Source organism: Rahnella sp. ChDrAdgB13, from assembly GCF_017655185.1.
Classification (GTDB): domain Bacteria; phylum Pseudomonadota; class Gammaproteobacteria; order Enterobacterales; family Enterobacteriaceae; genus Rahnella; species Rahnella contaminans.
Window position 1 is genome coordinate 1 of record NZ_JAEMGT010000079.1, and the last position, 93,556, is coordinate 93,556.

Consider the following 93,556-nt stretch of genomic DNA (forward strand, 5'->3'; position numbering starts at 1 on the left):
CGTTAGCTCAGTTGGTAGAGCAGTTGACTTTTAATCAATTGGTCGCTGGTTCGAATCCAGCACGGCCCACCATCTTTAAGTGGATGTATGTAGTGAAGCAGTGATGGATGAGAACCATTGGTTCGAGCCGAGCGAAGCGAGACGACAACGCGCAGCGTTGCCCGCAGGGTGAGGTAGAAGACCGAATTAATCCAGCACGGCTACCACTTTTAAAGTGAGCCATCTAAATTGCAAAGATGTCTACTTCATCAAATTCAGAAAAAAGCGCCTTTAGGCGCTTTTTTCGCATTCAGACCCCTGTATTTCTCACATTATCTTAACCTGCCTTTATCCACATAATCCCAATACACCTCTCTTTTAAGTCCAGTAAACATTTAAAGCCTTAAGAACAAAATTTGGACGACTTACCTCGTTTTTTACGGTATTTTGTTTAGCATACAAAACCAGTGGGTTTAATCTGTTAAACCGGCTGTGGCTCCCGGCCTTCAGGCGCATTGCCTGACTGAATGAGATGAAGAGTATGAGCGAAACCTTGGATCTGAATGCGACGGTGTATCCTTTCCCGCCTAAACCCGCAGTTCTGAATGCAGACGAAAAGACCTTCTATAAAGAGAAGATTAAGAAACTGCTGAAAGAACGCGACGCCGTTATGGTCGCGCATTATTACACTGACCCTGAAATCCAGGCGCTGGCAGAAGAAACCGGCGGTATCGTCGCGGATTCACTGGAGATGGCCCGTTTCGGTAGCCAGCATCTGGCGTCAACGCTGTTGGTGGCGGGTGTCCGGTTTATGGGGGAAACGGCCAAAATCCTCAGCCCTGAAAAAACGGTTCTGATGCCGACACTCAACGCGGAGTGCTCTCTGGACTTAGGTTGCCCGGAACAGGAATTCTCGGATTTCTGCGACAGCCACCCCGATCGTACCGTTGTGGTCTACGCTAATACCTCGGCGGCAGTAAAAGCCCGGGCGGACTGGGTCGTCACTTCAAGCATTGCGGTAGAACTGATTGAATACCTCGATAGTTTGGGTGAAAAAATCATCTGGGCTCCGGATCGTCATCTCGGAAATTACGTGCGTAAGCAGACCGGGGCGGATGTCCTCTGCTGGCAGGGCGCCTGTATCGTCCATGACGAGTTTAAAACCCAGGCGCTGACCCGGATGAAAGGTTTGTACCCGCATGCGGCCATACTGGTACATCCTGAGTCCCCTCAGGCGATCGTCGATATGGCGGATGCCGTCGGTTCCACCAGCCAGCTGATTCAGGCCGCAAAAACGTTGCCGCAAAAACAGCTTATTGTGGCAACAGATCGCGGTATTTTTTACAAAATGCAGCAGGCGTGTCCGGATAAAGAATTGTTCGAAGCGCCGACAGCTGGTGAAGGCGCCAGTTGCTGTACCTGCGCACATTGCCCATGGATGGCGATGAACGGCCTGAAAGCTATTGCTGAAGGGCTGGAGCATGGTGGGGCAGCACATGCGATCGAAGTCGATGAAGCGCTGCGAGTGAAATCACTGATCCCGCTGAACCGGATGCTGGATTTCGCGGCTCAGCTGAAATTACGGGCGCAAATCAAAGCGCTTTAAGCCGAAGGCATTTTCAGAACAATTAAGGGAAGGACGTGATGATGGATTTCTTCAGTACCAGCAATATTCTGGTTCATATTCCTCTTGGAAAAGGCGGGTATGACCTGTCATGGATCGAAGCCGTTGGCACCATTTTTGGTCTGCTTTGCATCTGGTACGCCAGCAAAGAAAAGCTGATCAACTATGCGTTCGGTCTGATCAACGTCACTTTGTTTGCGATCATCTTCTTCCAGATCCAGCTTTACGCCAGCCTGTTGCTGCAGATCTTTTTCTTTGCTGCCAACATTTATGGCTGGTATGCGTGGAGCCGTCAGACAGCCGATCAGCAAGCCGAGTTGCAAATTCGCTGGTTGCCTCGTGGGAAAGCGCTCATCTGGGGCACAGTGTGTATCGCGGGAATTCTGCTGATGACGTTTAACATCGACCGCGTATTTGCCGCGCTCACACTGGTGGCGGTGAATGTGATGCAGGCGCTGGGGCTGAATGTCAGTATGCCAGAGCTTCAGCCCGATGCGTTCCCGTTCTGGGATTCATCCATGATGGTGTTGTCGATTGTCGCGATGCTGCTGATGACGCGCAAATATGTCGAAAACTGGCTGCTGTGGGTAGTGATTGATGTCATCAGCGTAGCGATTTTTGCCTATCAGGGCGTTTATGCCATGGCGCTGGAATATGTTCTGCTGACGCTGATTGCGCTGAACGGTTCGTGGCTATGGATCAAAAGCGCGAAGCAAAACGGCTCGCAGCCACTGCAAACGGCCTGAATCCGCTTCAACAAAACGCCTCCGTCGCGGAGGCGTTTTGCTTGCTGCAATCTATGAACAATCAGTGATGATGGTGTGCGTGGCTGTGACCATGATGGTCGTGTCCGGCGCTGGTCGCCGGAGTTTCATTTATCCCGCAATCTGGCGTTTCACAGCGACCATATTCCATCTGAATCGTCGCATGTCCAATACGGCATTTCTCCAGCAAATGATGCTGAATGCGATCTAACAACGCATCGTGATCGTGCGGCGGGACGACCTGCACATGCAGCGTCATCAGGCGCTGCTCACCAATCTGCCAGACGTGAACGTGATGAACATTACGAACTTCAGGAATGCTCATCGACAAATCACGGCGCAATTTATCGATATCAATTTCTTCCGGCGTCCCTTCCAGCAGCTCATGAAAACTTTCACGTAACAGCCGCCAGGCATTGTTCAGCACCAGACATGAAACCAGCACCGACAGAATCGGGTCGATGGGTGTCCAGCCGGTATACATGATGATCAGCGCCGCCGCCACCGCACCTATTGAGCCCAGCAAATCGCCCAGCACGTGCAGCGCCGCAGCGCGTACGTTGATGTTGGCTTTTTCCTGCCCCTGATGCAGCAACCAGAATGCCAGAATATTGGCAAACAGCCCGGCAATAGCGATCACCAGCATCGTGGTGCCCATCACCGGCTGCGGATTGAAGAAACGGGCGATGGCCTCCCATACGATCAGTACCACAATCACTAACAGCGCGGCGGCATTCACGAAAGCCGCCATGGTCGTCAGGCGCAGATAGCCAAAAGTATGGCGTGAGTTCGGTTTACGTTTCGCAAAACGCACTGCCATTAATGCCACCAGTAACGCAGCAGCATCCGTCAGCATATGGCCGGCGTCTGCCAGCAAAGCCAGAGAGCCAGAAATCAGCCCGCCAATGACTTCCGCAACCATAAAAACCACGGTCACAAGGAAAGCCAGCAACAGACGTCGGCTATTTTTATCCTGCGGTAACAGGGAAGAAGACATAGTTATATTCGCAAAAAGTATGAACAGAGAGGAAACAATAGCGTAATCATGGCATGTTGCAAGACAGGGAGCAGAAAGGAAAAAGAGGAACGAATGTTCCTCCTTTATGTACTTTTAAAATTAGTTACCGGTGGCTTTAGACTGATTGGTGCCAGGAACCTGATCCGGGCAACGACCGTCCTTACACATGGCTTTTTTGTGGTCGACTGTTTTTTTGCTCATATCTTTATGTGCTTTGGTAGTCGACGTGTGTTTCTTTTTGTGAACTTCATTCACGGGCTTATCTGTTTCATTGATTTTGCTGTTATCGACCCCGTTAGGTGCGATTTTCTGCACTGAACCCGGGCTGTTAGATTGATTAGCAGAACCATTGTTTGAACCGGTATCAGCGCCTTCTGCAAAAGCTGCACCTGAAGCCAGGGCCATTGTTGCGGACAGTAAAATAATGGCGAGTTTCTTCATAACCTTTATCTCCATTTTCGGGTTGTTGTTCGCTGTGGGTAATGTGTCTCCATTGAGATAAAAGCTTAGCTAATGAATTTATGTCTTAAATCAAAATGAGACTATTCGTAAGTGTAAAAGTAGATTTACACCGACACCCAATCCGGCTAGATTGAACGCGGTCAGCGTTTCGCTTTGTCTCTTATGAACACCCAATGGAACAGTTATGAATTATCAAAACGACGATTTACGTATCAAAGAAATTAAGGAACTTTTGCCACCTGTAGCGTTGCTGGAAAAGTTTCCCGCCACTGACAAAGCGGCAAAGACGGTGTCTCATGCGCGCAATGCGATTCATAAGATACTGAAAGGAAACGACGATCGTCTTCTGGTAGTCATCGGCCCTTGCTCAATTAACGATCCTAAAGCCGCTAAAGAGTACGCAGCACGTCTGCTGAAAATGCGCGAAGAATTGCAGGGTGAACTGGAAGTGGTCATGCGCGTTTACTTCGAAAAACCGCGTACGACTGTTGGCTGGAAAGGGCTGATCAACGACCCGCACATGAACAACAGCTACCAGATAAATGATGGTTTGCGCATTGCCCGCAAATTGTTACTGGATATTAACGACACCGGTCTGCCTGCGGCGGGTGAATTCCTGGACATGATCACGCCACAATATCTGGCTGATTTGATGAGCTGGGGCGCGATTGGCGCACGTACTACAGAATCTCAGGTTCACCGTGAGCTTTCCTCCGGTTTATCCTGCCCCGTAGGTTTCAAAAACGGCACCGACGGCACCATCAAAGTGGCGATCGACGCGATTAACGCAGCCGGTGCGCCGCACTGTTTCCTGTCTGTGACCAAATGGGGCCACTCCGCAATCGTCAACACCAGCGGAAATAACGACTGCCACATCATTCTGCGCGGCGGCAAAAAGCCAAACTACAGCGCGCAGGACGTGCTGGAAGTGAAAGACGGCCTGAAAAAAGGCGGCCTGCCGGCTCGCATCATGATCGACTTCAGCCACGCCAACAGCAGCAAACAATTCAAAAAACAGATGGAAGTCTGTGAAGATGTTTGCGGTCAGGTTGCCGGTGGCGAACAGGCGATTATGGGCGTGATGGTTGAAAGCCATCTGGTCGAAGGCAATCAGAGTCTCGACAGCGGCGAGCCACTGGTTTACGGCCAGAGCGTGACCGATGCGTGCATTGGCTGGGAAGATACCGAAGTGTTGCTGCGTAGCCTTGCGAACGCAGTCAAAGCGCGTCGCGGTTAATCAGTCACAGCAATTCTGAGCTGAGCCCCGTTAAGGCGGGGCTTTTTTGTGGCTGTAAGAACGCTGTCATCGTGTGATGCCAAAAGAGAATATCTATGCTGATTTATAACGTTTTTGGCCGGTATCTGGGGGTTAAAAAGACGCCGGAGGGCTGGCAGGTCTTTCGTGCCGAGATGACCGAGAGAAAATTCTCGCGCCTCTACGACATCATCATTCCTGACGATATGACTGAAGCGGAAATCCCCGGCTGGCTGGGCGATATTTTTCACGAGTCAGCGACGGAATTGCATCCTGACGTCTGGCGTATCGAGTAATGTTGGTTTTGCGCCGGGTCAGACCCATAAAAAAAGGCATGCTTTCGCATGCCTTTTTTGCATTTCTGATGAGCTCAGAAACCGCTAATTACTTCGCTTTACCCTGGTTTGCCACGGCCGCGGCTTTCGCTGCGATTTCATCGGCATTGCCCAGATAATAACGTTTGATTGGTTTGAAGTTTTCGTCGAATTCGTAAACCAGTGGAACGCCGGTAGGGATGTTCAGTTCCAGGATTTCGTCTTCGCTCAGGTTATCCAGATATTTAACCAGCGCACGCAGGGAGTTACCGTGCGCAGCAATAATCACACGCTCGCCGCTTTCGATGCGAGGTTTGATGACATCAGTCCAGTAAGGAATAACGCGGTCGATGGTCAGCGCCAGGCTTTCTGTGGTTGGCAGCTCTTCAGGTTTGAGTTTGGCATAACGCGGGTCATGGCCAGGGAAGCGCTCATCAGCACGATCCAGTTCTGGTGGAGTCACAGCAAAACCACGACGCCATTGTTTAACTTGCTCGTCGCCGTACTTCTGTGCTGTTTCAGCTTTGTCCAGACCCTGCAACGCGCCGTAATGACGTTCGTTCAGTTTCCAGGATTTCTCAACCGGCAGCCATGGCTGGTTCAGTTCGTCCAAAACGCTCCACAGAGTATGGATGGCACGTTTCAGCACAGAGGTGTAAGCGAAGTCAAATTGGAAGCCTTCGTCTTTCAGCAGCTGACCCGCAGCTTTTGCTTCAGTACGGCCCTTGTCGGACAGTTCAACATCATGCCAACCGGTAAAACGGTTTTCTTTGTTCCACTCACTTTCACCGTGTCTTACCAGCACCAGCTTGGTTACAGCCATAGCTAAACTCCTCAGTTAACTGAATTTTCAATGATAACAGTTATCATTATAGGGTCTGGGCATCACGATCGGCAATCTGAATGTATTCAGGAAACCTATGCGTGACGCCCGTTTGTCTTAAACATAACGAATTTGCTGTGGCGATGTAAAACAAAACGCGCAGACGGTCACCCGGACAGCGCGTTTTGTGCAAAAGGACAGCGGATTAGCTGGCTTTTTTCAGGCAGGTACTCATGAAGGTTTTGCGGGCGTTGCCTTTAAGTTCTTGTTTCGCAGCATCAGCATTACAGGTTTTCATCTTTTTCTGCTGAGGATTCATTTTATCGTCTGTTTTGGCCTCGGCTTTCAGGCAGTTGCTCATGAATTTTTTGCGCTCATCGCCCTTAAGCGATTGTGTGGTGGCCTGCTGATTACAGTCGGTCATTTTCTGGCGCTGCTCAGTCTGAGCGGGGGAAGGCACTTTTACGGGATCCGCGGCCAGAGCAGAACCCGCCGCACACAAGGTCGCCAGCAGGGATAACACAACGGGTAAACGCATAACGAACTCCTTTTTGAACGTCCTTTTCGCAGGACACTCTCTAAGCGTAGATGCGGGAGGCGGCTTTAGCTGAAAAAGTGCTGACGCAGATGCGTCATCAGTCACAAATTTGCAGAAGGGAAAGCGTGAAGGGCAGGTTGGGATGAGCCTGCCCCGGGAAGATTACAGCGCGAAGAACTGATAAGTGGTGGCGGATTTGTACGTCTGACCCGGTTTAATCCAGCAGCTTGGCTGCGGCCAGGTCGCGTGGTTCGGGCTGTCCGGCAGGAATTCACTTTCCAGCGCAACGCCGCTGTAGCTGGCATATTCGCCGCCGCTGCGGTTTGGCGTGCCACCGAGGAAGTTGCCGCTGTACAGCTGCACTGCCGGTGCCGACGTGAACATCGTCATTTTGACTTTGCCATCGGCTGACCACAAATGCGCAGCCGGATTGCTGCCGGTATTGCACGAGCGGTTGAGCAGATACGCATGGTCATAACCTTTCACCCGTTGCTGATCGCGATCCTTGAGGAAATCTTTCGCCAGCGTTTTTGCGGCGTTGAAATCCATACCGGTATGTTCAACCGGCGTCGGATCGGCGCACGGAATACCGTCGCTGTCGACCGGCAGGAAGCGGTCAGCAAACAGTTGCAGCTTGTGCTGTCGCGCATCGGTGCCTTCACCGTCGAGATTGAAATAAGCGTGATTAGTCAGATTGACCGGGCACAGCTTATCCACCGTCGCTTCATAGCGGATTTCCAGACGGTTATCATCGGTCAGCTGATAATGCACTTTGGCCGTCATATTGCCCGGATAACCCTGATCGCCGTCGGCTGAAAACAGCCCGAACGTCAGCTTCTGCGCGTTTTGCTCAAGAATTTTCCAGCGACGCGCATGAAAACCTTCCGGGCCGCCGTGCAGCTGATGTACGCCCTGATTGGCGACGACCAGATGTGGTTTGCCTTCAATCTCGAACTGCGAGCGGGCGATGCGGTTGGCGTAGCGCCCGACGGTCGCGCCAAGATAGGCGCTCTGATTCATATAGTCGTGCGGTGTCTGGCAGCCGAGGAGCAGTTCGCGGGTCGAGCCGTCAGCCAGCGGCAGCGTAAAGGATAACCAGGTCGCGCCCCAGTCCATGAATGTGGCGGTTGCGCCCGCCGCATTCTGTAGCGTCACCTGTTCAAACGGCTGGCCATCGGGTGCCAGCTGTGTGTTTTCAGGTTTTAACATATGCCAGCCCCCTGGGAAGCGGTGCAAACGTAGAAGGTTTCTTTCAGGCCGCTGTAGGCGTGATATTGCTGCTCAACGGCGTGACGGACTTTGTCTACCATCTCTGTCGGAACGAGTGCCACGATGCAGCCGCCGAAGCCGCCGCCGGTCATGCGCACGCCGCCTTTATCGCCAATCACTTCTTTGACGATTTCCACCAGTTTGTCAATTTGCGGAACGGTGATTTCAAAATCATCGCGCATGGAGGCGTGAGATTCCGCCATCAGTTCGCCCATGCGTTTCAGGTCGCCGCTGGCCAGTGCGTCAGCCGCTGCCAGAGTACGATCGTTTTCAGTGATCACGTGACGTGCACGGCGTGCAACCACCGGATCCAGTTCATCCTGAATGGAGAAGAACAGGGCAGGGTCTACGTCGCGCAAGGCTTTCACACCGAAGAAGCGGGCGGCTACTTCGCACTGCTCGCGACGGGCGTTGTATTCGCTGTCAACCAGACCGCGTTTCACGTTGGAGTTGATGATCACCACGGCTGCGTTTTCCGGCATAGACACGGCGCGGGTTTCCAGTGAGCGGCAGTCGATCAGCAGGGAATGGTTTTCTTTACCGAGAGCAGAAATCAGCTGATCCATAATCCCGCAGTTGCAACCGACGAACTGGTTCTCTGCTTCCTGACCGTTCAGTGCCAGCGCCACGCCGTCCAGCGGCAAATCATAAAGAGATTTCAGCGCCTGGCCGACGGCGACTTCCAGCGATGCAGAAGAACTCAGCCCTGCGCCCTGAGGCACGTTGCCGCTGATCACCATGTCTGCGCCGGAGAAATCTTTATTACGCAGCATCAGATGTTTCACCACGCCACGCACGTAGTTGGCCCACGGATGCGCGTCGCTGTGCAGGATCGGTTCGTCGAGAGAGAAGGTATCTTCCTCGTTGTCGTAATCGGCGGCGATCACGCGGATCACACGGTCGTTGCGCTGTGCGCAGGCGATCACCGTTTCATAATCGATGGCGCAAGGCAAAACGAAACCGTCGTTGTAATCGGTATGTTCGCCAATCAGGTTAACGCGACCCGGCGCTTTGATGGTGATCGTGGCAGGGTAGCCGAATTTGTCGGCAAAGATTTCCAGGGTTTTGGTTTTCAGTTTCATTGTTTTTCTCCGGCCTCACGATAATGAACATCACTCACCGCCCGCAGACGCTCTGCGGCTTGTTCGGCTGTCAGGTCGCGTTGGGTTTCAGCCAGCATTTCGTAGCCGACCATGAATTTGCGAACCGTGGCTGAACGCAGCAACGGCGGGTAGAAATGGGCATGCAGCTGCCAGTGTTCGTTGTCGCCTTCGGTAAACGGCGCGCCGTGCCAGCCCATGGAATACGGGAAAGAGCACTGGAACAGATTGTCATAGCGGCTGGTCAGTTTTTTCAGCGCCAGCGCTAAATCACTGCGCTGGGCATCGGTCAGCCCGGTGATGCGCTTAACGTGAACTTTTGGCAGCAGCAGCGTTTCGAACGGCCACGCCGCCCAGTAAGGCACCACGGCCAGCCAGTGTTCGGTTTCCACCACCGTGCGGCTGCCGTCTGCCAGCTCGCGCTGCACGTAATCCACCAGCATCGGCGAACCTTGCTCGTCGAGATAAGTGCGTTGCAGACGGTCTTCACGCTCGGCTTCATTAGGCAGGAAACTGTTCGCCCAAATCTGGCCATGCGGATGCGGGTTAGAGCATCCCATCGCCGCGCCTTTATTCTCAAAAACCTGCACCCACGGGTAGGTTTTCCCTAAATCCGCGCTTTGCTCCTGCCAGGTTCTGACGATTTCCGTCAGGGCTTCTACGGAAAGCTGCGGCAGCGTTTTGCTGTGATCCGGCGAGAAACAGATAACCCGGCTGGTGCCGCGTGCGCTCTGGACCCGCATCAGCGGGTCATCGTTTTCCGGCGCAAACGGCGTGTCCGGCATCAGCGCCGCGTAATCGTTGGTGAACACGAAAGTGCCGGTGTATTTCGGGTTCACATCGCCCGTTACGCGGGTATTGCCCGGGCAGAGGAAACAGTCCGGATCGTGCGAAGCCAGAACCTCCTGCGAAACGGCTTCCTGCTGGCCCTGCCACGGGCGTTTGGCCCGGTGCGGGCTCACTAAAATCCACTGATCGGTCAGCGGATTGTAGCGGCGATGTGGATGATCAATCGGGTTAAACGTCGTCATAAACTTTCCTTGGTCTGCCTTAATCCGGGTAGCCCTGCGGGTTTTTCGATTGCCACAGCCAGGTGTCATTGGCCATGTCTTCCAGCGTGCGTGTCACTTTCCAGTTGAGTTCTTTCTCGGCTTTAGTCGGGTCAGCCCAGTAGGCTGGCAGGTCGCCCTCGCGGCGTGGTGCAAACTTGTAGTTCACCGGTTTGCCACAGGCTTTGCTGAAGGCCTCAATCACTTCCAGCACGCTCTGGCCGAAGCCTGCGCCGAGGTTGTAAATGTGTACGCCCGCTTTGTTGTGCAAGGTTTTCATTGCGGCGATATGGCCGTCGGCCAGATCGACTACATGGATGTAATCGCGAACGCCGGTGCCGTCAGGCGTCGGATAATCGTTGCCGAATACCGCCACAGATTCGCGGCGACCCACGGCCACTTGGGCAATAAACGGCATCAGGTTATTGGGCACGCCCTGCGGATCTTCACCCATCAGGCCAGACGGATGCGCGCCAACCGGGTTGAAATAGCGCAGCAGGGTAATGCTCCACTCCGGTTCAGCACGTTGCACGTCTTCGAGAATTTGTTCGACCATCAGCTTGCTGCGGCCATAAGGGCTGGAAGGGTTGCCGGTCGGGAAATCTTCGACATACGGGGTTTTCGGCTGATCGCCATACACCGTCGCGGACGAGCTGAATATCAGGTTTTTAACGCCCGCAGCGCGCATTGCTTCAACCAGCACCAGCGTGCCGGAAACGTTGTTATCGTAATAGGCCAGCGGCTTGGCGACGGACTCCCCGACGGCTTTCCAGCCCGCGAAATGAATCACGGAATGAATGTGGTGTTCGCTGAAGATCTTATCGAGGAGTGCGCGGTCGCGGATATCACCTTCATAGAACAGCGGCGTTTTGCCGGTGAGCGTATTGATGCGCTCCAGAACGCTGACTTTACTGTTGTGAAGATTATCCAGAATGATTGGGGTATAGCCCGCATCAATCAGTTGCACGCATGTATGGCTACCAATGTAACCGCTACCACCTGTGACTAAGACGTACATAATCGCTCCTCAATGAATATCATGATGCAACGATAACACGCTGCAAGGCTGAAAAAGGTGATCCATCCCCAATAAAATGGAATCGCTTACACAAACAGTTTATCACCTTTCAATGCCGCTATACAGGTGCTGTGCGCCGTACAGAAAGCCTGCGGGAGCGTGCCGGAAGCCAGAAGTATAGCTAAGTGTAATCGCTTACATTCTGGGGTGTGATTTATCCGCGGCAGGCTTTTACTTCATTTTTCAGACTCCAGCCGGAGGGAACGCCGACATTTTATCCAGCAACCAGTTCCGCAGGATCCCGATATCGTCGCGTGCGCTTTTCTCTTTTGTGGTCACCAGATAATAGTTTGCACCGGGGAGATGGTGCGGGAAGGGAACGGTGAGGATGCCTTTTTCAATGAAATCCCGCGCCAGCAAACTGCTGACAATCGCCACGCCCTGGCCGGCAATGGCCGCCTGAATGGCGTGAGTTTCGTCGGTAAAACGCAACCCGTTGTCGATGTTGAGGTCTTTCGGGCCGAAATGCGCACGCCAGTTTTCCCAGTCGGGTGAAGGGCGGGGAATGTGACGATTTTCCACATGAAACAGCGTTACGTCCTTCAGGTCTGCCGGGGTTTTCAGCGCCAGCGCCGGGCTGGAGACCAGTATAAATGTGTCGTGATACAGCAGTGTGGAATCCAGCGACTCATCGGCAGATTCGCTGTAACGGATCGCCACATCCACGGTATTGCGCGTTAAATCCACCAGCTCAATGCCGGTGTGCAGCCGCAAATCCATGGCCGGTGCCACCTGTTTTAAATCTGCCAGCCGCGGAACCAGCCAGTGCGTCAGAAAATTCGAGGTGGTCGTCAGCGTCAGCGCAGGGGGTAATCCGGCGTGATGAATTTCTTCCACGGCAGCCTGTAAACCGGCAAAAGCCTGGCGCGTGGCCTGCCGCAAAATTTGCCCGGCGGCGGTCAGTTTCACCTCGCGGGCGCTGCGCTCAAAAACGGCGGTGCCCAGCGCCTCTTCCAGAACACGGATCTGGTGACTGATCGCCGTAGCCGTGACGCCGATTTCTTCGGCAGCGCGTTTAAAGCTGGCTTGCTGCGCCACGGCGTCGAACGCTTTCAGTGAACCCAGAGGCGGTAAACGGATTTTCTTCATGATGAGTTATTTTCATCCGTGGCTGAAATCTATGACTTTGAGTCTCCTAAAATAGGCGGTGTAAGCTCCTTTATCAACACGATGAGGATGAATAACGTTCATCCTGATATCGCAAGGTTTCGGTTAAGGAGTTCTGTATGTCTGCCATTAATTTCCGGGTGCCCGCGCTGGCCTTTTCGCTCGGCGCTTTGTTTATTATGTCACTGACCATGACGCTGCTGGGTGTGGCGCATCAGGGGCTGGACACGCCGCTAACGCACAGCTTTGCGGGCGCGGCGGCTATATTTTTCACGTTGTTTATGATCAGCGAGCGTTATAACCCGCAGCCGCTTTTGCCGCAGACCTTGCGGGCTTGCACCGAATTGCAGATAAGCCTCTGGACCAGCATTTTCTTTGCCGGCCTTTGCGTACCGGCTTTCTTCCTGCTGGCCTGGCTGCTGAAAAACAGTTACGGGTTTGGTCTGATGCAAATCCTCCTGAGCATTGCCCTGATCTTGCTGATGGTCCGGGCGGGCCATGTGCTGGGTGAAAAGGTTCAGGCTGAATTCACCCGCGATAAACGCCTGCTTCTGGGCTTTACGCTGGTCGCCGCCGGAACAGGGATGATTGCTGTGATGTCGGAAGGCTGCGCGTTCTGGCTGGCGCCGCTGCCCGCGATGATCCTCAGCGGTCTGGGGCTCGGGATGGTGAATCACGCCAGAAATATCAGGTTGCAGGTGATTGCGGCGCAGGGACGATGGCTCAACGGCGTGGCACTCATCGCCAGCACCGTGGTTTCACTGGCGTTGCTGACAATGATTGTGACGATTTATCCGGGCTACGCGGGACTGGAAAACGGATTCACACTGTTGGGGATTTTTGCCCTGGCGGGCATGGTGGTGGCGCTGATGGCCGAGGCGTAAAAACCGCCCTCCATGGAGCGGAAGGCGGGTGAAAAATCAGAGCGCGTCAATCTGATAACGGTAAATTTCGCCCTCAGGAATAAAACTCAGGCGGTGAGTAATGCACGCCGGCGCATCTTCCGCGTGATGCGAAACGAACAGCAATTGGGTATCACCTTCACCAATCAGAATATCGACGAAACGGCGCACCAGCTGGCGGTTTATCGGATCTAAACCCTGCAACGGCTCGTCGAGGATCAGCAGCGCCGGATGTTTCACCAGTGCGCGGGCAATCAGTGCCAGACGTTGTTGCCCCCAGGACAGGCTGTGGAACGGTGTATCACCGGCATTGCCGCCGAGGCCGAGCAATTCCAGCCACTGATTTGTGAGGAATCTCTGGCGATCAGAAACCGCCTGATAAATGCCAATCGAATCGAAGAATCCAGAGGTGATCACGTTGCGGACGCTGGTGCTGACGCGGTAATCCAGATGCAGGCTGCTGCTGACATAACCGATGTGGCGCTTGATGTCCCAGATGGTTTCACCGCTCCCGCGGCGGCGGCCAAACAGCGTCAGGTCATTGCTGTAACCCTGCGCGTGATCGCCTGTGATCAGGCTGAGCAGCGTCGATTTCCCTGCGCCATTCTGCCCGGTGATCTGCCAGTGCTGACCGTGATCAACCTGCCAGCTTAAGTTGTGCAGGATCGGTTTATCGTTGTATTGCACCACGCCGTCGCGCAACGCGATCAGCGGAGAATCCTGTGGCGGCGTAACGCGCACTGTCGGATCTTCTGCTTCCGGCACTGCCATGCCACTGAGGCTTTCGCTGTGCGCCAGTTGTGCGACCAGCGCATCAGCCATGACCTGTTCGCGCGGGCCGACGGAGGCCAGCGTACAATCCGCCAGCACACCGACGTTTTGCACAAACGGCGGAATATCGTCGAAGCGGTTGAGCACCAGTACCATTGTCTGGCCTTCGCCGGAAAGGGTGTCCAGCAACTGCGCCAGCTGCGCGCGGGCATTGACGTCGAGCCCGTCGAACGGTTCGTCAAGCACCAGCAGATCTGGCCGTTGCATCAGCACCTGACACAGCAGCGTCTTGCGGGTTTCACCGGTGGATAAATATTTGAACCGGCGATCGAGTAATTTTTCGATTCCAAACTGCGCGGCAAGGGCGGCGCAACGGGCAGGATCGCGCACTTCTTCCTGAATGATTTCCGCCGTCGTCCGGCCGGTATCGTCTTCCCCTTCACTCAGTAAATCGGTGTTATTGCGTTGCCATTCATCGGCGACCAGTTTCTGGAGTTGCTCAAACGACAGGCGAACGATGTGCGGAAAACGGTTTTCACGGGTTCCTTTCAGCAGGGTGATATCGCCCGCCAGCGCGCGGGCCAGCGCTGATTTACCGCTGCCATTCGAGCCGACGAATGCCCAACTGTCGGTCTGATGAATACTGAGCTCGGAAAGTGTGAGGGTTCGGGTATCGCTGAGGCGAAAAACGCCTTGCGAGATATGCAACGACATTCTGCTATCCCTTTTTCCCGTCCTGCTCCAAGTTGCATGTGAGTTGGCTACGTTCACTCACCCGAATCACTTACTCGTGTAAGCTCATCGGGATTTACTCTGTTGCCGCCTGCCTGAAACTCGAATTATTTAGGGAAATGAATTTTGATTGATAAATTAAGGGATAAGCGCTGCACTCTCTTAAGTCAATTGACAATTCTGCAAAATGTTAACGCTAATTCTGCAAGATTTTGATTTTTATTATCTTTTCAGCACAGTGTGGCGAGGATTACCTTGTCATCATCAAACTGCGCGAAGACGTTCTGGCCGGTTTTCAACGCCAGACGGTCAACGTCACTGTTGGGCACCGTGGCGCACAACGTTTCGCTGCTGGGTAATTGTACCAGCACCTCGCAGTTACTTTCACCGCGCTGAATACTGATGACGTCACCCTGCAACGCGTTATGCGGATTTTCTGCCGTATAGCCGAGTGTGATCCACGGCGCTTTAATCAGCACCAGCACTTCTTTGCCCGGCGTCAGAGCCAGACGGTCGGCGCTTTGCTCGGTGATCGCCGCACGAATTTGCGTTTTGCCGTCGGCCAGCATGATGTCGATATGCTGCTGAACAACCTCATGCGAACGGTCAATAACGTTGCCGAAAAACTGATTGCGGGCGCTGGTTTGCAGTGAGAAACGCGAAATCGCCGCAAGCAGGCTGTCGAGCGGCAGGGAGTCTTCTTTCAGTACATCAAAGGCTTTTTGCTGGATTTGCGCCAACAGTTCATACAGCTGAATCAGGCGTTCGCCGTAAGGCGTCAGCACGGCACCGCCTCCGCCTTTACCGCCGGTGCTGCGTTCAACCAGGGTCTGGTCTGCCAGCTGATTCATTTCATTGATAGCATCCCATGCGCTTTTATAGCTGATGCCCGCGAGCTTCGCGCCCTGACTGATTGAGCCGGTATGCCGTACCTGTCGCAGCAATTCGATGCGGCGCGGATCGGCGAACAATCGCTGCTGGAGTTTAAGGGTTAAGAGAATTTCGGCTTGCATTGCAGCGTCCTTATTAGAATCATTATTCATTGTCGCCGTTAAACCCACAGGCAGGCAAGTTGGCTAAATGCTAAAGTAATCACAGTCCCGTACTGTTATTATCCGCAACAGATTGATTTTTCGTTTTGACTTCAAGCACGAAGTCCTACAACGCCTTCGGGCCGTTCAGCCAGTTAAGTGAGGCTATCATGTTAGAATTATTAGAAAGTTTGCTTTTCGCTGCCATCATGGTACCGATTTTCATCGCGGTTATCCTGGGTCTGATCTGGGGACTGGGCGAAATTTTCAACGTTATTTCCAACGTCGGCCACTCTAAAGAGTCCCGAAATACCCCGATTGTAAAATGAGTTAAGGGGTTTAAACCGCTTTCCGAAGAGCCCGGCCATTGTGCCGGGCTTTCTATTTTCAGGGTGAGATCAAGAAACCGCAGGTTCTTAATGTCCGCGGGGATAAAACGGATGACATCATTTTTTTCGACGTTATATTGGTGCTTACATAACGTAACATCTACTTATAAGGAAGAAGAAAACTGATGAAAACCTCATGGGGCAAATTGTTAACTGCTACCGTCATGGTCGCCGGTCTGGGCGTTCAGGCTCAGGCTGCTGAAAAAATTACGGTCTTTGCCGCCGCGTCGCTGACCAATGCGTTGCAGGATATCGCCACGCAATATCAGAAAGAAAAGGGCGTGCAGGTTGTCTCCTCTTTCGCTTCCTCTTCAACGCTGGCGCGCCAGATTGAACAGGGCGCACCGGCGGATATGTTCATCTCTGCCGACCAGCAGTGGATGGACTACGCCATCAGCAAGCAGGAAATCGTTGATAACACCCGTTACACCTTGCTGGGCAACGAACTGGTGCTGATTTCTGCGAAAAGCAGCAAAATCGATAAAGTCGATATTACTGAAAAAACCGAATGGACCAAACTGCTGGGCGACAGCCGACTGGCAGTGGGCGATCCGGACCACGTTCCGGCCGGTATTTATGCTAAAGAAGCCCTGCAAAAACTGGGCGCCTGGACCACGCTGGAACCTAAACTGGCGCGCGCCAGCGACGTTCGTGCGGCAATGGCGCTGGTAGAACGTGAAGAAGCGCCACTGGGAATCGTGTATGGCTCTGATGCGGTTGCCAGCAAAAAAGTTAAAGTGGTTGGCATCTTCCCGGCAACCAGCCACAAGCCGGTTGAATATCCGATGGCGATTGTGAAAGGCCACGAAAATGCGACCGTCAGCGGTTTCTATGATTATTTGAAAACGCCAGCGGCCGCTGAAATCTTCAGGAAATACGGTTTCACACCGCGCGGATGATCCGTTTATCGCCGAAACCCTGAAGTCATCCCTCCGGGGATGACTTTATATTTGTTCCACGTTGTAATGTAATACTAAAGCGTTGATTCTTTCCTGATGTCGCGAATACAAAATGCCCCGAGCACCTAATCTTGCGTCCCCCTGTGGCGGCTGATTAAAGGCTTTACCTTTTTTGCCGATATTTTATGTTTGCGGCTTCACATTTTATTCAGGACAAATGAACCGACATGATGTTGAGTGAATATGAGTGGCAGGCGGTACTTCTCAGTTTGAAAGTCTCGAGCCTGGCCGTTGTTTGCAGTCTGCCGCTTGGTATTCTGATGGCGTGGATTTTGGTCCGCTGCCGCTTCCCCGGCAAATCCCTGCTCGACAGTATTATCCATCTGCCGCTGGTATTACCGCCGGTGGTCATTGGTTATTTGCTGCTGGTGGTGATGGGGCGACGCGGCGTGGTGGGGCAGTGGCTGTATAACTGGTTCGGCTTCAGTTTCAGTTTTAGCTGGCACGGTGCCGTGCTGGCGTCCGCTGTTGTTGCGTTTCCGCTGATGGTGCGGGCTATCCGCCAGTCGCTCGAGGCCGTCGATCCCAAACTTGAACTTGCTGCCCGGACGCTCGGTGCGTCGCCGTGGCGGGTGTTTTTCACCATCACGCTGCCGCTTTCGGTGCCCGGCGTTATCGTCGGCATCGTGCTGGCCTTCGCCCGTTCACTGGGTGAATTTGGCGCGACCATCACCTTCGTTTCCAATATTCCGGGGGAAACGCGCACCATTCCGCTGGCGATGTATACCCTGATTGAAACCCCCGGCGCAGAAAGTGCCGCCGCACGGCTTTGCGTACTGGCGATCCTGCTGTCTCTGGCGGCGTTACTGATTTCTGACTGGCTGGCAAAACGCAGCCGCATACGGCTGGGAGGCTGAAATGCTTGAACTCAATTTCAGCCAGAAGCTGGGTGACCTGGATTTACAGATTTCACAGGAACTGCCAGCGCAGGGCATCACCGCGATTTTCGGTTTGTCCGGCGCGGGCAAAACGTCCCTGATCAACGCTATATGCGGGCTGACCAGGCCGGACTCAGGGCGTATCGCGCTCAACGGGCGAATTTTATCTGACACGCAGAACAACATTTTTCTGCAGCCGGAAAAACGCCGTGTGGGGTATGTTTTTCAGGATGCGCGCCTCTTTCCGCATTATCGCGTGCAGGGAAATCTGCAATATGGCATGGCGCCATCGATGCGCGGCCAGTTCGACAATATCGTCCGTCTGCTGGGCATCGGCGCTTTGCTCGACCGTTTCCCGCTGACGTTATCCGGCGGCGAAAAACAGCGCGTGGCGATTGGCCGTGCACTGCTGACCGCACCGGAAATTCTGCTGATGGACGAACCGCTGGCGGCGCTGGATCTTCCACGTAAACGCGAGCTGATGCCCTATCTGGAGCGTCTGGCACAGGAAGTCAGCATTCCTATTTTGTATGTGACGCACAGCCTGGATGAGATTCTGCGTCTGGCGGAAAAAGTGATGGTGCTGGATGCCGGTAAAGTGCTGGCGATGGGTGCGCTGGAGGAAGTGTGGGCGAGCAACGTCATGCGTCCGTGGCTGCCGAAAGAAGAGCAGAGCAGCGTGCTGAACGTCAGCGTGCTGGAACATCATCCGCGTTACGAAATGACGGCACTGGCGATTGGCGACCAGCGTTTATGGATCAGTAAAGTGGAAGAAGCGCCCGGCACGCCGCTGCGCGTGCGCGTGAATTCCACCGACGTTTCGCTGGTGCTGCAACCGACCGCCAACAACAGCAGCATCCGCAATATTTTGCCCGCGAAAGTGCTGGAATGTCTGGACGTGGGCAATCAGGTGGAAGTGAAACTGGCGATGGCCGATCACATTCTCTGGGCACGCATTACGCCTTGGGCGCGCGATGAACTGATGGTTCGTTCAGGCCAGTGGCTGTATGCGCAGATTAAAAGCGTGTCGGTGAACCGTTAAGCTTTTGACGCGTGATACAGCGCCAGAACTTTTTCGGCGAATTTGTCATCGATAATATAGAAATAACACTCCGGCACATTCAGCACGCGGGCGAAATGACACATGGTGTCAAAGTTCGGACTGTAGGTGCCGTTTTCATATTGTGAAACCCGCGAACGTGCGGTGCTTTCATCAATTCCCGCCATAACGCCCAGTTTTTCCTGCGTCAGCTTCGCCTTTGTTCGGGCAGATTTCAGTCTGTATGAGATCATCGTCAATAACCACAAAAAGAGTATTGACGTTATGTTTAGCATTACTTAACATCATTGTTGTTTAGAGTTACTAGACATCGTAAAGTGAAAGTGTAGTTCACTTTTCTGAATGCCGTACAGACAACAAAGGATGAACGATGAGAATGGAAGATGACTGGCACCCGGCAGATATCATCGCCGGGTTACGTAAGAAAAGAACCACGCTGGCGGCGGTTTCGCGGGAAGCCGGTTTAGGTTCCTCGACGCTGGCAAATGCGCTGGCGCGTCCATGGGCAAAGGGCGAAATGATTATCGCTAAAGCACTGGGAGTTCCGCCGTCGGCTATCTGGCCGAGCCGGTATTTTGATGCACAGATGCGGTCGATTCCGCGCTTCATACGGCCCGTAAAAAACAAACCCGAATTAAAGACCGACTGATGATTTTGTGGCAGAAAAAACGCCTTCCTCTGTAGCAGGGGAAGGCGCGAAAAAACGCAGGGATTAGTTGAGGACTTTTGTGCGGATAACGTCTGCAATGCCCGGCGTTTCGTGGTCACCAATGACCAGTGCCGCGCGTTCTTTTATCGCATCCGCCGCATTGCCCATCGCCACGCCCAGACCGACATTTTCCAGCATACTCAGGTCATTGTAGTTATCGCCGAACGCGACCACATCCTGCATGCTCATGCCCTGAGATTCGACCCATTCCTGTAAGCGACGGCCCTTGCTGTTGCCGCCTTTCGCCACGTCTACCTGATCGTGCCACGACCATTCGCAGGCCAGACCCAGATCGTTTTCCACCTGTGCGGCAAACGTATGCAGCGCATCCAGATCCTGATGCGACGTGGCAAATTTCCAGATGGACTGCGCCTCGTCTGCGGCTTCACGCAGGCTGTTAACCTGAACGATGTTCGGACGCTGATGTTCCGGCAGGCTCTGACCCCAGGCAATCGAACGGGTCACATGGCCGCTTGGTTGCTGATACAGCATCGCATCATCGACATACAGCAGGCCGTGAATGCCGTGATGATCCAGCAGGTCGATGACTTTTTTAGCTTTCACGCTGTCGAGCGGATCGGAAGTTAATACTTTACGTGCCTGATAATCATACAAATAAGTTCCGTTACAGCAGATAGCAGGTGTATCGAGCTCCAATGCCTGATAAAACGGGTGGATTGCCACATGATGGCGACCGGTGACGACAACCACTTTAATGCCTTGTGCGCGGGCATCGGCCAGCGCAGCAAGAGATTCAGGAAGAATACGTTTTTGACGGTCCAGCAGCGTACCGTCGAGATCGAGCGCAATAATGCGATAAGTCATGAGCAGTCCATCGTAAGTGTGGGTGGATCGAAGAAATTATCATCATGTTACCGTGTTAAGCCTGCTAATTAAACCTTGGATCCGGCACCTTTAGTGCCGCCAGTGCGTTGAGTTATCGTGTTAACCTGAGCTACGCTTTTAAAAAGTCTACCCACTCATTCGGTTTTTAATAAGGAGATGTGATGAAGCAAGTCGTCTACGTTGCCAGCCCTGATAGCCAGCAAATCCACGCTTTTCATCTGGCGGATAATGGTGAACTAAGCCTGCTGCAAACGGTGGAAGTGCCGGGACAGGTTCAGCCGATGGTGCTCCATCCTGACGGTCATCGTTTGTATGTCGGCGTGCGCCCGGAGTTTGGCGTACTGACGTACCATATTGACCACGAAGGGAAACTGGAAGAAGCCGCGATGGCTCCGCTGCCGGGCAGCCCGACGCATCTGGGGATCGACCTTCAGGGGCGTTTTGTGTTCTCGGCTTCTTACAGCTTCAACAACGTCAGCATTCATCCGCTGGATGAAAAAGGTCATGCGCTGGCACCGGTTCAGGTTCTGGAAAACATCCAGGCGCCGCACTCTGCCAATATTGACCCGACCAATCAGTTGCTGATGATCCCGGCGCTGAAAGAGGACCGCATTCGTCAGTACGATTTCAGCCAGAAGGGCGAAGCGACACCACATCAGACCGCCAGCGAGCTGCGGACAGCTGAAGGTGCCGGTCCGCGCCACATGGCATTCCACCCGAATCATCACTTTGCCTACTGTGTAAATGAGCTCAACAGCAGCGTTGATGTGTACCAGAAAGACGTCGGCACCGGCGAATATCGTCAGGTTCAGACGCTCGGCGTGATGCCGGCTGATTTTACCGGCACCTGCTGGGCGGCCGATTTGCACATCACGCCGGACGGAAAATTCCTCTACGCCTCAGACCGTACGGCCAGCCTGATTTCTGTTCTGTCGGTTTCCGAAGATGGCAGCGAGCTTACGCTCACAGGGCACCATGCGACGCAAACTCAGCCGCGGGGTTTCAATATCGACTTCACCGGCCAGTACGTGATCACGGCGGGCCAGAAATCCGATGCCATTGAAGTGGCGAAAATCAATCCGCAAAACGGCCAGCTGACCACGCTGAAAACCTACCCGGTGGGCAAAGCGCCGATGTGGGTAAGCATTCTGGAAATTGATTAATCACTCTGGTGTATTAGTGAGATTGTCTAATGTTTATGTTTTAACATCTCAATAATACCGCCACGGAATAATGATCAAGCCCCTGTAATAAGGGGCTTTTTTATTGCCTGAACCTTTCGGGCGATTGATAAGAAATATTTTAACTTCTCTCTAAATGTTAATCATTGCCGGTCGATAACTCTCCCGTTATTCACTCATTCTTCGGTGGCATTGCCACTTCAGAGTCAGTCCATTTGGAAATCAGGGAGAAGAAAATGAATGTACTTTCAGGGATCGCTGGCAAAGTTCGTCATGCCACCATCGCTGGCAAACTCGGTGCCGGTTTTGCATTGGTGCTGTTGCTGGGATCCTTTATCGCTGTGTCGGGTATTTATCATCTGACCAGCATCAACCAACGCGCCGAAAAGGCCACGCTGCTTAAAACCGTTAACGATTTGCTCAGCGGTGCAAAATTTTCCCGGCTTTCATACATGGCCAGCAAAGACCCAAAATATGTTGAGGAAAACCGCCAGGCGCTGGATAAGCTCGAAGCCCGGCAGGCGCAGGTCGCGGCCTATTCCTGGGATGCCGAAGATCAGCCTCTGGTGGACGCCATGCCTGAAAACATCCGCCGTTACCGCGAAAGCTGGCAGCAAACGCTTAATCCTCCGGCAGGCAGCGATCTGCAACAAATCACCGCACAGCTGGCGCAGGCCGGGCTGGCGCTGACGTCCGCATCCAATACGCTGCTCGATCATGAAATGGGCAACCTGCACGAAGAAGTCACCCGAACCATTCAGGAAATGCTGGCGATTATCGCCGCGACGGTGATCGTGGGCGTGCTGATTTCCTGGCGCACGACGCGCGGGCTGACACTTCCGCTGCGCCGCACACTTGCCACCGCTGAACGGATTGCCGCAGGCGACCTCTCAACGCACGCCACCAGCCACAGTCATGACGAAGTGGGGCAACTGACCCGTGCGATTGAAGGCATGAATAAAAACCTGCACGGCATCATCGGTGATATCCGGGAAGGGGTGACTCAGGTCACGCGTGCCTCGAGTGAGATTGCAGCGGGTAACATTGATTTGTCGGCGCGTACTGAAGAACAGGCGGCAGCGCTGGGGCAAACGGCGGCCAGCATGGAGCAGCTCACCTCGACGGTGAAACAGAATGCCGATAACGCTACGCAGGCCAGCCAGCTGGCGTCTGATGCGGCCGTGACGGCAGCACGCGGCGGCAAACTGGTCACCGACGTGGTGGGCGTGATGAAAGAGATTGCCGTCAGTTCGAAGCAAATTTCTGAAATCACCACCGTCATCAACAGCATTGCCTTTCAGACCAACATTCTGGCGCTGAATGCCGCCGTTGAAGCGGCGCGTGCCGGTGAACAGGGCCGCGGCTTCGCGGTGGTTGCCAGCGAAGTGCGCAGCCTCGCGCAGCGCAGCGGGCAGGCCGCTAAAGAGATCGAAGGGTTAATCGAAAAATCGGTGACCAACGTGAATAACGGCTCAACGCTGGTGGAGAAAGCAGGCGATACGATGGAAGAGATTGTCGGTTCCGTCCGTCACGTTACGCAGATCATTCATGAGATTGCGTCGGCGTCGGATGAACAAAGCCGGGGGATCAGCCAGATTGCGCTGGCCGTGGCCGAAATGGACACCGTGACACAGCAGAACTCCGCGCTGGTTCAGCAGTCCGCCAGTGCTGCGGCGTCGCTCGATGAACAGGCGCTGAATCTGGAACGCACGGTTTCGGTATTCCGTCTCGGCAATGAAAGGGCATAACCGGTAAGATTTTCAGGTAAAAAAAATGCCGCCGGAGTTTCCTCCTGCGGCATTTTTATTGCGTCAGACTGAATTACTTCGCAGGCTGAGTCAGCACATTGTTGTACTGCCACAGGCGGTTGAAGTTGGTGTCATTCAGGTTACGCTGCTGTTTTTCATCTTTCGGCACGTTGCCCACAAACGGATGACCGGAGAAGACGGCGTCGCCCCACGGGTTCATCTGGTCGTAGCTGTTGTCGAAGCTGCTGTCGCGAATGACCAGCTGGCTGCTGGCATCGTTAGCATCCCACGCGCGGCCCATTTTCGCTTTTGCTGCCTGCTCGAAACCCCGGTCGCCGGTCAGATTGCTGTCGATCACCAGGAAACCGTAAGGTGCTGTGGCTGGCGTATTCGGTGCGAAGATGGACGCCTGTTTCACGCCGCGGCTGCTGACGGTGTGGAATTCAACGTGGTCGAATACGGCATTAGCACGACCAAACACGTAATCCACATCACCCACGATCAGGCTGTTATGCACGTAAGCACGGCTGTAACGGCTGTTGTCGGTCTGGTTGTGGATGTTGGCGGTGTTCACCATAAAGGTGTTCTGGCGGCCAATCAGACGGACGTTGTCGAGAATCACGTTGTCGCCGTCGGTACGCAAAGCAACGGCCGAATGATCGCCGCCGTCAACGGTATCAAGCAGGGCGTTACCAATGGTCAGGTTCTGCACTTGCAGGCCGTTGCTTTGTGACCAGACGGTCGCCGTACAACCTGTGCCGATGGTTTCGGTCGTCAGATTCGCACAGTTCTGGAACATATAGAATGCGCGGTCACCCGGCAGGAACTGGCCGTTAGGGCTGACGGTTGCGCGGTACGCCGCTGGTGCCGCAGAGGCTTCCAGCGTTTGCGTCAGCGTGACATCCGCAGAGCTGTTACCTGCCCCGAATAAGGTCACTGGCGGCGCGCCAGCCGGAATGTAAACCGCGCCGTTGTAAGTGCCCGGCAGGATTTTAATGAAAATACGCTCACCGTGGTTACGCACGGCCAGTGCGGCATTTACCGCCTGTTGTACGGTGGAATACGATGCGCCATCGGTGCCTAACTGCGGGCCAACCACAAAGTTAGTTTTCGCCGCGTCAGTGCTTGCCAGTTTAGGGAACCAGCCCTGTTGCTGAACCTGCAAAGAAGGGCCGCCAAAGGCCAGATAATTTTTCGCTGTGAAGTTGGCCGCTTCGTCCGCTGATAACACGGGCAGTGACGCGGTGCCCGGCGCAACCTGGCTGGATAAGCCTTGATGACTGCTGCTACATGCCGCCAAAATCAGGCTGGCGGACAACATAGCGCACGCGCGTGACAGGGTGGAAATTTTCACTGTGACTGACTCCTTGATGAAGAAAGTTATTCTTTTTTTCAATGTCGCGGCCATTGCCGCAATAAAAAAACGGCGGCCAGTAAAACTGACCACCTTTTCTGCGTCTTTTATACCACAGGAATCAGCTGTATATCACTGTCAGTGATGCTTTGCCGCAAGCCGCGTCAGATCATTTGCTGATCTCTGCGCCGCCCAGCAATTTCAGCAAGGCTTGTGCGACGGCTTTGGACGAGGCCGGATTCTGCCCGGTGATCAGCTTGCCGTCGGTGACTACATACGGACGCCAGTCAGCGGCTTTGCTGTAATCGCCGCCGTGCTTTTTCAGCTCGTCCTCCACCAGGAAAGGCACGATGTCCGTCAGCCCGACGGCGTCCTCTTCGCTGTTGCTAAACCCGGTCACGCGTTTGTCTTTGACCAGCGGCGTGCCATCGTCAAGCAGCACATTGCGCAAAACGCCGGGCGCGTGGCAAACGGCGGAAACCGGTTTGCCTGCCGTCCAGAACGCCTTAATCAGCTCCACCGAATGCGCGTCTTCCGCCAGATCCCACAACGGGCCGTGGCCGCCGGGATAAAAAATAGCGTCGAAATCAGCAGCATTCACCTCCGCCAGTTTCACCGTTGTGGCGAGCGCGTGTTGAGCGCTTTTATCCTGACGAAAACGCGCCGTGGTTTCAGTCTGGGCATCCGGCTCATCGCTTTTCGGATCCAGCGGCGGTTGCCCGCCTTTCGGCGACGCCAGCGTCAATGTCGCACCGGCATCCAGAAATTCGTAATACGGTGCGGTGAATTCTTCCAGCCAGAAACCGGTTTTCTTGCCGGTTTCGCCGAGTTTATCGTGCGATGTCAATACAATCAGTAATTTCATGTTACCTCCTGTGGACGCAGTCAGGGATCAATCCTGCCCGACACGAACGACCAGTTTGCCAAAGTTTTTACCCTCAAGCAGACCGAAGAACGCCTGCGGTGCGTTTTCCAGCCCTTCAACAACATCTTCGCGGAACTTCACTTTCCCTGCTTCAAACCATTCGCCCATCTGCTTTGCAAATTCCGGATAACGATGGCCGTAATCATCAAAAATAATGAATCCCTGCATGCGCAGTCGCTTTCTCAAAATCGTGCTGGCAAGCAGTGACAGGCGGTCGTGACCTTCTTTCAGGCCGGTGGCGTTGTATTGCGAAACCAGACCGCATACCGGAATACGGGCTTTGGTATTGAGCAACGGAAGAACCGCGTCAAACACCGCGCCGCCGACATTTTCGAAATAAACGTCGATGCCGTCAGGGCAGGCGGCTTTGAGACGTTGATCTAAATCCGGCGCGCGGTGATCTAAGCATTCATCGAAGCCGAAATGCTCCACGGCGTAGCGGCATTTCTCTTCACCCCCGGCGATACCCACCACGCGGCAGCCTTTGATTTTACCGATTTGTCCGACCAGGGATCCGACCGGCCCGGTGGCTGCGGCGACCACCAGCGTCTCGCCCGGTTTCGGTTCGCCGATATCCAGCAGCCCCATAAACGCGGTGAAGCCCGGCATCCCCAGCACGCCCAATGCCAGAGACGGTTGCTTAAGCGCAGCGCCTTCCAGCTTTTTCACTTCATCCGCGTTCACGACGGCGTAATCCTGCCAGCCGGTTCTGCCCATGACGAGATCGCCGGTCTTAAAATCCGGGCTGTGGGATTCCACCACGCGGGACACCCCGCCGCCGGTCATCACTTCACCGATTTGCACCGGCGCGGCATACGAAGGCGCGTCGGACATCCGCCCGCGCATGTAAGGGTCAAGAGAAAGCCAGACGGTGCGCAACAAAAGCTGGCCTTCTTTGGCCACGGGCAGCGGGGCTTTTTCCAGACGGAAATTGTCATCAACAGGTTTACCATGAGGGCGGGACGCCAGAACGATGCGGCGGTTTTCAGACTGAGATTGAGACATACCAATACCTTCCCGTTTCATATAAGAGAGTTAAAAGTCGACGTAATTGGGAATAAGTATAGGACGCGAAGTTGTTTTCGCATGAAGCGGTTTATGCCATGTTCTTATGAGTCATGCGTTTTATCCCCAAACTGTGACCCTCATCTTTTCCTATGACTTTGTCCGAGAAATCCCTTTAAGTCTGTTAAGGGCGCAGGTATGTTCGGTAAGGTTTTTGACCACTTGCTCCGTTTTATCTTTCAGATTAATAAGCATAAAAAAGGGATCCCGATGCATAAAACACCTCTGGCACTCAGTGCCGTTTTCCTGCTGCTCAGCCTTGGCCAAACGGCGACGGCAAAAGACGCTGCGCCCGCACCGCTGTATCCGGGCGTTAACGTTGCACAACTCGCCCAACAGTCGCCGGTTCACTGGGTTTCTGTCGCGCAAATTGAAAACAGTCTGCAAGGCCGTCCGCCGCTGGCGGTGGGTTTCGATATTGATGACACGGTGTTGTTTTCTTCGCCGGGCTTTTACCGCGGCCAACTGGAGTTTTCTCCGGGCAAACAGGACTATCTGAAAAACCCGAAATTCTGGGAAAAAATGAATAACGGCTGGGACGAGTTCAGCATGCCGAAAGACGTGGCGAAAAGCCTGATTGCCATGCACCTCAAACGCGGCGACAGTATTTATTTCGTTACCGGGCGCAGTGAAACCAAAACCGAATCCGTCACCAAAACCTTGCAGAATGATTTCCAGATCCCGCAAGACAAAGTAAATCCGGTGATTTTTGCCGGTGACAAAGCCGGGCAGAACACCAAAACGCAGTGGCTGAAAGATAAGCAGATGAAGATTTTCTACGGGGATTCGGACAACGACATCACCGCCGCACAGGCCGCCGGTGCGCGCGGCATCCGCGTATTACGTGCGTCAAACTCCAGCTATAAACCGTTACCGCAGGCCGGCATCTTTGGCGAAGAAGTGATTGTGAATTCTGAGTACTGAGAAGAAAAGACAGTCAGTGGCAGGATTTGCGCCTCACCAGAATACAGGTGAGGCGCAGAAAAAAATTACTTCACACTCACATCAATATCGCCGAAATATTTCTTCGAAAGCGTCTTAACTACGCCGTCGTTCTGCACTTTGGCGATAGCGGTGTCGAGTTTTTCTTTCAGCGCGGCATCACCTTTGCGCAGGCCGAAGGCAATGCCGCTGCCGAGGATTTTATCGTCGCGCACGGCGTCGCCGACAAAGCCGTAATCCTTGCCATCAGGGCGTGACAGGAATCCGCTCTGGCCCGCCGGAGCCAGCACTAACGTGCCGTCCAGACGCCCTGAGGACAAGTCCAGATACACCTGGTTCTGATCCTGATAAGAAACAATATCCACGCCTTTCGGTGCCCAGTGCGCCTGCGCGTAACTTTCCTGAATCGAGCCCTGCAACACGCCGATATGTTTGCCTTTCAGCGCATCAACGGTCGGCAACAGGCCGGAATCTTTTTTGGCAATCAGCTTCGTCGGTACGCGGTAAATCACGTTGGTGAAATCGATCGCCTGACGACGCTTTTCGGTTACGTTCATGGCGGAGTTGATTGCATCGAATTTACGCGCCTGAAGGGCGGCAATCAGGCCATCGAAAGAGGTGTCGTACCATTCGCATTTCACGCTGGCCGCGGCGCAAACGGCATTACCCAAATCAATATCAAAGCCCTGCAATTCGCCGGTGGCGCTTTTGGATTCAAACGGCGGATACTGCGCTTCCAGACCGAATTTCAGCGTGGAACCGTCTGCCAGCGCAGAAAAAGAAGCCACGGCACAACCTAACAGCAATGCGATTTTCAATTTTTTCATTATTCACAATTCCCCTGCGGTATCAGAAAGTAGGCTCAGACGCGACACAGACGGCGTGCGCCTTCATACAACGTGTCGTTATCTTTGGCAAAGCTCAGGCGGATAAGCCCGGTGGGTTTGTTATTACTGTAAAAGGCCGACAGCGGGATGGTAGCAATCTGGTGATCCCGGATCAGGCTCAGCACAAATTCATCGTCGGTCAGCGGGCTGAAATGACTAAAACGCGCCAGCATAAAGAAACTGCCACGGCTTGGGAGTAATTCAAAGCGGGATTCGCTCAGCGCTTCCGCCAGCAAATCGCGTTTTTTCTGATAAAAATCCGCCAGACCGAGATAGCTTTGCGGATCGGCCAGCGCTTCGGCAAACGCAACCTGCATCGGCGTGTCGGCGGAGAACACCATAAACTGATGCACTTTGCGGATTTCGTCCATCAGTTCCGCCGGTGCCAGGCAGTAGCCCACGCGCCAGCCGGTGACGTGATAGGTCTTGCCGAACGACGACACAATGACGCTGCGCCCGGCCAGCTGCGGATGGCAGGCCATGCTTTCGTGGCGCTCGCCGTCGAAAACTACGTGCTCGTAAACTTCGTCCGACAAAATCACGATGTCAGTGTCTGTGGTCAGCGCCGTCAGACGTTCGATGTCGAAATCAGTGAAAATCGCGCCGGTTGGGTTGTGCGGGCTGTTGATGATGATCATGCGCGTGCGGCTGTTGATGGCGCTCGCGACCTGATCCCAGTCGATGCTGAAATCCTCCATCGACAGGCCGATCGCCACCGGTTTTGCGCCCTGTAAGCGGACAATTGGCGCGTAGCTGTCAAACGACGGCTCGAAATAAATGACTTCATCGCCCGGATGCACCAGCGCGCTGATGGCGGAATACAAGCCTTCGCTGGCGCTGGCAATCACGGTGACTTCGCTGTCGGCGTCATAATGGCAACCGTAAAGCGCTTCAACTTTGGCGGAAAGCGCATGGCGCAGCGCGGCCACGCCGCTCATCGGCGCATACTGGTTATGACCGTCGCGCATGGCTTTGGCAACGCTGTCGATAAGCGCAGGCTGGCAGGAGAAATTCGGTGCGCCCTGCGATAAGTTCAGGGCATTGTGCTCGGCGCTCAGCTGGCCAATCACGGTGAAAATAGTGGTGCCGACATCCGGTAATTTAGACTGCGGCGACATCGCGCTTTTCATAGCATTTTCCCCAAAGGAAACAGGCCGGGCGGCCATGAGAAGGTTAAAACGGGTGTTTAACGATTAAGCAGCAGTTCGCCTGTGCCGACAATGGAAAATTTGTCATACTCGCCATGATCAGCCGTCATGGCTAAATGCTGAATTTACCGGGGGCTCCGTGACACTTTCGCCTGAACTGTCGTATCTGAATGCACTGAATTTACCGTCGCTCAACGTGCTAAAAACCTTTGCCGTCGTCGCGCAAACCCTGAATCTGACGCATGCCGCCACGTTGCTGCACATCACGCAGGGCGCGGTCAGCCGTCAGATAACCGGGCTGGAAACATCGCTGGGGTATCCGTTGTTTTTACGTCAGGCCCGCGGGCTGACGCTGACCCCGCGCGGGGCGCAACTATTACCGCCCGTACAGCAGGCGCTGTCGCTGATGGGTGATGCGCTCAAACGCGTCGGTTCACACCCGGATACGCTGCGGATCAAATGCCCGACATGTTCGATGCGCTGGTTATTGCCACGCGTGATCCAGCTGCAAAACGACCGGCCTGATATGCGCATCGAACTGACGGCCTCGATTGCGCACGGCGTGGATTTCAGCAATGAGCATTTTGATGCCGCCGTGATTTTCGGGCGGCCACCGGAATCGCAGCGCCGCGCGCATCATCTGTTTGACGAAGTGCTGACGCCGGTCTGTACGCCGGATTTTTTGCCCCGCCATAAAGGGAAAACTGCGGTTGCCGATCTGGCGGATAAAACGCTGCTGCACCCGACCCGCGACCGCCGCGACTGGCTTTTGTGGCTGCGGGAAGAGGGCGTGCAGGGGTTGCCGTCGGAGAAATCACAGCATTTCGACACGCTGGATCTGGCGATTAATTCGGCACTTCAGGGTTATGGCGTGGCGATCGGCGATCTGACGTTAATTGAAGATGATTTGCAGGCGGGCAGGGTGATTGCGCCTTTTCCGCTTTGCGTGGCGAGCGGCGCGTCTTATACGTTGTTGTATCCGGAAAACCCGACGCCCGCGCTGAAAGTGGCGATTGATTTTCTCAATGAACAGGCGCGTCTCAGCCGGGAAAAGCTGAGCGCGCTGTTATCAACGTCGCACCGGCTGGTCAGCGCCGTGTGATCAATAGAGGGCGCTGGCAATGGCACCGGTCAGTTTACGGAGTTCTTCCGGCGTGATGATGTACGGCGGCATCAGGTAAATCAGCTTGCCGAACGGACGGATCCACACGCCCTGTTCCACGAAATGTTTTTGCAGTTGCGCCATGTTGACCGGCTGGCGCATTTCCACCACGCCAATCGCGCCGAGCACGCGCACGTCGGCCACTGCCGGATGTCCGGCCAGCGGCAGTAATTCATTTTTCAGCTGTTTCTCGATATTGAGCACCTGCGCCTGCCAGCGGTTTTCCGACAATAAACGCAGGCTGGCATTAGCGACCGCGCAGGCCAGCGGATTGCCCATAAACGTCGGGCCGTGCATGAAACAACCCGCTTCGCCGTTGCTGATCACTTCAGCGACATGCCGCGTGGTCAGCGTGGCGGAAAGTGTCATATAGCCGCCGGTCAGCGCTTTGCCGAGGCAGAGAATATCCGGCGAAATCTTCGCATGGTCACAGGCAAACAGCTTGCCGGTGCGGCCAAAACCGGTGGCAATCTCATCGGCAATCAGCAGCACGCCGTACTGATCGCACAGGTTACGCACCCGTTTAAGATACAGCGGATGGTAAATCCGCATCCCGCCCGCGCCCTGAACCACCGGCTCTAAAATCACTGCGGCAATTTTGCTGTGGTTTTCATCGAGCATTTTGGCGAAAGGCGCAATGTCCGCTTCGTCCCATTCGCCGTCAAAACGGCTCTGCGGCGCGTCGGCAAACAGATGCTGCGGCAGATAGCCCTGATACAAACTGTGCATCGAATTTTGCGGATCGCAGACCGACATCGCGCCGAAGGTATCGCCGTGATAGCCGTTGCGCAGCGTCAGCAGCGTCTGACGTTTCTCGCCACGCGCCTGCCAGTATTGCATCGCCATTTTCAGCGCCACTTCCACCGCGACCGAACCTGAATCCGCCAGAAACACGCATTCCAGCCCGGCAGGCGTCATTTCCACCAGACGACGCGACAGCGCGATAGCCGATGGATGCGTGATGCCGCCGAACATGACGTGCGACATTTTGCCAATTTGCTCAACCGCTGCCTGATTCAGTTGCGGGTGGTTGTAGCCGTGGATCGCCGCCCACCAGGACGACATGCCGTCCACCAGTTCACGCCCGTCGGCCAGATGTAAAAGCACGCCGGACGCGGATTCCACCGGATATGCGGGCAGCGGTTTGGTCATGGATGTGTACGGATGCCAGATGTGGCGCTGGTCGAATTCGATATCGGCGGGGCTCATAAAGGATTCCTGCGGGCGGTAAATTGTAAACTAAAAAATGTAATTCTCGTTGACCGTAAACTAAAACGAATTGAGAATGGTTGACAGTATACCGACCATAAAAACGTTCACGAAACATTTATTTTGGAGTTGTCGCATGACTACCCGCACCCAATGGACGCTTGAAAAAACTCAGGCACTGTTTTCCAAACCTTTTCTTGAGCTGATGTTTGAAGCGCAGCAGGTTCACCGCCAGCACTTCGATCCGCGTCAGGTTCAGGTCAGTACGCTGTTGTCGATCAAAACCGGTGCCTGTCCGGAAGACTGTAAATACTGCCCGCAGAGTTCCCGTTACAAAACCGGGCTGGAATCTGAACGTCTGATGGAAGTCGAGCAGGTGCTTGAATCCGCCCGTCAGGCGAAAGCCGCCGGTTCAACCCGTTTCTGCATGGGCGCCGCGTGGAAAAACCCGCACGACCGTGACATGCCGTACCTCGAGCAAATGGTGCAGGGCGTGAAAGAACTGGGGATGGAAACCTGTATGACGCTCGGCACGCTGAACACCTCGCAGGCGCAGCGTCTGGCGCATGCCGGTCTGGATTTCTACAACCACAATCTGGATACCTCGCCGGAATTTTACGGCAGCATTATCACCACCCGCAGCTATCAGGAACGTCTGGATACGCTGTCGGAAGTGCGCGGCGCGGGCATTAAAGTCTGCTCCGGCGGGATTGTTGGTTTAGGTGAAACCGTCAAAGACCGTGCCGGTCTGCTGATGCAACTGGCGAACCTGCCGGTGCCGCCGGAAAGCGTGCCGATCAACATGCTGGTGAAAGTGAAAGGCACGCCGCTGGCCGATAACGACGACGTCGATCCGTTTGATTTTATCCGCACTATCGCCGTGGCGCGCATCATGATGCCGCAGTCGTATGTCCGTCTTTCCGCCGGTCGCGAACAGATGAGCGAACAGACGCAGGCGATGTGCTTTATGGCCGGTGCCAACTCCATTTTCTACGGCTGCAAGCTGCTGACCACGCCTAACCCGGCGGAAGATAAAGATCTCATTCTGTTTGGCAAACTGGGGCTGAACCCGCAGGTGTTCGAAACAGAAATGGGCGATAACCAGCAACAGGCCGCGCTGGCAGAACAGCTGGTTCATGCCGATACCGCACAGTTCTACAACGCCGCCGTCTGACCATGAGCTGGCAAACGCGGATTAACGATGCCGTTGCCGCCCGCAAAGAAGCGGCGGCTTTTCGTGTGCGTCAGCCTAACAACGGTGGCAGCGCGCGGTTTCTGACACAGGGTGACAAACGGTATCTGAATTTTTCCGGTAACGATTATCTCGGCCTGAGTCAGGACGCGGACGTCATTGCCGCGTGGCAGAAGGGCGCTGAAAAATACGGCGTGGGCAGCGGCGGTTCCGGGCACGTCACCGGCTACAGCGTGGTGCACGCCGAATTCGAACAGCAGCTGGCGCAGTGGCAGGGCTATCCGCGCGCGCTGCTGTTTATCTCCGGCTTTGCGGCAAATCAGGCCATTCTTGCCGCGCTGATGCAGGGCGACGATCGCGTGCTGGCGGATAAACTCAGTCACGCTTCTTTGCTGGAAGCCGCCGCCCATGCGCCTTCGCAGCTGCGGCGCTTTCATCACAATCAGCCGGATTCCCTGCAACGCTTGCTGAAAAAACCGGTGGACGGTGAAACGCTGGTGGTGACCGAAGGGGTATTCAGCATGGACGGCGACGGTGCACCTCTGGCTGAACTGCATCGTCTGGCGCAATCGCACGATAGCTGGCTGATGGTGGATGACGCGCACGGCGTGGGTGTCCTGGGTGAAGAAGGGCGCGGCAGTTGCTGGCAGCAGGGTGTGCGGCCTGAGCTTCTGGTGGTCACATTCGGTAAAGCTTTCGGGTGCAGTGGCGCGGCGGTGTTGTGTGATGATGCCACCGCGGATTATCTGGTGCAGTTCGCGCGTCATCTTATTTACAGCACGGCGATGCCTGCGGCGCAGGTTTGCGCGTTACAGGCCGCGCTGGCACGAGTCCGGCAGGACGACGGCCTGCGTGATAAACTGGCGGCCAATATTGCCCGTTTCCGCGCCGGGGCTTCCGGATTGCCTTACCGGCTGACCGCTTCACAAACGGCAATCCAGCCGGTGATCGTAGGCGAAAATCAGCCTGCTTTAGATCTGGCGGCGACATTGCGCGAACGCGGGTTGTGGGTCAGTGCTATCCGTCCGCCGACGGTGCCTCCGGGCAGCGCGCGGCTGCGTCTTACGCTGACGGCGGCACACAGGCCGGAAGATATCGATTTTTTGCTGGAGTCCCTTCATGGGTGCAGTCACTGAATTAGTGAATAAACAAGCGGTGGCCGACGCGTTCAGTCGCGCCGCCGTCAGTTATGAAAACGCCGCACAATTGCAGCGTGATGTGGGTGAAACGTTGCTTTCGCTGGCAGAACCTTATCTGAAAAATGCTGGAAAAACGGTTGTCGACGCCGGTTGCGGGACGGGCTATTTCAGCCGTTACTGGCGCGCTCAGGGGAAAAACGTGATTGCGCTGGATCTCTCTGAAGGCATGCTGAGCCGTGCCCGCGAGCTGGATTCCGCCGATGAATACGTGCCGGGGGATATCGAGCGTTTACCGTTTGCTGATAACTCGGTTGATATCTGTTTCAGCAATCTGGCAGTGCAGTGGTGTAACGCGCTGCCGCGTGCGCTGGAAGAAATGCATCGCGTCACCCGCAACGGCGGATTGGTGATTTTCTCCACGCTGGCCGAAGGTTCGCTCAATGAGCTGGCCGCGGCGTGGATGAAAGTCGATGGCCGCCGTCACGTGAATCAGTTCCTGACGCCCGACAAAATCGCCGAAGCCTGCGCGCCGTATCGCCATGAAGTGACCTTCAGCGATCACGTCGCCGAATTCCCGGACGTGATGTCGCTGATGCGTTCGCTCAAAGGCATTGGCGCGACGCACATCAAAAATGGCCGCCTCGGCGGACTGGGCGGGCGCGAGCGTCTGCAATTGCTGGAAAAACATTACGTCCGCCGCGACGGCATTTTGCCGCTCAACTACCGGCTGGTCTACGGCATTTTGCAGGTGGAAGAACTTATCCCACGTTAACAAAGCTCCTCCCGGGTTTGAAACAGGCGCGGTCTGCTCCCTCTCCTTCGAAGGGGGAGGAGCAAAATCCGATGTCATTGCGGGAAGGGAGCCAGAACCAACACCAGGCTTTTATTAAAATAAATCATGAAACAAAAATACTTTATTACCGGCACCGATACCGAAGTCGGAAAAACCGTTGCCACAACCGCATTTTTGCAGGCGGCAGCGCGCGCCGGACACCAAACCGCCGGATACAAACCGGTGGCATCAGGCAGTGAAATGACGGCAGAAGGGCCGCGCAACAGCGACGCGCTGGCGCTTCAGGCTTACAGCACCGTCGGACTGCGTTATGACGAAGTGAATCCGTGTACGTTTATCGAGCCGACGTCGCCGCATATCGTCAGCGAGCTGGAAAAGCGCCCGATTGATCCGCAGGTGTTATCCGCCGGATTGCGCCATCTCGAACCGCTGGCTGACTGGGTGGTGGTGGAAGGGGCAGGTGGCTGGTACACGCCGCTGACCGCAGATTACACGTTTGCGGACTGGGTGATTGCCGAGCAACTGCCGGTGGTGTTGGTGGTGGGAATGCGGCTGGGCTGCATCAATCACGCCGTGCTGACGGCGCAGGCCATCGCGCAAAGTGGGTTGCATCTTGCGGGCTGGATTGCCAATGATGTGCAGGAAACGGGGAAGCATCATCCGGCATACATGGAGACGCTCACGCGTATGTTGCCTGCGCCACTGCTGGGCGAGATCCCGTTCCTGATCGCCGGTCTGGACGTAAATCTGGGGCAATATCTGGATCTCGAACGTCTGCTTTCTTGTGGTGAATGAAGCGCGACGTCAGACCGTCAGATAATTTTTGATTAACGTCTCGTCAAGCTGTGCCAGCGTGCCTTGCGCTACGTTGCGCCCGCCGTCCACCAGACAAAACCGGTCAGCAACGCTGCGGATGAACGGCAATTTATGCCCGACCAGAAGCAGCGTCAGACCAAGGTCACGGTTCAGGCGGTGAATGATGTTACCCATATTCGCCGCCATTGATGCGCTGGTGTGTTCGGTCGGTTCGTCGAGGATCAGAAGTTCAGGCTCCTGAACCAGCGCGCGGCTGATCGCCAGTTGCTGCTGCTGGCTCTCATCGAGCTCTCCCGCTTTACGCATTCCCATTTCCTTAAGCGTCGGAAACAGGTCGTAGACCTCTTCAGGCACGCGACGCGTCTTATTCCGGCTGGCCATCATGGCAATTTGCAGGTTTTCATCGACACTCATCTGCGAAAAAATCTGCCGGCCCTGTGGCACATAACCGATACCGATTTGCGCACGGCTTTCCACTGGCAGATTTAACAAACTCTGAGGCTCTTCGTCGCGCGACTGCCAGGAGATCGCCCCGCTTTTCACCGGAAGATGGCCCATAATGCAGTTCACCAGCGTGGTTTTCCCCACGCCATTTCGGCCGATCAGACACGTACATTGACCGCGGTACAGTTCGAGATTGATATCCCACAGAATATGTTTTTGCCCATAATACTGATTAACTGATTTTACACTTAACATCAGACCTCCCTCCCGCACGGAGCATTCCGCTGAACTTCGCTTTGACCGCCACTGTCACATTTCTGACATTTATGTTCCGCTGTTAACGCCGTAACACAGAATTAAATCCCGTTGATTACCGGCCAACCTCTCAGCATCAATTACAGATAAACAGCCATTAACCAGTGATAAATGGGGTTAACCGCTTTTTCCTTGCACTAAAAATGACTTTGCTTAGCAAAAAACAGGGTAATCATCAGATTTCACTTTCAGGTGAAAAAAGCGGTTCCGGCTACAGGAAACGCTTCCTACAGTGACACTGCAACTCTCAGGCCAAGTTTGTAAAAGTGCCGGGGAAAAGAGAAGTTACAGGGGTGTTAACAGCGGGGCGCACGGCGATTTAGGATTATTCATTAGTGTTGCTCAGGTTTTAACAGAACCGGTCAGACGCGGGAAAAGGGCAACTGCACTTTGCCAGTGCCGCTCTCTCTGATTTTGGTGCAAACGTAAGGGGAGTAAGAAGCAAAAAAATCCTGATGAGATGCACTTTTGGATTTTGCAAGAAACATCCGACCAGAAATCTAGGCAAAATAGGCATAAATAAAGTCTGAAAAAAGGGAAAAAATAACTAAAAAAGATGCTGATCCCCCCTCCGGCGTCTGAAGTGCACTTTTTGCCAACTCCCGCAGCACGGGGCGTGCTGAGAGTTATCCACTATTCCTGTGGATAACCATGTGCATGAGAGTAAGAAAAGATGCTACAGACGAGTCGGGGCGCGGGTTGTGCTCACTTTGCCCGTATTCGCAGCTTTTTGATGATGTTGTTTATAATCAGTGAGTTAGTTAAAAGCAATATGCCCGTAATTCGTTCGTCATAGTTGTGTCAGAATTCGTCAACCTGTGGTCAGAAAGTTAACGGATGAAAAATTTTGGGGATAATTGTCACCTGATGGTGAGAATTCTTTTTCGTAATAACCTAAAAAAGTGCAGATGAAGCAACCTGTTAAATCACCGGTGATTTTTATCGATTGGAGGCTGGTTTTATATACAGTACTATAGGGCGGTAAAATCAAGGCTGGCAAAATTCGCGGAGTCTTTCATACTGTTTTTCCGTGAGCGCCTTTCGTACGGCCTTATGCGTTTTCATTTCAGCCAGGTAGCCCGTCATGAGTAAAGAGTTCAAACTGCATTCCGAATTTAAGCCATCAGGCGATCAGCCTGAGGCAATACGCCGTCTGGAAGAAGGGCTGGAGAACGGTCTGGCGCACCAGACGTTACTCGGCGTTACCGGTTCCGGTAAAACCTTCACCGTCGCGAACGTGATTGCTGACCTGAACCGGCCGACGATGGTTCTCGCGCCCAATAAAACCCTCGCGGCCCAGCTATATGGCGAAATGAAAGAGTTCTTCCCGGAGAACGCCGTCGAATATTTTGTTTCTTACTACGATTATTATCAGCCAGAAGCGTATGTCCCGAGTTCAGACACGTTTATCGAAAAAGATTCCTCGGTGAACGAACACATCGAGCAGATGCGACTTTCCGCGACCAAAGCGCTGCTTGAGCGCCGCGACGTCATCGTGGTGGCATCCGTTTCGGCGATCTACGGTCTGGGCGACCCGGATCTGTATCTGAAAATGATGCTCCATCTGACCAAGGGGATGATTATCGATCAGCGCGCGATCGTGCGCCGTCTGGCCGAGCTGCAATATGCCCGCAATGATCAGGTTTTCCAGCGCAGTACTTTCCGCGTCCGTGGCGAAGTGATCGACGTCTTCCCGGCGGAATCGGACGATCTGGCGCTGCGCATCGAGCTTTTCGATCAGGAAGTCGAGCGGCTTTCCCTTTTCGATCCGCTGACCGGTCAGGTGCAGCACGAAGTTCCGCGTTTCACCATTTACCCGAAAACGCACTACGTCACCCCGCGTGAACGTATTTTGCAGGCGATGGAAGAGATCAAAGTCGATCTGGCCGATCGCCGCAAGGTGTTGCTGGATAACAACAAACTGCTCGAAGAACAGCGTCTCAGCCAGCGTACGCAGTTTGATCTCGAAATGATGAATGAGCTGGGTTATTGCTCGGGTATCGAAAACTATTCGCGCTACCTTTCAGGGCGCGGGCCGGGCGAGCCGCCGCCGACACTGTTTGACTACCTGCCTGCCGACGGTTTGCTGATAGTCGATGAATCCCACGTCACCATTCCGCAAATCGGCGGGATGTATAAAGGCGACCGCTCGCGTAAAGAAACGCTGGTGGAATACGGTTTCCGCCTGCCATCGGCGCTGGATAACCGCCCGATGCGTTTTGAAGAATTTGAAGCACTGGCGCCGCAGACGATTTATGTTTCCGCCACGCCAGGCGCTTACGAGCTGGATAAATCCGGCGGCGATGTCGTGGATCAGGTGGTGCGTCCGACCGGCTTGCTGGATCCGATTATTGAAGTGCGCCCGGTGACCACGCAGGTTGACGATCTGCTGTCTGAAATCCGCAAACGCGTTGCCATCAATGAGCGTGTGCTGGTCACCACGCTGACCAAACGCATGGCCGAGGATTTGACCGAGTATCTGGAAGAACACGGCGAGAAGGTGCGTTACCTGCACTCTGATATCGATACTGTCGAGCGCGTGGAGATCATTCGCGATTTGCGTCTCGGTGAATTCGATGTGCTGGTGGGCATCAACTTGCTGAGGGAAGGGCTGGATATGCCGGAAGTTTCTCTGGTGGCAATCCTTGATGCCGACAAGGAGGGTTTCCTGCGTTCTGAACGTTCGCTTATCCAGACCATTGGTCGTGCGGCGCGTAACCTCAACGGTAAAGCCATTCTTTACGGCGACAGAATCACGAATTCAATGGCCAAAGCTATCGGTGAAACGGAGCGTCGTCGTGCGAAACAGGAAGCTTACAACCTGGAAAACGGCATTACGCCGATGGGCCTGAACAAGAAGATTTCCGACATCCTGCAACTGGGCCAGCCGAAGACCAAAAAGAACAAAGACAAGCGCGATGCCGAAGCGGCGCAAACCTACAAATCGCTTACGCCTAAAGCGCTGGAACAGCGCATTAAAGAGCTGGAAAGCAAAATGTATGCGCACGCCCAGAATCTGGAATTCGAAGAAGCGGCCAATACACGTGACGAACTCCACGCCCTGCGTGAACAGTTTATTGCTCTTTCGTAAGGGAAAAATGATAAAGTGCGCGGCCTGAAAATTGATAAGGAAAAGCGAGCCAATGACTGATACACCACAAAATCCCGGTGCGGCGAAAGATCCGTTGCACGGTGTCACGCTGGAAAAACTGCTGACAACGCTGGTGGATAATTTTGGCTGGCCCGCACTGGCCTCGCAGGTCAATATTAACTGCTTCAAAAGCGATCCGAGCATCAAGTCCAGTCTGAAATTTCTGCGCTGCACGCCCTGGGCGCGTAAGGAAGTAGAAACGCTGTATCTGGATTTTATCGAAGGCCATTTGCGCCCTGATATGACGCGCAGCAAACGTCGCACGCCGCTCTCCGCTGAAAAGCCGCAAAAGCCTAAAGTCAGTACCGTGAAACCTGCCGCCGACAGCCCGTGGAATAATCATCCGCTGGTGAAAAAGTAAATCATTTGCATTTCATTGTGTTTATTTGAGGGAAAGAGTCGTGTCAGAGCAACATGTTCTTATTGTGGTGGATATGCAAAACGGCGTTTTCGCTTCCCCGCGTTATGACCGCAGCGGACGGGCTGAGCGTATTAATCAGCTGATTGACCGGGCAGGGCGCGTCATCTTCATTCAGCACGCTGAAGGTGAAATGACCGAAGGCAGCGAATTCTGGCAGGTGTTGCCTGACCTACATCAGCCCGAAGGAGCGATTTCTGTCACCAAAACCGCCTGTGATTCTTTCTATCGCACCACGCTGGACGCGGTACTACAGGAACTGAACACGACCCGTTTTACGGTCTGTGGTTGTGCGACAGATTATTGTGTGGATACGACCATCAAAGTCGCCGCCAGCAAAGGTTATGCCGTGACCGTTGCGTCGGATGCGCATACAACCGGCGACCGTACGCATGTTACCGCGCAGCAACTGATTGGTCAGCATAACGAAGTGTGGCGTGAATTATCCGTGCCCGGCAATCCGGTCACAGTAAAAACCACCGCAGAAATTCTCGCTGACTGGCAGTAAATTCGGTTTCCCAAACGTCAAAAAGGCCGCTTTACGCGGCCTTTCGTATTTCTGCTAATGATAAATCAGAGCATCTTTTGCAGCGCTTCTTCTACCGCCATCCGCAACATATCGCGGTCATGGCGATACGGAATATCACTGGCTTCCAGCGGGCTTTGAATAATCAGATGCGCTTTGGCACTTTCGCCCAGCGTCACTTTCGGCCCGACAATCGCGGCATCAGCGCGACGGCCAATGCGCTTTTCGATCATATCCAGTTTGTCATCCAGGGTCAGCGACGCCGCAGCAACGCTCAGCTCTTTCCCCAGATTCCCGATATATACGATGTGCGCACGGCTGCGGCGCAGGGCGGTGGTGAGATCTTCCATCAGTAACAGCGGCATCAGGCTGGTAAAGAAACTGCCGGGGCCAATCAGGATGAGGTTCGCTTCGGCGATGGCGTGTAACGCTTCGCGTGTAGCCGGAACCTGTGGCTCCAGCAGTAATTCCCGCGGGATTTGCGTCAGTTTATCGACGTTCACTTCGCCGTGAACCCGCTGACCGGTCGCGTCGATCGCGGCTAAATCTACCGGTTGTTCGGACATCGGAATCAGCTCAGCGTCCACTTTCAGCAGGCTGCGCACCAGATTGATCGCTTCCAGCGGACGGACGGTCAGGTGATCCAGTGCGCGCAGCATCAGGTTGCCGAGATTGTGTCCGTCCAGTTCGCCCTGGCCGCTGAAGCGGTATTCGAACATCGCAGAGGCTAAGCTCGGTTCGGTGATCAGCTGGTTGAGGCAGTTGCGCATATCGCCCCAGGCGATGCCGCCCACCGAACGACGGATACGGCCGGTTGAACCGCCGTTGTCGGTCGTGGTCACAATGCCGGTGAGACGCGGGCCCAGCGAAGAAAGAGAAGACATTACGCGGCCCAGGCCGTGCCCTCCGCCTAATGCCACCACCCGGTCGAGGTCAGCTAATGTTCGATTGCGCATAAAGATCCTTGTGAAGCGGCCAGAGGTGAGAATAGTGCGTGCTCAGGGCACAATAATGATGCTGCAGAGACTTGTGTCGCCGGGAGATTTTACCTAATTTTGCAACAGGATGTTATCCCTTCGCAGTACTCTCAGCGCTTTCAAAATCAAGCGGTTTTATCGTTGAAAATGCTCTCTTTTGTCGTGAAAAATCGTTATATATCAAAATGCATAACGAAAAACCACCTTGGCGATCCGGTCTTCAGAGCGTTAAACTGTAGTCCGTTACCCGAATTCTTCATCGTTCTGCACTGAACGTGTTGAATCAACTCCTAGCCCTGGTTCCTAAGTTGCCTTTCTGACGTTGTTCCCACAGAAACAATATGGAGCCCTGGCCGTGACAATCAGTCACCAGGGTGCATGGCAGAAATGCCCGCATCTCCCGTATTTGGAAAGGTGTTTAGGTGCTTCAACTTACTGATGCTTTTGCCCGCAAGTTTTATTACTTGCGGCTGTCGATCACTGACGTGTGCAATTTTCGTTGCACCTATTGTCTGCCGGACGGTTACAAGCCGCACGGGCACAGCAATAAAAGCTTTCTTTCGCTCGATGAAATCCGTCGGGTCAGTCGCGCGTTCGCCAATCTGGGAACGGAAAAAGTGCGCCTGACCGGTGGAGAACCGTCGCTGCGCCGTGACTTCTGCGACATCATTGCCGCCGTTCGCGAAAACCCCTCAATTAAAACGCTGGCCGTGACCACCAACGGTTACCGCATGGCGCGTGATATCAGCAAATGGCGTGATGCGGGGCTGACAAACATTAACGTCAGCGTCGACAGCCTTGATGCCCGCCAGTTTCACGCCATCACCGGCCAGGATAAATTCCGCGATGTGATGGCCGGCATTGACGCCGCGTTTGACGCTGGTTTCAGCAAGGTCAAAGTCAATACCGTGCTGATGCGCGATGTGAATCACGCCAGTCTGAACACCTTCCTCGACTGGATTAAAACCCGTCCGATTCAGCTGCGTTTCATCGAACTGATGGAAACCGGCGACGGCGGCGACCTGTTCCGCAAACACCATGTATCCGGCGAAGTCCTGCGCGAACAGCTGGTGCGTCAGGGCTGGCAGTTACAGATTCGTTCCCGCAGTGACGGCCCGGCGCAGGTGTTCAGCCATCCGGATTATCTCGGTGAAATCGGTCTGATCATGCCGTATGAAAAAGACTTCTGCGCCAGCTGTAACCGGCTGCGCGTCTCAGCCATCGGCAATCTGCATTTGTGTCTTTTCGGCGAGCAGGGCATTCCGCTGCGCGATTTATTAGCCGACGACATGCAGCAGGACGATTTGATGGACAGGATCCAGGGCGGCCTCAGCCGTAAAAAACAAACGCACTTCCTGCATGAAGGCAATACCGGAATAACCCAGAACCTGTCGTTTATCGGCGGCTGAGTCCGGCATTAATCGTTTAAGGAGCAAACTGATGAGCAAAGCCAGCAAAGAATTTTTGCCGTTATCTGTGGCGATCATGACGGTTTCTGACCGCCGCACCGACGCGGAAGATACCTCCGGCCATTACCTGAAAGAAGCCGTGACCGAAGGCGGCCACCACGTTGTGGCGCAGCAAATTGTTAAAGAGAGCATTTACAGCATTCGCGCCGTGGTTTCTGCGTGGATTGCAGATGAAAAGATCCAGGCCATTCTGATCAACGGCGGTACCGGATTTAACGCGGGCAACAATACGCCGGAAGCACTGAAGCCGTTATTTGACCGTGAAATTGAAGGTTTCGGCGAGCTGTTCCGTATGGTGTCTTTCGAAGATATCGGCACCTCGACCATTCAGTCACGCGCCATCGGCGGTATTGCCAATCAGACGGTGATTTTTGCCATGCCGGGATCAACCCGCGCCTGCCAGACCGCCTGGGAAAATATCATTGAAGCACAGCTCGACGCCCGTCAGGGACCGTGCAATTTCACCCCACATTTGAAGAAATAAGAATGTCTGAATTAACCCACATTAATGCTTCCGGTGATGCCCACATGGTGGACGTTTCCGGTAAAGCCGAAACGGTTCGCGAAGCGCGTGCAGAAGCGTTTGTAGAAATGGCCGCTGACACGCTGGCGATGATTATTAATGGCAATCACCACAAAGGTGATGTCTTTGCCACGGCGCGTATCGCCGGGATTCAGGCAGCCAAAAAGACCTGGGATTTAATCCCGCTGTGTCATCCGTTACTGCTGACCAAAGTGGAAGTGAATCTGGAAGCTCAGCCGGAACATCACCGTGTGCGCATCGAATCCCGCTGTCGTCTGAGCGGCAAAACCGGTGTGGAAATGGAAGCGCTGACGGCAGCTTCTGTAGCGGCGCTGACCATTTACGACATGTGCAAAGCGGTACAGAAAGATATGGTGATCGGCCCGATCCGCCTGCTGGAAAAAAGCGGCGGTAAATCAGGCGACTTTAAGGCGGAAAGCAAGGCTGAAGGTAAGGTAGAAATATGATCGACATTTTATTCTTCGCCCAGGTCCGTGAGTTAACCGGGACGTCCGGCCTGCAATTGCCGGCTGATTTTTCCACCGTGGAAGATTTGCGCAATTCCCTGACCGGGCGCGGTGACCGCTGGGCACTGGCGCTGGAGTCCGGCAAACTGCTGGTGGCTGTTAACCAGACGCTGACCACGATGGCGCATCCGCTGGTAGCGGGCGACGAAGTGGCGTTCTTCCCGCCAGTGACCGGGGGCTGAGATGGACAGGACAAAAATTATTGTGGATGCCGCCCCGTTTAACGTTGGCGAAGAGTACAACTGGCTGGCGCAGTCAGACGCCGACGGCGCGGTAGTGACGTTCACCGGCAAAGTGCGCAATCACAATCTGGGCAGCCATGTGACGGCACTGACGCTGGAGCACTATCCGGGCATGACCGAAAAAGCGCTGGCGGAGATTGTTGAGCAGGCGCGTGCGCGCTGGCCTTTGCAAAGTGTTTCTGTTTATCACCGCGTCGGGCCGATGTATCCGGGCGATGAAATTGTCTTTGTCGGCGTCACCAGTGCGCATCGTGGAATGGCGTTCGAAGCCAATGAATTTATTATGGATCAGCTGAAAACGCGTGCACCTTTCTGGAAGCGCGAGGCGACGGAAGAGGGTGACCGCTGGGTCGATGCCCGTGATAGCGATAAAGTCGCGGCGGCGCGCTGGTAAATAGCGGCTCAACCGCACGCAGACCTCCCATGCTTTTCGCATTATCTGTGATACGCTTAGAAGATCGGGAGGCTTTTTTGGCCTCATTTTTCGTCCTCCATGCAAAAGGGTAATCATCATGGATCGATATCCACGCAGTAACGGTTCAATTGTTGAACGCGCGAATACCGGCATTCAGGCGTACATGGCGCAAGTGTATGGCTGGATGTTCTGTGGCTTGCTGCTGACCGCATTTGTCGCCTGGTATGCTTCCGGCTCTGAAAAAATCATGAGCTTCGTTTTCTCCAGCCAGATTACGTTCTTCGGTTTGATCATCGCCCAGCTGGCGCTGGTCTTTGTGATTTCCGGCATGGTGAACCGCCTGAGCGGCACCGTCGCTACCGGCCTCTTCATGCTCTATTCGGCGCTGACCGGGCTGACGCTTTCCAGTATTTTCCTGGTCTACACCGGTGACTCGATTTTCGGCACCTTCATTGTCGCCGCCGGGATGTTTGGTGCGATGAGTGTTTACGGCTACGTGACCAAACGTGACCTGACCGGTATCGGCAGCATGTTGTTCATGGCGCTGATTGGCCTGGTTCTGGCATCGCTGGTCAACATGTGGCTGAAAAGCTCTGGCCTCGCGAACATCATTTCTTACGCCGGTGTGCTGATCTTCGTCGGCCTGACCGCGTATGACACGCAGAAGCTGAAAAACATGGGTGCGCAGTTGTCTGCTGATGATCGCGATAACTTCCGCAAATACTCCATCGTTGGCGCGCTGACGTTGTATCTGGATTTCATCAACCTGTTCCTGATGCTGTTGCGGATTTTCGGCAACCGCCGGTAACGGTTTTTGATTTCAAATGTGAGAGAGGGGCACTGAGAAGTGTCCCTTTTTTTATGCCGGATGGTGAGGTCTTTTACTCCCTCTCCTGCGAAGGGGAGGAGCAAATCAAACCCTCACTCTTCCCGTCGGCACCTGCCGGAAACTCCACCACACCTGCACCGTATTGAACAACACCAGGATCGCGGTGACGATAAACACCCACCGGAAACCGAGCAGGGCTGAGGCACTTGAACCAATCAGCGGCCCGACCACGTTCCCGAGGTACATAAACGACTGGTTGTATCCGAATATCCGCCCTGTGACCTGGTCGCTGCTGTATTTCACCAGCAATGCCTGAACCGCAGGCATCAATGCACCATCGCCGAAACCGAGCATGAAACGCAGAATACCCAGCTGCGTCGGGGTATTAATCAGCGCCATCAGGCAGAAAAGGACAAAGCAAAATACCAGCGCGGCGATAAGTATCCGGTGCGCGCCGATGCGGTCACCGAGTTTGCCGAGTTTCGGGGCGGCCATCAGCGCGGAAACGCCCGGTACGGCGGCAATCACGCCACTGATAAACGCGATATTACTGGTATCGGAAGAAAGCTCGCGGATAAACAGCGTCAGGATCGGGCTGATAGAACCGTTCGCCAGCTGAATCATCATGGTGGTGACGAACAGGCTGACGATAAGCCACGGATAAGGCAACGTGGTGAAGACCGCTTTCCCGCTCAGACGGTTAGCTTTGGAGACCGGAACAACGCGTTCTTTGATCAGGAATAACGTGATCAGGAAGCTGATAAACAACATGCCGCTTGTGACGAAAAATACCGTGCGCAGGCCGAGATGGTCGGCCATAAATCCACCCAGCAGCGGGCCGATAATCACGCCCGATACCTGACCGGTGGATAACGTGCCCAGTGCCCAGCCGCTTTTATCACGCGGCACCTGTGAGGCGACCAGCGCCATCGCATTGGGAATATACCCGGACGTCAGCCCCATCAGCGTACGCAAAATGAAGAGCTGCCAGACGTTGGTGGCAAAGCCCTGCAGCATCATGACAATCGCCATGCCCAGCGCGGCGCGTAACAACATCAGCTTGCGGCCTTTGCGGTCAGCAAGGCTGCCCCACAGCGGCGCAACCACAGCGGAAACCAGAAACGTCCCGCTAAAAACCAGACCCGACCACAAACTGAGTGATGCGTGATCGGTCACGCCCAGTTGTTCGATGTAAAGCGGTAAAAAAGGCAGGATCTGACTCATCGCCATGCCGGTAAAAAAACAGCCGAGCCAGACGGAGATTAAATTTACTTTCCAGGTTTCCATGTTGCAGCGGTATGGCCTTATGGACAGAGGAGTGTGAGAAACGAAGCATAGCAATCAAATCTGTGAAGTGGGACGCAAAAAGTGGGAACCCATTCATCAGCTTTATAATTGATTATCCTGTATCAAAGTTTCGGATTATCGCGGCAGATTATGCGGCCTGAAACTGTGACCCGATCCTGCCGTTGTAACCGTCAGTTACAGGCAAAAAGGAGATAACTTCACGCATGGCGGCGTTTTGTGCTAGTATCCACCCAACTGGCGCACTGCAGTTTGTGCCGAATCCTCGTGGTAATGCCTCATTTGCCTCGTCTGATCATCCACTCTTGAAACTGCACCGAACCCCGTTCGGGTTAGAGTGGACTGGAGCTTTTCCTTATATGTCATTTGATTCCCTCGGCTTAAGTGCCGAAATTTTGCGTGCTGTTGAAGAACAGGGCTATCGCGAACCTACGCCTATTCAGCGTCAGGCTATTCCTGTCGTGCTTGAAGGTCGTGACCTGATGGCGAGTGCGCAGACCGGTACCGGTAAAACCGCTGGTTTTACACTGCCGCTGCTCAACATGCTCAGCCATACCAACGCGCAATTCAAAGGACGTCGCCCGGTTCGTGCGCTGATCCTGACCCCAACCCGTGAGCTGGCGGCGCAGATTGGTGAAAACGTCCAGGCTTACAGCAAATACCTGACACTGCGTTCGCTGGTGGTATTTGGTGGTGTAAGCATCAACCCGCAGATGATGAAACTGCGCGGTGGTGTGGATGTGCTGATCGCAACGCCGGGTCGTTTGCTGGATCTGGAACATCAGCGTGCTGTGGATTTATCTCAGGTTGAAATTCTGGTGCTTGATGAAGCTGACCGCATGCTGGACATGGGCTTCATTCATGACATCCGTCGCGTGCTGGCGAAACTGCCTGCGAAGCGTCAGAACCTGCTGTTCTCCGCGACGTTCTCTGATGAGATCAAAGGTCTGGCGAGCAAGTTGCTGACCAACCCTGCTTCTGTTGAAGTGGCCCGTCGCAACACCGCTTCTGCGCAAATTGAACAAAGCGTCCACTTTGTTGATAAGAAACGTAAAAGAGAATTACTGTCTCAGATGATCGGTGAAGGCGACTGGAAACAGGTGCTGGTGTTCAACCGTACCAAACACGGCGCGAACCATCTTGCTGAACAGCTGAATAAAGACGGCATCACTGCCGCAGCAATTCACGGCAACAAAAGTCAGGGCGCGCGTACCCGTGCGCTGGCCGATTTCAAAGCCGGTTCAATCCGTGTTCTGGTCGCCACCGACATCGCCGCGCGTGGTCTGGATATCGATCAGCTGCCACACGTTGTGAACTATGAACTGCCAAACGTACCGGAAGATTACGTTCACCGTATCGGCCGTACCGGTCGTGCTGAAGCTACCGGTGAAGCGATTTCTCTGGTGTGCGTCGATGAACACAAACTGCTGCGTGACATCGAGCGTCTGCTGAAGCGTGAAATTCCGCGTATCGCGCTGGAAGGTTACGAGCCAGACCCGAGCATCAAAGCTGAGCCGATCATCAATGGTCGTCAGGGTAATGGCGGCGGCGGTCGTGGCGCGCCTCGTCAGGGCCAGCGTCCGGGCGCACCGCGCTCTGGTGCTCCACGTTCGGGTGCTCCGCGTCAGGGCGGTAACGGTCAGCGCAGCGGTACCTCTGAAAACCGTGGTTCAGATAACCGTGGTTCAGCTGAAAACCGTCCGGCACGTTCGCGTCCTGCGCATGCAGGCCAGCGCCGTACCGGAAATGCAGGCAGCGGCAATAAGTAATTGTCATCACTGCTCTGCAATCAAACCGCCTTAACCGGCGGTTTTTTTTCGCCTGAAATCCGGCTAACGGATCACATACGCACAGCGGCGCGCGCCCTGTAAAATATGCTCGGTGCGTTCAACGTTCGTCTCCAGCACATCACGGAAGACATCCCGCTCGGCGCGGCAAAAACCCTGACAGGTCGTTGCGGCGGCGCAAATCGGGCAGTGGTTTTCGACAAACAGATAGCTGCCGTCTGTCTGCAATGTCCAGTCCGCCATATACCCTTCGCGGGTGCGGATTGCCGTCAGCCGTTGCAGCCTTTCTTCCAGCGAATTCGCGCCTTTCATCGCTTGCCGGTAATTATCCAGCGTCTGGCTTTCACGCGATGTAATCAGCTGATCCAGCGCGGATTCGCCCAGCGACGTGCGGATAAGCTGAAGAAGTTGTACGGTCAGATCAGCGTGCGCGTCGGGGAAGTGCGCATGCCCTTTGGCGGTGAGTTGCCAGTATTGTGCCGGCCGCCCGACACCCTGTGACACGGCTTTCGCTTCAACCAGACCGTCTTTTGCCAGCTTTACAAATTGCTGCCGCGCCGCTTCGCCGGTTGTGCCCAGCAGATGACCCGCATCGCTGGCCTGCATTTCCCCGCGGGTTTTCAGCAGCGTCATTAAGCGCTCAGCGACGCTTTGCCGGACGTCATTTTTATTTTCCAAGTCGTTGCTTGACATATCGCCTCGCCGGGTTCTAGATTAGGTAAAACATATTCCAAGTAAATTCTTGTTTTAATCATACCATAATCACAACGCGCTTCAATGTGCGGAAAACATAAACCAAAGGGACGAAGAGAAATGTCGGAAAGTCAGAGCGGCTGGAAGGATTTATTCAGTGCGGAAAACCGGGGAAGCGCCATCACCCTGAGCGCCGGCGTCGCGCTATACGCCACCAACAGCTACATCGTGATTACGATTTTGCCATCCGTAGTGCAGGATATCGGCGGGCTGGCGTGGTACGCATGGAACACCACGCTTTACGTCGTCTGCTCGATTCTCGGCTCGGCGCTTTCTGCCCGGCTGATGCGAACCGCCGGACCGCGCGGCAGTTATCTTATGGCGACCGGTATTTTCATCGCCGGTGCTGCGCTTTGTACCGTTGCGCCGAGTATGCCGGTGCTGCTTGTCGGGCGCGCCTTGCAGGGGCTGGGTGGCGGTTTCCTGTTCGCGCTTTCTTACGCGATGATTAATCTTCTGTTTAAAGAATCTCTCTGGCCCCGCGCGATGGCGCTGATCTCCGCGATGTGGGGGATTGCGACGCTGGTCGGCCCGGCGGTCGGCGGCATTTTTGCAGAGCTGCACGCGTGGCGCTGGGCATTTGGTCTGCTTCTGCCGGTCACGTCATTATTTGGCTTGTGGGTCTGGCGGATCCTGCCTAAATCTCAGCGGGAGAAACAACCGGAAGAACCGTTGCCGCTGATGCAACTGGCGCTGCTGACCGGCGCGGTGCTGGTGGTTTCGGCGGGCAGCCTGTCTTCGCACGGGCTGATTAATCTGCTCGGTTTTGTGATTGCGGTGGTGATGATCCTTAACCTGCGTCACCGGGAGTTTACCGCCAATGTCAGGCTGTTGCCGCGTAACGCGCTGCGCCGTTCATCGCCGCTTTATGGCCTGTATCTGGTGATGTCGTTGCTGATTATCGGCCTGGGCTGCGAGCTGTTTGTGCCTTATCTGCTGCAACATTTGCACGGCCAGACACCGCTGGCTGCCGGATATATTACTGCCGCCGCCGCCGCGGGCTGGACGTTAAGTGAAGTCGCCAGCTCGGGCTGGACGGGGCGTCGTGCCGACAACGCCATTGTTTCCGGCCCGCTGATTCTGGCTGCCGGCTTGCTGCTATTGCTGTTCACCGTACCGGTGGCTTTCGGAATGCCGTGGCTGAATATCAGCGGGGTAGTGCTCGGGCTGACGCTGGCCGGTTTTGGCATCGGGCTGGGCTGGCCACACCTGCTGACCCGCGTCCTGCAACAGGCACCGGAGGAAGATCGCGAAAAAGCCGGTGCGTCGATCACCGTCGTGCAGTCTTTCGCCTCCGCGTTGGGTGCCGCGCTGGCCGGAACGGTGGCTAACTTCTCCGGCGTGAATCAGGGCGATGCGGGCGCTGCCAATGCCGCGTTCTGGATGTTCCTGCTGTTTGCTGTTCCGGCGTTTCTGGCGGTGTGGATTGCCCTGCGTTCGGTGAAAGCCCGGCAGGCCAGTGGCAGTGCGCCGGAACACCTGAGCCGCGATTTGTCACAGGGGTAATTGCCCGGCGGCGGGCCATGCGGTAATCTTGCGCGTCATTTTTAAAGGTTGAACTGCGATGCGCGTATTACTGGCTCCGATGGAAGGTGTGCTTGATCCCCTGGTTCGTGAACTTCTCACCGAAGTGAACGACTACGATTTGTGCATCACTGAGTTTGTGCGTGTGGTGGATCAGCTGCTTCCCGTCAAAGTCTTCCATCGCCTGTGTCCGGAATTAGAACACGACAGCCGCACGCCTTCCGGCACGCGGGTTCGTGTGCAGCTTCTCGGTCAGTATCCCGAATGGCTGGCTGAAAACGCCGCCCGTGCCACTGAACTGGGTTCTTACGGCGTGGATCTCAACTGTGGCTGCCCGTCGAAAATGGTTAACGGCAGCGGCGGGGGCGCCACGTTACTCAAAGACCCGGAGCTGATTTATCAGGGCGCTAAAGCCATGCGGGCTGCGGTGCCAGCGCATTTGCCAGTGACGGTAAAAGTACGTCTGGGCTGGGATTCTCTGGAGCACAGTTTTGAAATCGCTGACGCCGTACAACAGGCGGGCGCGACAGAACTCACCGTGCACGGGCGCACCAAAGAAGACGGTTACAAACCTGAGCGGATTAACTGGCAGGCGATTGGCGAAATCCGTCAGCGGCTGAGTATTCCTGTGATTGCCAACGGTGAAATCTGGGATTACGCCAGCGCTCAGGCCTGTATGCAAACCACCGGCTGTGACGCCGTCATGATCGGGCGCGGCGCGCTGAATATTCCCAATCTCAGCCGCGTGGTGAAGTACAACGAACCGCGTATGCCGTGGGCGGACGTGATGACGCTGTTGCAGAAATATACCCGTCTGGAAAAGCAGGGCGACACCGGTTTGTATCATGTAGCGCGTATCAAACAGTGGCTGAGTTATTTGCGTAAAGAGTACGAAGAGGCGACAGAGTTATTTACTGAAGTGCGCGTGCTGAAGACGTCGAAGGAAATTGCCGGACGCATTAACCGGTGACTGAATTCCATGACTTCTCCACGCGGCAACGCTTAAAAATGGAGTAGTATCATGGACAATAAAGACATCGGCCTGAGTCACATAGCTTTTGCCGTTAAAGATCTCGACGCCAGTATCGCTTTCTATCAGCAATTTGCCGGAATGAAAGTCATCCACCGGCGCGGCGAAAAAGGCACCCCCGTCCGGCCTGTTGCCTGGCTCAGCGACATGACCCGCCACTTTGCCCTGGTCCTGGCAGAAGATCCGCATTCTACCGACACTCAACTCGGCCCGTTCGGGCATCTCGGTATTGCCTGTGCCTCGAAAGAAGCGATGGACACCAAACTTGCCGAAGCGCGTGATGCGGGCGTTTTGCGTCAGGAACCGACAGATTCCGGCGCGCCTGTCGGCTATTGGGCTTTTCTCGATGATCCGGATGGAAATACGCTCGAACTTTCCTACGGGCAGGAAATCGGTTATTTAATCGACCATCAGTAATTGCCGGATAATCAATAATAAAAACTGGCAGGGAGCTAAAACCCTGCCCGTTGTCGTCTGAACTCCCTTCAATCTTACGCAAGTGTTCACTAACTCGCCATTGCACGGTCTGCGGGTGGTTGTGACAGACTTTGTGACAAATAGATTTGAAAATTGCGAGTGCTAAGACTATTCCTGTCACTTATAATTCCCGCCGCTGTTCCGACATAACTTCATGACAACTTTCTTAAATACAGAGCAATGCATGTGAAAATCCGTCTTCTGGTTCTGAGCTTATTAGCCTTAAATACAGGCATGTTGTCTGCACCTGCCGCCTTCGCTGCAAAACATGAGCAGGCCGTCGCTCCCATTGTTCAAATTGCTTCAGGCAGCGCCATGGTGGTGGATCTTAAAAGCCACGAAGTGATTTATTCCCGAAATCCGGATGAAGTGAGGCCGATTGCCTCCCTGACCAAACTGATGACCGCGATGGTGACGCTGGATGCGAATCTGCCGCTGGATGAAGTGATCAACGTTGATATCAGCAATACGCCTGAAATGCGTGGTGTGTTTTCCCGCGTAAAACTCAACAGTGAAATTACCCGCCGCCAGATGATTCAGCTGGCGCTGATGTCTTCCGAAAACCGTGCGGCGGCCAGCCTGGCGGCGCATTATCCGGGGGGGTATTCGGCGTTTATCAATGCGATGAATGCCAAAGCGAAATCCCTCGGCATGACCCATACCCATTACGTGGAGCCGACCGGGCTTTCGCCGCGAAACGTTTCCACGGCGCGCGATTTAACGCGATTGCTGCTGGCTTCGCAGCGCTATCCGCTGGTCGGCCAGCTCAGTACCACGGCTGAGAAAACTGCGGTGTTCAGCCATCCGGCCTACGCACTGCCGTTTCGTAATACTAACCATCTGATCATGAACCCGTCGTGGAGCATTCAGCTGACCAAAACCGGTTATACCGACGTTGCCGGTCATTGTCTGGCGATGCGCACTACCATCAACGGCAAACCGGTCACGCTGGTGGTGATGGACGCGTTCGGGAAATTTACCGCCTTTGCGGATGCGAACCGTCTGCGCACCTGGATGGAAACCGGAAAAACCGTGCCTGTTCCGCAGATTGCCAAGAACTACCGTAAGCAGAAAGAGCAGCAGAAATCTCAGCCATCGATAGAAGAAGCTGACGATTAAATACCCGTTAACCCTCATGTCGCAGGTGTATTGGCCGTGATCCGGGTAACCTTTACTTGCCGCCTTCCTGCGACACGAATTATTTAGGGTATTAAGATTGTTCAAACTAAAAAGTCCGGCGCAGGTGCCGGACTTTTGTTTTATACGCAGACTGACGATTTTTAGAAAATCAGTTTAAACACCCCTGTCAGGGTCAGTAAGCCAACGATAAAGATGATGGCGATGATCCACAGAATAATTTTCATGTTTTCTCCTTATCACACCCTTTTGTCGTCATCAGCTAAGTTGGCTAAGCCAATGATTATTCCACTTTCAGTATAGCCAATCCTGCCATTTGCGCTTTTCCGCCAGTCTTAAACCGCGACGACCGCTCTCAGGCCGCATTCCGGGCTGGTGAGCGGTTTGCCCCTTTGCGTGAACTGCGCCGCGCCGGTCATCGATGCCTGAGCCAGCACCACTGCGGCTGCGCCAGCTATATAGGCTGCGTCGGCCGCTGCGGCGACAGTCTGCAAATATCCCGCCAGATCTCCCTGCTTAAACTTGTCCCAGGCTCCGGCTACCAGACGCATTTCCAGCGCGGCCTCGGGGTGTTTTTCTGTCTGCTCAAACAGCTTCCTGGTCGGGCCGAGCGTGGTTTCCACCGCACATAACACCACCACTTTTCCGGCGGTTTTCATCGCGGCTTCGGCCAGCGCCTGATCAACGCGCAAAACCGGCACCTGCGTACTTTCAGCGGCGGCCGCAGCGGCTGCGCCCAGCGTTGAGCAGGTGAGTAAAACGCGATCGCTGTCCTGACTCAGCGCGAGCAATACCTGTGCGGTTTCTTCAAGAATTTCCGGCGTCAGCCCGCCAGCGTGTTCTGCGGCCGACAGTAAATCCGGGCGTGAAATATGGCGGAATGTATGGTTATTCAGTCCCAGCTCCTGAGCTGCATTTTCAAAAACCGCGATGTTGCTGTCTGCCGTGTGTAAACAAGTGATGCGCATGGACGTCTCCGGAAAGTGTGATGACGCTACGTTAGCGAGTTTCTATCTTCCCGTGGAGGCTTTTTTGCCTGTAAAAATTTGTTAATTAGTGTACTAACTCAATGCAGAATAATTAACTCATTGATTTTAAATATATAAAATATGTACCTTTTGGTTCGAAATATCTTACTTTCATCTAACATCTTCGTATAATCTCCGTCACAAATATAAACCCATATCTGATGTGGGTAAGTCCCCTTTCAATGTGCGTAAACAGGAGAATTATCGTGAAACGCAGACACTTTCTGACCTCGATGGCGGTGCTGTTATTCAGTACCGCCTTAAAGGTTAAAGCCAAAATTTTCTCCGGCGGCATGCCGTGGATTATCCATTCGGTTCGTCCGCCAAAACCGGTGGTTGCCGGGGAATGGACGTTCTTCACCGCTGATGAAGTCAGCCTGATTGAAACGCTGGCTGACCGGATTATTCCGGCTGATGAGCTGAGCATTGGCGGGAAAGAGGCGGGCTGTGCGGTATTTCTTGACCGTCAGCTGAGCGGCGATTATGGCAACGCGGTCACGACTTACCGCCTCGGGCCGGTGATTCAGGACGGTTTACCGCAGGCCGGGCCGCAATACAAAGATACCCCTGCCGAACGCTACAGGCTGGGGCTGGCCGCGCTGAACAGCGTGGCGAAAGCGCGTAATGCGGGTAAAAACTTTACCGAACTGACCGGCGAGCAACAGGACGATTTACTGCGCCGCGTGGAATCCGGCGAGATCCCGCTGACCGGCGTCAACGGCCAGCTGTTCTTCAATATGCTGGTGCAGAACATGCGCGAAGGCTTCTTCTCCGACCCGCTTTATGGCGGCAATAAAGACATGGCCGGCTGGAAAATGATTGGCTTCCCGGGCGCGCGGTATGACTTCCGCGATGTCATCGACCGCCGTGGTGAAGATCTGCATATCGAGCCCGTCAGCATGCTGACCCAATACGAAAAATCATAAAAACCGGCAACGCACGGGCTTTGATTATTGAGATATTTTCAGGAGTACATGTCGTATGAGCAATAAAAGAGAGAAGGTCGACGCAGTGATTGTCGGCCTCGGCTGGGCGGGTTCGCTGATGGCCAATGAACTGACGCTGGCTGGCCTGAATGTGGTCGCCATTGAACGTGGTTCATGGCGCGATACCAGCAATGATTTCCCGACCACCATTGATACCGACGAACTGCGCTTCGTTAGCCGTCGCGCGATTATGCAGCCCACGGCGGTAGAAACCCTGACCTTCCGTAATAACCCGATCCAGCAGGCGCTGCCGCTGCGTGAGTTTAATACTTACCAGTTCGGGATGAACGTCGGCGGGGCGGGCACGCACTGGAACGGCATGACCTGGCGCTTCCTGCCGTATGATTTCCAGAGCTACAGCCAGACGGTTGAACGCTACGGTAAAAACAAATTCCTGGAAGGAATGCAGGTTCAGGATTGGGGCGTGACATTTGACGACGTCGAACCGTTCTACGATAAATTTGAACGTTACGCCGGGACATCCGGGAAAGCCGGTAACATCAAAGGCGAAAAAATTGAAGGCGGCAACGTCTTCGAAGGCCCGCGCAGCCGGGATTATCCGCTGCCGCCGCTCAAGCGCACCCAGCTGTCGATGATTTTCGACAAAGCCACGCGCGAGATGGGCTATCACCCGTTTGCGGTCCCTGCGGGCAACACGTCCGGTGCGTACACCAACCCGCTGGGCGTCAACATGGCGCCGTGCACATACTGTGGTTACTGCGAATTCTTCGGCTGCGGCAACTGGTCGAAGAGTAGCCCGAATGCCTGCATCTTGCCTGCGGTGATGCAGCGCCCTAATTTTACGGTGATCACCGAATCCGAAGTCTTGCGCGTCAACAAAGCACCGGACGGCAAAACTGCCACCGGCGTGACCTTCATTGGCAGCGACGGCGTGGTGTGGGAGCAACCGGCGGATATCGTGGTGATTTCTGCCTACCAGATGGATAACGTCCGCCTGATGCTCCTTTCCGGCATCGGCCAGCCTTACGACCATAAAACCGGTGAAGGCGTGGTCGGGCGTAACTATGCGTACCAGACTATTTCCGGCGCAGGTTTCTTCTTCGAAGACGAAATGATGAATCCGTTCATCGGCGCAGGTGCGCTTTCACAGGCCATTGATGATTTCAACGGCGATAACTTCGATCACACCGGCCATGACTTTATCGGCGGCGGCGTTGCGCTGGTGCATTCCACTAACGGACGCCCGATCGGCTATTCCAACAACGTACCGCCGGGCACACCGCGCTGGGGCGCAGACTGGAAAAAAGCCGTCAAACACAGCTACCAGAACTACAACAATATTTATTGTATGGGCAACAGCTATCCGCACCGCGACGTGTTCCTCGATCTTGATCCGGAATACAAAGACCGCCACGGTCAGCCGCTGCTGCGCGTGACGTTCGACTGGATCGAAAACGACAAACGCTCAGCGAAATTCATGGCTGACCGCTCGGTTGAAATCGCGCATGCGATGGGGGCAAAAACCGTTGTGCGTCAGGAACCGACGGCTAAACCGTTCTCGCCAATGGATAACCTTTCTTCCCACACCACGGGCGGCGCCTGCATGGGCGACAACCCGAAAACCAGTGCGGTGAACCGCTATCTGCAAAGCTGGGATGTACATAACGTCTTTGTGTGTGGCGCATCGGCGTTTGCCAATAACGGCGGTTATAACCCCACCGGCACGGTGGGCGCGCTGACTTTATGGGCGGCAGAAGCGATTAAAACCCAATATCTGAAATCCCCTGGTCCGCTGGTGAGGGTTTAAGCATGAGAATGAAAAAAACGTTAGCAGTGATTGCCGGTGTGGTCGTCATCGGCGGGCTGGGGTTTGTCGGTGTAAAAATGGGATACAACGCCAGCCAGTCCGGCGAATTTCAGGCACCCGCAGCGGCGGCGATGACCGGTAAAACGGCCATCGAACGCGGTAAATATCTGGCGCTGGCGGGGGATTGTGTGGCCTGTCATACCGCGCCGGGCGGTGGCAAGCCGTTTGCCGGAGGCTATGGTCTGAACACGCCGTTTGGCACGATTTACGCCACCAATATCACGCCTGATAAAGAAACCGGTATCGGCGGCTGGACCGATCAGCAGTTCATTAATGCGGTGCGTAACGGCAAAGGGATCAACGGGGAAAACCTCTATCCGGCGATGCCATATAACGTCTATGCCAAGGTCAGCGATCAGGATCTGAAAGACATCAAAGCGTACCTCAATACCGTGCCAGCCGTGCATTACGATGGCCCGAAAACCGATCTGCCGTTCCCGTATAACATCCGCCTGATGATGTTTGGCTGGAACCTGTTGTTCCTGGATACCGCCCCGTTTAAGGCCGACCCGGCACAGTCAGCAGAATGGAACCGCGGCGCGTATCTGGTGGAAGGGCTGGGGCACTGCACATCGTGTCATACGGCGAAAAATCCGCTGGGGGGCGATAACTTTGGGGTGCATTTGCAGGGCGGAGAACTTCAGGGCTGGTTTGCGCCGGAAATCACCGGGAATGTCCGTCAGGGGCTTGGCGACTGGAGCAACGATGAAATTGTTCAGTACCTGAAAACTGGCGCGAACGCCCGTACCGTGGCCTCCGGCCCGATGGCGGAAGCGGTGACAAATTCGCTGCAACACCTGTCGGACTCCGATCTTCATGCCATTGCGGTTTACCTGAAAAGCTTACCGGGCAGCAAAGAGGTGTCTGCGCCGCTGGCAGCAAATTCAGCCATGGCAAATGGCAAAGCGCTGTATGCCGATAACTGTGCGGCCTGCCATCAGAATTCCGGTGAAGGTGTGCGCAATATGGTGCCCGCGCTGAAAGGCAACAACGGCGTTCAGGCCAGCCAGCCGACGAATATTCTGCATGTGCTGATGAACGGTGCGCAGGGTGCCGCGACGCTCAGCAATCCGACCAGCGCGGATATGCCGGAGTTTGGCTGGAAAATGACGGATCAGCAAATGGCCGATGTCAGTACTTACATCCGCAACGCGTGGGGAAATCAGGCGCCAGCGGTCAGTAAAGACGATGTGGCGAAGGCTAGAAAAACGCAGGACGGCGCGGCGGCATTGCATAACCCTGCACCGTAAAAAAACCTGAGCGTATTATCAGGAGTCCCTGTAACGGAGCCGCGTAAGCGGCTCTTTTATTTGGTATTTATTCATTTTATCAATGCAATTCCCTAAGGCATAGATTCATCAATAATCACGCCCTGAACGAGAAAAAAATTGATTTGAGGTGTTTATTTATACAGTGCAGACTGCCCGCAGATTAAGGATGCCTGAACAAGGATTAGCTCAATCGAGGGACAACACATCATGTTTCTGCTCAGGATGCCAGATTGCTGGCCAGCCAACCCGATGCTCTATCTTCCCGGTGCCCTGACGGTGCCGGAAGACTTTAAGGGAGAATGGATTATGGAAGCGTTAATGCAAAGCCAGATTAACAGTATCGAAAAGCAGGGAATCAAAACCGGTGAGGAAATCGCAGGCCTCAATTTGCGGGTGGTAAAGGTTGAACAGCACGTTGTTCAGCTTACAAGGGTCGTTACGGACACCAATCTCCGTGTGGGAAAACTCGAACACCTGATGGTCACGCTCACCGATGCTGTGACAGATATCGGTGTTCGCGTGGGGAAAACGGAGGAAAGTATTGTTCGCATCGATAAACATCTGGTCAGTATCAACGAGCATCTGGTGCGAATTGACGATCATTTTGTTCTCATTGATAAGAAATTTGACCTGGTAGATGAACGCTTTGAGAAAGTCGACCAGCGCTTTGACAAAATGGATCTGCGTTTCGATAAAATGGATGCCCGATTTGATTCCATGGAGTCGCAGCTGGCGGTTATTCAGTCGAATTACGTGACCAAGGATATTTTCCACATCTATATTACAAAACAGACCCATCGGATCATGGGCATGATGGTAGCACTGGCTGGTGTGGTGTTTACCGCTGCCAGCTATATCCACTGACCTTCAGGGAAATTCCTTTCTCCGGCGTCAACATCCTCTGCGACAGGGGGGGTGTGCCGCCAGCAAACCGCTTAATAACGGCTATAATATAAACAGGCTGCCACCTTCTTGTTGCCCTTGTGACCTTTATCAAACGGGCATTCCCGAAGGTTTATCATCGTACGCCGCTGGCGGCTTTCGGCGCACAAGGGGGTGTTTCATGGGTAATCATGTCTGGGGACTGTTATCTCATCCGGGTCCCGAATTGCAGCAAATCCAGCGTGAACGGGAAACCGTTTCACATGTTTATTCCCACCATGTTTTTCTGATGGCGCTGATTCCGGTTGTCTGTTCCTTTATCGGGACAACGCAGCTGGGCTGGAACTTCGGTGACGGCCAGAAGCTGATGGTTTCCATGTTCACCGCGTCCTACATCGCTGTAATCTTCTATGTTCTGATGCTCGCCGCTGTTGCTTTGATGGGGCGAATTATCTACTGGATGGCGCGTCGTTATGACAGCCGCCCGACACTCAACAGTTGTATTGTGTTTGCCGGTTACGTTGCCACGCCGATGTTCCTCAGCGGGATCGTTGCGCTTTATCCGATGGTCTGGTTATGCCTGTTTGTCGGGCTGATTGGCCTTTGCTACAGCGGATATCTGCTGTACCTCGGTATTCCAAACTTCCTCAACATTGACCACCGCGAGGGGTTCCTGTTCTCCAGTTTGACGCTGGCGATGGGGGTTCTGGTTCTTGAGTTGTTACTCGCACTGACCGTGCTGATGTGGGGTTATGGAACGAAATTGTTCTAACCAATGAGATGAGGTCGGAGTGACGTAGTATCCCTCCCCTGAAAAGGGGAGGGTTGGTCAGAAGCACTTCACCGCGTTATTCCTGCCAGTTTTTCAGCTTACTGGTTTTGCCGATCCCCGGGTTAAAACTGTTGGTCGGGTCAGCCTGCCGGTAAAATTCCTTCAGATGCGGTTTTGCAATATACAGATGTCCGACATTGTGTTCCGCCGGATATTCGGCACCTTTGGCATCCAGCAACTCGAGCATGCGGTGTTTCAGCGCCTTACTGTTCGCCCCTTTTTTGACAATGTAATCCTGATGGAAAACGTGGCACATAAAATGGCCGTAATAGAGTTTTGCCACCAGCTGGTTATCAATATCCTCCGGCAACGTTTCAAACCAGTCGCGATCGTTGCGGCGCAGTGCGATATCCAGCGCCAGAATGTCTTCCACTTCTTTCTCATGCACAGCGTGATAACGAACGGCGGCACCCGCCGCAGCGAAGCGGTGCAGAAACGCCTTTTTGCCTTCGTCGGCGGAACAGATAAAGAAATCACCCTGATTTTCGCTGAAGAAACGGGTCAGAAACGTTCTGGCTTCATCAATTCCGGGGCCGGACATTTTCAGCAATAAGTGATGCTCAAACCGGTCACGATATTGCTTCATGCGGGGCGGTAAATGATTCGGCAGCGCTTTACTCAGGCACTGCATTACGCGATCGCTGAAATGTTTCGGCAGGAAAGGCACCTTGCTGGCGTGTGCGTCAAACTTCCCTTTGGCGGTAAACATATCCGGCATTTTGTCTGTGCCGAGCTTGTCGATCATCAGGAACGTATCTTTACCGTACACTTCGGTGATATCGAAAATATCCCGGTGCATGTATTCGCCAGCCACCGGAAGATTCGCAAAATCTCTCAGGATCTGACGACGTAACTCAGTGAGAACCGCTGTGTCATTAGTGCCGATATAGAAAACCTGCTGCTGGGTTTCGGCCGGGAAAGTATCGAGACGGACGGCGAAAACCGCCAGCTTCCCGGCACAGCCCGAGGCTTCAAACAAACGGCGCTCATCGGCGTTAAAGCGTGATGGCGTATCGGCATCCACTTCGCGGACACGCGCCGCGTAATCATGGTCCGAAGCCAGCCGCTGATCGTGCAGAATATCAGCTTCGAGATAATCGCCTTTTTCCAGCCGTGTCAGAATCTCTTCCGGCGTCTCACCCAGATTGATCCCCAGATGGTTTATCAGCCGGAGTTCTCCCTGCGCATCAATCTGCGCATACAACGCCATTTCCGTATAAGCCGGACCACGTTTCACCAGTGAACCGCCGGAGTTGTTGCATATCCCGCCGATGACGGAGGCACCAATGCAGGATGAACCGATGACCGAATGCGGCTCGCGGTTATACGGCTTGAGAATTTTTTCGAGCTTATACAACGTGCTGCCGGGGAAACCGATCACCTGATGGCCGCCGTCGAGCAGCTGGATCTGATCGAGTTTCAGGGTGCTGAAAATGACGATGTCGCGGTCATAATCGTCGCCGCTCGGCGTCGAACCTTCGGTCAGCCCCGTATTGGCGGCCTGCATGATGACAATTTTGTCGGCCGCGATGCAGGCTTTAAGCAGTTGCCATTGTTGAAGCAATGTCTGCGGGAATACCACCGCCAGCGCCTTGCCGCCGCCGGAGCGAAACCCCTTGCGGTAGCGCTCGGTATTGCTGTCGCCGGTCAGGACATGGCGGCTTCCGGCGATTTCTTTCAGCGTGGTGATGAGTGACTGATTATCCATTTCATCTTCCTTTTTTTGACGTAGGTTCTGCAATCATAGACTTAAATGCCACATAACAGGCTACAGATCATTCAGGATAATTACCGAGGGATTTCTCTTAAGTTGCTACATTTTTGTCATATGCTGTCCACTAAATCGTCATTGATGTGTCACAAAACTCGCGCTTAATGAACGCCAGATAACGAAAGCAACCGAGAGACAGCATCATGGCGCAAGCTCAACTTAAGCTGGCACAGGCTGAATATCCTCAGGCCGGGCAGCAACATCTGAACAAAGTGCTGGACGTGAAAGGCCTGGTGAAATCCTATAAATCAGGTCAGCGTGTTCTTAATGACATCAATTTCGATCTTCACGCCGGTGAATTTGTTGCGGTCATTGGCCGTTCCGGTGCGGGGAAATCGACTCTGCTGCACGTGCTTAACGGCACGATCCCGTTAACCGACGGCAGTGTGGTGTGTCATTACGAAAACGGTGAGCAGCAGGAACTGGCGGGTCTGACCGGCAAAGCGCTGCGTCGCTGGCGTTCGGGCTGCGGCATGATTTTTCAGGATTTCTGCCTGGTTCCGCGTCTGGACGTGTTAACCAACGTGTTGCTGGGGCGTCTGAGTCACACCTCCACGTTTAAATCCTTCTTTAATCAGTTCGATGACGAAGACCGCGCCCGCGCGATTTCCCTGCTGGAATGGTTGCACATGTTGCCGCATGCGCTGCAACGTGCTGAAAACCTCTCAGGGGGTCAGATGCAGCGTGTCGCTATTTGTCGCGCCCTGATGCAAAACCCGAAAATTTTACTGGCCGATGAACCGGTTGCCTCGCTGGATCCTAAAAATACCCTGCGTATCATGAACGCCCTGAAAAAGGTCAGCGAAGAGAACATCGCGGTGATGGTTAACCTGCATTCCGTAGAACTGGTAAAAGATTACTGCACCCGCGTGATCGGCATTGCGAAAGGGCAGATTATCTTTGATGGTCATCCGGATCAGTTAACCGACGGGATCTTGCAGCAGTTATATGGCGAAGAACACGACGTTAATTCCTGATGCTCACGCGTTGTAACGAATGTTTTAATAAATAAATTCCGTATTTTATTTCGGAAATAAATTTTAGCCGTACTTATTTTCACTTTCTCTCAATCTACACAAGGTCATCATTAAATGAAGAAGTTATTACGTCTGGCGGTCTTTGTTGCAGGTTCCCTTACCGCAATGCACAGCATGGCAGAAGATGCGCCTAAAGAATTGAACTTAGGTATCCTGGGTGGTCAGAACGCCACTCAGCAAATCGGCGATAATCAGTGTGTAAAAGATTTCTTCGATAAAGAATTAAATGTGGATACCAAACTGCGGAATTCATCCGATTACTCGGGTGTTATTCAGGGATTATTAGGCAAGAAAGTCGACATGGTATTAAGCATGTCGCCTTCTTCTTTCGCGTCTGTGTATATTAATAACCCGAAAGCGGTAGATCTGGTCGGTATCGTAATCGATGACACCGACAAATCCCGCGGTTATCACTCCGTTGTTGTCGTAAAAGCGGACAGCCCGTACCAGAAACTGTCTGACCTGAAAGGCAAATCATTTGGCTTTGCTGATCCGGATTCCACGTCCGGTTACCTCATTCCGAACCAGACTTTCAAGAAAGAGTTTGGCGGTACGACGGATAACAAATACAACAACTTCTTCTCCAGCGTGACCTTCTCCGGCGGCCACGAGCAGGATATCCTCGGCGTGCTGAACGGGCAGTTTGAAGGCGCGGTAACCTGGGCTTCCATGATTGGCGATCGCGAAACCGGCTATACCTCCGGCGCGTTCAACCGCATGATCCGCATGGACCATCCGGATCTGATGAAGAAAATCCGCATTATCTGGGAATCCCCGTTAATTCCTAACGGCCCGATTCTGGTTCGCAGCGATTTGCCACCGGCATTTAAAGCGAAACTGGTTTCAGCCATTAAGAAACTGGATAAAGACGATCACGCCTGCTTCGTGAAGGCCGTTGGCGGTAAACAACATATCGGCGAAACGTCTCTGGCTGAATATCAGCAGATTATTGATATGAAGCGTGAATTGACGAAGGGTGGCCGTTAATACCCTGACTTCCTCCCCTTTCACGGGGGAGGAATAAAAAATCTCCATGTAAACCGGAAATATTATTTTGAATAAAGACTTCAATCGTTACTACCAGAATATACGCGGTAAGCAAAAGCGCGAGGCGCTGATCTGGTCAGGGCTGATGCTGCTGTTATATTTATGGTCTGGCAATGTTTCCGAACTTAATCTGAAAACTATTATTGTTTCAGCTCCCAGCTTTTTTGATTACATCGGTCAGACGGTTCCGGTTCTGCACTGGTCATTATTATTCGCAGACGGACACACCGAAGGTTCTCTGGCTTACTGGGGATACCGTCTCAATATCCAGTTACCGCTGATTTGGGAAACTATTCAGCTGGCATTGTCTTCAACGATTTTGTCTACCGCGCTGGCCGTTGTACTGGCGTTTCTTGCCGCCAGCAATACAGATTCCCCAAAATGGGTGAAATTCAGTATCCGCACGTTTGTGGCTTTCCTGCGAACTATGCCTGAACTGGCCTGGGCCGTGATGTGCGTAATGGCCTTTGGCGTCGGGGCTATTCCGGGCTTTATCGCGCTGACCTTACACACCGTCGGCAGCCTGACAAAATTGTTCTACGAATCTATCGAAACCGCGTCGGACAAACCGGTGCGCGGCCTGAGAGCCTGCGGAGCAGGGCGCTTGCAGCGCATGCGTTTTGCCATGTGGCCACAGGTTAAACCTATCTTTTTGTCCTACAGCTTTATGCGTCTGGAAATTAACTTCCGCCAGTCGACCATCCTCGGCCTGGTGGGCGCGGGCGGGATTGGTCAGGAACTGATGACGTCCATCAAGCTTGACCGCTATGACCAGGTCAGCATGACGTTGCTGCTGATTATTCTGGTGGTTTCCGGGATGGATTATCTGTCGGGTAAATTACGCAAACGCGTGGTGGAGGGCACTTTCTGATGTTAACTGACGCGCTTGAACCTCATGTCATTGCTGGCCTGAAACAGCAGCACGCACATCTGTTTTCCGCGCAGCGTCGTTACCTGCGTTATCTGGCAATTCTGGCTGTCGTGATTGTGTTGTATTACATCTATTTCTTCAGCTATTTCGGTATTCCTTGGAGCGAAGTAGTGCGCGGCACCCGCGAAGTCGGGCGTTATTTCCTGCGCATGTTCGTGTGGCATAACGTTTCCGAATGGCCGTTTATGTACTACTTCTCGCAGATTGCGATCACGCTGGCGATTGTGTTTGCCGGGACGGTCACCGCCTCTTTCCTCGCACTGCCGCTGTCTTTTCTTGCGGCGCGAAATGTGATGTCCACGCCGGTTCTCCGGCCGGTTTCACTGGTGATCCGCCGCATTCTGGACGTACTTCGCGGTCTGGATATGGCGATCTGGGGGCTGATATTTGTCCGCGCTGTTGGCATGGGGCCGCTGGCCGGCGTGCTGGCAATTGTGATGCAGGATTTAGGCTTACTCGGCAAGCTTTACGCTGAAGGCCACGAAGCAGTGGAACGTTCACCCAGCCGCGGCCTGCGTGCGCTGGGCGCATCTCCGCTACAGACGCACCGTTTTGGTATTTTCACGCAGTCTTTCCCGACGTTCCTGGCGCTGTCGCTGTATCAGATTGAGTCCAACACCCGTTCTGCTGCCGTTCTCGGTTTTGTGGGCGCGGGCGGTATCGGTCTGGTTTATGCGGAAAATATGCGGTTGTGGAACTGGGATGTGGTGATGTTTATCACGCTGATTCTGGTGGCTATCGTCATGACGATGGATAAGATTTCAGCGATGCTGCGCGCCAAATATATTCTGGGCGAAGAGATTGATCTGTTTGTGCCGGAAGAGCGGAAAATGAAGCCGCCGGTCGAATTGTATAAGCCCTGATTCGGAGCGGTCTTAAAACTAAAAAGGCGGCATCCACCGGATGCCGCCTTTTGTCATAACCGGGCAGCAAAAAATATTACTCGTCGAAATACCAGTAACCCTGATTCACCAGATCGGTGAACACGGCCATGAACGCCGGATCCTGAACGGCATCGCCCAGCTCTTTTTTACCGATCAGCGTGAAACGGCAAAGTGCATCCGCTGCCTGATATTGCTCGGTTTCCAGCGCTTCACTGTTGACGAAGAAACGGTCGCCGACGTTCAGCACACGCAGACCGCTCAGACGGGTCAGGCTGTCGCCCTGCATCAGCGCATCCACGATTTCGTGCGTTTCATATGGCGGTTCGGCGGGGGCGATGTCCAGCTCATGGCGCGGTGTGGTTGCAAAACGTCCGAACCATTGTCTGAACGCTTCCGGCTGATTGATCAGGTCATGCATCATATTGCGCACGCGATCCAGCTCGTATTCTTCTACTTTGCCCACATGATCGCGCAGCGTTAAATCCGGGTCGCTGTAGTGGTCGCCACCTAAATCATTTTCCAGCGAGTAATCGGCAAAGCTGCTGATAAAGTCGCGGGTATTCGGGCCACGGAAACCGACGGAATAGTTGAGGGCGGTTTCATGGGTGAAGCCGTCGTGCGGGAAGCCCGGCGGAATGTACAGAATGTCGCCCTGCTCGAGATCTTCATCGATGATCGGCGTAAACGGATCGACATGCAGCAACGCCGGATGCGGGCAGAACTGACGCATCGGCAAAGCATCGCCCACGCGCCAGCGACGGCTGCCCATTCCCTGAATGATAAACACATCGTACTGATCGATATGCGGGCCAACGCCACCGCCGGGCACGGAATAGGAGATCATCAGGTCATCCAGGCGCCAGTCTGGCAGCACGCGGAACGGACGAACCAGTTCAGCCGCAGGCAGATGCCAGTGGTTCACCGCCTGTGCCAGCAACGACCAGCCGGTTTCACCCAGCCCGTCGAAATGCTCAAAAGGACCGTTGCTCGCCTGCCATTCACCATTTTTATGGCTCACCAGACGGCTGTCCACTTCAGGTTCCATCGCAAGGCCGGCTAATTCATCGGGAGTGATCGGATCGACAAAGTTTGTAAATGCTTTTTTTAATACAACAGGTTGTTTCTGCCAGTATTTTTCTAAAAATTCCGGCCAGTCCAGATTGAGTTCATACGCCATGTGATTTACCAGTGGGAAGACAAACGGGCCTGATTATAGAGAGGCTGGCGGGTATGCCGCTTTGTCATTAATCAAGGGATCACAAAAGACTGGCGGAGGGAGGGAATTTCCCTCTCCGGGCGGAGAGGGAAGTGTTACGGGGCGGTGCAAACGGGTATTAAGATTTGGCGGCAAGCACCACCAGTTTTTGGTTCACAAACTCTTTGATCCCCAGATCTGACAGCTCGCGGCCAAAACCGGAGCGTTTTACCCCCCCGAATGGCAGCTCGGCGGCGGTATCCGTTGGTGAGTTAACATATACCATTCCGGTTTCGATCTGGCTCGCCAGCTTACGGGCGCGATTGAGATCGGTCGTGAATACCGAACCGCCCAGGCCGTAGTGCGAGTCGTTGGCCAGTTTCACCAGTTCCTCGTCGTTTTTGACGATATAAACCTGCGCAACCGGGCCGAAAAACTCCTCGAAGTAAGCCGGATTATCACGCGTGATGTGTGTGAGGATCGTTGGCTCGAAGAAGTTGCCCGGATTCCCCGTCACTTTCTTACCGCCGAAATGCAGTTTTGCACCGTGCTTCACGGCATCGTCTACCTGCTTGCTCAGCGTTTTCACCGCATCGGCTGAAGACAATGGCCCCAGCGTGGTCGATTTATCCAGCGGATCGCCGATTTTCAGTGCCTTGAAGTGTTCAGTGAATTTTTTCAGGAATTCATCGGCCACTTTTTCATGAATGATAAAGCGCTTGGCGGCAGTACAAACCTGCCCGGCGTTGGAAACACGCGCCTGAGCACCGGCTTTGGCGGCGTGATCAATATCGGCATCATCCAGTACCGCGAAGACGTCATTCCCGCCCAGTTCGAGCGTGGATTTTTTCAGTTTTCCGGCTGCGCGCGCCGCCACAATCGCCCCGGCTTTTTCCGAACCGGTCAGTGCGACGCCCTGAACGCGATCGTCATCAATGATCGATGCGACCTGATCCTGAGAAATAAACAGATTGGTATAGGCACCTTTTGGCGCACCGGCTTCAGAAACCAGCTTCTCAAAGGTTTCTGCGCAATGCGGCACGATGCTGGCGTGTTTTACCAGCACGCTGTTACCGGACGCGAGATTCGGCGCAAGCACACGCATCAGCTGGTAGAACGGGAAATTCCACGGCTCGACCGCCATGATTACGCCAATCGGATGATGCTCGACCCAGGCTTCGCCGAGGTCAGATTTATACGGCACAGGTTTGAGAAATTCCTCGGCGTTTTCCGCATAGAATTTCGCAATATCGGCGCAAATCTGCACTTCGCCACGGCTCTGACCAATGAGTTTGCCCATCTCTACACTGACCACTTCTGCCAGTTCATCGACACGGGAAGCCATCAGCTCGGACAATTTATGCAGCACTTTGATCCGCTGTTTGATATCTCCCTGTGCCCAGTCGGATTTATAAAGGGTATGCGCGGTGGACAAGGCTTGTTCAACCTGCTTGTCGTTGTGCGTCTGATATTCTTTGATGAGCTTGTTATTAAAAGGATTTATCGTCTGATATGGCATCTGTTGCTCCTTGTTTTGTGGCGCGCCGGATAATGTCATCAGCGCGTTGGAATTGAGGTGCGTTCGATTTACTGCCTTTGGCCTGCTTCTTAACGCTTGTTTCATCTCACTGCCAATAAGCATAGTCGATAAAACGTGAACTCTGTCTCACAGACATCTCATGCAACACATGAGGTTCGGGCTTTTTAGCGGCTTGCGCGCAGGCCTTGCCATCCGCGGGCTACCGCCTGTCTCTAAGAACAATCGCCTTTACTTAACTTTGCGGCGAAAGGGCTTTCGAATTGTTTTCAGCAAGCGATTGATAAATTTACCGCTCACTTTTATGCTGGCTTTCCTTCCTTTTCCGACATTGAGAAACTCATGAAGCTTGATGCGATCCCTTTTTGCACGACTGACTGGAGCGACGTAACGCCGACACAACATCCGGGCGACACTGGTATGGCGCTGTGGCGTACGCAAAAATTTGGCGATATCCGCGTGCGGGTCGTCGAATATTCCGCAGGATACGAGGCCGATCACTGGTGCAGTAAAGGGCATGTGCTGTTTTGCCTGGAAGGGGAATTGCACACGCGCCTGGAAGATGGCCGCACCTTTACCCTCTCACCGGGCATGAGTTATCAGGTGGCGGATAACGCGGAAGCGCACCGTTCCTCAACCCCCGTCGGGGCTAAATTGTTTGTCGTTGATTAGTCGTACACAGAAAAATCGCCGCCAGCGTGAGGCTGGCGACAAGGAGCAGCAGGTGAGTAAATTACGGGTAGGCATCATTTTTGGCGGCAAATCGGCAGAGCACGAAGTGTCATTACAATCAGCAAAAAATATTGTGGATGCCATTGATAAAGAACGCTTTGACGTGACTTTGCTGGGCATCGATAAGAAAGGCGAGTGGCATATTAATGACGCCAGTAACTACCTGATTAATGCTGAAAATCCGTCACTGATTGCCCTCAACCGCTCGAATAATCAGGTCGCGCTCATTCCGGGGCAAACTGAAAATCAGCTGATTGAAACGCACAGTGCCAGCGCATTGTCGCAGGTGGACGTCATCTTCCCGATTGTTCACGGAACGCTGGGCGAAGATGGTTCATTGCAGGGACTGCTGCGCATGGCAAACATTGCGTTCGCCGGTTCCGGCGTGTTGGGGTCGGCTGTAAGCATGGATAAAGATGTGACCAAGCGTCTGCTGCGGGATGCCGGTTTGTCCGTCGCACCCTTTGTCACCCTGACCCGTGCGAATCGCCAGAAATATACGTTTGCTGAAGTCTCTAAGCAGCTCGGCTTACCGCTGTTTATTAAGCCTGCCAATCAGGGTTCTTCCGTCGGCGTCAGCAAAGTGAGCAACGAAACAGGTTTCATTACTGCATTGGAAAAAGCATTCAGTTTCGATCATAAAGTGCTGGTCGAATCCGCGATTAAAGGCCGTGAAATCGAATGCGCGGTACTTGGCAACGATTACCCGCAGGCCAGCGTATGCGGCGAAGTCATCCTGCACGACGAGTTTTATTCCTACGACACCAAGTACATTAATGAAGCCGGCGCATCGATTGCCGTTCCCGCCGATTTGCCGCAGGAGACGCATGACCGCATTCGTGCCATCGCATTGCAGGCATTTCAGGTGCTGGAATGCCGGGGCATGGCGCGCGTCGATGTGTTCCTGACCGAACAGGGTGACGTCGTTATCAACGAAATTAATACGTTGCCGGGCTTTACCAACATCAGCATGTACCCGAAACTGTGGGCGGCCAGCGGTTTAAACTACAGTGATCTAATCACGCGTCTGATCGAACTGGCGCTGGAGCAACACGAGCAGGATAACCAGCTCAAAAGCTCAGCGAACTGATTTCTAAGAGGTGCTGCAAAAGAAAAGCAGGGAGAAATCCCTGTGTGGCGGGATCAATTTAAAGGTCTCCTCAAATCGCAGACACGAAAAAGGCGGCAAACGCCGCCTCTTCTGCTTACTGCTGAGGACTCTTATTTGTACAGTTCAGCTGTACCGTACAGGTGGTTGTCACCAGACGCACCGATGATACGGTAAGAACTTGCACCGGCTTCGCTGGCTTTAGCATTCAGTTTGTCCTGCAGGCTGCTCAGGCTGTTACCTGAAGTTGCGCTGACGACACCAATCGCCTGCTGACCAGCCGGAGCGGACTGAACTTCAGTCGCTGCCAGGGTAGAGAATGATGCGGTTGCCAGTGCGATGGCGGCGAGAGTCATAGTAATGTTTTTCATGATGGTTTCCTCAATTCGTTTATTGCGCTTTGCCAGGCGTTGTCATCAACGTTCATTTAATGTGCAAAGCTGTCTTCTGTCCGATACAACATCTAGCTTATTAATCGTTAACTAAATGCTGCTTTACCCTTATCAAATCGTACTCCGTGCTTATTTATACAGCTCAGCAGTACCGTACAGGTGGTTTTCACCAGAAGCACCGATGATGCGATATGAACTTGCACCGGCTTCATTCGCTTTAGCGTTCAGCTTGTTTTGCAGGCTTGACAAATCATTGCTTGAAGAAGCACTTACCACACCGATTGCCTGTTGGCCTTCTGGTGCAGACTGAACTTCAGTCGCAGCCAGAGTTGAGAATGAAGCGGTAGCGAGGGCGATTGCAGCTAATGTCATAGTGATGTTTTTCATGATTTCTTCCTGTTTTAATCTGTTTATCAGCAGGTGGTTTAGGTCAGACGTTATTTGTTAACGTTCGATAATTAAATATTAGACCTGGATCACATTCTGTGCAACTAAATTATTTATTAATCGTTAACTAATTGTGCGGAACAATCTGCTAACGAATGTCGTTGTGCTTATTTGTACAGCTCAGCAGTACCGTACAGGTGGTTTTCACCAGAAGCACCGATGATGCGGTATGAAGATGCACCGGCTTCGGTCGCTTTCGCATTCAGTTTTGACTGCAAAGTCGTCAGGTTACCGTTTGAAGAAGCGCTGATAGTCCCGATAGTTTGTGCACCTGCCGGAGCGGACTGAACCTCAGTGGCTGCAAGAGCAGAGAAAGAAGCGGTAGCGAGTGTCAGAGCAGCGATTGTCATTGCGATACTTTTCATGATTTGTATTCCTGTTCGTTAATTTTTTTTGGAGTGACGTTTTCGTCAGCCCCGTTATTCGGTCAACGTTATTTATTATTTAACGTTCGATAAGTAAATGGTAAGGGGTGTTGAGGGTTTGTGCAAGATGTTTTTTTAATGAGCGTTAACTTATTGTGCTGTGACGAACATCACACCAAAGCGCATTGTTGTTTTTGTTTTGTTAAATTTATGTTTTTAAAATGATTCACCTGAAAGATGGAGTTCGGGCTTATCCAATATTGTGCTGAATGAATCTTTAATGATCGCTAAGTTAATGGTTGGTTCCGGCGGGAGAGGGTGTTAAAACTAGGGTCGGCTTAGAAAAAAGATAAGGCAGCAAATGCCGCCTTATCGTTATTCCTGCTCAGACATTCTGTCGTCAGGGCCGGTTTCCTTAGTAGTAAATGGAAGCCGGTTTATGACCAGAAGTCATTGGTGCAGGTGGCTGAGACGGAGAAGTGGAAATACGGCTCTGCGCGACTTTTTTGTTCGTACAGGTTGCCGGGTTACAGAAGTTACTGTCACCGGTCACATTGACCATCGCCACTTCCTGACTCTGTACTGGCATCATGATAACCTGCTGTGCGGCAACATTGGCAACCGGTGCAGCGGTTAATGCCAGAACTGCAAGAAGGATTTTGAAGTTACTCATGATGTTTCGTCCTGGGTATTTTGCTTTTATAAAGCGCTTATAGCTGTGCAGCTTTGCGGGTGTGAGTGATTTTCTTATCGCTCGATAATTAAATGATAAACTCCGCTGGACTTGTGCGCAACTATTTTTAATAATGATCGTTAAGTTATTTCTAAAAACAATTTTTATAACCATTATCACAATGGTGATGGAAGGAGGGTGTATGAGCACTGAACAGACGGCTTTGGTCCGGAAAAGTCGCGGTCGCCCAAAACAGTTCGACCGTGGAACTGCTCTGAGCAAGGCCCTGAATTTATTCTGGCGCCATGGTTACGAGGCCACTTCATTAGCTGATCTGGTCGAAGCAACCGGTGCAAAAGCGCCAACTTTGTATGCCGAATTCGGTAATAAAGAAGGGCTTTTCCGCGCAGCCGTTGAGCACTACGTTAAAAATTTCTACGAAAAAGGACGCTGTCTGCTGAGCAGACCTGATTTGTCCGTGGAACAGGCGATTGACCAGTATTTGCGTGCCATTGCAAACCTGTTTACTGACTGTGATACGCCGAGCGGTTGCTTCATGATCAGCGCATCGTCCGGGATGTCTTCATCTTCCGCGGATATTGCCGAAATGCTGCGTGAGCACCATCTGTCGCAGGAACGGACATTGTTCGAATATTTCGAGAAACAGAAACAAAGCGACAATCTGGCTGCGGTGACGGACAGTGCCCTGCTGGCGAAATACCTCGCCTGTACCATTCAGGGTTTCTCTGTCCAGGCGCGCGATGGCGCAACGGCGGCTGAGCTTAATCGTCTGATCGACGTGGTCATGAACCTGTGGCCAGAACTGACAAAAAACACCGTGCAAATCACTGCTGCGCACTAACGGATGTCTGATTTTCGTCAGTTATTAAGAAAGAGAATAGAACGCCAGGTGCTGAGTATTTCGGGCCTGGCGTTAGGCGGTATAGACTTCGAGAATCCTGCGGGCGATCCGGGGCTGTTTGGCCCTGAAAGCGTAACCTGGCGAATTCACGGAGACTTTTCTTCGATGCTTTGCGGCGGTGTCAGTGCCTTGCTGCTGCAAATGCTTCACCCGCTGGCGCTCGCCGGTGTCTGGGATCACTCCACATTTCGCGAAGACATGCTCGGCCGCCTGCGCCGCACCAGTCAGTTTATTTCCGGAACGACATTTGCCCCGACCCGTGATGCCACGGCGCTCATCGAAAAAGTAAAATTCATTCATCTGCACGTGACCGGCACCGATGCGCACGGCACGCCTTACGCTGCCAGCGACCCGGATTTACTGGTGTGGGTACACGTCGCGGAAGCGTACAGCTTTCTGCAATCTCATCTGCGTTACCGCAATCCTTCACTCAGTTCAACCGAACAGGACCGCTATTACCAGGAATTCGCCCGCGTGGCAGAAAGCCTCGGGGCGGTGAATGTGCCCGACAGCGTTGCGGCGGTAGAAGCCTATTTGCAAGCCATGCGGCCTCAGTTGCGCTGCGATGAAAGAACGCAGGAAGTTGTGCGGTTATTGCGTAATGCGCCTGCGCCAAGCCGTCTGGCTAAACCGGTCGGCAGCCTGATGATTCAGGCCGGTATCGAGCTTTTGCCCGGCTGGGCGGCGGAACAACTGGGGATTTCCCTTTCCCCGGTTAAGCGTAAAACGATTCGTTTTGGCACCCGCCGCATCGCAGGCATCCTGCGCTGGGCGGTCAGAAACGGCTCATGGCATCGCGCGATGCGCCGCATGGGCCGCTTGCCTTCCTGAACTTATAAATGCGGATAAACGCCCGGTCCGATCGGTAAACCCAGCAGATACCAGCCAACCAGCATCAGCAGCCACACCACGAAAAATACAATCGGGTACGGCAGCACCAGCGAATAGTAGGTGCCGAGTTTCGCCTCTTTGTTGTATCGCTGGAGGAATCCGAGGAACAGCGGTACAAACGGCGACATCGGAGCCAGCGGGATCACTGAGGAATCCGCGACGCGGAACACGATCTGCGCGAATGCCGGATGGAAGCCCAGCAGCATAAACATCGGTACGAAAATCGGTGCCAGAATCGACCAGATCGCCGAGCCGCTGGCGATAAACATACACAGCAATGCCGACAGGAAAATCAGCCCGAGGAACGCCGGAATACCGGTCATGCCGAGATTTTCCAGCACATCCGTCAGCCCGATCGCCATAAATTTTCCCATATTGCTCCAGTTGAAAAACGCCACAAACTGGGAGAGCGGGAACACCATCACGATAAAACCGGCCATAGACTTCATCGGATCAACCAGCAAATCCGGCACATCGCTGGCGCTGCGGATTTGCTTCGTCACCATGCCGTAAGGCACCGAAATCACGAAGAAGAACAAAATGATCAGCGGTACGATGCCCTGAATAAACGGAGACGGGATGATGCCGCCGGTTTTCGGATTGCGCAGCGGTGCGGCTTCCGGAACCACCAGCAGCGCGACCAGCCCGATGAACACCAGCGCCGCAATCCCGCTCGCCATCAGGCCGCGGTTCTGTTCCGGCGTCAGCTTCTTCATCTCTTCGTTACGTTCGCCGCGATGAACTGGCAGACGCGGTTCGACAAATTTGTCGGTCAGAATGGCCCCGACAATCGTCAGTAAAATCACTGACGCAGCCATGAAATACCAGTTATCGATAACGCTGACCTGAACCGCCGGATTAATCGCTTTTGCCGCTTCGGTACTCAGCCCGGAAAGCAGCACGTCCGTGGTCACAATCAGCAGATTTGCCGTAAAGCCGCAGCCCACACCGGCAATCGCCGCCAGCAAACCGGCCACCGGATGACGCCCGACAGCCAGGAAAATCAGTGCGCCCAGCGGCGGCATCACCACCAGTGCGGCGTCGGACGAAATGTGGCTGAAGAAGGCGATAAAGATCACCATATAGCTGGCATAACGGGCGTTCACTTTCGACGCCATTTTATACATCAGGCTTTGCAGCAGCCCGACGCGCTCCGCCAGACCTGCGCCGATCACCAGCGCCAGAATCGAGCCGAGCGGGGTGAATCCGCTGAAATTCTTAATCACGTTCGGCAAAATCCACTGGATACCTTCCACGCTCAGCAGATTTTTAACGTGGATAATTTCGCCGTTACTCGGATTTACCGCCGTAATATTCAGCCACGAAATCACTGCGCTGGCGACCATCAGAATGGCAATCAAATAAACAAATAGCAAAAACGGATTGGGAATTTTATTACCTACACGTTCTACCCACTGGAGAAAACCTCCCGGGCTCTGGCCGGAGTCTTGTGCTTCAATACTCATCTCTTAACCCTCTGTCGTGTTTGATTTTTTTATATTTATGCCGCCCGTCTCTGCCGGAACGGGGCATGAGCGGGCGGTTTACTCGTCGTGATTTATTTGAGTGGCGAAGGTTTTACGCCCGCCGGGATAGGGCAGTGATACGGACGGCGTTCGCGCAGGACGTCTCGCTCTTTCTGGCATGCCGCGAGTAAATCAGGCTTCGTGAACAGCTCGATGGCCGTGGAGGACATCACTTTTGCCGCCAGACACATGCCTTTATGTGCGATTGATGTGCGCCCCTGCGATACTATCTGCCAGGTGTGCAGCGGCGAACCGACCGCAAAGCACGGGCTGAAACACTGAGCGGTCGGCACCAGCCAGCTGACATCCCCGACGTCGGTGGAGCCGTAGAGAATATTGCTGTTCGGTGCATAAGGCGCAACGGCGTCGGTCAGGGGTGACGTGCGCAGCGTTTCGGCAAATGCCACCCCTTCTGCGCCGCTGGTGCGGGAGATGTTCAGCAGATTGTTATCGATATCCTGTTCCGTCAGCGTGGCGCGAATTGACGCCGCAAACGCCTGTTCTTCATCCGTGTACTGCGGTGCGCCAAACGCTTTAACGTACTGATACATCGCGTTTTCCAGCGTGCGGTTCGGCACGTAATTGGAACAGGCTTTATCAAAACGCATCGACATCGTAGTGCCGGTCATCAGCGCCGCGCCTTTGGCGATATCTACCACGCGGTCGAAAATCCCCTGCGCCTGATCCATCTGCGGTGCGCGAACCAGGTACAACACTTCCGCATCGGCCTGCACCACGTTCGGCGAGATACCGCCCGCATTGGTGATGGCGTAATGCAGCCGCGCTTCCTGAATAATGTGCTCACGCAGGAAGTTGGAACCGGTGTTCATCAGCGTCACGGCGTCCAGCGCACTGCGGCCCAGATGTGGCGCAGCAGCGGCGTGTGAGGACACGCCTTTGAAGCTGAACGACGCCTGAATATTGGCCAGCGTCTGGTTGCTGAACATGCCGCTGTAAGTTTCCGGATGCCACGTCAGCGCGGCATCGACGTCACCAAACAGGCCTTCGCGGGCCATAAACGTTTTGCCGGAACCGCCTTCTTCGCCCGGACAGCCGTAAAACCGCACTGTGCCCTGAATCTTTTCGCGTTCCATCCAGGCTTTTACCGCCAGCGCGCCACCGAGCGCCGCCGTCCCGAGCAAATTATGCCCGCAGCCGTGGCCGTTACCGTTTTCGATCAGCGGTTGCGCGGTGTTGCATCCGGCTTTCTGGCTCAGCCCGGCCAGTGCGTCGAATTCGCCGAGCAGGGCGATCACCGGTTTGTCACTGCCGAAGCTGGCGATGAACGCCGTTTCCATGCCACCGACGCCGCGCTCAACCGTAAATCCGCTGGCTTCCAGTTTGTCTGCCAGCAATGCTGAAGAGAACGATTCGGCGAAACGGGTTTCAGGATGATCCCAGATGGCGTCGCTGATTTCCGCCAGCGCCGGTTGCTGGTTATCGATAAAATCGCTGATGAAATTGACAATGTTTTGCTGAGCAGCCATCAGTTTTCCCCTTTGAATTCAGCGATATTCAGCGCCAGTGCGGCCAGCGTTTTGATGCCCTGCATCATCACTTTTTCATCGAAATCAAATAGCTCGTTGTGATGCCCTGCGCTCAGGTCAGTGCCGAAAATCACATAAGAGGCTTCGCCGCCGCGCGCTTTCACACGTTCCATCATGTACGTCGCGTCTTCAGATCCCGCCGCGCCTTCCTGACGGTCAATAATCTCTGCAAATTCACCCAGTTTTTCCGCCTGCTGATGGATGTAATTGACCCACGCCGCCGTTGGTTTACTGCTTTGCGCCGCGCCCATCAGTTTGATGTCGAATTTCACCTGATGCATTTCGGCCGCGCCGGAAATCACTTTCAGCGCCTGCTGATAAATGAATTCGTTGACCTCATTGGTGGAACCGCGCGTTTCGACTTTCATCATGGCGGAAGAGGCGACTACGTTGCGGCCAGTGCCTGCCTGCAATACGCCGACGTTGACCCGTGAACTGCCGCCGCTGTGGCGGGGAATAGCGTGTAAACCGAGCGTGGCCTGCGCCGCTGCCAGCAGGGCGTTGCGGCCTTCTTCCGGTTTGCCACCGGCATGCGACGCCACGCCGGTGAAGCGCACGTCGAGCTTGGTGGTCGCCATGAACGTGTCATTGCCGCAGACAATATGATTGGCCGGAACGCCGGTGCCGATATGGACGGCGGTGAAGTAATCGACGTCATCGACCACGCCTGCCGCGACCATGGATTTCGCGCCGCGCGTGCCTTCTTCCGCAGGCTGGAAAATCAGTTTGATCGTGCCGCAAAGCTTATCGCGCGCCTGCATCAGCACTTCCGCCAGGCCTAAACCGATCGTGGTGTGCCCGTCGTGGCCGCAGGCGTGCATCATGCCGTGATTGGCAGAAGCAAATCCTTCGCGGAATGGGCGGTGCGCCTCGTCGAGCACCTCGTTTAAATCCAGCGCATCCATGTCGACGCGAAATCCCATCACCGGGCCGGGACGTCCGGTTTCCAGCGTGGCAACAATGCCGGTGAAACCGCCGGAAAAATGCGGCATCCAGCGGGCAATTGCGCCCTGTTCCAGCGCGCGTTGCTCGTGTTCGGCCAGCACGGCCGCAGAAGGCAAACCCATGCGCGAATCCGCATCGATAACGTCTTTGCCCAGTTTCAGCGCGTACCCGAGTTTCTCCAGCCGGTCGGCCACCAGCGTGGACGTACGAAATTCCAGCCAGCCGGATTCGGCATATTTATGCAGGTCACGACGTTGTGTTTGCAGGGCAGGGAACAGCTGTTCAATGTGTTCAGAAATCTCATTAACCATCACGGACTCTCTTTTTTACAGACATGCAGGCTTTCTGCCAAAAGCAGAAAGGAGGAAATCTTGTTTGGGGGGAGTGCGCGCCGGAGCACGAAAACTGGCACAACAAACCCAGACCGGCAGGCGCGAAGCGCAAACCAGTAACCCGTAATTTGTTGCCGTTTGGAGGAAAAATCCGCAGGAAAAGCCCCGGCGGAAGGGACTGCATCGCGGCATTTTTGCCGTCGTATCGGTCAGCGTTTTATGACGAACGTCTGCCTTATGTGTTTTTCAATGTACACAAAGCGATCAGGGCATATAAGATGCCAAAATCTTCTTAGTGATAATCAGGGGTTATCAAAGAATCTCATGCCATCACAAATAAAAATGCATCAGCTGCGGGCGTTTGTGTCAGTAGCACGACAGGGCAGCATTCGCGCCGCCAGCCGTCTGCTCAATCTTTCCCAGCCTGCGCTCACCAAATCGATTAAAGAGCTGGAAGAAGGACTGGGCGCGAGATTATTTGTCCGCCGCCGTCAGGGCGTGACGCTAACCGATTGTGGTGACGCGTTTTTTAAACGCGCGAGCCTGATTCTCGAAGAGCTGCGGGTGGCGCAGGAAGACATCGCCCAGCGCCTCGGCGGAACCAGCGGCAGGGTGAATATCGGTGTCGGTGCCAGCATTGCGCGCACCATAATGCCGGAGGTGATCGACCGTTTTCACCGGGAATTCCCCAATGTGAAAGTGCGTATCGCGGAAGGCCAGCTGGTGTCGATGATCCCTGAACTGCGTCAGGGCGAGCTGGATTTTACCGTAAACACCTATTATCAGGGGCCCTTTGATAACGAACTGTTATACGAAAAGCTGATGGATAAAGAGTACCGCGTGGTCGCCAGACGCGGACACCCGATGCAAAACGCGCGTTCGATGAAAGAATTGCTTCACTGCGACTGGACCATGCCGACGCCGCGCGGAAGCTATTACAAACTGCTCAGTGAAGTGTTTAGCGAGATGGACGCGGAACCGAATATCAGCGTGATTTGCGAGACGTTTATGTCCTGCACCAGCCTGATTGCCAAAACGGATTTCCTCAGTGTGTTATCCGTGGATGTGATTAACGATCCGGTGATCGGCCAGAGCCTGGTGGCACTCGATTTGGATCTGCCGTTGCCGACCGCGACGTTCTATCTCATTCAGCGGCGTGACACCACGCTGACGCCGATGGCGGCACATCTGGCACAACTGTTCCGACTTTATTGCCGGTAATCAATTCTGCCGGTAACAAACCGCATTCGCGTAAAAAGCGCGTGTTTTGATGATTTATCGGGGATTTTTGGGAATATTGCCCGTTATCGGGCTGGCTTATCCGTTCTACACTGACCATCACAGGGAATAATAAGCTTCCTAACATTGCCGAGGTCATATGCGCCAGTCCGACATTGTTGCTGAAGTCAGTAACGACAAACAAACCCTGACCGCGCTGGTCGAACAGGACAACCGCGTGGTGTATTTCTACATTTTCGCCCGGGAAGATCTGCGTGACCGCTTTCCGAAAATGCGTGCCTGCTGGGTGCGTAATCTGGTGCCTGCGCCTTTGCACGATGACACCGCCGCCACCGAACAGGGCATCGCGCCGCTGCTGGCCGCGCCTTATTGCCGCAATCTGGAAGGCGAAGCGCCGCTGGATCCGTCGCAGATTCAGATCCTGTGGAACGAAAGCGATGACGGCGCGGCGTTGTGGTATCAGGGTTTGCTGCTGGCGGTGATCCCCGGCTGGAGTTTGTATATCGATCACTCGGTGTGTTATTCCGCCGGGTGCATCGCGCAGAACCCGCTGACCTTCCCGCTGGGGTCTGCCTCGACCAATACGCAGTGTGAGCTGGCAGAAAAAACCCGTCTTTTCTGGCGTGACTGGCAAAATGAATTCAGCAATCCGTGGCCGAAAATCCAGCGAAAACTGCTCGAATCCTACGAAGATCGCTTTGGCCCTTCGCTGAAATATTACCTGATTAACCAGGGCAGCTGGCCTCCGATGGCGATTTCCCAGCACGAAGACGATGAGAATTATTACTTCTTCACCGTCGGTATGAGTATCCGCCCGATGCCGCAAATCGACATCATTTTCAACGATGAAGCCGAAAAGCATCGCCGCATTGAACTGGCGTTTTCCGTCGGGAAAGAGTACGTGACCGAAGAAAACGCCGTGCAGATGGCGAGCGCGCTGTCCGGTTATGCGCAAATCCCGTGGACCACGCTTAGCTGGCTCGGCGAAGGCCACACGCTGATGTCTCCGATGGCACCTCTGGGCTTCGAAGGCCACGTCATTTCCTCCGCACTGTGCGGACCGGCCGATAAAATGGACCTGCCTGAGATTTACGGCGACCCGGTGAATCAGTTCTGGGTCAGCCCGATATTTACCAGTGAACTGGAATACGCAAAAGGGAAACCGAATGGCGGATTTGAACTGGTCGCCGCGATGATCGAGAATGGAATCGGGTTTGTGTTTGCGCCGAGGAGCGCGGTGATGTGATGTCACTCTCTCAGTTTTCTAACAGAGATGAGTAAGAATACCGATCTGCTCCCTCCCCTGCGAAGGGGAGGGTTGGGGTGGGGTATTAAGGTCAAAAACAAGATTTAAAGTTTGTTTAGACAAGGCGTTAGCTTTTAAAACCCCCTCCCGACCTCCCCCTTCGCAGGGGGAGAAGCAAGGCAAAAACTAAACTGGTTTAATTTCCTGCTGAAAATCTTCAGCATCTACGTCATACCCCGACGGTTCCCACCGCACCGCTGTCAGCACGATGAGTCCTGCCAGCGGCGCTAACGCGATCACCCAAAACACGCCGGTGCCTAACGCGGCGGAAAGTACCGGGAACAGGAACAGTGAAAGGGTGGAACTGGCGCGCATCAGCGTCTGGTTGAAACCGACACCCATGCCGCGCAGCGACGTCGGGTAGCTCAGCGAAGCGAATGTCATGGTGTGCGAGCCCGGACCGAATCCCTGTCCGAACAGGAACAATGCCAGCATGGCGATGGAAATTGCCGCTTCACCGCCGTCGGCCGGACGGCCAACCAGCGCCAGCCCGATCATCGCAATGAGCTGACAGGCGTAACCGGCATAAGTCATTTTCCATGCACCAAATTTAGAGACATAGCGCACGGCAATCAGACCGCCGACAAACGCGAAGCACAGATTCAGGCCAAGCGAGAACAAAATGGTGCTGATCATCGACTGTTTCAGGAAGCTGGATAAAATTACCGGCAGACCGAACGCCACGGCGTTGTAGGCAAATGACGAGGCGACGGCGGTCACCGTAGCCAGCACGGTGCGGCGCAGATAAATGCCCTTCAACAGCGTGCCGTAATTCCGCCATGCCGCTTTGCGCACTTTCACCTGCGGCGTTTTATCGGCATCATCGGCAACAACCGCATTGATGTTATAGGATTTTCTCAGGATAGCCGCCGCACTTTGCAGGTCGCCCTGATTCGCCGCCCAGACCGGCGATTCATTCATGTAACGGTGGCGTATCGCGATAATCAGAATCGCCGGCACCGCGCCAAAACCGAGAATTAAACGCCACAGCCAGTCGGTGTGCGTGGCCGGCAATACCGCGTAAAGCAGCAGAACCAGCAGATAGGAAACGCTGATCGCCGCGTACCACGTCGGGCACCACATCGCCACGCGTGAGGCTTTATTGCCGCGCCCCTGAAGTTTGGAGAACTCCGCCAAAAACGCCATCGCCACCGGTAAATCGATACCGACACCGAGGCCCATCACAAAGCGCGAGCCGCCGAGCACCCATTCATTTGGCGCAAAGGCACAGGCCAGTGCGGCAATCACAAAGAAGAACATGTCGGCCATGAACACACGGTAACGGCCAATTTTGTCGGTCAGATAGCCGCCGAAAAGCGCGCCGACAATCGCCCCGAAGGTGATTGCGGAAGCGACAAAGCCCGCGCCGGAAGGCGTCAGGCCGAACTGGCGGGTGATATCTTTCATCCCGAAGGCCAGCGCACCGAGGTCGTAAGCGTCGAGGAAAACGCCGCCCAGTGCGATAGCTATCACGATGCGCGCGTCGCTGATTTTCGCGGCGCCACGGTTCACTAACTGAGTAATATCGGCAGCAGAACGAATCACCACCGGTTTGTCAGACGCAGAATCTGCGCTGTAATCCCCTGAAGAGGCGGCGGGAGAGGCCGCAATTGAATCAGACATTGTTGTGTTTACGCTTTTTGACAAAAAAACCAGCATAGAGGCGAGGTGATGCCGGTCACAAGTCCTGATTCAGCGATACGTAAAAACAAATGGCTATAAGTTAAAGCAAAGTGATCTAAGCCTGCGCAGGCCAGCGTAAAACGGCCTTCATCACCTTGCCGCAGGCGGCGTCGTCAATAGCCTGACGGATATCCTGAAAGTCGTAAAAATGCAGCAGGCGGTCGAAAGGAAATTGCCCGGCCTGCCAGAGTGTAATCATTTTTGGGATGAACGCCTGCGCCACGGCGTCGCCCTGGATCACGCTGAGTATTTTCCTCCCGCGCGAAAGCGTTGCCCCGCCCGTACCGGTCAGCCGTACCATTGTGCCGCCGTCTTTCAGCGCGTCCTGCCCGAGTTTATCCAGCGCGGAAACGCCCGCCGTATCGATAACGTAATCCAGAGTTTCGCGCAGACTACGCTCCTTTCCGGTTTTCATGGCTTCTGTCGCGCCCAGTTCCAGCGCCAGATCTCGCCGGTGCTGATGGTGATCGAGGGCGATAATCTCTTTTGCCCCAGCAATTTTTGCCGCCATCACCGCCGCCATGCCTACCGCACCGGTGCCAATGACCAGCAGACGATCGCTTTTTTTCACTTTCAGCGTATTCATTACCGTACCCGCACCGGTTTGCAGGCCGCAGCCGAGCGGAGCCAGCGTGGCGAGTGGCAGCGATTTATCGACTTTCACCAGATTTTGTTCCGTGACCAGCGCATAACTGGCAAATGAGGATTGCCCGAAAAAATGCCCGCTGATGCCCGGAGGGTAAGCGCTGCTGCCATCAAGGCGGGAGAAGCCAAAGTTCAGCGTAGAAAAATGTTCGCAGTCTGCCGGGCGGTGCGCGGAACAGGCGTCGCACTGGCCGCATGACTGAAAAGACAGCACAACGTGATCGCCCGGTTTTACCGTCGTCACCGCGCTGCCGATCTGCTCGACAATCCCCGCGCCTTCGTGGCCTAAAACAGCGCCCGGCGAGAAAAAACTGATATCGGTGTGGCAAATTCCGCAGGCAACGATGCGGACACCCACCTCATTACGGCGCGGCGCGCTCAGGCGCAACTTTTCAAATTTGAGCTGATGGTTATCACTGACCACGGCGGCTTCAATCATGCGTGGTGCGGTTCTTTTCGGGGAATAAACGGACATCTGGCTCTCCTTATTAAAGGGAAAACAGAAGATTCCGGCTCAGTGTTTTACCGGATAAGCTTCGAACATTTTTGCATTTTACAGCCGTACCGCTGCCTGCTTTTATGGCTCACCATCCATTCCCCTGCGCAAAATTGGACTATTCTTGTTAGCAGCTTGTTTATTCAGATGAAAGCAGAAAGACAGAGCAGTCGCCGGGCGACAAAAACCAACATAACCCGATAAGAGGATAGAACATGACTGTAACAACTGGGCGAGTACGGGGCGTTTCCATGGCAGCGCTGGCGCTGGTTTCGGCATTGAGTTTCAGCGCACAGGCCGCAGAGGATGCCGTTCGTGTCGGCTCGAAAATTGATACCGAGGGTTCCCTCCTTGGTAACATCATTATTCAGGTTCTGGAAGCCAACGGCATTCACACTACCAATAAATTGCAGCTGGGGACGACCAAAGTGGTGCGCGGTGCGATCACCGCCGGGGAAATCGATATTTACCCGGAATACACAGGTAACGGCGCATTCTTCTTCTCCGATGAAAAAGATCCGGCGTGGAAAAATGCGCAGGCCGGTTTCGATAAAGTGAAAAAACTCGATTACGACCAGAACAAGATTGTCTGGCTTGATCCGTCACCGGCGAATAACACCTGGACTATCGCGGTGCGTCAGGATGTGGCGAGTGCGCATGACCTGAAATCGCTGGCCGATTTGGGCAAATTCATCAGCAGCGGCGGGGATTTCAAACTGGCGGCATCGGCGGAGTTTATTGAGCGTCCGGATGCGTTGCCGGCGTTTGAAAATGCCTACGGCTTCAAGCTGAATCAGCAACAACTGTTGTCGCTGGCGGGCGGTGATACGGCGGTGACTATAAAAGCGGCGGCGGAAAAAACGTCCGGTGTGAACGCGGCGATGGCGTATGGCACCGACGGCCCGGTGGCCGCGCTCGGCCTGCAAACGCTGGAAGATCCGAAAGGTGTGCAGCCCATTTATGCGCCTGCGCCAATCATCCGCGAAGCCGCGCTGAAAGCGCATCCGAACATTCCTGATCTGCTGAAACCGGTCTTTGCTTCCCTCGATACCAAAACGCTGCAAACGCTGAACGCGAAAATTGCGGTCGATGGTCAGGATGCGAAGAAGGTCGCGGCGAAATATTTGCAGGACAAAGGTTTCGTTAAAAAATAACCGGGCAGTGACGCCCTGAATGCGGCCTGCGGGCCGTGTTCACTGAAATCAGGTAACGTTTTGGCTCATCATTCACCCGTTAAAAACCGCGTATTGCTGACGCTGGTTTTCCTGTTATTGCTGTCCGGTTCCGGTCTGGCCTTTCTCAGCCATGCGCCTAACCGCCTGGTGTCGGGGCAGGGCATTTCGCTGGCCTCGTTGCTCCACGGCTATACCTTTTTCGTGCTTCTGCCGGTGATATTGCTGGTGGTGAGCGCTTTTCTTACGTTGTTTGGCCGCAGCCATTTGCTGGTGATGTTGCTGGCAGAAATTCTCCTGGCGGCGCTGGTCTGGCTGGCCGGATATACCGCGGTACAACTGACCGGCGGCAACGAAGACAGTATTGCGCGCACCTCGCTCGGCGGCGGTTTCTGGGCGGCAGCGGCGCTGTGTCTGCTGATTGCCTCCGACGCCATTTCCCGTTTTACCCGCAATCACACCCTGCGCATTTTGCTCAATATCCAGATGCTGATCCCGGTGGTTTTGCTGCTGTTTTACGGCCAGCTTTCCGGGCTGTCGCTGCTGAAAGAGTACGACAACCGTTCAGACGTTTTTAACGACGCACTCTGGCAGCATCTGGGGATTTTGTTCGGCACGCTGGTGCCTGCGGTGCTGATCGGCCTGCCGGTCGGTTTGCTCTGCCACCGCCATGTGCGCTGGCGCGGGCCGGTGCTGTCGGTGCTCAATATTATTCAGACCGTGCCGTCGATTGCGCTGTTTGGCCTGCTGCTCGCGCCGCTGGCCGGGCTGGCAAAAGCGCTGCCGTGGCTGGGCGAACATGGGATCAGCGGTATCGGGCTGGCCCCGGCAATTATCGCGCTGGTGCTTTACTCCCTGTTGCCGCTGGTGCGCGGCGTGATTGCCGGGCTCGATTCCGTGCCGGAAGCGGTGATTGAATCCGCGCGCGGTATGGGCATGAACCGCGGGCAGGTCTTTTTCCGCGTCCAGATGCCAATTGCGCTGCCGGTTATCCTCACCGGCATCCGGATTGTGGCGGTGCAAACCGTCGGAATGGCGATGGTCGCGGCGCTGATTGGCGCGGGCGGGCTGGGGGCGATTATGTTCCAGGGCCTGTTAAGCAGTGCGCTGGATCTGGTGTTGCTCGGGGTGATCCCCGCGGTTCTGATGGCCGTCGTGGTCGACAGCATTTTTAAATTCGCAGTCTTAATACTGGAAACCTCACGCAGATGATTCATTTCAAGCAGGTAAGTAAACACTTCGCTGGCAAGGCGGTCGTGCGTGACCTGACGCTGGAAATGGCCAAAGGCGAATTCACCGTGCTGATCGGGACGTCCGGCTCGGGGAAATCCACCACGCTGAAGATGATCAACCGGCTGGAAGAGCACGATCGCGGCGAAATTCTCTTTGCCGGTGAACCGATTGAAAAATTTCGCGCGCAGGATTTACGCCGCCGGATGGGGTACGCCATTCAGTCGATTGGCCTGTTTCCGCACTGGACGGTGGAAGAGAACATCGCCACCGTGCCGCAGTTGCTGAAATGGCCGAAGGCCAAAATCCGCGACCGCGTGACCGAATTGCTCGAACTGCTGAGTCTGGATCCGAAACAGTTCCGCACGCGTTATCCGCACCAGCTTTCCGGCGGGCAGCAGCAGCGTGTCGGCGTGGCGCGTGCGCTGGCATCAGACCCGGAAGTGCTGCTGATGGATGAACCGTTCGGCGCGCTCGATCCGGTAACGCGCGCGACGTTGCAGGAAGAAGTGGCGCGTATTCATAAACTCTCGCACCGCACGATTGTGCTGGTGACGCACGACATCGACGAAGCGCTGGCGCTGGCTGACCGCATCGTGCTGCTCAACGACGGGCAGGTGGTGCAGCAGGGCACGCCGCTGGAATTGCTGACCAAACCGGCGACGCCGTTCGTGCGTGATTTCTTTGGCGGCAGCGATATGGGCCTTCGTTTGCTGTCCTTGCAGGAAGTCGGTTCGCGCACACGTCAGGGCGAATATTACGCCGGTAATGAAAAACCTCTGGTGGCGTCGATGAGCCTGAGCCAGGCGCTGTCAAAATTTGTCGCGCAACAGGTTCAGCAACTGCCGGTGGTGGATGAGCAGGGGCAGCCGGTCGGTGTGCTGCATTTTGCGGATCTGACGACGACAGGGAACGCTGTATGAAACACGGCTTACGGCGAGTTCTCACGGATCCTTTCATCTGGGTACTGGCGCTTTTGCTGGCGCTGATTTTCGGCATGACGTCGCTCGGCGGCCTGTTTCACTGGATGTTTCCCGCGCTCAGCAGACCGGTGTATCAGCAGGAAAGCTTCGCCTCGCTGGTGGAAGCGCACCTCTTGCTGGTCGGTGTTTCCAGCCTGATTGCGGTGGTGATCGGCGTGGCGGCGGGCGTGGGTGTCACGCGTCCGGCGGGCAAGGAATTCCGCTCGCTGATCGAAACGCTGGTGGCGATGGGGCAGACTTTTCCGCCGGTCGCCGTGCTGGCGGTGGCGGTGCCGGTGATGGGGTTTAGCGAAAAACCAGCGATAATCGCGCTGGTGCTTTACGGCCTGCTGCCCATTTTGCAGGGAACGATTGCCGGGATTGAATCGGTGCGAGCGTCGGCACGCGAAATTGCGCAGGGCGTCGGAATGAGCCGCTGGCAGATGTTGAGAAAGGTCGAAATCCCGCTGGCCGCGCCGGTGATCATTGCCGGTATCCGCACATCAGTGATCATCAATATCGGGACGGCGGCGATTGCGTCAACGGTCGGAACATCAAGCCTTGGGTCGCCGATTATTATCGGTCTGAGCGGCTTTAATACGGCGTATGTTTTGCAGGGCGCGGTGATTGTCGCGCTGCTGGCGATTTGCGTGGATATGCTGTTTGAACGCTGGAGCCGCTGGCTGCAACGGTGGCAGCAGCGGTCTGGCGGTGAATCAGTGCGCTGACGTCGAAGACGGCGCCGGAACTACGGAAGGGGCGTCGCTATCGCTGACCGGTTTGGCGTCGTCCTGAATCACCACCGCATAACCCGCGACCATCACGCCACCAATTGCGCCAATTGCCATCAGGCCAAACAGTGCGATAAATAATTTTTTGCCTAGCGAATTCATGTGCAGTACCTCGGAAATTTGAACGACGAATTATAAATTGTTTACCTCCTCCTGCAACACACTATTCATGCGCTAATTACGTTAACCGCCAATGCCTCTCATTTTTTGTCATATGCAGAAACTTTTTAGCAACATTTTGACGCGATCGCACAGATTCCCTTGCCGGTAATCGGGCCAATAGCGTTAACTGTTTGCCTTTATTATCACGCTAATAAGTTATTCCTATGACTGCCTCTGTGACCCGTTCCCTGCTGCCATTAATCGCAGCACTGTTTGCGTTGTATTTTATCTGGGGTTCTACCTATTTCGTGATCCGCGTGGGCGTGGAAAGCTGGCCGCCGCTGATGATGGCCGGGCTGCGTTTCTTTGTTGCCGGATGCATTATGTTCACCTTTTTGCTGCTGCGCGGGCATAAAGTCCCGACGCTGAAACAGTGGATGGCCGCCGGTGCGGTGGGCATCTTGCTGCTCTCCGTCGGTAACGGTCTGGTGACTGTCGCCGAACATATGCAGGTGCCGTCGGGCATTGCCGCGGTGATGGTCGCTACGGTTCCGCTGTTTACGCTGTGCTTCAGCCGTCTGTGGGGAATGCCCAACAGCCGTCTGGAATGGACCGGCGTGGCGATCGGCCTGTTTGGTATTGTGCTGCTCAATACCGGCAGCAATCTGGAAGGAAACCCGTGGGGCGCGGCGCTGATCCTGCTGGCCTCGCTGAGCTGGGCGTTTGGTTCGGTGTGGAGTTCGCGCCTGACCCTTCCGGTTGGCCTGATGGCCGGTGCGGCAGAAATGATTATTGCGGGTGTGGTATTGCTGGTTGCCAGCCGACTCACCGGTGAACATCTGTCGGCCGCGCCGACGCTGAGCGGCTTTCTGGCGCTGGGCTATCTGGTGGTTTTCGGCTCGATGATTGCTATCAGCGCCTATATGTTTTTGCTGAAAACCGTGCGTCCCGCCGTCGCCACCAGTTATGCCTATGTGAACCCGATAGTCGCGGTTTTGCTGGGTATCGGCTTCGCCGGTGAATCCCTTTCGCCGGTCGAATGGGTAGCGTTAGGCGTAATTCTTTGCGCCGTTCTGCTGGTGACGCTGGGTAAATTCGTCTTCGGCCGCCGCAAAACGGTGATTAAAGAGGTGAAGATTTAACACCCTCACTTCTTCTCAAAGAACAGCGTCACACGCGCCACTTCGACGCCGAATTTTCTCAGCGATGTGACGTTAAACAGATGCTGTTCGTCCTGCTGATAAATCCAGTCGTCGAAGGTCAGGCGGTACGTGCTGCCGCCTGATTTAACGTCCATCACATATTTCCAGTTGAACGCATTTCCGGCTGATTGCCCGGTCGCGGTGCCGATAATGTCACCTGCCGTACCGGTATAACGGCCATCTGCGAGTTTCCGGATGTGCCAGACGCGGGTCTGTTTCTCGCCGTCGTCATACACAAAATCCTCGTGCAGCGTCAGCGTATCCGCCACCACGTCACCCTGAATTTTGGCGGTAAAACGCCGGGTCTGTTTATGGCTGTAATCCTGCACCATGCCGTATGCCACGGTATCACCGGCAAAATAGGTGAAGATATCCAGCGCTGGCTGCGCTTGCGCATAATCTTTGATACTGGCACTGCAACTGGTCAGCAGCAGCGCGCAGGCCGCCAGAAGTGGAAGAAGCATTTTGCGCAGGGCAGTCATAAAACCTCCGGTCGGATGAACATTAATCGGACGCCGTCGCGCCGATGAGCTTGCTGCGTAAATCAGGATATTGCGTGGCGGGTGAAAGCCAGATGGCCAGGAATGCGTCGCGAAACGCCGGGTTGAACGGTTCGCCGATGGGTTGAATCAGCACGCTGTTGGGCGCGCGGCTGTAAAACTGGCCACCGTTCTCATCAGCCAGAAAAACGATTTCGCTGCCGTTACTGACGTCCGTCCAGATTTTTTCAACGCGGTTCAGCCAGTCATTTTTCCGCGCCTGTTCCAGCAGTCCGAGTGCCTGCCATTGCTCTTCCGTGGCTTTGGTCAGTTCCTCGCGATCAATGCTGCACAGATAGTCGATCACTAACGCCTGTGGCCATTTTTGCGCCTGATAATGGCCTTCCGGCGTCAGCAGCTGTGAGTTGTAAACTTCAAACGGTCCCCAGTTCAGCGTGGCGCGTCCCACCTGCCGCCAGTGATCCCACGGTGTGGCGGCGATAGCAGAGAATGAAAACAGCAGCGGTATTGCCAGCAGTAAAAAACGTTTCATCAGGTTCTCCGTGTGTTACGGAACAATACCGGCAGACTTACCAGCGGCAGGAAAACCGCCCATCCGGCGGCCAGCGCCAGCCAGACGTAAACCGGTGCGGCGATGAGCTGCATGGCGCCGAGCTGCATACCGAGGAAATACGCCAGCGGCCCGCTGACCGCGCCGAGCGGGATCAGCCAGAACCACGCGAGGCGTATTACGCCAAGCAGCCACAGCCACCACGCGCTGAACCCCAGCCAGAGCGTCATCATCCACGGCGGAACAGCCTGCGAATCTGTAAATTCCAACAGACCCAAAATACACCACAGCGAATCAAGCATGATGCCCAGCGTGCAAACGACCGCCACCCATAAACGTCGATGCGAAGGCGTAAACGCCAGCATCAGAAAACTGCTGATCAGCAGAAAAAAGATAAACTGGTCGCGTCCCCAGACTGCCAGTGTCCACCAGACATCAAAGCCCAGCGTCAGCAGCCAGAACCGCCACGATTTCATCCGCGTCGCTCAGCGATAAGTTGTACGGTGCTGATGGTACGGGCGCGGAATCCGGCCTCGCAGTAGCACAGGTAAAACAGCCACAGGCGGCGGAAATGTTCGTCCTGAACGCCGTCCGGTTGAGCATTCCAGTAACGCTGTACCCGTTCGCGCCATTCGTGCAGCGTGCGGGCGTAATCAAAACCGATGTCGAACAAGTCGCGCACCACCAGGCCGGTATAACGGGTCATCGTTTCATTCATGGCGGTAATAGACGGCAGAAAACCGCCGGGAAAAACGTAGCGCTGAATAAAATCGACTTTGCGGCTGTACGTCGCGTAACGCTGATCGGCAATGGTGATTGCCTGGATCGCCAGCCGTCCCTGTGGTTTTAGCAGGGCATTGCAGCGTTTGAAGAAGGTGGAAAGGTAGCGTTTCCCGACGGCTTCGATCATTTCGATGGAAACCAGCTTGTCGTACTGGCCGTCGAGCGAGCGGTAATCTTCAAATAACACCGTCACGCGGTCGCTCAGCCCGGCATTCGCAATGCGTTGGCTGGCGTAGCGGAACTGCTCGCGGGAAATAGTGGTGGTCGTCACTTTGCAGCCGTATTCACGGGCGGCAAACTCTGCCATCGCGCCCCAGCCGGTACCGATTTCCAGCAGGTGATCGCCCGCATGCAGTTGCAGTTGTTCGCACAAGCGGCGCATTTTGGCTTCCTGCGCCTGTTCCAGCGACATCTGCGGTGTCTGATACCAGGCAGATGAATAGAGCATTTGCTCATCCAGAAAGCCCTGATAAAAATCGTTGCCGAGATCGTAATGCGCGGAGATATTTTTGCGCGCCTGCGTCGGGCTGTTGCGGCGGAATAAGTGAATCAGCCTGTTCAGCGGCGTACTCAGCCAGCTCAGCCGCGCTTCGATTTTATCCACCAGCTTCATGTTTTCGGCCAGCAGTTGCAGAACCGCCGTCAGATTGGGCGTCGTCCAGTCGCCATCAATAAAACTTTCGCCCGCCGCGATGCTTCCTCCGAGCAAAACCCGCCGGTAAGCCCGCAGATTGTGAACTTCAATTTCGCCCTGCAAAGGGGCTGTCGCGTCGCCAAAAAAGACCGCATCTTCACCCGGTTCACGCAGCGTTAACCCGGCGCCATTCAGATTTTTTAATACGCCGAGAATCAGTGCGCGTGCAGCCTTGCTGCGCCGGTTCATCGCCCCTTCGCGGGCGAATTGCACTTCGGGTTGGCTCATGGTCAGTCCTTATCAACGGGAGGATGAGAATAAACAGGTGCCCGTTTCAGCCACAGTTTTACCGCCTGCCAGTAAATCGTCAGGGCGGTTTTCGCGGTCATGAGAGGCAGCCGCCATAATTGCTGGCGCAACGCGTCGCGGGTCAGCGGGCGGGCAGTCAGCGACAGGGCAGCATCGAATTCCCGTTCTTTACGGTGATTTTCGATAGTGATATGTAATTCTTTTCCCGGGGATGTCAGACGCCAGTGATAGACCATGTCCATCGGATTAAAAGGCGACACATGGAAGGCTTTCGGGACCGGCTGCGAACCGTCGGGCAGCACGGCGTAGGTGTGGCGTTCATTCCAGGGCGTGTTCCGCACCTCGGCCAGCATCCAGCGCAAAATTCCGGTCTTATCATAAAGGTAGTAGAAATTGACCGGATTGAAATAACAGCCGAAATAACATAACTGACAAAGCAACATTACCCGTCCGTCAGGGCGATCGCCGGTCAGTTCGGCAATTCTTTCCTGCGCTTTGGTTTTGATGTCGCCGCCGCCCAGATAATCTTTTCGGCGAAAGCTGGCCGGCGAAAAACGTTCCAGCTTTACGCCGAGTGCAGGCAGTTGTTCCAGCTCATCGAGATCAATCAGCGGCATGAAAATGTCGTAATCGAAACGGTGTTCGACCGGCGTAAACCGCCGGTGGCGCACGGTACCGACGTACAACGTGCTGTTCATGACGCCTCTGTATGAACGCATCCCAGTTTGCAAGGCTTTCGTTGTTCTAACTTCGACGAGTAGTTGCAGCTCTGTATC

The 93,556-nt window shown here is 54.3% G+C and carries 93 protein-coding genes, 1 other RNA gene, 1 pseudogene and 1 riboswitch; of the genes and pseudogenes, 53 read left to right on the forward strand and 42 right to left on the reverse strand.

What is annotated here, in order from left to right; all coding sequences use genetic code 11:
- The first annotated feature begins 86 nt into the window (after positions 1–86).
- The 3 genes from J8X26_RS18840 (at position 87) to pnuC (ending at position 2,349) form a co-directional block, all read left to right on the forward strand.
- Positions 87–206: non-coding RNA, RtT sRNA (locus J8X26_RS18840), on the forward strand.
- Positions 207–520: 314 nt separating this feature from the next.
- A complete protein-coding gene (gene nadA / locus J8X26_RS18845) occupies positions 521–1,585 on the forward strand; it encodes a quinolinate synthase NadA (RefSeq protein WP_208951605.1) in 1,065 nt (354 codons plus the stop codon).
- 41 nt (positions 1,586–1,626) lie between these two features.
- Entirely contained in the window at positions 1,627–2,349 is a 723-nt protein-coding gene (gene pnuC / locus J8X26_RS18850) for a nicotinamide riboside transporter PnuC (RefSeq protein WP_208951645.1), read from the forward strand.
- A gap of 61 nt (positions 2,350–2,410) precedes the next feature.
- Here pnuC and zitB read toward each other — a convergent pair whose 3' ends face one another.
- Both zitB and J8X26_RS18860 read right to left on the reverse strand, forming a co-directional pair.
- Positions 2,411–3,364 carry a CDF family zinc transporter ZitB gene (gene zitB / locus J8X26_RS18855; protein ID WP_165059483.1) on the reverse strand — a complete coding sequence of 318 codons (954 nt, stop codon included), beginning with the start codon at positions 3,362–3,364 and terminating at the stop codon, positions 2,411–2,413.
- A 120-nt stretch (positions 3,365–3,484) separates the two neighbouring features.
- The gene (locus tag J8X26_RS18860) at positions 3,485–3,826 is read right to left on the reverse strand and encodes a protein YbgS (protein WP_208951606.1); all 342 of its coding nucleotides are present in this window, start codon (positions 3,824–3,826) and stop codon (positions 3,485–3,487) included.
- Between the two features lie 205 nt (positions 3,827–4,031).
- On the opposite strand from J8X26_RS18860, the gene aroG reads away from it, so the two are divergent.
- Positions 4,032–5,084, forward strand: coding sequence for a 3-deoxy-7-phosphoheptulonate synthase AroG (gene aroG, locus J8X26_RS18865; protein ID WP_152325451.1), 1,053 nt, complete (start codon positions 4,032–4,034; stop codon positions 5,082–5,084).
- 95 nt (positions 5,085–5,179) lie between these two features.
- A complete protein-coding gene (locus tag J8X26_RS18870; protein ID WP_152325452.1) occupies positions 5,180–5,398 on the forward strand; it encodes a hypothetical protein in 219 nt (72 codons plus the stop codon).
- Between the two features lie 88 nt (positions 5,399–5,486).
- On the opposite strand, the gene gpmA is transcribed toward J8X26_RS18870, so the two are convergent.
- The 7 genes from gpmA to J8X26_RS18905 form a co-directional block, all read right to left on the reverse strand.
- Positions 5,487–6,239, reverse strand: a complete 753-nt coding sequence (gene gpmA / locus J8X26_RS18875; RefSeq protein ID WP_152325453.1) for a 2,3-diphosphoglycerate-dependent phosphoglycerate mutase — start codon at positions 6,237–6,239, stop codon at positions 5,487–5,489.
- Between the two features lie 205 nt (positions 6,240–6,444).
- Complete coding sequence (locus J8X26_RS18880; RefSeq protein WP_208951607.1) at positions 6,445–6,777, reverse strand: PsiF family protein; 333 nt, start codon at positions 6,775–6,777, stop codon at positions 6,445–6,447.
- 162 nt (positions 6,778–6,939) lie between these two features.
- Entirely contained in the window at positions 6,940–7,986 is a 1,047-nt protein-coding gene (gene galM / locus J8X26_RS18885) for a galactose-1-epimerase (RefSeq protein WP_208951608.1), read from the reverse strand.
- A complete protein-coding gene (gene galK, locus J8X26_RS18890; protein WP_152325456.1) occupies positions 7,980–9,128 on the reverse strand; it encodes a galactokinase in 1,149 nt (382 codons plus the stop codon). Before galK ends, galM begins: the two co-directional genes overlap by 7 nt.
- Positions 9,125–10,177, reverse strand: a complete 1,053-nt coding sequence (gene galT, locus J8X26_RS18895; RefSeq protein ID WP_208951609.1) for a galactose-1-phosphate uridylyltransferase — start codon at positions 10,175–10,177, stop codon at positions 9,125–9,127. Before galT ends, galK begins: the two co-directional genes overlap by 4 nt.
- Before the next feature lie 19 nt (positions 10,178–10,196).
- Positions 10,197–11,213, reverse strand: a complete 1,017-nt coding sequence (galE, locus tag J8X26_RS18900) for a UDP-glucose 4-epimerase GalE (protein WP_208951610.1) — start codon at positions 11,211–11,213, stop codon at positions 10,197–10,199.
- Positions 11,214–11,456: 243 nt separating this feature from the next.
- Positions 11,457–12,362, reverse strand: a complete 906-nt coding sequence (locus J8X26_RS18905) for a LysR substrate-binding domain-containing protein (RefSeq protein WP_208951611.1) — start codon at positions 12,360–12,362, stop codon at positions 11,457–11,459.
- Positions 12,363–12,499: 137 nt separating this feature from the next.
- On the opposite strand from J8X26_RS18905, the gene J8X26_RS18910 reads away from it, so the two are divergent.
- Positions 12,500–13,264, forward strand: coding sequence for a hypothetical protein (locus J8X26_RS18910; RefSeq protein WP_208951612.1), 765 nt, complete (start codon positions 12,500–12,502; stop codon positions 13,262–13,264).
- Positions 13,265–13,300: 36 nt separating this feature from the next.
- Here the strand turns inward: J8X26_RS18910 and modF are convergent, their stop codons facing one another.
- Together modF and modE are read right to left on the reverse strand one after the other, a co-directional pair.
- A complete protein-coding gene (modF, locus tag J8X26_RS18915) occupies positions 13,301–14,767 on the reverse strand; it encodes a molybdate ABC transporter ATP-binding protein ModF (protein ID WP_208951613.1) in 1,467 nt (488 codons plus the stop codon).
- A 248-nt stretch (positions 14,768–15,015) separates the two neighbouring features.
- Complete coding sequence (modE, locus tag J8X26_RS18920) at positions 15,016–15,798, reverse strand: molybdenum-dependent transcriptional regulator (RefSeq protein ID WP_208951614.1); 783 nt, start codon at positions 15,796–15,798, stop codon at positions 15,016–15,018.
- Between the two features lie 188 nt (positions 15,799–15,986).
- Here modE and J8X26_RS18925 point away from each other — a divergent pair, with 188 nt between their 5' ends.
- The 4 genes from J8X26_RS18925 to modC all read left to right on the forward strand — a co-directional run bounded on the left by J8X26_RS18925 (position 15,987) and on the right by modC (position 19,084).
- Complete coding sequence (locus tag J8X26_RS18925; RefSeq protein ID WP_152325463.1) at positions 15,987–16,145, forward strand: AcrZ family multidrug efflux pump-associated protein; 159 nt, start codon at positions 15,987–15,989, stop codon at positions 16,143–16,145.
- 185 nt (positions 16,146–16,330) lie between these two features.
- Positions 16,331–17,104: a molybdate ABC transporter substrate-binding protein gene (gene modA / locus J8X26_RS18930; RefSeq protein ID WP_165059500.1), complete on the forward strand. Its 774-nt coding sequence runs from the start codon at positions 16,331–16,333 to the stop codon at positions 17,102–17,104.
- Positions 17,105–17,331: 227 nt separating this feature from the next.
- Entirely contained in the window at positions 17,332–18,021 is a 690-nt protein-coding gene (gene modB, locus J8X26_RS18935; protein ID WP_104922867.1) for a molybdate ABC transporter permease subunit, read from the forward strand.
- A gap of 1 nt (position 18,022) precedes the next feature.
- Positions 18,023–19,084, forward strand: coding sequence for a molybdenum ABC transporter ATP-binding protein ModC (modC, locus tag J8X26_RS18940; RefSeq protein ID WP_152325465.1), 1,062 nt, complete (start codon positions 18,023–18,025; stop codon positions 19,082–19,084).
- Here modC and J8X26_RS18945 read toward each other — a convergent pair.
- A complete protein-coding gene (locus J8X26_RS18945) occupies positions 19,081–19,335 on the reverse strand; it encodes a helix-turn-helix domain-containing protein (protein ID WP_152325466.1) in 255 nt (84 codons plus the stop codon). The genes modC and J8X26_RS18945 overlap by 4 nt on opposite strands.
- A gap of 143 nt (positions 19,336–19,478) precedes the next feature.
- Between J8X26_RS18945 and J8X26_RS18950 the strand changes: the two genes are divergently transcribed.
- Positions 19,479–19,751, forward strand: a complete 273-nt coding sequence (locus tag J8X26_RS18950; protein ID WP_152326320.1) for a helix-turn-helix transcriptional regulator — start codon at positions 19,479–19,481, stop codon at positions 19,749–19,751.
- A gap of 63 nt (positions 19,752–19,814) precedes the next feature.
- Here the strand turns inward: J8X26_RS18950 and J8X26_RS18955 are convergent, their stop codons facing one another.
- Complete coding sequence (locus tag J8X26_RS18955; protein ID WP_152325467.1) at positions 19,815–20,636, reverse strand: pyridoxal phosphatase; 822 nt, start codon at positions 20,634–20,636, stop codon at positions 19,815–19,817.
- Positions 20,637–20,818: 182 nt separating this feature from the next.
- Between J8X26_RS18955 and pgl the strand changes: the two genes are divergently transcribed.
- Together pgl and J8X26_RS18965 are read left to right on the forward strand one after the other, a co-directional pair.
- Positions 20,819–21,820: a 6-phosphogluconolactonase gene (gene pgl / locus J8X26_RS18960; RefSeq protein WP_165059503.1), complete on the forward strand. Its 1,002-nt coding sequence runs from the start codon at positions 20,819–20,821 to the stop codon at positions 21,818–21,820.
- A gap of 254 nt (positions 21,821–22,074) precedes the next feature.
- Complete coding sequence (locus J8X26_RS18965; RefSeq protein WP_195814145.1) at positions 22,075–23,586, forward strand: methyl-accepting chemotaxis protein; 1,512 nt, start codon at positions 22,075–22,077, stop codon at positions 23,584–23,586.
- Positions 23,587–23,659: 73 nt separating this feature from the next.
- On the opposite strand, the gene J8X26_RS18970 is transcribed toward J8X26_RS18965, so the two are convergent.
- The 3 genes from J8X26_RS18970 to J8X26_RS18980 form a co-directional block, all read right to left on the reverse strand.
- Entirely contained in the window at positions 23,660–24,940 is a 1,281-nt protein-coding gene (locus J8X26_RS18970) for a putative acyl-CoA thioester hydrolase (protein WP_195814144.1), read from the reverse strand.
- 169 nt (positions 24,941–25,109) lie between these two features.
- On the reverse strand, positions 25,110–25,805 hold the full coding sequence (locus J8X26_RS18975) for a type 1 glutamine amidotransferase domain-containing protein (protein WP_152325471.1): 696 nt from the start codon (positions 25,803–25,805) through the stop codon (positions 25,110–25,112).
- A 27-nt stretch (positions 25,806–25,832) separates the two neighbouring features.
- Positions 25,833–26,870 (reverse strand): NADP-dependent oxidoreductase, encoded by a 1,038-nt coding sequence (locus J8X26_RS18980; RefSeq protein WP_208951615.1) that lies wholly within the window; start codon positions 26,868–26,870, stop codon positions 25,833–25,835.
- Positions 26,871–27,140: 270 nt separating this feature from the next.
- Between J8X26_RS18980 and aphA the strand changes: the two genes are divergently transcribed.
- Positions 27,141–27,854, forward strand: a complete 714-nt coding sequence (aphA, locus tag J8X26_RS18985; protein WP_208951616.1) for an acid phosphatase AphA — start codon at positions 27,141–27,143, stop codon at positions 27,852–27,854.
- A gap of 65 nt (positions 27,855–27,919) precedes the next feature.
- Here the strand turns inward: aphA and J8X26_RS18990 are convergent, their stop codons facing one another.
- Together J8X26_RS18990 and J8X26_RS18995 are read right to left on the reverse strand one after the other, a co-directional pair.
- Positions 27,920–28,699, reverse strand: a complete 780-nt coding sequence (locus J8X26_RS18990) for an ABC transporter substrate-binding protein (RefSeq protein WP_208951617.1) — start codon at positions 28,697–28,699, stop codon at positions 27,920–27,922.
- A gap of 35 nt (positions 28,700–28,734) precedes the next feature.
- Positions 28,735–29,889, reverse strand: a complete 1,155-nt coding sequence (locus J8X26_RS18995; RefSeq protein ID WP_152325475.1) for a methionine aminotransferase — start codon at positions 29,887–29,889, stop codon at positions 28,735–28,737.
- A gap of 157 nt (positions 29,890–30,046) precedes the next feature.
- Between J8X26_RS18995 and J8X26_RS19000 the strand changes: the two genes are divergently transcribed.
- Positions 30,047–31,009, forward strand: a complete 963-nt coding sequence (locus tag J8X26_RS19000; protein ID WP_152325476.1) for a LysR substrate-binding domain-containing protein — start codon at positions 30,047–30,049, stop codon at positions 31,007–31,009.
- Here J8X26_RS19000 and bioA read toward each other — a convergent pair whose 3' ends face one another.
- Positions 31,010–32,278: an adenosylmethionine--8-amino-7-oxononanoate transaminase gene (gene bioA / locus J8X26_RS19005; RefSeq protein ID WP_165059509.1), complete on the reverse strand. Its 1,269-nt coding sequence runs from the start codon at positions 32,276–32,278 to the stop codon at positions 31,010–31,012. It lies immediately after the preceding gene.
- A gap of 136 nt (positions 32,279–32,414) precedes the next feature.
- Between bioA and bioB the strand changes: the two genes are divergently transcribed.
- The 4 genes from bioB (at position 32,415) to bioD (ending at position 36,197) form a co-directional block, all read left to right on the forward strand.
- Complete coding sequence (gene bioB, locus J8X26_RS19010) at positions 32,415–33,452, forward strand: biotin synthase BioB (RefSeq protein WP_152325478.1); 1,038 nt, start codon at positions 32,415–32,417, stop codon at positions 33,450–33,452.
- Between the two features lie 2 nt (positions 33,453–33,454).
- The gene (gene bioF / locus J8X26_RS19015; protein WP_152325479.1) at positions 33,455–34,606 is read left to right on the forward strand and encodes an 8-amino-7-oxononanoate synthase; all 1,152 of its coding nucleotides are present in this window, start codon (positions 33,455–33,457) and stop codon (positions 34,604–34,606) included.
- A complete protein-coding gene (gene bioC, locus J8X26_RS19020) occupies positions 34,590–35,381 on the forward strand; it encodes a malonyl-ACP O-methyltransferase BioC (RefSeq protein WP_152325480.1) in 792 nt (263 codons plus the stop codon). The genes bioF and bioC overlap by 17 nt, the downstream gene beginning before the upstream one ends.
- 126 nt (positions 35,382–35,507) lie before the next feature.
- Positions 35,508–36,197 (forward strand): dethiobiotin synthase, encoded by a 690-nt coding sequence (gene bioD, locus J8X26_RS19025; RefSeq protein WP_208951618.1) that lies wholly within the window; start codon positions 35,508–35,510, stop codon positions 36,195–36,197.
- 9 nt (positions 36,198–36,206) lie between these two features.
- On the opposite strand, the gene J8X26_RS19030 is transcribed toward bioD, so the two are convergent.
- Positions 36,207–36,917: an ABC transporter ATP-binding protein gene (locus tag J8X26_RS19030; protein WP_152325482.1), complete on the reverse strand. Its 711-nt coding sequence runs from the start codon at positions 36,915–36,917 to the stop codon at positions 36,207–36,209.
- 1,144 nt (positions 36,918–38,061) lie between these two features.
- On the opposite strand from J8X26_RS19030, the gene uvrB reads away from it, so the two are divergent.
- Genes uvrB through J8X26_RS19045 form a run of 3 tightly spaced genes read left to right on the forward strand, consistent with a single transcriptional unit; the run spans position 38,062 to position 41,054 of the window.
- The gene (gene uvrB / locus J8X26_RS19035; protein ID WP_152325483.1) at positions 38,062–40,068 is read left to right on the forward strand and encodes an excinuclease ABC subunit UvrB; all 2,007 of its coding nucleotides are present in this window, start codon (positions 38,062–38,064) and stop codon (positions 40,066–40,068) included.
- A gap of 52 nt (positions 40,069–40,120) precedes the next feature.
- Positions 40,121–40,489: a VF530 family DNA-binding protein gene (locus tag J8X26_RS19040; protein WP_208951619.1), complete on the forward strand. Its 369-nt coding sequence runs from the start codon at positions 40,121–40,123 to the stop codon at positions 40,487–40,489.
- Between the two features lie 40 nt (positions 40,490–40,529).
- Complete coding sequence (locus tag J8X26_RS19045; protein WP_208951620.1) at positions 40,530–41,054, forward strand: isochorismatase family protein; 525 nt, start codon at positions 40,530–40,532, stop codon at positions 41,052–41,054.
- Between the two features lie 65 nt (positions 41,055–41,119).
- Here the strand turns inward: J8X26_RS19045 and yvcK are convergent, their stop codons facing one another.
- Positions 41,120–42,028, reverse strand: a complete 909-nt coding sequence (gene yvcK / locus J8X26_RS19050; RefSeq protein ID WP_152325486.1) for a uridine diphosphate-N-acetylglucosamine-binding protein YvcK — start codon at positions 42,026–42,028, stop codon at positions 41,120–41,122.
- 296 nt (positions 42,029–42,324) lie between these two features.
- Positions 42,325–42,482, forward strand: a riboswitch (molybdenum cofactor riboswitch).
- On the opposite strand from yvcK, the gene moaA reads away from it, so the two are divergent.
- The 6 genes from moaA to J8X26_RS19080 all read left to right on the forward strand — a co-directional run bounded on the left by moaA (position 42,472) and on the right by J8X26_RS19080 (position 46,033).
- The gene (gene moaA / locus J8X26_RS19055; RefSeq protein ID WP_165059514.1) at positions 42,472–43,458 is read left to right on the forward strand and encodes a GTP 3',8-cyclase MoaA; all 987 of its coding nucleotides are present in this window, start codon (positions 42,472–42,474) and stop codon (positions 43,456–43,458) included. It overlaps the preceding riboswitch by 11 nt.
- Before the next feature lie 31 nt (positions 43,459–43,489).
- A complete protein-coding gene (gene moaB, locus J8X26_RS19060) occupies positions 43,490–44,002 on the forward strand; it encodes a molybdenum cofactor biosynthesis protein B (RefSeq protein ID WP_101077326.1) in 513 nt (170 codons plus the stop codon).
- Positions 44,003–44,004: 2 nt separating this feature from the next.
- A complete protein-coding gene (moaC, locus tag J8X26_RS19065; RefSeq protein WP_165059516.1) occupies positions 44,005–44,508 on the forward strand; it encodes a cyclic pyranopterin monophosphate synthase MoaC in 504 nt (167 codons plus the stop codon).
- Positions 44,505–44,750 (forward strand): molybdopterin synthase sulfur carrier subunit, encoded by a 246-nt coding sequence (gene moaD / locus J8X26_RS19070; protein ID WP_208951621.1) that lies wholly within the window; start codon positions 44,505–44,507, stop codon positions 44,748–44,750. The genes moaC and moaD overlap by 4 nt, the downstream gene beginning before the upstream one ends.
- A 1-nt stretch (position 44,751) precedes the next feature.
- On the forward strand, positions 44,752–45,204 hold the full coding sequence (gene moaE, locus J8X26_RS19075) for a molybdopterin synthase catalytic subunit MoaE (protein ID WP_152325490.1): 453 nt from the start codon (positions 44,752–44,754) through the stop codon (positions 45,202–45,204).
- A 118-nt stretch (positions 45,205–45,322) separates the two neighbouring features.
- Positions 45,323–46,033, forward strand: coding sequence for a Bax inhibitor-1/YccA family protein (locus J8X26_RS19080; RefSeq protein ID WP_013576373.1), 711 nt, complete (start codon positions 45,323–45,325; stop codon positions 46,031–46,033).
- A gap of 105 nt (positions 46,034–46,138) precedes the next feature.
- Here the strand turns inward: J8X26_RS19080 and J8X26_RS19085 are convergent, their stop codons facing one another.
- The gene (locus J8X26_RS19085) at positions 46,139–47,341 is read right to left on the reverse strand and encodes a multidrug efflux MFS transporter (protein ID WP_152325492.1); all 1,203 of its coding nucleotides are present in this window, start codon (positions 47,339–47,341) and stop codon (positions 46,139–46,141) included.
- Positions 47,342–47,718: 377 nt separating this feature from the next.
- Between J8X26_RS19085 and rhlE the strand changes: the two genes are divergently transcribed.
- Positions 47,719–49,128, forward strand: coding sequence for an ATP-dependent RNA helicase RhlE (rhlE, locus tag J8X26_RS19090; RefSeq protein ID WP_152325493.1), 1,410 nt, complete (start codon positions 47,719–47,721; stop codon positions 49,126–49,128).
- A gap of 63 nt (positions 49,129–49,191) precedes the next feature.
- Here rhlE and J8X26_RS19095 read toward each other — a convergent pair whose 3' ends face one another.
- Positions 49,192–49,839 (reverse strand): metalloregulator ArsR/SmtB family transcription factor, encoded by a 648-nt coding sequence (locus tag J8X26_RS19095; protein WP_208951622.1) that lies wholly within the window; start codon positions 49,837–49,839, stop codon positions 49,192–49,194.
- 120 nt (positions 49,840–49,959) lie between these two features.
- Between J8X26_RS19095 and J8X26_RS19100 the strand changes: the two genes are divergently transcribed.
- The 4 genes from J8X26_RS19100 to pbpG all read left to right on the forward strand — a co-directional run bounded on the left by J8X26_RS19100 (position 49,960) and on the right by pbpG (position 54,049).
- Positions 49,960–51,405, forward strand: a complete 1,446-nt coding sequence (locus J8X26_RS19100; protein WP_208951623.1) for an MFS transporter — start codon at positions 49,960–49,962, stop codon at positions 51,403–51,405.
- A 58-nt stretch (positions 51,406–51,463) separates the two neighbouring features.
- On the forward strand, positions 51,464–52,393 hold the full coding sequence (dusC, locus tag J8X26_RS19105) for a tRNA dihydrouridine(16) synthase DusC (RefSeq protein WP_152325496.1): 930 nt from the start codon (positions 51,464–51,466) through the stop codon (positions 52,391–52,393).
- Between the two features lie 51 nt (positions 52,394–52,444).
- The gene (locus J8X26_RS19110) at positions 52,445–52,870 is read left to right on the forward strand and encodes a VOC family protein (protein WP_208951624.1); all 426 of its coding nucleotides are present in this window, start codon (positions 52,445–52,447) and stop codon (positions 52,868–52,870) included.
- Between the two features lie 240 nt (positions 52,871–53,110).
- Positions 53,111–54,049 (forward strand): D-alanyl-D-alanine endopeptidase, encoded by a 939-nt coding sequence (pbpG, locus tag J8X26_RS19115; RefSeq protein ID WP_208951625.1) that lies wholly within the window; start codon positions 53,111–53,113, stop codon positions 54,047–54,049.
- Positions 54,050–54,402: 353 nt separating this feature from the next.
- Here pbpG and J8X26_RS19120 read toward each other — a convergent pair whose 3' ends face one another.
- Entirely contained in the window at positions 54,403–55,035 is a 633-nt protein-coding gene (locus tag J8X26_RS19120; protein WP_208951626.1) for an aspartate/glutamate racemase family protein, read from the reverse strand.
- Positions 55,036–55,301: 266 nt separating this feature from the next.
- Here J8X26_RS19120 and J8X26_RS19125 point away from each other — a divergent pair, with 266 nt between their 5' ends.
- The 5 genes from J8X26_RS19125 to J8X26_RS19145 all read left to right on the forward strand — a co-directional run bounded on the left by J8X26_RS19125 (position 55,302) and on the right by J8X26_RS19145 (position 60,834).
- Positions 55,302–56,021, forward strand: coding sequence for a gluconate 2-dehydrogenase subunit 3 family protein (locus tag J8X26_RS19125; RefSeq protein WP_152325500.1), 720 nt, complete (start codon positions 55,302–55,304; stop codon positions 56,019–56,021).
- A 55-nt stretch (positions 56,022–56,076) separates the two neighbouring features.
- On the forward strand, positions 56,077–57,849 hold the full coding sequence (locus J8X26_RS19130; RefSeq protein WP_152325501.1) for a GMC family oxidoreductase: 1,773 nt from the start codon (positions 56,077–56,079) through the stop codon (positions 57,847–57,849).
- 2 nt (positions 57,850–57,851) lie between these two features.
- On the forward strand, positions 57,852–59,159 hold the full coding sequence (locus tag J8X26_RS19135; RefSeq protein WP_208951627.1) for a cytochrome c: 1,308 nt from the start codon (positions 57,852–57,854) through the stop codon (positions 59,157–59,159).
- Positions 59,160–59,387: 228 nt separating this feature from the next.
- The gene (locus J8X26_RS19140) at positions 59,388–60,044 is read left to right on the forward strand and encodes a hypothetical protein (protein WP_244370682.1); all 657 of its coding nucleotides are present in this window, start codon (positions 59,388–59,390) and stop codon (positions 60,042–60,044) included.
- 199 nt (positions 60,045–60,243) lie between these two features.
- On the forward strand, positions 60,244–60,834 hold the full coding sequence (locus tag J8X26_RS19145; RefSeq protein ID WP_208951628.1) for a Yip1 family protein: 591 nt from the start codon (positions 60,244–60,246) through the stop codon (positions 60,832–60,834).
- Positions 60,835–60,910: 76 nt separating this feature from the next.
- Here J8X26_RS19145 and dld read toward each other — a convergent pair whose 3' ends face one another.
- Positions 60,911–62,602 (reverse strand): D-lactate dehydrogenase, encoded by a 1,692-nt coding sequence (gene dld / locus J8X26_RS19150; RefSeq protein WP_208951629.1) that lies wholly within the window; start codon positions 62,600–62,602, stop codon positions 60,911–60,913.
- A gap of 206 nt (positions 62,603–62,808) precedes the next feature.
- On the opposite strand from dld, the gene phnC reads away from it, so the two are divergent.
- The 4 genes from phnC to phnE (J8X26_RS19170) all read left to right on the forward strand — a co-directional run bounded on the left by phnC (position 62,809) and on the right by phnE (J8X26_RS19170) (position 66,543).
- Positions 62,809–63,642 carry a phosphonate ABC transporter ATP-binding protein gene (phnC, locus tag J8X26_RS19155; RefSeq protein WP_165059528.1) on the forward strand — a complete coding sequence of 278 codons (834 nt, stop codon included), beginning with the start codon at positions 62,809–62,811 and terminating at the stop codon, positions 63,640–63,642.
- Positions 63,643–63,756: 114 nt separating this feature from the next.
- Complete coding sequence (gene phnD, locus J8X26_RS19160; protein ID WP_015698041.1) at positions 63,757–64,689, forward strand: phosphonate ABC transporter substrate-binding protein; 933 nt, start codon at positions 63,757–63,759, stop codon at positions 64,687–64,689.
- A 67-nt stretch (positions 64,690–64,756) separates the two neighbouring features.
- Entirely contained in the window at positions 64,757–65,620 is an 864-nt protein-coding gene (gene phnE / locus J8X26_RS19165) for a phosphonate ABC transporter, permease protein PhnE (protein ID WP_152325506.1), read from the forward strand.
- Entirely contained in the window at positions 65,620–66,543 is a 924-nt protein-coding gene (gene phnE, locus J8X26_RS19170; RefSeq protein WP_208951630.1) for a phosphonate ABC transporter, permease protein PhnE, read from the forward strand. Before phnE (J8X26_RS19165) ends, phnE (J8X26_RS19170) begins: the two co-directional genes overlap by 1 nt.
- Positions 66,544–66,619: 76 nt before the next feature.
- On the opposite strand, the gene J8X26_RS19175 is transcribed toward phnE (J8X26_RS19170), so the two are convergent.
- Positions 66,620–67,741, reverse strand: a complete 1,122-nt coding sequence (locus J8X26_RS19175; RefSeq protein WP_208951631.1) for a cupin domain-containing protein — start codon at positions 67,739–67,741, stop codon at positions 66,620–66,622.
- A 157-nt stretch (positions 67,742–67,898) separates the two neighbouring features.
- Complete coding sequence (locus J8X26_RS19180; RefSeq protein ID WP_208951632.1) at positions 67,899–69,278, reverse strand: NAD-dependent succinate-semialdehyde dehydrogenase; 1,380 nt, start codon at positions 69,276–69,278, stop codon at positions 67,899–67,901.
- A gap of 360 nt (positions 69,279–69,638) precedes the next feature.
- Between J8X26_RS19180 and J8X26_RS19185 the strand changes: the two genes are divergently transcribed.
- Together J8X26_RS19185 and ddlA are read left to right on the forward strand one after the other, a co-directional pair.
- A complete protein-coding gene (locus J8X26_RS19185; RefSeq protein ID WP_165059534.1) occupies positions 69,639–69,968 on the forward strand; it encodes a DHCW motif cupin fold protein in 330 nt (109 codons plus the stop codon).
- Between the two features lie 52 nt (positions 69,969–70,020).
- On the forward strand, positions 70,021–71,118 hold the full coding sequence (gene ddlA, locus J8X26_RS19190) for a D-alanine--D-alanine ligase (protein WP_208951633.1): 1,098 nt from the start codon (positions 70,021–70,023) through the stop codon (positions 71,116–71,118).
- Positions 71,119–71,249: 131 nt separating this feature from the next.
- Here ddlA and J8X26_RS19195 read toward each other — a convergent pair whose 3' ends face one another.
- From J8X26_RS19195 to J8X26_RS19210, 4 genes are all read right to left on the reverse strand, one after another.
- Positions 71,250–71,507 (reverse strand): DUF1471 domain-containing protein, encoded by a 258-nt coding sequence (locus tag J8X26_RS19195; RefSeq protein ID WP_152325512.1) that lies wholly within the window; start codon positions 71,505–71,507, stop codon positions 71,250–71,252.
- Between the two features lie 150 nt (positions 71,508–71,657).
- Positions 71,658–71,915 (reverse strand): YdgH/BhsA/McbA-like domain containing protein, encoded by a 258-nt coding sequence (locus J8X26_RS19200; RefSeq protein ID WP_013576350.1) that lies wholly within the window; start codon positions 71,913–71,915, stop codon positions 71,658–71,660.
- Positions 71,916–72,082: 167 nt separating this feature from the next.
- The gene (locus J8X26_RS19205) at positions 72,083–72,340 is read right to left on the reverse strand and encodes a YdgH/BhsA/McbA-like domain containing protein (protein WP_208951634.1); all 258 of its coding nucleotides are present in this window, start codon (positions 72,338–72,340) and stop codon (positions 72,083–72,085) included.
- A 415-nt stretch (positions 72,341–72,755) separates the two neighbouring features.
- Positions 72,756–73,013 carry a hypothetical protein gene (locus J8X26_RS19210; protein WP_208951635.1) on the reverse strand — a complete coding sequence of 86 codons (258 nt, stop codon included), beginning with the start codon at positions 73,011–73,013 and terminating at the stop codon, positions 72,756–72,758.
- 202 nt (positions 73,014–73,215) lie between these two features.
- Here J8X26_RS19210 and J8X26_RS19215 point away from each other — a divergent pair, with 202 nt between their 5' ends.
- On the forward strand, positions 73,216–73,875 hold the full coding sequence (locus J8X26_RS19215) for a TetR/AcrR family transcriptional regulator (RefSeq protein ID WP_165059540.1): 660 nt from the start codon (positions 73,216–73,218) through the stop codon (positions 73,873–73,875).
- Positions 73,876–73,878: 3 nt separating this feature from the next.
- Positions 73,879–74,766: an oxygenase MpaB family protein gene (locus tag J8X26_RS19220; protein WP_208951636.1), complete on the forward strand. Its 888-nt coding sequence runs from the start codon at positions 73,879–73,881 to the stop codon at positions 74,764–74,766.
- 2 nt (positions 74,767–74,768) lie between these two features.
- Here J8X26_RS19220 and abgT read toward each other — a convergent pair whose 3' ends face one another.
- The 3 genes from abgT to J8X26_RS19235 form a co-directional block, all read right to left on the reverse strand.
- A complete protein-coding gene (gene abgT, locus J8X26_RS19225) occupies positions 74,769–76,292 on the reverse strand; it encodes a p-aminobenzoyl-glutamate transporter (RefSeq protein WP_208951637.1) in 1,524 nt (507 codons plus the stop codon).
- Positions 76,293–76,384: 92 nt separating this feature from the next.
- Positions 76,385–77,839, reverse strand: a complete 1,455-nt coding sequence (locus J8X26_RS19230; RefSeq protein WP_244370684.1) for a M20 family metallopeptidase — start codon at positions 77,837–77,839, stop codon at positions 76,385–76,387.
- Positions 77,839–79,155 carry an amidohydrolase gene (locus J8X26_RS19235; protein WP_208951638.1) on the reverse strand — a complete coding sequence of 439 codons (1,317 nt, stop codon included), beginning with the start codon at positions 79,153–79,155 and terminating at the stop codon, positions 77,839–77,841. Before J8X26_RS19235 ends, J8X26_RS19230 begins: the two co-directional genes overlap by 1 nt.
- Positions 79,156–79,500: 345 nt before the next feature.
- Between J8X26_RS19235 and J8X26_RS19240 the strand changes: the two genes are divergently transcribed.
- Complete coding sequence (locus J8X26_RS19240) at positions 79,501–80,397, forward strand: LysR family transcriptional regulator (protein WP_152325520.1); 897 nt, start codon at positions 79,501–79,503, stop codon at positions 80,395–80,397.
- A gap of 157 nt (positions 80,398–80,554) precedes the next feature.
- Entirely contained in the window at positions 80,555–81,661 is a 1,107-nt protein-coding gene (locus J8X26_RS19245; protein ID WP_152325521.1) for a suppressor of fused domain protein, read from the forward strand.
- A gap of 186 nt (positions 81,662–81,847) precedes the next feature.
- Here the strand turns inward: J8X26_RS19245 and J8X26_RS19250 are convergent, their stop codons facing one another.
- Both J8X26_RS19250 and J8X26_RS19255 read right to left on the reverse strand, forming a co-directional pair.
- Positions 81,848–83,344 carry an MFS transporter gene (locus J8X26_RS19250; protein ID WP_208951639.1) on the reverse strand — a complete coding sequence of 499 codons (1,497 nt, stop codon included), beginning with the start codon at positions 83,342–83,344 and terminating at the stop codon, positions 81,848–81,850.
- 115 nt (positions 83,345–83,459) lie between these two features.
- Positions 83,460–84,524, reverse strand: coding sequence for an NAD(P)-dependent alcohol dehydrogenase (locus J8X26_RS19255; RefSeq protein ID WP_208951640.1), 1,065 nt, complete (start codon positions 84,522–84,524; stop codon positions 83,460–83,462).
- Positions 84,525–84,760: 236 nt separating this feature from the next.
- Between J8X26_RS19255 and J8X26_RS19260 the strand changes: the two genes are divergently transcribed.
- Genes J8X26_RS19260 through J8X26_RS19275 form a run of 4 tightly spaced genes read left to right on the forward strand, consistent with a single transcriptional unit; the run spans position 84,761 to position 88,637 of the window.
- The gene (locus J8X26_RS19260; RefSeq protein ID WP_152325524.1) at positions 84,761–85,699 is read left to right on the forward strand and encodes an ABC transporter substrate-binding protein; all 939 of its coding nucleotides are present in this window, start codon (positions 84,761–84,763) and stop codon (positions 85,697–85,699) included.
- Positions 85,700–85,759: 60 nt separating this feature from the next.
- Complete coding sequence (locus J8X26_RS19265; protein WP_208951641.1) at positions 85,760–86,929, forward strand: ABC transporter permease; 1,170 nt, start codon at positions 85,760–85,762, stop codon at positions 86,927–86,929.
- The gene (locus tag J8X26_RS19270) at positions 86,926–87,870 is read left to right on the forward strand and encodes an ABC transporter ATP-binding protein (RefSeq protein WP_152325526.1); all 945 of its coding nucleotides are present in this window, start codon (positions 86,926–86,928) and stop codon (positions 87,868–87,870) included. The genes J8X26_RS19265 and J8X26_RS19270 overlap by 4 nt, the downstream gene beginning before the upstream one ends.
- A complete protein-coding gene (locus J8X26_RS19275) occupies positions 87,867–88,637 on the forward strand; it encodes an ABC transporter permease (RefSeq protein WP_208951642.1) in 771 nt (256 codons plus the stop codon). The genes J8X26_RS19270 and J8X26_RS19275 overlap by 4 nt, the downstream gene beginning before the upstream one ends.
- A gap of 63 nt (positions 88,638–88,700) precedes the next feature.
- On the opposite strand, the pseudogene J8X26_RS27985 reads toward J8X26_RS19275, so the two are convergent.
- A pseudogene (locus J8X26_RS27985) lies at positions 88,701–88,802 on the reverse strand (hypothetical protein); the annotation flags it as partial.
- A gap of 224 nt (positions 88,803–89,026) precedes the next feature.
- On the opposite strand from J8X26_RS27985, the gene yedA reads away from it, so the two are divergent.
- On the forward strand, positions 89,027–89,944 hold the full coding sequence (yedA, locus tag J8X26_RS19285; protein WP_152325528.1) for a drug/metabolite exporter YedA: 918 nt from the start codon (positions 89,027–89,029) through the stop codon (positions 89,942–89,944).
- A 5-nt stretch (positions 89,945–89,949) separates the two neighbouring features.
- Here the strand turns inward: yedA and J8X26_RS19290 are convergent, their stop codons facing one another.
- From J8X26_RS19290 to J8X26_RS19310, 5 genes are read right to left on the reverse strand one after another with little or no spacing between them, the layout of a single operon-like run.
- The gene (locus J8X26_RS19290; protein WP_152325529.1) at positions 89,950–90,486 is read right to left on the reverse strand and encodes a DUF3833 domain-containing protein; all 537 of its coding nucleotides are present in this window, start codon (positions 90,484–90,486) and stop codon (positions 89,950–89,952) included.
- 22 nt (positions 90,487–90,508) lie between these two features.
- Positions 90,509–91,036 carry a hypothetical protein gene (locus tag J8X26_RS19295; protein WP_208951643.1) on the reverse strand — a complete coding sequence of 176 codons (528 nt, stop codon included), beginning with the start codon at positions 91,034–91,036 and terminating at the stop codon, positions 90,509–90,511.
- Positions 91,036–91,530 (reverse strand): DUF2878 domain-containing protein, encoded by a 495-nt coding sequence (locus J8X26_RS19300; protein ID WP_208951644.1) that lies wholly within the window; start codon positions 91,528–91,530, stop codon positions 91,036–91,038. Before J8X26_RS19300 ends, J8X26_RS19295 begins: the two co-directional genes overlap by 1 nt.
- Positions 91,527–92,759, reverse strand: coding sequence for a cyclopropane-fatty-acyl-phospholipid synthase family protein (locus tag J8X26_RS19305; RefSeq protein ID WP_152325532.1), 1,233 nt, complete (start codon positions 92,757–92,759; stop codon positions 91,527–91,529). The genes J8X26_RS19300 and J8X26_RS19305 overlap by 4 nt, the downstream gene beginning before the upstream one ends.
- A gap of 2 nt (positions 92,760–92,761) precedes the next feature.
- On the reverse strand, positions 92,762–93,478 hold the full coding sequence (locus J8X26_RS19310; RefSeq protein WP_152325533.1) for a DUF1365 domain-containing protein: 717 nt from the start codon (positions 93,476–93,478) through the stop codon (positions 92,762–92,764).
- Positions 93,479–93,556: the final 78 nt, after the last annotated feature.

Excerpts from the sequence above, each read along its gene's own strand:
- J8X26_RS19040 (WP_208951619.1), top strand. The coding sequence starts at position 40,121 with ATGACTGATACACCACAAAATCCCGGTGCGGCGAAAGATCCGTTGCAC.
- J8X26_RS19030 (WP_152325482.1), bottom strand. The coding sequence starts at position 36,917 with ATGTTAAGTGTAAAATCAGTTAATCAGTATTATGGGCAAAAACATATT.
- J8X26_RS18925 (WP_152325463.1), top strand. The coding sequence starts at position 15,987 with ATGTTAGAATTATTAGAAAGTTTGCTTTTCGCTGCCATCATGGTACCG.
- pbpG (WP_208951625.1), top strand. The coding sequence starts at position 53,111 with ATGCATGTGAAAATCCGTCTTCTGGTTCTGAGCTTATTAGCCTTAAAT.
- J8X26_RS19275 (WP_208951642.1), top strand. The coding sequence starts at position 87,867 with ATGAAACACGGCTTACGGCGAGTTCTCACGGATCCTTTCATCTGGGTA.
- J8X26_RS19185 (WP_165059534.1), top strand. The coding sequence starts at position 69,639 with ATGAAGCTTGATGCGATCCCTTTTTGCACGACTGACTGGAGCGACGTA.
- yedA (WP_152325528.1), top strand. The coding sequence starts at position 89,027 with ATGACTGCCTCTGTGACCCGTTCCCTGCTGCCATTAATCGCAGCACTG.
- J8X26_RS19250 (WP_208951639.1), bottom strand. The coding sequence starts at position 83,344 with ATGTCTGATTCAATTGCGGCCTCTCCCGCCGCCTCTTCAGGGGATTAC.
- J8X26_RS19300 (WP_208951644.1), bottom strand. The coding sequence starts at position 91,530 with ATGAAATCGTGGCGGTTCTGGCTGCTGACGCTGGGCTTTGATGTCTGG.
- rhlE (WP_152325493.1), top strand. The coding sequence starts at position 47,719 with ATGTCATTTGATTCCCTCGGCTTAAGTGCCGAAATTTTGCGTGCTGTT.
- J8X26_RS19110 (WP_208951624.1), top strand. The coding sequence starts at position 52,445 with ATGGACAATAAAGACATCGGCCTGAGTCACATAGCTTTTGCCGTTAAA.
- J8X26_RS18905 (WP_208951611.1), bottom strand. The coding sequence starts at position 12,362 with ATGAAGAAAATCCGTTTACCGCCTCTGGGTTCACTGAAAGCGTTCGAC.
- J8X26_RS19200 (WP_013576350.1), bottom strand. The coding sequence starts at position 71,915 with ATGAAAAACATCACTATGACATTAGCTGCAATCGCCCTCGCTACCGCT.
- phnE (WP_208951630.1), top strand. The coding sequence starts at position 65,620 with ATGTTAACTGACGCGCTTGAACCTCATGTCATTGCTGGCCTGAAACAG.
- aphA (WP_208951616.1), top strand. The coding sequence starts at position 27,141 with ATGCATAAAACACCTCTGGCACTCAGTGCCGTTTTCCTGCTGCTCAGC.
- galT (WP_208951609.1), bottom strand. The coding sequence starts at position 10,177 with ATGACGACGTTTAACCCGATTGATCATCCACATCGCCGCTACAATCCG.
- J8X26_RS19080 (WP_013576373.1), top strand. The coding sequence starts at position 45,323 with ATGGATCGATATCCACGCAGTAACGGTTCAATTGTTGAACGCGCGAAT.
- dld (WP_208951629.1), bottom strand. The coding sequence starts at position 62,602 with ATGGATAATCAGTCACTCATCACCACGCTGAAAGAAATCGCCGGAAGC.
- J8X26_RS18910 (WP_208951612.1), top strand. The coding sequence starts at position 12,500 with ATGTCTGCCATTAATTTCCGGGTGCCCGCGCTGGCCTTTTCGCTCGGC.
- J8X26_RS19195 (WP_152325512.1), bottom strand. The coding sequence starts at position 71,507 with ATGAAAAACATTACTATGACTCTCGCCGCCATCGCACTGGCAACCGCA.
- yvcK (WP_152325486.1), bottom strand. The coding sequence starts at position 42,028 with ATGCGCAATCGAACATTAGCTGACCTCGACCGGGTGGTGGCATTAGGC.
- bioA (WP_165059509.1), bottom strand. The coding sequence starts at position 32,278 with ATGAGCCCCGCCGATATCGAATTCGACCAGCGCCACATCTGGCATCCG.
- J8X26_RS18995 (WP_152325475.1), bottom strand. The coding sequence starts at position 29,889 with ATGAAAAGCGCGATGTCGCCGCAGTCTAAATTACCGGATGTCGGCACC.
- J8X26_RS19290 (WP_152325529.1), bottom strand. The coding sequence starts at position 90,486 with ATGACTGCCCTGCGCAAAATGCTTCTTCCACTTCTGGCGGCCTGCGCG.
- J8X26_RS18955 (WP_152325467.1), bottom strand. The coding sequence starts at position 20,636 with ATGACTTATCGCATTATTGCGCTCGATCTCGACGGTACGCTGCTGGAC.
- uvrB (WP_152325483.1), top strand. The coding sequence starts at position 38,062 with ATGAGTAAAGAGTTCAAACTGCATTCCGAATTTAAGCCATCAGGCGAT.
- J8X26_RS19095 (WP_208951622.1), bottom strand. The coding sequence starts at position 49,839 with ATGTCAAGCAACGACTTGGAAAATAAAAATGACGTCCGGCAAAGCGTC.
- J8X26_RS18880 (WP_208951607.1), bottom strand. The coding sequence starts at position 6,777 with ATGCGTTTACCCGTTGTGTTATCCCTGCTGGCGACCTTGTGTGCGGCG.
- J8X26_RS19270 (WP_152325526.1), top strand. The coding sequence starts at position 86,926 with ATGATTCATTTCAAGCAGGTAAGTAAACACTTCGCTGGCAAGGCGGTC.
- modE (WP_208951614.1), bottom strand. The coding sequence starts at position 15,798 with ATGCAAGCCGAAATTCTCTTAACCCTTAAACTCCAGCAGCGATTGTTC.
- J8X26_RS19295 (WP_208951643.1), bottom strand. The coding sequence starts at position 91,036 with ATGAAACGTTTTTTACTGCTGGCAATACCGCTGCTGTTTTCATTCTCT.
- phnC (WP_165059528.1), top strand. The coding sequence starts at position 62,809 with ATGGCGCAAGCTCAACTTAAGCTGGCACAGGCTGAATATCCTCAGGCC.
- modC (WP_152325465.1), top strand. The coding sequence starts at position 18,023 with ATGCTTGAACTCAATTTCAGCCAGAAGCTGGGTGACCTGGATTTACAG.
- moaE (WP_152325490.1), top strand. The coding sequence starts at position 44,752 with ATGGACAGGACAAAAATTATTGTGGATGCCGCCCCGTTTAACGTTGGC.
- modF (WP_208951613.1), bottom strand. The coding sequence starts at position 14,767 with ATGTCGTTGCATATCTCGCAAGGCGTTTTTCGCCTCAGCGATACCCGA.
- J8X26_RS18990 (WP_208951617.1), bottom strand. The coding sequence starts at position 28,699 with ATGAAAAAATTGAAAATCGCATTGCTGTTAGGTTGTGCCGTGGCTTCT.
- abgT (WP_208951637.1), bottom strand. The coding sequence starts at position 76,292 with ATGAGTATTGAAGCACAAGACTCCGGCCAGAGCCCGGGAGGTTTTCTC.
- J8X26_RS19220 (WP_208951636.1), top strand. The coding sequence starts at position 73,879 with ATGTCTGATTTTCGTCAGTTATTAAGAAAGAGAATAGAACGCCAGGTG.
- J8X26_RS18950 (WP_152326320.1), top strand. The coding sequence starts at position 19,479 with ATGGAAGATGACTGGCACCCGGCAGATATCATCGCCGGGTTACGTAAG.
- gpmA (WP_152325453.1), bottom strand. The coding sequence starts at position 6,239 with ATGGCTGTAACCAAGCTGGTGCTGGTAAGACACGGTGAAAGTGAGTGG.
- J8X26_RS19230 (WP_244370684.1), bottom strand. The coding sequence starts at position 77,839 with ATGGCTGCTCAGCAAAACATTGTCAATTTCATCAGCGATTTTATCGAT.
- J8X26_RS19205 (WP_208951634.1), bottom strand. The coding sequence starts at position 72,340 with ATGAAAAGTATCGCAATGACAATCGCTGCTCTGACACTCGCTACCGCT.
- modB (WP_104922867.1), top strand. The coding sequence starts at position 17,332 with ATGATGTTGAGTGAATATGAGTGGCAGGCGGTACTTCTCAGTTTGAAA.
- J8X26_RS19210 (WP_208951635.1), bottom strand. The coding sequence starts at position 73,013 with ATGAGTAACTTCAAAATCCTTCTTGCAGTTCTGGCATTAACCGCTGCA.
- J8X26_RS19120 (WP_208951626.1), bottom strand. The coding sequence starts at position 55,035 with ATGCGCATCACTTGTTTACACACGGCAGACAGCAACATCGCGGTTTTT.
- J8X26_RS19240 (WP_152325520.1), top strand. The coding sequence starts at position 79,501 with ATGCCATCACAAATAAAAATGCATCAGCTGCGGGCGTTTGTGTCAGTA.
- J8X26_RS19310 (WP_152325533.1), bottom strand. The coding sequence starts at position 93,478 with ATGAACAGCACGTTGTACGTCGGTACCGTGCGCCACCGGCGGTTTACG.
- zitB (WP_165059483.1), bottom strand. The coding sequence starts at position 3,364 with ATGTCTTCTTCCCTGTTACCGCAGGATAAAAATAGCCGACGTCTGTTG.
- bioC (WP_152325480.1), top strand. The coding sequence starts at position 34,590 with ATGGGTGCAGTCACTGAATTAGTGAATAAACAAGCGGTGGCCGACGCG.
- J8X26_RS18980 (WP_208951615.1), bottom strand. The coding sequence starts at position 26,870 with ATGTCTCAATCTCAGTCTGAAAACCGCCGCATCGTTCTGGCGTCCCGC.
- bioB (WP_152325478.1), top strand. The coding sequence starts at position 32,415 with ATGACTACCCGCACCCAATGGACGCTTGAAAAAACTCAGGCACTGTTT.
- J8X26_RS19235 (WP_208951638.1), bottom strand. The coding sequence starts at position 79,155 with ATGGTTAATGAGATTTCTGAACACATTGAACAGCTGTTCCCTGCCCTG.
- modA (WP_165059500.1), top strand. The coding sequence starts at position 16,331 with ATGAAAACCTCATGGGGCAAATTGTTAACTGCTACCGTCATGGTCGCC.
- galE (WP_208951610.1), bottom strand. The coding sequence starts at position 11,213 with ATGTACGTCTTAGTCACAGGTGGTAGCGGTTACATTGGTAGCCATACA.
- dusC (WP_152325496.1), top strand. The coding sequence starts at position 51,464 with ATGCGCGTATTACTGGCTCCGATGGAAGGTGTGCTTGATCCCCTGGTT.
- nadA (WP_208951605.1), top strand. The coding sequence starts at position 521 with ATGAGCGAAACCTTGGATCTGAATGCGACGGTGTATCCTTTCCCGCCT.
- galM (WP_208951608.1), bottom strand. The coding sequence starts at position 7,986 with ATGTTAAAACCTGAAAACACACAGCTGGCACCCGATGGCCAGCCGTTT.
- J8X26_RS19305 (WP_152325532.1), bottom strand. The coding sequence starts at position 92,759 with ATGAGCCAACCCGAAGTGCAATTCGCCCGCGAAGGGGCGATGAACCGG.
- J8X26_RS19140 (WP_244370682.1), top strand. The coding sequence starts at position 59,388 with ATGTTTCTGCTCAGGATGCCAGATTGCTGGCCAGCCAACCCGATGCTC.
- phnD (WP_015698041.1), top strand. The coding sequence starts at position 63,757 with ATGAAGAAGTTATTACGTCTGGCGGTCTTTGTTGCAGGTTCCCTTACC.
- J8X26_RS19215 (WP_165059540.1), top strand. The coding sequence starts at position 73,216 with ATGAGCACTGAACAGACGGCTTTGGTCCGGAAAAGTCGCGGTCGCCCA.
- J8X26_RS19175 (WP_208951631.1), bottom strand. The coding sequence starts at position 67,741 with ATGGCGTATGAACTCAATCTGGACTGGCCGGAATTTTTAGAAAAATAC.
- J8X26_RS18870 (WP_152325452.1), top strand. The coding sequence starts at position 5,180 with ATGCTGATTTATAACGTTTTTGGCCGGTATCTGGGGGTTAAAAAGACG.
- J8X26_RS19135 (WP_208951627.1), top strand. The coding sequence starts at position 57,852 with ATGAGAATGAAAAAAACGTTAGCAGTGATTGCCGGTGTGGTCGTCATC.
- J8X26_RS19180 (WP_208951632.1), bottom strand. The coding sequence starts at position 69,278 with ATGCCATATCAGACGATAAATCCTTTTAATAACAAGCTCATCAAAGAA.
- moaC (WP_165059516.1), top strand. The coding sequence starts at position 44,005 with ATGTCTGAATTAACCCACATTAATGCTTCCGGTGATGCCCACATGGTG.
- J8X26_RS19100 (WP_208951623.1), top strand. The coding sequence starts at position 49,960 with ATGTCGGAAAGTCAGAGCGGCTGGAAGGATTTATTCAGTGCGGAAAAC.
- bioD (WP_208951618.1), top strand. The coding sequence starts at position 35,508 with ATGAAACAAAAATACTTTATTACCGGCACCGATACCGAAGTCGGAAAA.
- aroG (WP_152325451.1), top strand. The coding sequence starts at position 4,032 with ATGAATTATCAAAACGACGATTTACGTATCAAAGAAATTAAGGAACTT.
- pnuC (WP_208951645.1), top strand. The coding sequence starts at position 1,627 with ATGGATTTCTTCAGTACCAGCAATATTCTGGTTCATATTCCTCTTGGA.
- J8X26_RS18945 (WP_152325466.1), bottom strand. The coding sequence starts at position 19,335 with ATGATCTCATACAGACTGAAATCTGCCCGAACAAAGGCGAAGCTGACG.
- J8X26_RS19255 (WP_208951640.1), bottom strand. The coding sequence starts at position 84,524 with ATGTCCGTTTATTCCCCGAAAAGAACCGCACCACGCATGATTGAAGCC.
- moaB (WP_101077326.1), top strand. The coding sequence starts at position 43,490 with ATGAGCAAAGCCAGCAAAGAATTTTTGCCGTTATCTGTGGCGATCATG.
- pgl (WP_165059503.1), top strand. The coding sequence starts at position 20,819 with ATGAAGCAAGTCGTCTACGTTGCCAGCCCTGATAGCCAGCAAATCCAC.
- J8X26_RS18965 (WP_195814145.1), top strand. The coding sequence starts at position 22,075 with ATGAATGTACTTTCAGGGATCGCTGGCAAAGTTCGTCATGCCACCATC.
- J8X26_RS19145 (WP_208951628.1), top strand. The coding sequence starts at position 60,244 with ATGGGTAATCATGTCTGGGGACTGTTATCTCATCCGGGTCCCGAATTG.
- J8X26_RS19245 (WP_152325521.1), top strand. The coding sequence starts at position 80,555 with ATGCGCCAGTCCGACATTGTTGCTGAAGTCAGTAACGACAAACAAACC.
- bioF (WP_152325479.1), top strand. The coding sequence starts at position 33,455 with ATGAGCTGGCAAACGCGGATTAACGATGCCGTTGCCGCCCGCAAAGAA.
- moaD (WP_208951621.1), top strand. The coding sequence starts at position 44,505 with ATGATCGACATTTTATTCTTCGCCCAGGTCCGTGAGTTAACCGGGACG.
- J8X26_RS19085 (WP_152325492.1), bottom strand. The coding sequence starts at position 47,341 with ATGGAAACCTGGAAAGTAAATTTAATCTCCGTCTGGCTCGGCTGTTTT.
- J8X26_RS19130 (WP_152325501.1), top strand. The coding sequence starts at position 56,077 with ATGAGCAATAAAAGAGAGAAGGTCGACGCAGTGATTGTCGGCCTCGGC.
- galK (WP_152325456.1), bottom strand. The coding sequence starts at position 9,128 with ATGAAACTGAAAACCAAAACCCTGGAAATCTTTGCCGACAAATTCGGC.
- J8X26_RS18860 (WP_208951606.1), bottom strand. The coding sequence starts at position 3,826 with ATGAAGAAACTCGCCATTATTTTACTGTCCGCAACAATGGCCCTGGCT.
- J8X26_RS18975 (WP_152325471.1), bottom strand. The coding sequence starts at position 25,805 with ATGAAATTACTGATTGTATTGACATCGCACGATAAACTCGGCGAAACC.
- J8X26_RS19260 (WP_152325524.1), top strand. The coding sequence starts at position 84,761 with ATGACTGTAACAACTGGGCGAGTACGGGGCGTTTCCATGGCAGCGCTG.